The sequence below is a fragment of the Streptomyces sp. NPDC015139 genome (genome assembly GCF_043079785.1).
Taxonomy (GTDB): Bacteria; Actinomycetota; Actinomycetes; order Streptomycetales; family Streptomycetaceae; genus Streptomyces; species Streptomyces albidocamelliae.
In genome coordinates, this window is the sequence record NZ_JBIBUW010000007.1 from 341,727 (window position 1) to 456,536 (window position 114,810).

The window sequence follows — 114,810 nt, forward strand, 5'->3', positions numbered from 1 at the left end:
CTACGAGGTGCAGACCTTGGTGAGTTCGCCGGCCGCGTCCGTGACGGGGCTGACGTCGGGGGTGTTGTCACCGTTCTTGATCGACGCGCGGACGTTCGCGACGGCCTTGTTCAGGTCGTCGACGGCCTTGTTGACGTCGGCGTTGTCGGTCTTGTCGCCGATCTTGTCGAGGTTCTTGTCGATGGCGGCGAGGGAGGCGTCGACCTGTGTGGGGTCGTCGGAGGCGTTCTCCACGGCCTGCTGGAGGTCGGTGACGCTGTCCGCGATGGAGTCGGCGGTCTGCACGCAGTCCAGGGCCTTGTTCACGGCGTCGCAGCCGGTGGTGAGGCCGGCGGTGAGCGCGGCGGCGGCCACGGTGGCGGCGATGGTGGTGACGCCACGGCGTCGACGGCGGCTGGCGGCCATGGTGATGGGTCCCTCCCCTGGTACGGCTGGCCGGGCGCACGGTGGTGGGCCGTGCACCCGTACCCGTAGGACGCCGGGAAGGGGCGCCTGGTTGCCCGCGAGTACAGGCTGTCTTGGCCGTCCCTTTACTCGGGGGCGGGGTGACCGCTACGCGCCGAGGGTGGTTTCCAGGGCGGCCCGCTGGAGGGCGGTGAGTTCGGTGCAGCCGGCGACGGCGAGGTCGAGCAGGGCATTGAGTTCGGTGCGGTCGAAGGGCTGGGCCTCGGCGGTGCCCTGGACCTCGACGAAGCGGCCGTCGCCGGTGCAGACGACGTTCATGTCGGTCTCGGCGCGCACGTCTTCCTCGTAGCAGAGGTCGAGCAGGGGCACGCCGCCGACGATGCCGACGGAGACGGCGCCGACGGTGCCGGTCAGCGGCTGCCGGCCGGCCCTGATCAGCTTCTTGCCCTGCGCCCAGGCGACGGCGTCGGCGAGGGCGACGTAGGCGCCGGTGATGGCGGCGGTGCGGGTGCCGCCGTCGGCCTGGAGGACGTCGCAGTCGAGGACGATGGTGTTCTCGCCGAGCGCCTTGTAGTCGATGACGGCGCGCAGGGACCGGCCGATGAGCCGGGAGATCTCGTGCGTACGGCCGCCGATCCTGCCCTTGACGGACTCGCGGTCGCCGCGGGTGTTGGTGGAGCGGGGCAGCATGGCGTACTCGGCGGTGACCCAGCCCTCGCCGCTGCCCTTGCGCCAGCGCGGGACGCCCTCGGTGACGGAGGCGGTGCAGAACACCTTGGTGTCGCCGAAGGAGACGAGGACGGAGCCCTCGGCGTGCTTGCTCCAACCGCGTTCGATGGTGACCGGGCGGAGCTGTTCGGGGGTACGGCCGTCGATGCGAGACATGGCGACGAGCCTAGCCGTACGGACGCAAGGGGCTCCTCCCGCGTCGGGAAGAGCCCCTTGAGGGTGAACCGTGGGGTTCACATCATGTCTTCGATCTCCGCGGCGATCGGGTCGGCGTCGGTGCCGATGACGACCTGGATGGCGGCACCCATCTTCACGACACCGTGGGCGCCGGCGGCCTTCAGGGCGGCCTCGTCGACCAGCGAGGGGTCGGACACCTCGGTGCGCAGCCGGGTGATGCAGCCCTCGATCTCCTCGATGTTGTCGATCCCGCCGAGTCCGGCGACGATCTTCTCAGCCTTGCTGGCCATGTTGCTTCTCCCTGATCCGAACCGCTTTGTCGCAGTAACCCACAGTTGGCCCATCTTCGCGAGCGGTCATGCCGTCCGTGCCGAATGATGGCGATCACGACAGCGGAACCGTCCGCCAACTGGTCTACACCACCGTGGGGACGGTCGCCAAACCGCGTCCGAGTCGAGTGGCCGGAGGACGCCCATGAGCGCCGAGAGCGCACGCCCCGACGGTACGGCCGGTCCGGCGCGGGCACGCTGGAGCCGCGTGTACCAGGGTCTGCAGAAGATGGGCCGCAGCCTCCAGCTGCCGATCGCCGTGCTGCCGGCGGCGGGCCTGCTGATCGGACTGGCCCAGCCGGGCGTGGTCGGGGAGGGCGGCCTCGGCTGGACGACCGTCTCGAAGGTGATGCTGGGCGCGGGCGGCAGCCTGCTCGACGGCTCCCTCGGGCTGCCGCTGCTGTTCTGCGTCGGTGTCGCGATCGGCATGGCGAAGAAGGCGGACGGCTCCACGGCGCTCGCGGCGGTGGCGGGCTTCCTCGTGTACTACGGGGTGCTGCGTCAGTTCCCGGAGGACTGCCCGGGCGGCTCCACCGCGGTGGCGAACGTCGGCTGCCAGGTGAGCGACGGGTCGGTGACGGCCTTCACCTATCAGAACCCCGGCGTCTTCGGCGGCATCGTGATGGGGCTGCTGGCCGCGTTCCTCTGGGCCCGCTTCCACCGCACCAGGCTGGTGGACTGGCTCGGTTTCTTCAACGGCCGCCGGCTCGTCCCCATCATCATGGCGTTCGTCGGCATCCTCTTCGCGGCCCTGTGCCTGTGGATCTGGCCGCCCATCGGGGACGCGCTGGAGAGCTTCAGCCACTGGCTGCGGGACACGGGCTCGTGGGGTGCCGGCATCTACGGCGTGGCCAACCGGGCACTGCTCGTCGTCGGGCTGCACCAGTTCCTGAACGTGCCCATCTGGTTCCAGTTCGGCACCTACACCACGCCCGACGGCAAGGTGGTGCACGGCGACATCAACATGTTCCTGGCCGGCGACCCGAACGCGGGCCAGTTCACCTCGGGCTTCTTCCCGATCATGATGTTCGCGCTGCCGGCGGCGGCCCTGGCGATCACGCACTGCGCGCGTCCGGAGCGGCGCAAGGAGGTCGGCGGGCTGATGCTCTCGGTCGCACTGACGTCCTTCGTCACCGGCATCACCGAACCGATCGAGTACTCCTTCCTGTTCATCGCCCCGTTCCTGTACGCGATCCACGCGGTGCTCACGGGGGTGTCGATGGCGGTGACCTGGGCGCTCGGGGTGCACGACGGCTTCGGCTTCTCCGCGGGGCTCATCGACTACCTCATCTACTGGCACCTGGCGACGAAACCGTGGGCGATCATCCCGATCGGCCTGTGCTTCGCGGCGGTGTACTACGTGGTCTTCCGGTTCGCGATCAGCAGGTTCGACCTCAGGACACCGGGACGCGAACCGGCGGAGGAGGTCGAGGACGTCACGAAGGTCTGACGGCACGGCGTCCACGGCCCCCGCGAACCCCCGCTGACCCGGCACTTTGCGTAGTGCCGCGGTAGCGGATTTCGTGGTTCCTTATACGCCCTTCATCGTGCTACAACAGGTCTACACCACTGAGTGGTGTAGACCACCACCCGATGGAGGAACCATGAGCACCGCCACCGCAACGGCGGCCCCCGCGAAGAAGCGGGGATCCGGGCTGCTTCAGGGCCTGCAGAAAGTCGGCCGCAGCCTCCAGCTCCCGATCGCCGTCCTGCCGGCGGCCGGCATCCTGCTGCGCCTCGGCCAGGACGACGTGTTCGGCAAGGACGGCCTCGGCTGGAACAAGGTCGCCGCCGTCTTCGCCACCGCCGGTGACGCGGTCTTCAGCAATCTTCCCCTGTTGTTCTGTGTGGGCATCGCCATCGGCTTCGCCAAGAAGTCCGACGGCTCCACGGCGCTGGCGGCGCTGGTCGGTTTCCTCGTGTACAAGAACGTGCTGACCGCGTTCCCGATCACCGAGGCGAAGATAACCAAGGGCGCGGACGTCGCCGCGACCTACAACGACCCGAAGGTGCTCGGCGGCATCGTGATGGGTCTGATCGCCGCCGTGGTCTGGCAGCGCTACCACCGCACCAAGCTGCCCGACTGGCTGGGCTTCTTCAACGGCCGCCGTCTGGTCCCGATCCTCATGGCGTTCATCGGCACCGGCGTCGGTGTGGTCTTCGGTCTGATCTGGGAGCCCGTCGGCAAGGTCATCACCAACTTCGGCGAGTGGATGACGGGCCTCGGTGCCGTCGGTGCCGCCATCTTCGGCGCCATCAACCGCGGACTGCTCCCGGTCGGCATGCACCAGTTCGTCAACACCGTGGCCTGGCAGGAGATCGGCAGCTACAAGGACTCCGCCGGTACCGTCTGGCACGGTGACCTGCCGCGCTTCTTCCACGGCGACCCGACCGCCGGCCAGTTCATGACCGGCTTCTTCCCGATCATGATGTTCGCCCTCCCGGCCGCCGCGCTGGCGATCACCCACTGCGCCCGCCCGGAGCGCCGCAAGGCCGTCGGCGGCATGATGCTCTCGCTCGCGCTGACCTCGTTCGTCACCGGCATCACCGAGCCGATCGAGTTCGCGTTCATGTTCATCGCCCCGCTGCTGTACGCGATCCACGCGGTCCTCACCGCCCTGTCGATGGCCATCACCTGGGCGCTGGGCGTCCACCACGGCTTCAGCTTCTCGGCCGGCGCGATCGACTACTTCCTCAACTGGGGCCTCGCCACGAAGCCCTGGATGATCATCCCCATCGGCCTGGTCTTCGCGGCGGTCTACTACGTCGTGTTCCGGTTCGCGATCACCAAGTTCAACCTCCCCACCCCGGGCCGCGAGCCCGAGGAGGAGGTCGAGGACCTCACCAAGGCGTGAGACCCGCCGGCACGACATGAGTCAGGCCCCCGGAGCCGCTGCTCCGGGGGCCTCGTCGTGCGTCGCTCCGTCGTCAGATGTCGTACACGCGCCGCGGAGCGGCCAGCTCCACCGGGCCCGTGAAGACCTCACGCGCGTCACGGAGGTTGACCTGCGGGTCGGTCCACGGCGGGATGTGGGTGAGGACCAGGCGGCGGGCTCCCGCGCGGGCCGCCGTCTCACCCGCCTCACGCCCGTTCAGGTGCAGGTCGGGGATGCTCTCCTTGCCGTGCGTGAAGGCGGCCTCGCACAGGAACAGGTCGGCGTCCCGGGCCAGCTCGTCCAGCGCCTCGGTGACACCCGTGTCGCCGGAGTACGCCAGGACCTTCCCGCCGTGCTCGATGCGGATGCCGTACGCCTCCACGGGATGCCGGACGCGCTCGGTGTGCACGGTGAACGGGCCGATCTCGAACGTGGACGGCTTCACCGTGTGGAAGTCGAAGACCTCGCTCATGGAGGAGGCGGAGGGGGTGTCCGCGTAGGCGGTGGTCAGCCGGTGCTCCGTGCCCTCGGGTCCGTGGACCGGGATCGGATCGCAGCGGCCGCCGTCGTGCCGGTAGTAGCGCGCGACGAAGTAGCCGAGCATGTCGATGCAGTGGTCGGCGTGCAGATGGCTCAGGAAGATCGCGTCGAGGTCGTAGAGACCGCAGTGGCGCTGCAGCTCGCCGAGGGCGCCGTTGCCCATGTCGAGAAGCAACCGGAAGCCGTCGGCCTCGACGAGGTAGCTCGAGCAGGCCGATTCCGCGGACGGGAACGACCCCGAGCAGCCGACGACGGTGAGCTTCATGAAGCAGAAACCTCCGTTGGCGGAAAGCCGGTGGACGGGACACCGGCGGGCGGGTTGTGGAGCCGGAGAACCGGGGGCGGACGGGGGTCGTGCGGTTTGTCGAGCGTAAGGCGCGAAAGCACGGGTCGCTCCTCCGCCAGGGGCCGTTGTGGGCGAACTCACCTGCGCTGTCACCGGTTCGGCTGGAACCGCGGCGCACGGGGATCGTGAGAGGGCGCGCGCGGCGCGGCGCGCGCCGGTAACGTCGTCGTATGGACACGTCCTGGTGGCTGGCGCTCGCGGCGGTGGTACTGCTGGCGCTCGTCGCCACGCTCGTCGACGGCTGGGGCCGCGGCCGCCGGCCGGGCGGACGGCGGCTGCGGCCGCCGGGCCGGCCGGGTACGCGCCCGGCCCGGGCCGGGCGCCCCGCCCCGGGTGACATCTGGTGGGCCGACGTCCCGTACGAGGACCGCCCCGAGGCGAAGGACCGGCCCTGTCTGGTGCTGGCCGTGCGCGGCGACCGGGCCACCGTCGCGAAGATCACCAGCAAGTACCACGACGAGCGCGCCGGAGTGATCCCGCTGCCGCCCGGTGCGGTCGGAGACGCCCGGGGACGCCCGAGCTTCCTGGAGACCGACGAGCTGCGCGAGGTCCCGGTGGGCGACTTCCGGCGCCGGGTCGGCGTGGTCGACCCGGTCCTGTGGGACCAGGTGCGTCATCTCGCCGGTTAACGTACCCGCACGGTGACCGACCACTCCTGGATGCCCTTGCAGGAGACCTGCCCGGGGGCGGTGGGCTCGGCGCACAGGGAGCGGGAGGACGTGAGCCGCACGGTGCCCGCGGACACCGCCTGATACGCGGCCGTGGCGTCGCCCGGCTGGATGACGAAGCCCGCGTTGATGCCCTTCAGGGCGGTGCCGCTCGCGGAGACGGGCTTCCACGGGCGCTCCTTGGTGCCGTCCAGGGTGACCCGGACCTCGCCGCCCTTGGTCACGCAGACGGTGTGCCCGTCGTCCCCGGCCTTCAGTTCCGCCTGGCTCGCGCACGCGCCGCCGTCGGTACCGGGCGCGTGACTGGAGGGGGCGGGTGACACCTTGCCGTTGCTGCCGGTGTCCCCGTCGCTCTGGGAGCCGCAGCCGGCGAGGAGCAGTGCTGCCGCCGCGAGGGCGAGGGGCGTCGTACGGCGCATGGGGGGTCCGCCTTTCTGCCGTCCGTTGGCGTGGCCGGCCGACCGGCCGCCTGGTGCGGATGAGACGTACCACGATCGCAAACGGATCCCGCACGCGCCGCGTCGGCGCGTGCGGGATCACGGGGAGTGCGGCTCAGCCGGTCGTCAGCGCGGTGTCGTCGATGACGAAGCCGGTCTGCAGGGAGGAGTCCTCCGCCCCGCTGAACTTCAGGGTGACCGTGCGGCCCGCCAGCGAGGACAGGTCGAAGGTCTTCTGCGCGTACCCGGAGGCGGCGTTGGCGTTCGAGTACGTCGCCAGGGTGGTGGAACCGGCGGTGACCGTCAGCTTGTCGTAGGCGGTGCTGCCGGACTCGGCGGTGTCGATGTGCAGGTAGAAGGTGAGCGTGGCCCTGCAGCCGGACGGGATGGTCACCGACTGGGACAGCGTGTCGGTGTGCGTGGAGCCGTACCCGTCGAGCCAGGCCTTGTAGGACCCGCCGTGGGCCGCCTCACCGGTGTCGCTGGTGATGACGCCGCTGGACGCGGTCCAGGTGGTGTTCCCGGACTCGAAGCCGGGGTTGCCGAGCAGCTGGGCCGAGGAGCAGGTGCCGCCGCCGGAACCGACCGTCCAGGTGAAGGAGGCCGAGCCGGAGGCGCCGGTGGAGTCGGTCGCGGTGACCGTGACCTGGTAGGTGCCGGCGGTGGTGGCCGTACCGGAGATCAGGCCGGTGGAGCCGCCGATGGACAGGCCGGGCGGCAGGCCGGTCGCGCTGTAGGTGAGGGCCGCTCCCGCGCTGTCGGTGGCCTGGATCTGCAGGCCGGCCGAGCCGCCGACGGCGGTGGACTGGCTGCCGGGGCCGGTGACGCTCACCGTGTTGCCGGTGCCCCCGCCGCCGGAGGTGAAGGCGGTGGTGCCGTTCGGGGTGCCCCAGCCGGTCGGGCCGTCGTAGCCGGTGCGGGCGGTGCAGAAGTACGAGGTGGTGCAGCTGCCGTTGTTGCCGCTGGTCACGTCGTACAGGTTGGCGGTGTGGGCGTACGGGTACTTCGCCGGGTAGTCGGCGCCGGCCGGGGTGCCCGCGAGGGCGTAGACGCCGGCGATGATCGGGGCGGAGGCGCTGGTGCCGCCGTAGACGGCCCAGCCGGAGCCGCCGTAGGTGTCGTAGACCGCGACGCCGGTGGCCGGGTCGGCGACGGCGGAGACGTCGGCCTCCATGCGCTTGGGGCAGCCGGTGTCGGTCTGCCAGCTCGGCTTGGGGTCGTAGGCGGAGCAGCCCGAGCCGGTGCCCTCGGTGGAGTTGGTGTGCCACACCGACTCGCTCCAGCCGCGGGAGTTGGCCGCGGTGGTGAGCGCGGTGCCGCCGACGGCGGTCACGTACTGGGAGGTGGCCGGGTACTCGGCGCCGTAGGCGGAGTCGCCCGCGGAGACCGTGATGGCGACGCCCGGGTGCTTGAAGTACTGGGTGTCCTCGGTGGTCTGGTTGGCCGCCTCGTCGCCGCCCCAGCTGTTGGAGACGAACTTGGCGCCGAGCGCGACGGCCTCGTTCTCCGCGATGCCGAGGTCGGTGTCGTTGGCGGAGTTCGCCTCGACCAGGACGATGTTGCAGTTCGGGCAGACCGCGCTGACCATGTCGAGGTCGAGGGCCTCTTCACCGGCCCAGCCGGTGTCGTTGGCGGGCAGCGAGGTGGTCGAGCCGGTCTGGCCGACCTGCTTGAAGCAGCCGCTCGCCTTGGTGCAGGCGGACAGGCCGTAGGTGGAGCGGTAGGTGGCCAGGTCCGACTCGGCGTTGGGGTCGTTGTACGCGTCGACGACGGCGACGGTCAGGCCGGAACCGCCCGTGCTGGGCAGGTTGTACGCGCTGTGCAGGTTGGCCGGGGAGAGGCCGGAGGGCGCGGCGGCGACCGCGGCGGCCAGCCGCTGCTTGATGTCGGTGCGGCGCTGGGCGAAGCAGGACGCGTGACCGGGCGCGGCGGTGGCGCACAGGTGCCGGGTCGGCACCTTCTGGCCGGCCTTGCCGGTGGCGTGGAAGGTCTGCCGCTTCGGATCGGTCAGGGCCCTGGCGTTCTGCGCGGAGCGGCCGGTGTGGGGGTGGGCCGCGGCGGCCTGCGCCCCGGCGGTCGGTGCCGCTACGAGTCCGGCGACCGTGAGGGCGAGGGCGGGGAGGGCGACGGCGAGGAGTCTTCGCAGACTCCGTCTCCGCCTGCTCGGGCGTGACTCACGCATGGGGGAACTGCCTCCGGTTGACGTGGGGATGCACTGGGTGGGCAGGCCCGTGACGCGCGTAGCGGCGGCGGCCGCGAGTCATGAGCATGACACTCGTGGACACCCCGCCTGCCGCGCTGAGCGTGACATGACAGGGTGCGCGAGGAACGTAGACCCGGCCCCAGGGGCACCGGCAGTACCGGAGGGAATTCTTTGCCCCTCCATAGGATGAGGTTGGCCCCCTCATAGGAGGGGGCTGGCGAGCGCTTGAGCCGGGCCCGCGCCCGGACGCAGGGAGTCCCCTACGCCCAGAGCTGGCCCTGCAGCGTCTCGATGGCCTCCTCGGTGGTGGCCGCCGTGTAGACGCCGGTGGAGAGGTACTTCCAGCCGCCGTCGGCCACGACGAAGACGATGTCGGCGCTCTCGCCCGCCGTGACGGCCTTACGGCCGACGCCGATCGCGGCATGCAGGGCGGCGCCGGTGGAGACGCCCGCGAAGATGCCCTCCTGCTGGAGGAGTTCCCGGGTGCGGGTGACCGCGTCCGCCGAACCGACCGAGAAGCGGGTGGTGAGGACGGAGGCGTCGTAGAGCTCGGGCACGAACCCCTCGTCGAGGTTCCGCAGCCCGTACACCAGGTCGTCGTAGCGGGGCTCGGCGGCGACGATCTTCACGTCGGGCTTGTGCTCGCGCAGGAAGCGGCCGACGCCCATGAGGGTGCCCGTGGTGCCGAGGCCGGCGACGAAGTGCGTGACGGACGGCAGGTCGGCGAGGATCTCCGGGCCCGTGGTGGCGTAGTGGGCGCCCGCGTTGTCCGGATTGCCGTACTGGTAGAGCATCACCCAGTCCGGATGCTCCGCGGACAGCTCCTTGGCCACCCGCACCGCGGTGTTGGAACCGCCCGCGGCCGGGGAGGAGATGATCTCCGCACCCCACATGCCGAGCAGGTCCCGGCGCTCCTGCGAGGTGTTCTCCGGCATCACGCACACCATGCGGTAGCCCTTGAGCTTGGCCGCCATGGCGAGGGAGATGCCGGTGTTGCCGGAGGTGGGCTCCAGGATGGTGCAGCCCGGGGTCAGCCGGCCGTCCTTCTCCGCCTGCTCGATCATGTGCAGCGCGGGCCGGTCCTTGACCGAGCCGGTGGGATTGCGGTCCTCCAGCTTGGCCCAGATGCGGACGTCGGCGGACGGCGAGAGCCGCGGCAGGCGCACCAGAGGGGTGTTGCCCACCGCGGCCAGCGGGGAGTCGTAGCGCATCGCTGCTCAGCGGCCGATCAGGCCATGCCGCCGGCCACGGCCGGCAGGATCGTCACGGTGTCGCCGTCGGACAGCTTGGTGTCGATGCCGTCGATGAAGCGGACGTCCTCGTCGTTCAGGTACACGTTGACGAAGCGGCGCAGCTTGCCGTCGTCCACGATGCGGGCCTGGACGCCCGCGTGCCGGGTCTCGAGGTCGGCGAACAGGTCGGCGAGGGTGTTCCCGCTGCCCTCCACCGCCTTCTGGCCGTCCGTGTACGTGCGGAGGATGGTGGGGATGCGGACCTCGATGGCCATGGTGGCGGGCTCCTGTCGGAAAAAGGGTTCGTCGTCTTGGTGTGCGCGCCCGGGGGCCCCCAGGCTTCACGCACTGAGGGAGCGCCGCGGCAGCAGCGGCCGTGCGGCCGCGGGGAACGTCAACAGATGGCGCTGTTCAGCCGGCACAGGTCGACGTGCAGCCGCGCCACGAGCAGCATGCCCGGCGTCTTGTCGCTCACGTCGTTCAGAACCATGGGCTCATCGTATCGATTCCTGGTCCGGATCCCGGAGTGTGATTCCGTATGGTGGACGGAATTCGTCCACACCATGGGATCCGCCTCCCGGCCGGACCGACGGGCGGAACGGCGGCCCGGATCAGTGGGCCTCCACGATCCTGACCTCTTCCTCGGTGACCTCGCCCTCCAGGATCCGGAACGAGCGGAACTGGAAGTCGCCGAGGCCGTCGGTGTCGGCGGTGGAGACCAGGACGTAGTGGGCGCCGGGCTCGTTCGCGTAGGAGATGTCCGTGCGGGACGGGTACGCCTCGGTCGCCGTGTGGGAGTGGTAGATGACCACCGGCTCCTCGTCGCGGTCGTCCATCTCGCGGTAGAGCTTGAGCAGATCGCCCGAGTCGAACTCGTAGAACGTGGGGGACATGGCCGCGTTCAGCATCGGGACGAAGCGCTCGGGGCGGTCCGAGCCGGCCGGGCCCGCGACGACCCCGCACGCCTCGTCGGGGTGGTCCTTGCGCGCGTGCGCGACGATCTGGTCGACGAGTGCCTGGGTGATGGTCAGCATGGTGGCCAGGATAAGCAGACGGGCCGTCCCGTACCGAGGTGTGGTACGGGACGGCCCATATGTTGGACGTCCTGAGCGGCGGCCTCCGGGAGCGCCACGAGTGCTCCCGGCGGCCGGACGTCCGGGGGGAGGTCAGCCCACGTTCTCGAGCTCCGGCTCGCGACGGTTCGCGATCTCCGGGGTACGGGACTTCAGGACCAGCCAGCCGACGCCGAGCGCGGCCGCCCAGACCGCCATCACGTACAGACAGACGCGGGAGTCGGCATCGTATGCGATCAGGCCGGTGACGAACAGCAGGAAGACGATCGCGACGTACGAGCACTTCGCGCCGCCCGGTGCCGGGAACGAGCTGGCGGGCAGCCGGCCCGCGTCGACCGCGCGGCGGTAGAGGACGTGGCTGACCAGGATCATCAGCCAGGTCCAGATGCCGGCCGCGGTGGCGACGGAGGTGACGTAGCCGAACGCCTTCTCCGGGACGATGTAGTTCAGGATCACGCCGATGCCCATGAAGGCCACCGAGACGGTGATGCCGAGCGCCGGGGTCTTGGTGGAGGACAGCTTGGAGAAGACGCGCGGCGCCTCGCCGTTGTCCGCCAGGGTGCGCAGCATGCGGCCCGTGGAGTACATGCCCGAGTTGCAGGACGACAGGGCCGCGGTGAGCACCACGAAGTTGACGATGCCGGCGCCCGCCGGGATGCCGATGACCGCGAAGGCCTTCACGAAGGGGCTGACCCCCTCGGCGAACTGCGTCCACTTCACCACGCACAGGATGACCGTGAGGGCACCGACGTAGAAGAGGGCGATGCGCCAGGGCAGGGTGTTGATCGCCTTCGGGAGGGTCTTCTCCGGGTCTTCGGACTCGCCCGCGGTGACGCCGACCAGCTCGACGGCGAGGTAGGCGAACATCACGCCCTGGAGGGTCATCAGGGAGGAGCCGATGCCCTTGGGGAAGAAGCCGTCGAACTGCCAGAGGTTGGCGACCGAGGCGGTGTCGCCGGCCTGGCTGAAGCCGAGGGTCAGCACGCCCAGACCGATGACGATCATGCCGATGAGCGCGGTCACCTTGACCATGGAGAACCAGAACTCGATCTCGCCGAACAGCTTCACCGAGATCAGGTTGGCCACGAACAGGACCACGAGGAAGACCAGCGCCGTCACCCACTGCGGGACGGACGGGAACCAGTAGTTGACGTAGATCGCGGCGGCCGTCAGTTCGGCCATGCCGGTCACGACCCACATCAGCCAGTACGTCCAGCCGGTGAAGTAACCGAAGAACGGGCCGAGGAATTCACGCGAGTACTCGGCGAACGAGCCGGAGACCGGGCGGTAGAGCAGCAGCTCGCCCAGGGCTCGCATGATGAAGAAGATGATCACGCCCGCGAGGGCGTACATCAGGATCAGACTGGGGCCGGCCTTGGCGATGTTCGCCCCGGCTCCCAGGAAGAGGCCGACGCCGATGGCGCCGCCGATCGCGATCATCTGGACCTGGCGGCTGCCGAGCCCTCGCTCGTACCCCTCCTCAGGGGCGGTGGTGACCTTCTCAGAGGTCATGTGCGGTGCGCCTTTCTCCATGCCGACCCGGGCCTGTCGTCGGCCTCGGATCGGGTTTCGATCCCCCCGGATGATGGAGCTGTCTGCCTGGCCGACGGTCGTCGGCTCGGTGGCGCACCCGGCCGGACATGGGTGGTGTCGGCCGGGCGGTCGTGAAGATTTATCACGGCCGCCATATTGATCACAGAGGCGCGATGTGGCGCATCGCACAGGAAGAACCGGACAAAGAACGCCCTAAAGCGTCAAATCAGGCCGCAAGGGTGACGGGATCGTTATCCGGATTTGAGCGTCCGCTGAGCGAACACGAAATCATCACATTCAGGGCATGAGTGTGGTGACGAGGGTCTCCTGGAGCCCGCCCAGCCACAGGTAGGCCATCACCATCGGCTTGCGCGGGTCCTCGTCCGGCAGCCGGTAGAGCAGATCGGTGTCGTCCTCGTCGGTGATCTCCAGCCGGGACCCGATCGCGAGCCGCAGGTCGTTGAGGGCGCCGAGCCACTGCCGCGACTGCTCCGGGGACAGCTTCAGCACGGCCCCGCCCTCGTCCACCGGCGCGAGCCCGTCGAGGGTGCGGACCACCGCGAGCGCGTTCTCCCGCTTGCCGGCCCGCAGGTCGTTCTCGGTGTAGCGGCGGAACTCGGCGGAGTGCGCGCGCCGCTCCTCGGCCCGGTCCGGCGAGCCGGCGGCCTCCTCCGGGTCGCCGTAGGCGTCCGGGAAGAGCCGGCGCAGCACCGGATCGGCGGGCGGCTCGCTCGGCCCCTCGGCGAACAGCTCGGCGAGCGGGTCGTCGGGTGCGTCGGCGCCGGGACCGGGGCCGATGAGCTCCAGGAGCTGCACGGCCAGCGACCGGATGATGGAGATCTCGACGTCGTCGAGGGCGACGGCCGCGCCGCCGCCGGGGAGCGGTTCGAAGTGTCCGGGCATGTGAGTCGGTCGCTACTTCCGGTCCTGCTGGAGGGTGGCCCACAGACCGTAGCCGTGCATCGCCTGCACGTCGCGCTCCATCTCCTCGCGGGTACCGCTGGAGACGATCGCCCGGCCCTTGTGGTGGACGTCGAGCATGAGCTTGGTGGCCTTGTCCTTGGAGTAGCCGAAGTACGACTGGAAGACGTACGTCACGTAGCTCATGAGGTTGACCGGGTCGTTGTGGACGATCGTGACCCAGGGGACGTCGGGCTCGGGTACGGCGAAGACCTCCTCCGCCGACTCGGTGCGTTCGATCTCTACGGGCGCGGGTGACGTCACACAGCCCATGCTGCCACGGCGCCCACAAATCGTCACACCGACGAAAAGGGAGTACGATCCGTTGCCATGAACACAGCGGACCTTGGGCTGCCGGTGGACGTTCCCTCGACGGCGCTCTTCACGGACCAGTACGAGCTGACGATGCTGCAGGCCGCGCTGAAGGCCGGTACGGCCGAACGGCGCAGCGTGTTCGAGGTCTTCACCCGGCGGCTGCCGGACGGGCGCCGCTACGGCGTGGTGGCCGGCACCGGGCGTGTCCTGGACGCGGTGGAGAACTTCCGCTTCGACGAGGGCGTCCTCGCCTTCCTGCGGGAGCGGGGGATCGTCGACGACCAGACCCTGGAGTGGCTCGCCGGCTACCGCTTCAGCGGCGACGTCTGGGGCTACCCGGAGGGCGAGGTGTACTTCCCGGGCTCGCCGATCATGCGGGTCGAGGGCACCTTCGCCGAGTGCGTGCTCCTGGAGACCGTGATCCTCTCCATCCTCAACCACGACTCCGCGATCGCGGCGGCCGCCTCCCGCATGTCCTCCGCCGCGGGCGGCCGCCCGCTGATCGAGATGGGCGCCCGCCGCACCCACGAGCTGGCCGCCGTGGCCGCCGCGCGGGCCGCGTACGTCGGCGGCTTCGCCACCACCTCCGACCTGGCGGCCGGCTTCCGGTACGGCATCCCGACCGTCGGCACCTCCGCCCACGCCTTCACCCTCCTGCACGACCGCGAGCGGGACGCCTTCCAGGCCCAGGTGGACACCCTCGGCCGGGGCACGACCCTGCTCGTCGACACCTACGACGTCACCGAGGCCGTCCGTACGGCGGTGGAGGTGGCCGGCCCCGAGCTGGGCGCGGTCCGCATCGACTCCGGAGACCTGCTGCTGGTCGCCCATCGCGTCCGCCACCAGCTGGACGAGCTGGGCGCGCGGAACACGAAGATCGTCGTGACCTCCGACCTGGACGAGTACGCCATCGCCTCCCTGGCCGCCGCCCCCGTGGACGCGTACGGCGTGGGCACCCAGCTGGTGACGGGCTCCGGACACCCCACGGCGTCCATGGTCTACAAGCTGGTCGCGCGCGCCGAGGCCGCCGATCCCGGGGCACCACTGGTCCCGGTCGCGAAGAAGTCCAGCGGCGGCAAGACCTCCGTGGGGGGCCGCAAGTGGGCCGCACGCCGGCTGGACGAGGAGGGGTTCGCCGAGGCCGAGGTCGTCGGCACCGGACCCGTCCCCGACGGGCTGGCCGACCGGCAGCTCCTGGTGCGGCTGGTCGAGAACGGCGAGGTCGTCGCCCGGGAGCCGCTGGACGTGCCGCGCGAGAGGCACATCGCCGCACGCGCGAACCTGCCCCTGTCCGCCACCCAGCTGTCCCGGGGGGAACCCGTCATTCCGACGGAGTACGTCCAGGGGCGCTCGGGTAGCTAGAGCGGGACCGCCCGTCCGCCCCCCGGAACGCCCCCTCCCGCACGGGGCCGGAAGTCTCTAGGCTCAGTTACTTAACTCTCAGTCGAAGGACACCCACCATGCGCCGCGCCTTGATCGTCGTAGACGTGCAGAACGACTTCTGCGAAGGGGGCAGCCTCGCGGTCGCCGGCGGCGCGGACGTGGCCGCCGCCGTCACCGAGCTGATCGGCCAGGCCGGGGGCACCGGATACCGCCACGTGGTCGCCACCCGCGACCACCACATCGCACCCGGCGGCCACTTCGCGGACAACCCCGACTACGTCCGCTCCTGGCCCGCGCACTGCGTCGCGGGCACGGAGGGCGTGGGCTTCCACCCGAACTTCGCCCCCGCCGTCGCCTCCGGCGCGGTGGACGCCGTGTTCGACAAGGGGGCGTACTCGGCGGCCTACAGCGGCTTCGAGGGGGCCGACGAGAACGGGCTGCCGCTGGCCGACTGGCTCCGCGAGCGGGAGATCACGGAGGTGGACGTGGTGGGCATCGCCACGGACCACTGCGTGCGGGCCACGGCGCTGGACGCGGTGCGCGAGGGCTTCCGCACCCAGGTGCTGCTCGACCTCACGGCCGCAGTGGCCCCGGGGACCACCGAGCGGGCGCTGGAGGAGCTCCGCGAGGCGGGCGTGGAACTGACCGGCAAGCCGGTGGTCAGCGGCTGACCGGCCCCTCCCCCGCGCCGCGCGTCACCCCTGCGGAACCGCCGGAGGTCTGCGCAGCAGCGCCCGGATCGGGTGCCAGAGCTCGACGAGGACACCGTTGTCGGGGGCCGTGCGCCATATCAGGCCGTCCGGGTGGTGCAGCACCGCCGTGACCTCGTCCGGCGTGGGCGGCTCCGCGTTCCCCCGCAGGTACACCGCACGCAACCCCAGGTTGCGCAGCCGGGTCAGCGCACGGGCCCGGTTCTGGGCGTGCACGAGCACCCGTACCCCGGCCGCGCCCCCGGCGGGGCTCGGCAGGTTCAGCGCCACCACGACGGTGCCGTTCGGTAGCTTGCAGAAGCCTCCTGCGGCCATGCGGTCACATCCCCGTTCCGGTCGGTGTCAATAAGCGGCCCACTGGACGCACCTAAACACGATCGGCGGCAACCCGCCAAGGGGTTGCCGCCGATACGTCTCTGACCTGCGGTGATGCGGACTACTTCACCGCGGGGCCCACCTTGAGCTGGATCGTGGAGCCGTCCTTGGCCTCCTTGACGATCGTTACCTTGGTGTTGGTGTCAGTGACCTTCACCCCACCCGTCGGGTTCGACGCGTCGTAGTAGGTGCTGGCGTGGTCGTTGAAGACCGAGACACCCTTCGACGCCTTGATCTTCAGGGCGACGTCGGCCTTGTGCAGGGTGATGCCGTCCGTGCCGTAGAGGCTGAACGGCGAGTCGTACGCCTGGATGCGGTTGCGCAGCAGCGTGCCGTCGGACCACTTCAGCGCCTTCGGGTGCGAGTCGATCGGCAGGATCAGACCGGTGCCCGGGTGGCCGTTGCTGGAGTTGGTGTTGTTGTCCGCCTGGGAGGTGTCCCACTTCCAGATCAGCAGGCCGTTCTGGTACGGGTAGTGCTCCACCCAGTCGGGACGCGACGCGAAGCCGAAGTTGTACGGGCCGGACTTCAGCGTCTTGTCGTACGACACGTACTGGCGGTTCTCGGCGATGTAGTACTGCGCGTAGTCCTTGGTGAAGGACGCGCCGATGCGCGAGAAGCCGGCCGCGGTCCAGGCGGCGTCCGCCGTCTCGGCGTTGTCCGAGAACACCGGGGTGCCGTCGGCCGTCACCGCGATCTGGTCGGCCGCGAAGCCGAGCTCCGCGACACCGCCGTCGGTGGCGTAGCGGAAGCGCAGGTCGATCTTCTTGCCCGCGTAGGCGTCCAGCGAGTACGACAGCTTCTTGTGCGTCTGCGAGAAGCCGCTCAGCGCCGGCTTGCCGCTGCCGTCACGCGGGATGGCCTGGCCGTCCGCCGTGCCGTCCAGGGCGGTCCAGTTGGCGCCGCCGTCGGTCGACACCTCGGTGTAGAGGTAGTCGTAGCCGTCCTCGATGGCCCACCAGCCGTCCAGGTCGAGCTTCGCCGACGACTTGCCGGTGAGGTCGACGGAACGGGTCAGCGTGTTCTTGAGGTTGTCACCGCTGCCGCTCCACCACTGGTTCGCACCCTCGGCCGGCTGCGTGACCGTGGTCTTGACCGCCTTCTGGGGCAGGGTGACCACGAGGGCCTGCTTGTCCCAGGTGTTGTACTCGGCGACGCCCAGCTTGTGGGTGGACTGCTTGCCGGCCTTGGCGGTGTCGTAGTTCAGCCAGCCGAGCTGCAGCTTGTCCCAGGCGTTCATGTCGCCGGGCAGGTCGCCGATGGACTCCTTGCCCGTGCCGAGCCAGGAGCCGGACGACATCAGGGTCCAGAAACCGGTGGAGTTGTCGCCGCCGGCGGTGTCGTACTCGTCCGGCAGGCCGAGGTCGTGGCCGTACTCGTGGGCGTAGACACCGAGGCCGCCGTTCTCCGGCTGGATGGTGTAGTCGCCGACCCAGACACCGGTGCTGCCGACCTGCGTGCCGCCGAGCTTGTTGTTCACCGGGCCGGTGGCGCCGGCGTCGGTGCCGAAGGCGTACCAGCGGTGGGCCCAGATCGCGTCCTTGCCCTGGGCGCCGCCGCCCGCGGACTCGTCCTCACCGGCGTGCACGATCTGGAAGTGGTCGACGTAGCCGTCGGGCTCGTTGAAGTTGCCGTCGCCGTCGTAGTCGTACCGGTCCCACTGGTCGTACTTGGCGAGGTCCTTCTTGATGTCCGCGTCGGTGCGGCCGGCCTTCTTCTGCTGGGCGACCCAGGCGTTCAGGCCGTCGGTGACGACGTTCCAGACGCTCGGGCAGTTGGTCTGGCCGCACGCGTTGTTGCCGTAACGGGCCTCGTTGTACGGGACCTTGACCCAGTCGGTGACCTCACCGGAGACCGAGTAGCGGCCCGAGGACTGCTTCTCGTAGTACTTCTTCAGCGACTCGGTCTTCTTGCCGGTGCCGAAGTACAGGTCCTGGAAGTGCTTCTTGTTGTAGTCCTTCTGCCAGGCCGTGGAGTTGTCCTTCTTGCGGTTCGGCTTGGCGATCTTGTTGTGCAGCGGGCCCGCCGTGCCCCCGAACTTGGGGTCGGTCTGGTTGCCGAACTCCACCAGGATGGTGAAGATCTTGTCGGTCTTCTCCCGGCTGAGCTCGACGTACTTGCTCTGGCCCTTGCTGCTCTTGAGCTTGACGACCTTGGAGCCGTTACGGTCCTGCGCGGTGGCCTTGCCGGCTATGAGCTGCTTCAGGGCCTCTGCGCGCTGGGCGTCCTGGGTCTTGCTCAGCGGACCGTCGAGGTCGTGCTTCTGCTGCTTCACCGGGGCCGGGTCGTGCCGGTTCGCGGCGGCCGACGGGGCCGTGGTGCTCGCCTCGGCGACGGCGAACGTCGCGAATGTGGCGGAAGCCGCCGCGAGCGTCACACCGATCGCGGCCGCTCTGAACGTCCAGGATCTACTGGTCACTTGAGTTCCTCCCCCGCGCCGCGCACACGGACAGGGGGTTCCGAGTCATTGGAGGAATCCGTGCGCGCACGTTCAACGCGTGTAATCAAGTGACGACATTTGACTAGAGGTTAGGGAGAAAAGACAGACCTTGACTTGAGCAGGACAAGTGCACTATGCGGAGCTGACGTTCGCTTTACGAACGCCCCGGGTCCCGCCCGTGAACAGTGCGCATCCGCCCGGCGGGCGCAGGAACCCGCCTGCTCGGCGGGGCCATGACTCCGTGCGCCCCCCGTGCACCGGTACCGTGGGTTAGGTCACGCTTACCAGGCGTTCGACTCGGGCATGCACGCGGTGAGAGTCGAACGGCACCCCCCAAGTCCCCCCGAAGCCTTCCGAGGACACGATTGCCATGCCTCGTCCGACCGTCGCACAGCTCGCCTACGGATCCTGCACCGTGGTCCTCTCGACGCTGGCCATGCTGCTGCTGTCCCAGACGAGTTCGGGTCTCGCGATCACCGTCATCGCCCTCGCGGCACTCGCCCTGGGACTCCTGGTCGCCATGACGGTCCCCACGCCCCACCCCGTCGAGGCGCCCGCCGAGACCACCGCCGAGAAGGAGCGCGTCCCGACGACCCTGTGACAGGTGCGCGGACGCGGACGGCGGGCCCGGCACACCCCGGACCCGCCGCCCACGTCCGCGCAGCCGTACCGCGCCGGTTCAACGCGTGCTGACCACCACCGTCTTGGCCGCCTTGTCGTGCAGACCCTGTTTGTACGGTTTGTCGAAGAAGCTCCAACCGCCGCAGATCGCCGTCCAGATGCAGGCGCAGCAGAAGGCGAAGGGCACCCACAGCACCAGGGCGCGGATCAGCGAGGTCTGCCCGGACGGCGTCGCGCCGTTGTCCAGGTTGGCGACCCGCATGTTGAGCCACTTCTTGCCCAGGGTCTGCCCGGTCCTGCTGATCAGGTAGGTGTCGTAGGCGACGTAGAGGACGGCCGCGATGAGGGACTGCGCGAGCGACCTGCCGACCTCGATGCGGTCGCTGTTCACGTCGTACTCGCGCACGCCGAACACCCAGGTGAGCAGCCAGACGACGATACCGACGAGGATCATGTCGATGATCCTCGCGAGCGTCCGCTTGCCGCTGTCGGCCAGCGGGGGCATGCCGGCCAGCGGGTCACCCGGGTGCCCGCCGCCGGCGCCGGCGTCGTAGGGCCCGCCGCCGTACGGGCCGCCGCCGTACGAAGGGGGCTGCTGCCCGCCGTAGGGCGGCTGCTGTCCGCCGTACGGAGGCTCCTGGCCGCCGGCCGGGGGCGGTTGCCGCTCGCCCCAGGAGGGTGGCTGCTGCCCGCCCGGCGGCGGGGGCTGCCCGCCGCCGGGCGGGGTGTCGTACGGAGAGCCCGCCCCCGGGTCCGACGGGGGCCGCTTCCTGAACGGGTCGTCCTCGGGGGGCTGGTCCCCGGAGCCGGGGGGCGGTTGGCTGCTCATGGCCCGAGTGGAACCCGAACACCCCGGCTCCGCATCCGGCGGGCGGCCGTACGGAGTAGGCGCGGCCCGGTCAGTCCGCGACGAACGTGTGCGCCGCCTTGTCGTGCCAGCACTGGCGCCAGGGCCGGTCGAACAGGCACCACAGCACGCCCACGACCCCGATGCCGAGCAGCCCCGGCACGCTGTAGACCAGCCAGCGGAGCAGCGCCCTGCCGAACGTCGGCGGCTCGTGCGCCTCGATGTCCCGCACCTCCAGACCGCACAGCTTCTTGCCGAGGGTGCGGCCCCACCGGGCGGTCGGCAGCACCTCGTACAGCACGCCGGAGACGAGGAGGACGGCGAGCACGATGCCCAGGCTGGGGCCGGTCGTACCGTCGACCAGCCAGACGGTGACGGTACGGCCGGACAGCCGGGCGGCGTCGATCTTCTGCTGGATGTGGTCGGCGGCCCGCGTGCCCAGGGGGACGGCCGCCGCCGCGGTCACGGCGCCCACGACCAGGCTGTCCACCAGCCGGGCGGCGAACCGCTTGCCGAGTCCGGCGGGGCGGGCCGCGGCCTGCCGGCGCGCGGCCGCCTGGAACACGTCGTCCACGGGCGGCTTCCACGGCGCCACGGGCTGCTCGTCCCCGCCTCCGGCCAGCCGGTGCACCTGCTGGGCCCAGGAGGACTGCCCGCCGCCGGCACCGGCGGCGAGCGGGGTGGCGGCGGGCTGCGCGGGCCCGGCCTGCTGCGGCACCGCGGGTGGCACGGCGGCGGGGGCGGCCGGCGGCTGCTGGGCCGCGGGCGCCGGATGACCGAGGGCTCCCTGGGCGGGCTGGGCCGCGGCCTGCGGGGCCTGTGCGGCGGCGCGGGACGCGGCGGCCTTGCCGGCGCCGAATCCGGGACCGGGCGCGGGGGAAGCCGGCGAAGGGGCCGGGGCGGCGACGGAGGGCGAGGAGGAAGGTGACGGCGCGGGCGCGCCGGCCGGACCCTGCCCGCCGAAGCCACCGCCCTGGCCGGCCCGGCCCGAGCCGGGCGCGCCGAAACCGGAGCCGGACGCCCCCGTCCCGGCCCCCTGGCCGCCGAGGCCCGCGCCCTGCGGGCCCTGGCCGGTGCCGGGCGTGCCGTCCTGGCCGCCCCCGCCCTGGCCGGGCACCGGACGGAACGCCGCCGCGCCGTCGTCGCGGACGGCCGCGGGACCCGGGACCGGGCGGCGGAAGATGAAGGTGCCGCCGGGGTCGGGGGCGTCGTCGTCCGCGGGCGGGATCGAGGCCGTGCCGTCGGTGCGCGCGGCGTGGCCGGCCGGCTGGGTGGGACCGCCCGCCGGGACCCGCGGATCGGTGTGCCGGCCGCCGGCGCCGCCCGCGGCGGAGCGCGGCTGGGGGTCCTCGTCGAAGAAGTGGGGGCCCGTCTCCTCCACGGCAGGGGCCGCCGGGCGGACGCCGGGCGGCGGGGTGAGCGGCTCGCCGTCCTTCGGCGCCGGCCGGCTGGTGCCGGGCACCCAGGAGGCGCCGTTCCAGTACCGGACGTAGCCGGGGATGGACGGGTCCGGGTAGTAGCCCTCGCGGGGCCTGTCGTCACCTGGGGCCGGGGTTGGGGCGCTCATGTCCGTCGTCCCGTATCTGCTCGGGGGTGGGATGGGAGCCTCCACATCTATCAGACGCGGGCATGCCCCATGGCCAGTCCGGCCGTACCCACCCCTTTCCGGGCGACGCCGCGCCGGACTTCCGCCGGGCCGCGAAAAGAATCTCCCCGAACCCGCGTAATGGCCGGGCCCCTGCCCCCTCTCCCCCGGTGCGGGCGCCCACCGGGCGGCCGTGGGGAACGCAGACGACAGAGGAGACGCAGGTCATGCAGCACACCGTGGTGGAGCGCGAGCTGGAGTTGAGGCTCGTCCTGTCGCCGGAGCGCGGCATCCCGGTCCCGGCCCGGCTCAGCTACCGCTCCGACGACCCGTACGCCGTCCACATCGCCTTCCACATCCACTCCGAGCACCCCGTGAACTGGACGTTCGCCCGCGAGCTCCTCGTGGAGGGGGTGTTCCGGCCGTGCGGCGGCGGGGACGTACGGGTGTGGCCGACGAAGGTCGACGGGCGCGGGGTCGTCCTCATGGCGCTGAGTTCGCCGGACGGGGACGCCCTGCTGGAGGCGCCGGTCCCGCAGGTCTCGGCCTGGCTGGAGCGGACGCTGCGGGTGGTGCCCCCGGGCACGGAGGGCGGGCAGCTGGGCCTCGACGACGCGCTCGACCAGCTGCTCGCCCGGTGAGGGGTGCCCGGGCGCGGGGGCTCAGAAGATCTTGCCGGGGTTGAGGATGTCCAGCGGGTCGAAGACCTGTTTCACCGCCCGCTGCATCTCCACACCGACCGGGCCGATCTCCCGCGCCAGCCACTCCTTCTTCAGCACGCCGACGCCGTGCTCGCCGGTGATGGTGCCGCCCAGCTCCAGGCCGAGGGCCATGATCTCGTCGAAGGACTCGCGGGCCCGCCGGGACTCGTCGGGGTCCTGGGCGTCGAAGCAGACGGTGGGGTGCGTGTTGCCGTCGCCGGCGTGCGCGCAGACGCCGATGGTCAGGTCGTACTTCTCGGCGATCCGCTCGACGCCCTCCAGCATGGCGCCGAGCTTCGAGCGGGGCACGCACACGTCGTCGATCATCGTCGTGCCCTTGACCGCCTCCAGCGCGGTCAGCGAGAGCCGCCGGGCCTGCAGGAGCAGCTCGGACTCGGCGGCGTCGTCGGCCGGGACGACCTGGGTGGCGCCGGCCGCCTCGCACAGGGCGCCGACGGCGGCGAGGTCGGCGGCCGGGGCGGGGGTGTCGAAGGCGGCCAGCAGCAGAGCCTCGGTGGTCTCGGGCAGTCCCATGTGGGCGAGCGCGTTGACGGCCTTGACGGTCGTGCGGTCCATCAGTTCGAGGAGGGACGGGACGTGACCGCCCTCCATGATCCGGCAGACGGCCTCGCAGGCCGCCGCCGCGGACGGGAACTCGGCGGCCACCACCAGCTGCTGGGGCGGCTTGGGCTTCAGCGCCAGGACCGCCCGGACGACGATGCCGAGGGAGCCCTCGGAGCCGACGAACAGCCGGGTGAGGTCGTAGCCGGCGACGCCCTTGGCGGTGCGGCGACCGGTGGACATCAGCCGGCCGTCGGCGAGGACGACGTCCAGGCCGAGCACGTACTCGGCGGTCACGCCGTACTTCACGCAGCACAGACCGCCGGAGGCGGTGCCGATGTTGCCGCCGATGGTGCACATCTCCCAGCTGGACGGGTCCGGCGGGTAGTACAGGCCGTGTTCCTCGACGGCGCGGGACAGGGTCGCGTTGATCACGCCCGGTTCGACCACGGCGATCCGGTCGACGGGGCTGATCTCCAGGATGCGGTCCATCTTGGTGAGGGACAGCGCGATGCAGCCCTCGGTGGCGTTGGCGGCGCCGGACAGGCCGGTGCGGGCGCCCTGCGGGACGACGGGGACGCGCAGTTCGCTCGCGGTGCGCATGACGTGCTGCACCTGCTCGACGGTGCGCGGCAGTACGACGACGGCCGGGGCGCCGGCCGGGCAGAAGCTCGCCATGTCGTGGGAGTAGGAGGCGGTGACATCGGGATCGGTGAGCACGGCCTCGGGCGGCAGGCCGGCCAGGAGCCGGTCGGTGAGGTTGCTGGTTGCCTCGTCACGAGGCGCTTCGATGCGGCTCATGATCAAAGGTTCGCACTCGCGGCCATCGGTGTGAACCCCACCCGTGCCGTCCTTGGGCCGCCCGGGTGCGCTCGTCGTATTGACGCACAGTGAGCGCCATGGACAACCGACTGAGCGTGCCGGGTACGTCCCTGAGCGCGGAGCCGCCGCCGGGGCGGCGCCGCTCCTCGCGGTGGCTGCGGCGGGTGCTCGTCACCGCGCTGGCGGGCGGTGTCGTCGCGGGGGCGGTGCTGACGCTGCTGCCCGGGGAGCGGCAGCCGGAGAGCGGGCGGGCGGCCGGGCGGCCCGCCGCCGGACCGCAGGCGCAGGCACGGACCGAGGCGCGGGCGCGGGCACAGGCTCTGACGGCGGTGACCTCCGGGGTGCCGGCCGCGCTGCCCCAGCTGACGTCGCTCATCGGGCAGCAGGAGGAGCGGGTGCGGGCGCGTCCCCGTGACGCGAAGGCGTGGGCGGTGCTGGGGTCCGCGTACGTGCAGCGGGGGAGCCGGACGGCCGACGCGGCCGACTATCCGCGGGCGGAGCAGGCGTTGCGGACCTCGCTCCAGGTGCGCGGGGAGCGGAACACCGAGGCGCTGGACGGGATGGCCGCGCTGGCGCTCGCGCGGCGCGACTTCCCGGCGGCGAAACGGTACGCCGAGCAGGCGCTGAAGGCGGCGCCGAAGCGGTGGTCGGCGTATCCCCCGCTGATCGACGCCTACAACGGGCTCGGCGACTACGAGGCGGCCCGCAAGAGCCTGGACAAGCTGCTGGGGCTGCGCACCGGTACGGCCGCGCGGCCCGCCGTGATGGCGCGGGCGTCGGCGGTCTACCGGGACCGGGGCTGGCGCGAGGACGCGGTGGCCCAGCTGACCGACGCGGCGGCCGCGGCCCAGGCCCCCGCCGAGCGGGCCGCCTATCTGGCCGGGCTCGGCCGGCTCGCCTGGGAGCGGGGTGACCTCGAGGACGCGCTGCGGCACTTCGAGGCGGCGCTGCGGCTGGAGGGCGACCAGCGGGCGGCGCAGGCCGGACGGGGGCGGACGCTGGCCGCGCTGGGCCGCCCGCGCGAGGCGGTGGCCGCGTACCGGGCGGCCCTGACCGGGGAGGCGAACCCGCAGGACGTCCTGGAACTGGGCGAGTTGTACGAGTCGCAGGGGCAGGAGGCCGACGCGGACGCCCAGTACGCGCAGCTGCGGACGCGGGTGCGGCGGGCGGTGGCGGGCGGGGTCGACGAGGACCTGCTGATCGGGCGGTTCGAGGCGGACCACGGGGACCCGTGGGACGCCGTGGAGCGGTTGCAGGAGGAGTGGCGGCGGCAGCCGGGGATCGAGGTGGCCGACGCCCTCGGCTGGGCGCTGCACCGCGCCGGCGAGGACCAGGAGGCGTTGAAGTACGCCACCATCGCGACGGACAAGGCCAAGGGGGGCGGGGTGCGCAGTGCGCCGTACGCCTTCCACCTGGGCATGATCGAGGGCGAGCTGGAGCGGTACGGCCCGGCGCGGCGGCACCTGCAGGAGGCCCTGCGGATCAACCCGCACTTCTCGCCGCTGGGCGCGCCCGAGGCCCGCAGGGCGCTGGCCGCGCTCGGTGACGTGCCGGAGGAGCCGCTCCCCGCCGAGGCCCCGTAGCGGGGCCCGGCGGGGGACGCCGCGGCTACAGGTTGCCGCGCTTCTCCTGCTCGCGCTCGATCGCCTCGAACAGGGCCTTGAAGTTGCCCTTGCCGAAGCCCATGGAGCCGTGCCGCTCGATGAGCTCGAAGAACACCGTCGGCCGGTCCTGCACGGGCTTGGTGAAGATCTGCAGCAGGTAGCCGTCCTCGTCCCGGTCCGCGAGGATCTTCAGCTCGCGCAGGGTGTCGATCGGGACACGGGTGTCGCCGACCCACTCGCCGAGGGTGTCGTAGTACGAGTCGGGGGTGTCGAGGAACTCGACGCCCGCCGCGCGCATGGTGCGGACGGTCTGCACGATGTCGTTGGTGTTCAGCGCGATGTGCTGGACACCGGCGCCGCCGTAGAACTCCAGGTACTCGTCGATCTGGGACTTCTTCTTGGCGATCGCGGGCTCGTTGATCGGGAACTTCACCTTGAGGGTGCCGTCCGCCACGACCTTGGACATCAGCGCGCTGTACTCGGTGGCGATGTCGTCGCCCACGAACTCCTTCATGTTCGTGAAGCCCATGACCTTGTTGTAGAACCCGACCCACTCGTTCATCCGGCCGAGTTCGACGTTGCCCACGCAGTGGTCGACGGCCTGGAAGGTGCGCTGGGCGGGCGGCTCGACCATCGGCTTCGCGACGGCGTAGCCGGGGAGGTAGGGGCCGTCGTAGCCGGTGCGCTCGACGAGGGTGTGGCGGGTCTCGCCGTAGGTGGCGATCGCGGCGAGGACGACGGTGCCGTGCTCGTCCTTCACCTCGTACGGCTCGGTGACCGAGCGGGCGCCGTGCTCGACGGCGTACGCGTGGGCGGCACGGGCGTCGGGGACCTCGATGGCCAGGTCGACGACGCCGTCGCCGTGCTCGGCCACGTGCTGGGCGAGGAAGTGGCCCCAGGTGCTGCTCGGCTTGATCACCGAGGTGAACACGAAGCGGGCGGAGCCGTTCTCCAGCACGTAGGAGGCGGTCTCGCGGCTGCCGTTCTCCGGTCCGGAGTACGCGACCAGCCGCATGCCGAACGCGCTGGAGTAGTAGTGCGCGGCCTGCTTGGCGTTGCCCACGGCGAAGACGACCGCGTCCATTCCCTTGACCGGGAAGGGGTCGGCCTGCCGTGCGGTGTCGGGAGTGTGATGAGTGGTCTGCGTCATAAGCGGAAGGGTGGCCCCGCCCTGCAAGGTGCGCAATAGTTTCCGCTACCACTGCGCAATCTGCTCAGTCGTATGGCCGCCCCGGCGGCCTTTCTGTACAGGATGACCACCGCGAGAGGGTCCGGATGGCGATCGACCGGCTGGACGGGCGGATCATCGTGCTGCTGGCCGAGGAGCCGCGCATCGGTGTGCTGGAGATGTCCCGGCGGCTCGGGGTCGCCCGGGGCACGGTGCAGGCGCGGCTCGACCGGCTTCAGTCGAACGGAGTCATCCGCGGATTCGGCCCGCAGGTGGACCCGGCGGCCCTCGGCTACCCGGTGACCGCGTTCGCCACCCTGCAGATCCGGCAGGGCCAAGGCGCCGATGTGCGGGCGTACTTGACGACCGTTCCGGAGGTGCTGGAACTGCTGACCACGACCGGCAGCGGAGACATGCTGTGCCGCCTGGTGGCCCGCTCCAACGCCGATCTCCAGCGGGTGATCGACCGGGTTGTCGGTTTTGATGGCATCGTCCGGGCCTCCACGGCGATCGTCATGGAGAACCCCGTTCCGCTGCGGGTCATCCCGCTGGTGGAACAGGCGTCCGCGGACAGCGAAGGGACACAGCCGACCCGGGGGTGAGCGCCGGTGAACTTCTGGGACTACCTGGGCAGCCGCCACCAGCAACTGCTCACGGACGCCTACCAGCACGCCAGCGCGGTGTTCCAGTGCATGGTCCTGGCGACCGTCCTCGGCGTGCTCCTGGCGATCGTCACCTACCGCAGCGAGTGGGCCGGCCACCTCGCCACGCTCACGACGTCCACCGTGCTCACCATCCCGTCCCTGGCGCTGATCGGCCTGCTGATCCCCGTCGTGGGGCTCGGTGTCGCGCCGACGGTGATCGCGCTGACCCTGTACGGGCTGCTGCCGATCGTGCGCAACGCCATCGTGGGGCTGCGCGGCGTCGACGCCGACCTGGTGGAGGCGGCCCGCGGCATCGGCATGTCCCGTCCGATACGGCTGCTGCGGGTCGAACTGCCGCTGGCCTGGCCGCCGATCCTGACCGGCATCCGGGTCGCCACGCAGATGCTGATGGGCATCGGCGCCATCGCCGCCTACGCGTCGGGGCCGGGCCTCGGCAACGAGATCTTCCGCGGACTCGCCTCGCTGGGCAGCAAGAACGCCCTGAACCAGGTGCTCGCGGGCACGCTCGGCATCGTCGTCCTCGCCCTCCTCTTCGACGTCGCCTACGTCCTGCTGGGACGGCTGACCATTCCCAGGGGGATCCGTGCCTGAGACATCCGTGGCGGGGGCGGCCATCGAGCTGGAGAACCTGACCAAGCGGTACCCGGGCAATCCGCAGCCGGCCGTGGACAACGTCAGCATGGACATCAGGGCCGGCGAGACGGTGGTCTTCGTCGGACCGTCGGGCTGCGGGAAGTCCACCACCCTGAAGATGATCAACCGGCTGATCGAGCCGACCGGCGGGCGCATCCGCATCGACGACGAGGACGTCACCGACATGGACCCGGTGAAGCTGCGCCGCAAGGTCGGGTACGCCATCCAGTCCGCCGGTCTGTTCCCGCACATGACCGTCGCCCAGAACATCGCCCTGGTGCCGCGGATGATCGGCTGGTCCAAGGCGCGGACCCGGGCCCGCGTGGAGGAGCTGCTGGACCTCGTCGGTCTCGACCCGGGCGACTTCCACGGCCGCTATCCGCGCCAGCTGTCCGGGGGCCAGCAGCAGCGGGTGGGGGTGGCGCGGGCGCTCGCCGCCGACCCGCCGGTGCTGCTGATGGACGAGCCGTTCGGCGCGGTCGACCCGATCACCCGCGACCACCTCCAGGACGAGCTGATCCGGCTCCAGCGCGAGCTGCACAAGACGATCGTGTTCGTCACCCACGACTTCGACGAGGCGATCAAGATCGGTGACCGGATCGCGGTCCTCCGCGAGCGTTCGCACATCGCCCAGTTCGACACCCCGGAGGCGATCCTCACCAATCCCGCCGACGACTTCGTGTCCGGCTTCGTCGGCGCGGGCGCGGCGCTGAAGCGGCTGAACCTGACCCGGGTGCGGGACGTGGAGATGCGGGGCTACCCGACGGTGACCGTGGACACCCCGCTGCAGGAGATCTTCGGCCTGCTGCGGGGCAGCGGCACCAACGAGATCCTGCTGCTCGACCGGCGCCGCCGGCCCTACAAGTGGCTGCGCCGCGGGGACCTGATGCGGGCCCGCGGCTCACTGGCGCGGGCGGGCACGCTCGTCCACGACACGGTCACCCGGGACGCCACCCTGCGGGACGCGCTGGAGGCGGTGCTCACCGACAACGCCGGCCGGGTGGCCGTCACCGGGCGGCGCGGGGAGTACATCGGCGTCGTCGACATGGAGACGCTCATGAACTCGGTGCACGAACTGCTGGAGGCCGACCGGCTGGAGGCCATGGAGGCGCAGGCCGACCTGGAGGTGGCCCGCGCCCAGCAGACCCACTTCGAGCAGGAGGGCCACGGCGGGGAGCGGAAGGCATGAGCACCGGCCGGCGGCCCGAGGGCGAGCACGAGGTGAAGGGGCTCGCCTTCCGCGACGAGGGGGAGGCCGAACAGGAGGCGCCGCCGCCCCCGCGGCAGCCGCGCACGCGCCGCCTGACCTGGCCCCGGCTGACCGTCCTGCCGGCCTTCCTGGTCCTGCTGCTGCTGGCCACGTGGCTGTGGTTCGACCAGGCGGACCTGGACACGATCTCCGAGAACGCGCTGTCGGGCGGGCAGGTCTCCAAGGCGCTGTGGCAGCACGTGAAGCTGACGGCGATCTCGACCGTGCTGGTGCTGGTCATCGCGATCCCGCTGGGCATCCTGCTGACCCGCCCGGCGTTCGGCCGGGCCACCCCGCTGGCCATGACGATCGCCAACATGGGCCAGGCCACCCCGGCGATCGGTCTGCTGGCCCTGCTGGTGATCTGGCTCGGCACCGGCACGAAGGCGGCCCTGATCGGCATCGTCGTCTACGCCGTCCTGCCGGTCCTGGCCAACACCATCGCGGGTCTGCGGGCCAACGACCCGAACCTGCTCGAGGCCGCGCGCGGTATCGGCATGTCGCCGATGGGCGTGCTCGCCCGGGTGGAACTCCCCCTCGCCGTCCCGCTGATCCTCGCGGGCGTCCGTACGGCGCTGGTCCTCAACGTGGGTACGGCGACCCTCGCGACCTTCGGCGGAGGCGGCGGCCTGGGCAGCCTGATCACCACCGGCATCACCACCCAGCGCATGCCGGTCCTGGTGCTGGGCTCCGTCCTCACCGTGGCGCTCGCCCTGCTGGTGGACTGGCTGGCCTCGCTGGCGGAGGTCCTGCTCCGGCCACGCGGACTGGAGGCCGGGACATGACGCGGCCGTGGACCCGCGGGCCCCGGCCGGCCCGCGCGTGGCGCCGTACGGTCGTGCCGCCCGCCGCACTCCTGGTGCTCGCGGCCGGCTGCGGACTGACCAGCGGCTCCCCCATGACCGACGACGTGAAGCCGGGCAGCATCGGGCGCGGGGAGCCGCTCAAGGGCGCCCGTCTCACCGTCACCTCCAAGGAGTTCACCGAGCAGCTCATCCTCGGCGCGATCATGGGGATCGCCTTCCAGGCGGCGGGCGCCGACGTCCTCGACCGGACGGGCATCCAGGGCTCCATCGGGTCGCGGGAGGCGGTCAAGAACGGGGACGCCGACGCCCAGTTCGAGTACACGGGCACCGGCTGGATCACCTACCTGGGCAACTCGAAGCCGATCCCCGATCCGCAGAAGCAGTGGGAGGCGGTCCGGGCGGCCGACCTGAAGAACGGGCTGACCTGGCTGCCGCCCTCCCGGCTGGACAACACCTACGCGCTGGCCATGAACCAGGCGAACTTCAGGAAGTACCGCACGACGACGCTGTCCGAGGTGGCCGCGCTGTCCAAGAAGGACCCGGGCGCCGTCACCCTGTGCGTGGAGGGCGAGTTCGCCAACCGGGCCGACGGACTGCCCGGCATGGAGAAGGCGTACGGCATGAGCGTGCCGGCCGCGAACGTCACACAGATGGACACCGGGATCATCTACACCCAGGTGGCGAAGGGGGCGTGCACCTACGGGGAGGTGTTCACCACCGACGGCCGCATCAAGTCGATGAACCTGGTGGTGATGGAGGACGACAAGCAGTTCTTCCCCAACTACAACGCGACGCCGGTGGTCAACACCGCGGTGCTGAAGAAGTGGCCGGCCATCGCGAGCGTCATCGATCCGGTCACCCGGAAGCTGGACAACACGGTGGCGCAGACGCTGAACGCGAAGGTGGACGTCGACGGGGAGGACCCGCACCAGGTGGCGCTGGACTGGATGAAGGCGGAGGGGTTCGTGAAGTAGGGGCTCAGCGCCCCGCGCCGGCCGTCGCTCAGCAGCTCGGGACCGCGCCCTTGCCCTTCTCCAGCGCGACGAGGGAGTCGACCGCGCTCTTCAGGGTGGTCACCGGGACCAGCCGCAGCCCCTTCGGCAGCTCCGAGGCGGCATCGGCGCACTCCGCCTTCGGCACCAGGAAGACGGTGGCCCCGTCCCGCCGGGCGGCCTGCGTCTTCAGGGCCACCCCGCCGACCGCGCCCACCTTGCCGGCGGCGTCGATCGTGCCGGTACCGGCGATGGTGCGGCCGCCCGTGAGGTCGCCGCCGCTGCCGTCCCCGTCGAGCTTGTCGATGATCCCCAGCGTGAACAGCAGACCGGCACTGGGACCGCCCACGTCGGCGAGTTTCAGCGTGACCCTGACCTTGTCCGGCTTGAGACCGAGGTACTTCAGCGCCGCCTGGGTCGCCGCGTCCTGGGACTGCCGCATCTGGGCCTCGTTGTGCTTCTCGATCTCCTTGACGGTGTCGCCGCTCGGGTAGACCGACCCCCGCGGCATGACGGCGCGGTCGGTGCGGAACCAGTTGTCGAGCACGTCGCCGAAGGACACCCGGGCGTCGGGCCCGGTCGCCTCGATCGTGGTCATCCGCAGCTGTCCGCCGGTGGCGCGGGTCGCCGCGCCGGACACGGTGATGACCGGGGTGCCCTTGTTCTCCCCGAGCACGTTCGCCGTCATGCCGGGCTGCGCCACCGAGAACGGCAGCGGAGCAAACGCCGCCGTGGCGATCAGGGCCACGACGGGCAGGGCGCAGAGGGCCACGGCCTGGGAACGTGTGAGACGTGAGAGCACGGAGTCAATCTAACCCGGCGGCTCCGCCCGGCCCCCTGCCCCTCACCCCCGTACAGGTGCCGGGACGGAGAGGTGGCCGCGGGCGGGGCGGTCAGCGCAGGGCGTCCGCGACCTCCCGCGCGGCCTCCATCACGCGCTGGCCCACCCGCTCCGGAACGGCGTCCGCCAGCATGACGACGCCCACGCTGCCCTCGACCCCGGTGACACCGACCAGTGCGGCCGCCGCGCCACTCGCGCCGGCCTCCAGCTCGCCGTGCGTGAGGGTGTAGCCGGGATCGACGGACGGCGCCTGCCGTGCGGCGAGGATCGCCCGCCCGGCCGCGCCCCGGTCCAGCGGGTGCCGGAAACCGGCCCGGTACGCCACGTGGTAATCCGTCCAGGTCGGCTCGACCACGGCGACGGCCAGCGCCTCGGTGCCGTCGACCAGGGTCAGATGCGCCGTCGCGCCTATGTCCTCGGCCAGTGCCCGCAGCGCGGGCAGCGCGGCCTCGCGTACCAGCGGATGCACCTGGCGGCCGAGGCGCAGCACGCCGAGCCCGACCCGGGCTCGCCCGCCCAGGTCACGCCGTACGAGCGCGTGCTGTTCCAGTGTGGCGAGCAACCGGTACACCACGGTGCGGTTGACGCCCAGTTTCGTGGACAACTCGGTGACGGTCAGCCCGTGGTCCGTGTCGGCCAGCAGCTTGAGGACACGCAGTCCCCGGTCGAGCGTCTGAGAGGTCTCCGCGGTCACGACGCCCACTCCTTCGGCGGTGAGGTCGGCGGACCACTGAAACGGCGGATGCGTCGTCGAGTCCCGTCGGCGACGCGCTTCAGAGGCCGCCGATCGGCAGGACGGCCCGGCGGCTCCGGACCTTGTCGCTTCACGGCTGCGCTCCGCGGCGGCGCTGCCACGGGGCGTATGCGTAGCGGGACAGTAGCGAAGCCGGTTCGCTGAGCGGAAGGCTTCGTCCAGAATCCGGGCAAGGCGAGATCCGGCCTGCCTCCATTCGTCCGGATACGCACACGCCGCTCACCGGGATCCACAGGATCGCGGGTGGGTCATCGGGGGCCGTCGGGCGGTCGCCTCACCAGGACCGTCGGGCCACCGGAACCAGGGTGACCGGTATGCGGGCGGACCGTCGGAACCGGGACGCCGGTGCCGGGCGGTTCACCGCATCCGGGTGGCCCACTCCCGCACCTTGTCGATCCGCTGCCGCAGCTGTCCCGCCGTGGCCTCCGCGCTCGGCGGTCCCCCGCACACCCGCCGCAGCTCGGTGTGGATGACACCGTGCGGCTTGCCGCTCTGGTGCACATAGGCGCCGACCAGCGTGTTCAGCTGCTTGCGCAGCTCCATCAGCTCCTTGTGCGAGACCACCGGCCGCCGCTCGGCGGGCAGCTCCAGCAGGTCCGCCTCGGTGTCCGGCTTCTTCCGGCTGTGCGCGATCTGCCGTGCCTGCCGCTTCTGGAGCAGCATCTGCACCTGATCCGGCTCCAGCAGTCCCGGAATCCCGAGGTAGTCCTGCTCCTCCTCGCTGCCCGGGTGGGCCTGCATGCCGAACTCGGCGCCGTCGTAGAGGACCCGGTCGAAGACGGCGTCGGACTCCAGCGCCTCGAAGGGCAGCATGTCCTGCTCGCCGGTGTCCTCGTCCTGCTCCTTGTTCGCCTCCTCCATCTCCTTCTCGGATTCGGCGTACGGGTCCTCCTCGCCCTCCTTCTTCGGCTTGTCGAGGGCGTGGTCCCGTTCCTTCTCCATCTCGTTGGCGAAGGTCAGCAGGTCGGGCACGGTCGGCAGGAACACCGACGCGGTCTCGCCGCGCCGCCGGGACCGCACGAAACGCCCGACGGCCTGCGCGAAGAACAGCGGTGTGGAGATCGTCGTCGCGTACACACCGACCGCGAGCCGCGGTACGTCGACGCCCTCGGACACCATGCGCACGGCGACCATCCACCGGTCGTTGCCCGCGCTGAAGTCGTCGATCCGCTTCGAGGCACCGGTGTCGTCGGACAGCACGAGGGTGGCCTTGGTGCCGGTGATCTCGCGGATCAGCTTGGCGTAGGCGCGCGCGGATTCCTGGTCGGAGGCGATGACGAGGGCACCGGCGTCCGGGATGGCCTTCCTGACCTCGGTCAGCCGCTGGTCGGCGGCGCGCAGCACGCTGGGCATCCACTCGCCGCGTGCGTCGAGCGCGGTCCGCCAGGCCTGGCTGACGGCGTCCTTGGTCATCGGCTCGCCGAGCCGCGCGGCGATCTCGTCGCCGGCCTTCGTGCGCCACCGCATGTTGCCGCTGTAGGAGAGGAAGATGACCGGCCGGACGACGTGGTCGGCGAGGGCGTTGCCGTAGCCGTACGTGTAGTCGGCGGCGGACCGCCGGATCCCGTCGTTCCCCTCCTCGTACGTGACGAAGGGGATGGGGTTGGTGTCGGACCGGAACGGCGTACCGGTGAGCGCGAGCCGACGGGTCGCCGGTTCGAACGCCTCCAGGCAGGCCTCGCCCCACGACTTCGAGTCACCGGCGTGGTGGATCTCGTCGAGGATGACGAGGGTCTTGCGCTGCTCCGCCCGGTTGCGGTGCAGCATCGGGCGCACGCCGACGCCGGCGTACGTGACGGCGACCCCGTCGTACTCCCTGCTGAGCGGCCCGGCGCTGTACTCGGGGTCGAGCTTGATCCCTATCCGCGCGGCCGCCTCCGCCCACTGCTTCTTCAGGTGCTCGGTCGGCGCGACCACGGTCACCTGCTGCACCACGTGGTGGTGCAGCAGCCAGGAGGCGAGCGTCAGCGCGAAGGTCGTCTTGCCGGCGCCGGGCGTGGCGACGGCGAGGAAGTCACGCGGCTGCTCCTGGAGGTACTTCTCCATCGCACCCTGCTGCCAGGCGCGCAGCTTGCTGGCGGTACCCCAGGGGGCCCGGCCCGGGAAGGCGGGGGAAAGGTGGTGGGAGGAGGTGGCGGCGGTGGTAGTCACGGTCTCCGTGGAGGGGGTAGGGCGGCTCGGCTACGTATGACAACCGGGCCACCCTACCGGCGGCCCACCCCCGTCAACGCCCGGACGAGGCCGGGTCGCCCGCGGGTGGGACCCACGTCACAACCGCCGCGGACGCTCCGTGATCCGCGGTACGTCACCGGGTCGCCGAAGCCCCCGTCGATGACCAGGCAGTACGCGCCGGCCCGGTCGGCCGCACCGGCGCCGGCCCGTCGGCGGCGGAGGACGACCCGCTCGGACGGCGGAAGGAGGGGGGCCGCCCCGACGGCAGAGGAAAGAGGAAGGCCCGTCCGGCGCTCACCGCTCCCGCAGCCGCCGGGTCACCCACGCGCCCACGAGCGCCACGGCCGCCGTCGGCAGGAAGACGGCCGCGAAGGCGGCGGGGCGGGTGGCGTGGGCCGCCGCGGCCGCCGTGCCGCCGCCCAGGGCCGCGAAGGCCGCGCCGGTCGCCGCCAGGAGCACGACGTTGGAGAGGGCGTCGGAGATCTGGAGCGCGGCCGAGTTGGCACCGGCCTCCTCGGGGGCGGACAGCCGCAGCAGGAGCACGCTGGTGGAGGAGATGACCAGGCCCATCCCGAAGCAGCCGAAGGCCCAGGCGACGGCGACGGTCCAGACCGGCACGGCGGGCAGCAGCACACTCGGCGCGGCCACGATCGCCGCCGCGACCAGCACCATCCCGCCGGTCGTCAGCCGCTCCCGGTACGGCGTCACGCGTGGCCGGGACTGCACCCAGGAGCCGAGCGCCCAGGTGACGCCGCCCGCCGCCAGCGAGAACCCGGCGAGCGTCGGGGACAGCCCGCGCTGGGTGACCAGCATCAGCGGGACGAAGGACTCCGCGGCGATGAAGGACCCTGCGGACAGCCCGCGCAGCAGCACGACGGAGGGCAGGCCGCGGGCGGCACGGCAGGTGCCGCGCGGGAGGAGCCCGAGGACAGCGGGCACGAGGAGGGCCGTGCCCGCCAGGCCGGGGAGGAGGGAGAGGGGGCGCAGGTCCTGGGCGGCGTACTGGAGGAGTCCGGCGCCGAGGGAGATGGCGAGGGCGAGCCGGATGCGCCGGCGGTCGAGGGGGACGGCGCCGGCCGACGCGTCGACCGGTCCGGACGCCCGCCGCCGTATCTGCGGCAGCGCGAGGGCGAGCGGGAACACGACGAGGGCCGGGATGCCGAGGAAGACCCAGCGCCAGCCCAGGTGCTCGGTGACGGCGCCGGAGGCGAGGGGGCCGACGATGGACGGTACGACCCAGCCGGCGGCGAACGCGGCCATGATCGCCGGGCGCAGGTGTTCCGGGTAGGCCCGGCCGACGACGACGTACAGGGCGACGATGACCAGCCCGCCGCCCAGGCCCTGGACCGCCCGTCCGAGGATGAACACCCACATGACGTGTGCGGTCCCGGCGACGACGAGTCCCGCGGCGAAGGCGCCGATGCCCGTGGTGAGCGCCCCGAGCGGGCCCTTGCGGTCGGACCACTGACCGGCGGCGACCATCCCGAACAGGCTGGTCGTGAAGTATCCCGAGAAGGCGAAGCCGTACAGCGCCACGCCGTCCAGCTCGCGCGCGGCGACGGGCATCGCGGTGCCGACGGCGGTCGCCTCGAAGGCGATCAGCAGCACGACGGAGACGATGCCGACACTGAGCGCCCGGTAGGACCGGCTCAGCACGCCGGCACGCTGCTCGACGGCCTGGTCCACGACGGCGGCGTCACGGGATTCAAGGGCACTCATGGCCGTCAGCGTAAGGCCCGCAGCAGGGTTTGACCCCTGTCGGTGGTCCGACCGCGCCTGCGACCTTGGTCGTACACCCCCGCTTCATGAACGCGGCATGGCGGCCCTGTTGCAGCCTGCGGTTTCCCCTTGAGCCCCCATCCGCCGGGCCCGTACGGTCATTCCACCGAGTCCGGCACGAGAGATGCCCGACACGGCCGTGTGCCCGAGTGGTTCAGGGGCTCGCCTGCAAAGCGAGTTACGTGGGTTCGAATCCCGCCACGGCCTCTACTTGCTGACCAGGCACTACATACGGGCGGCATCCCGAACGGGTGCCGCCCGTAAGTGCGTCCGTCTCAGTTTGACCATACGAGCACCCGGCGAACCCGTGGCGATCGCAGTCCTCTTGCTCTCGGTTTACCGATCCGGCGTGCGGGACTGAACGAGTGCGCCCCATGACGCTCCTCACGCGCCCTCGGCGAACTACCCGGATCCCTTGTGGAGTTTTCGAGTTGACACTTAGCGTGACAGTCAGGACTTGGTGTCGACCGGCACACTCTGTGAAAGGGCATGCGAACCGCTGCCAAGCGGGCCAGAAGCGGAGCGGTGTCCGTCGTCGAGATCGAGAACCACTCCTGCCCGGGACCCCATGCGGCTTCGGTCAGACACCGGACTACCCCATGTACCGGGTCTGGTCAGGAGGAGTCCTTGTGACCAGCGCCGTTCTGTCCGAGATGATGGCCCGGGCGCCCGTGCTGATCGCTGTCAGCGTGGTGCTCGTGTATCTCATCGCCTACTTGCTGGCCGTCTTCGTCAACCTGCTGCACTCAGACGCGCAGCGACGGGCTGATGCCGCCGACTTCTTGGATCGGCACCCGCTCAGCCTGCGACGCAAGCAAGGTAAGTAGCCGCGGCCCCCGGAGCCCAAGACTCCGGGGCGGCCCTCCACGCGAACTCACCTATCGCCGGCCGGCTTCCGGATCAGGCCATTCCTCATTCTGGGCGTTCCCGAGCGGGCTGTCATGGGACTGCCTTGGTCGACCACGGCCCTGGCCGCCCGGTATCAGCACATGGTGGACGCCGTACGGATCTGCCCTCCCTGCAAGGCGGGCCGGGCTCATCCCTGGCCCTGTGCGAATGGCCAAGCTACGTAGGGAGAGATCGGGTTGACGTGAGGCCCGCTTACGCTGAGAGGAAAGGCGGTGCCGAAGGCTCGGATTTGCATGCGAGTCGCGTTTGCGCTCCCGGTCTGCGTGACCAGCTTGAAGGCAGTGGATGGGGCGGCTGGCAGTCTGAAGGATTGGAAGCTGTAGCCGTTACGGAACGTTGTCGACACTGCGGCGACTTTCGCGAATCCAATCACCGGAACGCTGAGGCGGTTCCTCCCGATTACTGACGCCTCCCACGATCCATTCGACCAGACCACTATGCAGGACGTCACGGAAATGATCGGTTGTCCATCGGTTGTGCGGAGGATGTCGCGCTCCGTGCTGCATTGGCTCACGTAATCGGCAGCGGCCGCAGAGGCCGAAGGTCCATTCGTGATTGCTGTTGCCGCCATGATGGCGACCGCAAGAAGGTATTCTGCTCGTTTGAGCATGGCATGCATCCCCTCACTGTCAACGGTGTTGCAGTGATGTGTATTGGATGACATCCACTTTCGACGCTACAACGTCGAGGGTAGGCAGGCGACTGGGCAGCAACGGCCGTCTCAGTTCCCGTCTTATTCATCGTCGTCCATGACGGTACCGGCCAGTTCACCCGACCCCGACGGACGCAGGGTCCGGACGGGTCTGGCCCCGGACGAACGAGTCCGGATCATGCGCTGACCAGCCCGGACAACCCCGCCAAGCGAGTTACGTGGGTTCGATTCCCGCCACGGCCTCTGACGTGCGGTTCGGCCCTCGTGGGCCGACGGGCAGTACCGGGCGGCCATGGGTGTCGTTGATGACCGTGGCCGCCGACGCGTACCAGGCGACGAGTCCCGTGGCGATGCCGAACCAGCCGCCCACCTGTGTCACCGTGTGCGGCGGCGCCCCGGTCTGGAAGGCACCGACGGCCAGGAGGACGTAGGTGATCGTCAGCAGCACGAGCACCGCCAGCACGGCGAGGTTGACGCGCAGCGCGGCGACGGCCATGAAGGCGGTGAAGATGCCCCAGCCGAGCAGGAACAGCCCCAGCGCGTTGTGGGCACCGCCGGCGATCTCCAGGCGTGGCGCGAGCCACCAGTAGGACAGCCAGAAGGCGCCGTACGAGACGAACGCCGTGGCACCGAAGGTGTTCCCGCGGCGGAACTCGAACAGGCCGGCGGCGAACTGGGCCAGGCCACCGTAGAACAGGGCGAGTGCCAGCACCGGGATGACCGCGGCGGATTCCTTGAGCAGGTTCGTGTTGATCACGGACAGCAGCAGCGTGGTCAGGGCGAAGCCCGCCAGGCCCAGCGGGGCGGGATCGCCCGCGACCGCGGGGTGCGGCGTCCGCGCGTGTGGCTGCTCCGAGGGGCGGCTCGTCCTCTGGTCGTTCATGACCCGCATCCCTTCGACGTCACAGGGAGTGACTGCTCTCCACTTATGCCACTTGTGTACCCATTTGCCCTACTGGTAGGCGTGCGTGACTCAGGCGATGTGCGGTGCGTGGGTGCTTCAGAGCACTCCGCCGGGTTCGTCGCGGAAGAGGTCGGTCCAGTAGTGCCAGGTCGAGTCCTGGAGGGTGCCCGTGGGGTCCACGGACGCCAGGGTGTGGATCATGGCCGCGGCCAGCTGGTCGTAGGCGGCCGTCGTCAGCTCGTGGCCCAGGTGCCCGTCGATGGTGCGCTCGTGGTGCAGCAGCCACAGGGTGAAGGCGAGGGTCGAGACGTCGGTGTTGAGGGGGTTGAGCGACGCCTCCGGCTCGCTGAAGGTCAGGACCGCGCCGGTCCTGCCGTCCAGTACCAGGCTGTTCTCCTCGGCCAGACGGCCCAGGCGGATCAAGTGGTCGCTGTGGGCCGGGAGTTCGCACAACTCGCCCGGACGATCGCCGTGCTCCCCGGTGACGTACTCGCGCAGGGTCGGCAGCGGGCCGTCCGTGTCGGCGTGGAAGAGGACCGCCTGCTCCGGCAGGCCCGTCTCGCGCAGGAAGCGGCGGGTCGGCTCGTGCGTGAGCGTCACCGGGAGGTCGACCTCCTCGAACCGGACCACCCGGCCGTGGCCGAACTCCTGCTCCAGGACGCGGCCCGGCATCTCCAGGGTGAGGCCGGACACCGTGCCGGGGCCCGCGACCAGCGCGAGGGGGCGGATCAGCGCCGCCGCCTTCCAGTACGGCGGGACCCTGCCGTCCGTGCCCTCCTCGAAGAGCGCGAGGAGCCGGCGGGATGCCTCGGCCACCGCCCGGGGGCCGTACCGGCCCGCCAGGGAGGCGAACCGGCCGCGCAGGCCCGCCAGTTCCTCGGTGACGGCGGCGAACCGCAGGAGCGTGTCCAGTGAGGGGGCGAACGGCCGGGAGCCGGACGGGTCGGGAAGGCGGGCCGTCGTGACCTCGCCCGTGACGCCGTCGAGCAGGATCGACTCGCGCGCCGTGCCGGCCGGGTCGAGGAGTTCGCCGATCACCAGGCGGCCGCGCAGCTCCTCCGCCAGGTGGAAGGGACCGCCGGCGGCGTCGGCGAGCGTGCGCAGGCCGTGCGTGCGCAGCGGCGAGAAGGTCAGTACGTCCGTGCGGGCGGGCAGGCCGGGACCCGCGAGCAGGCCGCGCGTCGGCGCATGCGTGACGTAACGGTCCAGCTCCGCCTCGGTCAGCGTGATCGCCGTCGTCCCGGCGTCGGTCGTGCCCATCGCTCCCCCGCGATCTGCGCCCTCGGTGCCTGTGCGTCCGTGCCCGCGGGGAGACGGCGTCGGTCACGGCGCCGTCGACGGCCGTGCCCGGCGGGTGTCCCCACTGCTCGGCACACTACGCCGCCCCACTGACAACGGCCCTCACGAAGTGGGAGACGCGGGACGGCCCGGCGACGTTCCCCTCGCACGGTGTCCACGGCCGCGCCGGGCTCAGGTGAAGTAGATGCCGCCGAGCACGACGGCCAGCGCCGCCAGGGTGAACAGCAGGATCAGCAGCACCAACTTGCCCACGCCGGGCGGGGGCTCGTAGCGCGGCTCGCCGTCCTCGGCACTCACTGCGCCGTCACGACCGCGGCCTGGGGGCGGATGGGAAGGCGGTTGACCGGCCGGCCGGTGGCCGCGCGGACGGCGGAGGCGATCGCCGCCGGCGCCGTGACCACCGGGACCGCGCTGACCGACTTGGCGCCGAAGGGGGCGACCACGTCCCGCTCCTCGACCAGTTTCACGATCCGGATGTCCGGTGCGTCGAGGGCGGTCGGCAGGGCGTACCCGGTGAGGTCGGGGTGGCGGACCAGCCCGCGCGGGGTGCGCAGGTTCTCGGTGAGGGCGATGCCCACGCCCTGTGTCACGCCCGCCTCGATCCGGGCCGTCAGCTGCGCCGGGTTGAGGACCCGGCCCACGTCCTGGGCGACCGCCAGCTCCACCACCCGTACCGAACCCAGTTCGATGTCGACGTCCACCACCGCGCGGATCGCGCAGAACGCGAGGCCCACGAAGGCGTCACCCTGCCCGGCTGCGTTCAGCGGCTCGGTGGGGTGCGGGCGGCACTGGGCGGTGGCCCACAGCTCCTTGCCCTCCATCGCCTCCGTGACGGTGGTCGACAGCACCCCGTCGTACGACGTGATCTTGCCGTCCGTGATCTGCAGCAGCTCCGTCGACATGCCGAACTTGTGTGCCAGCGGCTGCAGGAGCTGGGTGCGGACCATCTTCGCCGCGCGCTCCACCGCACCGCCCGACACCCAGGTGTGACGGCCCCGGCAGCCCGCGCCGGCCGGCGGCTGGTCGGTGTCGACCGGGGCCACGTGGACTTCCTCGATGCCGAGGGTCTCCTGGACGATCTGCCGGGCGAGGGTGGTGAAGCCCTGGCCCGTCTCCACGGCCGCGCAGAGCACGGTCGCGATCCCGTCGTGCACCTTGACCGTCGCCGTGGACACCTCGTCGGCGCCCTCCGCGCCGAGCATGTGCACCATGCCGAGGCCGTAGCCGACACCCCGGCGCACCGCGCCCGGCTCGCCCGCGCCCTCGGGCCCGCCGGGCAGCAGCCACTCGTCCTCGGGCGTGTCCTTCGGCAGGGCCGGCAGCGGGAAGTCGCGTACCGCCTGGAGGAGTTCGGCGACCGGCGCCGGGCAGCTCACGGTCTGCCCGATCGGCAGCACGTCACCGGTGGCGAGGACGTTCTGCAGGCGCAGTTCGGCCGGGTCCAGGCCCAGCTTCTTCGCCAGCTTGTCCATCTGGGCCTCGTAGGCGGCGCACACCTGCATGGCGCCCTCGCCGCGGACGTGGCCGGAGGGCGGGTTGTTGGTGCGGACCGCCCAGCCCTCGATGAAGGCGTTGGGGACGACGTACGGGCCGCACGCGAAGGAGACGGCGGCGGCCAGGGACTCGGCGGAGGTGTCGGCGTACGCGCCCGCGTCGAGCAGGATCTGCGCCTCGACCTTGACCAGTCTGCCCTCGGCGTCGGCGTGGTGGCGGTAGCGGAGCAGGGTGGGGTGGCGGTGGGCGTGGCCGAGGAAGGACTCCTCGCGGGTCGCCGTGAGCTTCACCGGGCAGCCGGTCCTGAGCGCGAGCAGCCCGAGGGGGAGCTGGAAGCCCTGGTCCTCGCGGTCCGCGGTGGCGCCGGGAACGCCGGTGACGACGATCTTCACCTGATCGGGGGACAGGCCGTAGCAGGCGGCCGCCGTGTTGCGGTCGGCGTGCGGGTCGGTGGAGGCCAGATACAGCTCGACACCGCCGTCGGGGCGGGGCACGGCGAGGCCGGCCTCGGCGCCGATGGGGGCGGGGTCCTGGCGGCCGATGCGGTACAGGCCCTCGACGACGACCTCGCCGATCGCCTCCGGGTCGCCGTGGTGCAGCGGGATGTGCCGGATCAGGTTGCCGTCGGGGTGCAGCGGCTCGGCCTCGAAGGCCTGCTCGGGGTCGGTGACCGGATCGAGCACCTCGTACTCGACGATGACGGCCGCGGCGGCCATGCGCGCGGTGTCCGGGTGGTCGGCGGCGACGGCCGCGATGGGCTCGCCGTGGTGCCGTACGACCTCGGAGGCGAACACCGGCCGGTCGGGGACGCCCCGGCCGTGGCGGGGGGTGCCGGGCACGTCCTCGTGGGTGACGACGGCGCGCACGCCGGGCATCTCGCGCGCGTGGGAGGTGTCGATGGACACGATGCGCGCGTGCGCGTGCGGGGAGCGCAGCACGGCCGCCCACAGCAGGCCCTCGGCCCACAGGTCGGCCGCGTAGGGGAAGGTGCCCTCGGTCTTGGCGCGGGCGTCGGCGTGCGGCAGGGAGGCGCCGATGCCGTGCGGCAACGGATCGGGCGCGGGGGCGGGTTCCGCGGCGGTGGTCGCGATGCCGGCTTCGTTGCTCACGCCTGGCCTCCGTCCTGGCCGTAGTGCTGGTCGTGCGGGCCCTGCGTGCCGTACGGGTCCGGCGCGTCGTACGGGTCCGGCCTGTCGCCGTAGCCGTCCGGGCCGTCGCCGTAGCCGCCCTGGGTGTCGCCGTAGCCGCCGGGAGCCGTGTGCGGGGTGCCGAACGCGCCCGGTGCCTCGAACGCCGACGGGTGGACGCCTCCGGAGCCGGGGCCCGCCTGGTGCGGGATGCGCGCCTCGTCGGGGTCCGCCCCGGCGCCGGCGTGCGTGGCCTCGCGTTCGGCGACGACCTCCTTGACGGCGTCCAGGACGCCCCGGTAGCCGGAGCAGCGGCACAGGTTGCCGCACAGGGCCTGCCGGGTCTCCAGCTCGGTGGGCGCCGGGTTGCCCTCCAGCAGGTCGTGCACGGTCATCGCCATGCCGGGCACGCAGAAGCCGCACTGCACGGCACCGCACCGGGCGAGCGCGCGCTGCACGTCGGAGGGCCGTCCGTCGGCGGCCAGGCCCTCGACCGTGCGCACCTCGCTGCCGGCCGCGGTGACCGCCGGGACCAGGCAGGAGGCCACCAGGCGCCCGTCGACCTGCACGTTGCAGGCGCCGCACTCGCCCTGCGAGCAGCCGTCCTTGGCGCCCGCGAGGCCGAGCCGTTCCCGCAGGACGTACAGCAGGGACTCGCCGACCCACGCGTCGGTGACGGGCCGGTCGGCGCCGTTGACGCGCAGGACGTAGGAGGCGAGGGGGTGGTCGTCGTGCGGCGGGAGCGACTCGGCGGCCGCGTCCTCGGCGGCGTCCCCGGGGGACGCGGGAGAGTCCTCGGCCGGGGCGGGCGTGTCGGCCGGCCCCTCGGGGGCGTCGGTGACGTCCGCGGCGTCGGCGTCCACGGCGTCGGCCGCATCCGCCGCCGTGGCGGCCTGCGGCGCGTCGGCCGGGGCTCCGGGGTCCTCGTGACCTGTCGGGCCGTCAGCGGGGCGTTCAGGGCCCTCCGCGGGGTCGTGGGCGTCCGCTGCCGGGCCGGCGGAAGGCGCGGCCTGGGCGGGCAGGTCGTCCCGGCCCGTGCCGGGGTGGCCGGGGTGCCGCGCGGCCGCGTCGAGGCCGTACCGCTCCGCCGGGACCTCGGGGACGTATCCGTCGGTCGCGGGCGCGGGGCCCGCCGGGTGGGCGCCGGTGTGGTCGGGCTCAGCCGGGGCCTGCGGGCCGGGCTGCGCCCAGGCCGTGCCCGCGCCGTCCGTCGCCCAGGGCGCGGGCGCGCCGCCGGGCAGGGTGGCCGGCGCGCCGCCGCCCCACTGCTCGACCAGGGAGGACGTGGTGAACTCGCCGGACTCGTCCGGGAGGTCGCCGCCGGCGACGGGGATGGACCACTGTCCGGTGACGTCGTGCCCGGGGCCGGCCGGGGCGGGCTCCTCGAAGGTCCAGTGCTGCGTGGCGCCCGGCCGGTAGGTGAACCGGTCGTCCGGGTCCGGGGCCTGTGCCGGGTCCGCGGCGTTCGGGTCGGGCCACCGGTCGCCGCCGTCGGGCGTCGCCCAGGTGCCGGTGGCGGCGGGGTCGCCAGTCCCGGGGGCGACCGTTATCTGCGGCGGCACATAGCCGTGACCGGGTGCCGCCAGCGGGCTGTCGCCGGACAGCAGGGCCTCGATGCCGCCCTCGGGGAGCTTGACGAAGGCGGTGGCGCCGTCGTCGTAGTCGCCCTGGGGCAGCGGGTTCCAGCGTCCGCCGCCCTGGGACGTGCCCTCTCCGTGCTGGTCGTCGGTCACGACAGTGCCCTCCCCAGTGCTCGTCGGGCCAGCGCGGCGACGGTGCGCCGCAGGTGCAGTACGGCGGGCGGAAGCGGTGCCACCGAGCCGTCGGGCTCGGGGGCCGGGTCAGGGATGCAGGCCGCGGCGACGTACTCCCCGAAGGCGTTCAGCGCCTCGGGGACGAGCGCACGGTCGTTGTCCCAGTCGATGAGGCGCGCGACCCACTCCTCGGCCTCCAGCGGCCTGAGCGGCATCGGCGCTATGGCCCCGACCGCGCAGCGCACACCGCGCCGGGCGGGGTCGAGGACGACGGCCACGGAGGCGACCGCGCGGCCCGGTCCGGTGCGGCCGGTCGCCTTCAGGAAGACCTGCGGGGCGTGCAGCAGCGGCACGCGCACGTAGCCGATGAGTTCGCCGCCCTGCAGCATCTCCACGCCGGCCAGCAGGTGCGACACCGGGATCTCCCGGCGGGCTCCGCCCGGGCCCGCGATGATCAGCGTCGCCTCCAGGGCGGCCAGCACGGGCAGCGCGTCCCCGGTGGGGGCGGCCGAGGCGATGTTGCCGCCCAGGGTGCCCGCGTTGCGGATGTGCGGCGGGCCGGCGGCGCGCGCGGCGGCGGCGAGCGCCGGGATCAGGGCCGCGAAGTCGGGGCGGCCCATGCGCGCGTGCGTGAGTCCCGCGCCGAGCAGCGCGTGGCCGTCCTGGTACTGCCAGCCGCGGATCTCGCTGATCCGGCCGAGGCCCACCAGGGCGGCGGGCCTGAGCTGTCCGGAGTTGACGGCGGCCATCAGATCCGTGCCGCCCGCGACGGGGACCGCGGCGGGCATGGCGGTGAGGGCCGCCACGGCCTCGTCCAGCGTCGTGGGCAGCGTGACGGCCTGCGCCGCCTGCGGTGCGTGCGTGGTCAAACCGGCTGCCCCTTCCCGATGCCCCACCTGGTCCCACCTGTGTGGCCGTACGGTACGTGCTCACAGGGCGGACGTGGCAACTCTGGCACATCTTCGCGAGGCCCGAACGCGGGGGTCCGCTAGGAGGCATTCGCCCACCTCATCGAGGAGATGGTCCGTTTTCGCACGGCATCACCGGTGCGGGAGGATTGCCTCTCTTCGGTGACGCTTGAGCCCTTTTCCCCTTACGTGTTCGGGGGCCGCCCCTCGAGGGGACGGCCGAGCACACCGGGGCGCCGCTGCCACGGCAGCGGCCCGGTCGGCGGTCGGTAGGCGACCCCGAGGGCGTCAAGTCGCCGGTAGTGGGAGGTCATCCGGCGTTCGAAGTCCGCGAAGTCCCGTTCCGCCGGGGCGGGCAGCGACCGCCAGGCCACCTCGGCGAAGGCCGCGAGGCGCGGGAAGGTCTGGTAGTCCACGCGCGCACTGTCCTCCATCACCTCCGTCCAGACGTTCGCCTGGGTGCCGAGGACGTGTCCGGCCTCCTCCTCGGTCAGCCCGGCGGGAACGGGTTCGAACCGGTAGACGTCCTCCAGGGTGCGCACGTAGGCGATGGGCACCGGCTCGTCCTCGCCCGGGGCCTGACGGTAGTCCAGGTACACGTACTGCTCGGGGCACATGACGACGTCGTGACCGGCGCGGGCGGCGGCGACACCGCCCGCGTAGCCCCGCCAGGAGGACACGGCCGCGTTCTTGGCGAGGCCGCCTTCCAGGATCTCGTCCCAGCCGATGAGGCGGCGTCCGCGCGCGGACAGCCACGCGTCGAAGTGCCCGATGAACCAGGACTGGAGCTCCTCCTCGTCGGCCAGGCCGAGTTCCGCCATGCGGGTCTTGGCGGCCGGTGACGCGCTCCACTGCTCCTTGCGGCACTCGTCGCCGCCGACATGGACGAACTCCGACGGGAACATTTCCAGGATCTCCTCGAACACCCCCTCGTAGAAACGCAGTGTGGTGTCGGTGGGGGCCAGGACGTTCGAGGAGATGCCCCAGTCGTCCCAGACGGTGAGGGCGGCGGTGTCGACGACGTCGGTGTTGCCGAGTTCCGGGTACGCGGCGATGGCGGCCTGCGAATGGCCCGGTACGTCGATCTCCGGGACGACGGTGATGTGCCGCTCGGCGGCGTAGGCGACGATCTCCCGGATGTCGTCCTGGGTGTAGTAACCCCCGTGCGGCTTCTCCTCCCACAGGGGTGAGGCGCGGTGACCGAATCTCGTCCGCGCGCGCCAGGAGGCGGTCTCGGTGAGCTTCGGACGGCGCTTGATCTCGATGCGCCAGCCCTGGTCGTCCGTCAGGTGGAAGTGGAGGACGTTGAGTTTGTGGGCGGCCATCAGGTCCAGGTAGCGCAGCACGCCTTCCTTGGGCATGAAGTGCCGGGCCACGTCGAGGAGGAGCCCGCGCCACCGGAAACGGGGGGCGTCCGCGACGGTGACGGCGGGCAGCTCCCAGGCGTCCCGCGCCGAGACCGGCGCCCGGCGGAAGGCGTCGGGGCCGAGCAGCTGACGGAAGGTCTGGGCACCCCAGAACACCCCCGCCTCACCGGCTCCGTCGATGGCGACGCCCTGGCCGTCGACCGTCATCCGGTACGCCTCGGGGCTGCCGAGTTCCGCGGCCAGGGCCGGGACGATCCGCAGCCGGACGCGCGTGCCCTCGCCGGCGTGCGGAGCCAGCGGACATCCGGTCGCCGCGCCGACGGTCGTACGCAGCCACCGCGCGACCCGCTCGGTGCCGGCACTCGCCTCGATCCCCGTCCCCGCGTCGATGACACACCCCTGGCCGCCGCCGGGCAGCGCGGCGGAGAGGCGGCCGGGCGCCGGGACGAGCCCCACGTCGAAGCCGTGGAACAGCTCGTAAGGAATCGCATCCACCATGTCCGTCCTTCACCGCTCCGTCCGGCCCCGGCACCAGGCGTCGCGGGCCGGCACATGACCACGTGCCGTTGCAGTATGCGCAATGGCTGTTTCGCCATGCACAACACCTGGGAGGCTAGGGACTACGGGAACCCACCGACAAGAGGTCTCCACCACTTGGGACCGGAAAACGCGAAGGCCCCCGGGGCGCGTGCGAACGCGCCCCGGGGGCCCGCGGAGACCTCGGGCGGGCGGCGGGACTACTTGTCGCCGCCCTTGCCCTTGCCCTTGTCGTCGCCGCCACTGCCCATGGACTCGTAGATCTCCTTGCACATGGGGCACACGGGGTACTTCTTCGGGTCGCGGCCCGGCACCCAGACCTTGCCGCAGAGCGCCACGACGGGGGTCCCGTCGAGGGCGCTCGCCATGATCTTGTCCTTCTGGACGTAGTGGGCGAAGCGCTCGTGGTCGCCGTCGCCGTGGGACACCTGCGGCGTCGGTTCTACGAGGGTCCCCGTACCAGTCCCGCGCTCGGGCTCAAGAGTGCTCATACCGCCCAGGGTACTGAAAGCTCACACGCATCAGTTGAGCGAAGGGTCGTCCGGATACGTGGCCACCATCGCCAGCTCGTTGCGCTGGCGGCGCAGCACCTCGCGCCACAGTCTCTCGGGGGCCGGCGAGGAGACGTCACCCGGCTCGGACTCGACCACGTACCAGGCGCCCTCGACCAGCTCGTCCTCCAGCTGACCGGGCCCCCAGCCGGCGTATCCGGCGAAGATCCGCAGGGAGCCCAGGGCCGAGGCGAGCAGCTCCGGGGGGGCCTCCAGGTCGACCAGGCCGATGGCGCCGTACACCCGGCGCCAGCCGAGGGGCGTGCGGTCGCCGCCCGCGCCGCCCGGGATGACCGCGACACCGAGCGCCGAGTCCAGCGAGACCGGGCCGCCCTGGAAGACCACTCCCGGCTCGCCGGCCAGGTCCGCCCAGCCCTCCAGGATGTCGCCGACGTCCACCGGGGTGGGACGGTTCAGGACGACACCGAGGGAGCCCTCCTCGTCGTGGTCGAGAAGCAGCACGACCGCGCGGTCGAAGTTCGGGTCCGCCAGGGCCGGCGTGGCCACGAGCAGCCGCCCTGTGAGCGAGGACACCTCGGTCATGCCAGACATGATCCCGCATCTTCCCCCGGCGTGGGGAGCCAATCGGGGTCGCGGGAGTGAAGGCAGCTCAGGGCGTGCGGACGCGGTCCCGGCGTACGCCGACGCGCCGGTGACCCCATGTGTCCGATTGGGAACGGTTCGTGTTGTGACACAGCTATGACGCGACTGGGCCGCCCTTGGGCTTACGGACGGGGGGTAATCGGCGATTACCCTGTCTTCCCGGCCTCTGCGCACAGTGATCGGCCGGCCCCTGCCCAACTCATCGGAACGCGAGATTCATGACCGTCAACGACGATGTCCTGCTTGTCCACGGCGGAACCCCGCTGGAGGGCGAGATCCGTGTCCGCGGTGCGAAGAACCTCGTACCGAAGGCCATGGTCGCCGCCCTGCTGGGCAGCGAGCCGAGCCGCCTGCGCAACGTTCCCGACATCCGTGACGTGCGGGTCGTGCGCGGCCTGCTCCAGCTGCACGGGGTGACGGTCCGTCCGGGCGAGGAACCCGGCGAGCTGGTGCTCGACCCGACGCACGTCGAGAGCGCCAACGTGGCTGACATCGATGCCCACGCGGGTTCCAGCCGGATCCCGATCCTGTTCTGCGGCCCGCTGCTGCACCGCCTCGGCCACGCCTTCATCCCCGGCCTCGGCGGCTGCGACATCGGCGGCCGGCCCATCGACTTCCACTTCGACGTGCTGCGCCAGTTCGGCGCGACGATCGAGAAGCGCGCGGACGGCCAGTACCTGGAGGCCCCGCAGCGGCTGCGCGGCACGAAGATCCGGCTGCCCTACCCGTCCGTCGGCGCGACGGAGCAGGTGCTGCTGACGGCCGTCCTGGCCGAGGGCGTGACCGAGCTGTCCAACGCGGCCGTCGAGCCGGAGATCGAGGACCTCATCTGCGTACTGCAGAAGATGGGCGCGATCATCGCGATGGACACCGACCGCACGATCCGCATCACCGGTGTGGACAAGCTCGGCGGCTACACCCACCGCGCCCTGTCGGACCGGCTGGAGGCCGCGTCCTGGGCGTCGGCGGCTCTCGCGACCAACGGCAACATCTACGTCCGCGGCGCCCAGCAGCGCTCGATGATGACGTTCCTGAACACCTACCGGAAGGTGGGCGGTGCCTTCGAGATCGACGACGAGGGCATCCGCTTCTGGCACCCGGGCGGCCAGCTGAAGTCCATCGCGCTGGAGACGGACGTGCACCCCGGCTTCCAGACCGACTGGCAGCAGCCGCTGGTGGTGGCCCTGACCCAGGCCACGGGCCTGTCCATCATCCACGAGACGGTGTACGAGTCCCGGCTGGGCTTCACCTCCGCCCTGAACCAGATGGGCGCCCACATCCAGCTGTACCGCGAGTGCCTCGGCGGCTCCGACTGCCGCTTCGGCCAGCGCAACTTCCTGCACTCCGCGGTCGTCTCCGGACCGACCCGGCTCCAGGGCTCCGACCTGGTCATCCCCGACCTGCGCGGCGGCTTCTCGTACCTCATCGCGGCCCTCGCGGCCGAGGGCACCTCGCGCGTCCACGGCATCGACCTGATCAACCGGGGCTACGAGAACTTCATGGAGAAGCTCATGGAGCTCGGCGCGAAGGTGGAGCTGCCGGGCAAGGCGCTCGGCTAGGCGTTCGCACCGCGCAACGGCAAAGGGCGGCCCCTCCTCGACGGGAGGGGCCGCCCTTTTCGGCGTCTTCGGCTGTGGTGCGCCCGTGGGGGCGCGGGGAACTGCGCGACCGGCCTCAGCCGGTCCGCAGCCGCCCCGCGGCGCTCGGCCGGGACCGCGGCCACAGCGGAACGCCTGCGCCTACTTGCCCTTGGCGGCTTCCTTGAGCTTGGAGCCCGCGGTGACCTTGACGCTGTAGCCGGCGGGGATGTTGATGGGCTCGCCGGTCTGCGGGTTGCGCGCGGTACGAGCGGCACGGTGGGTGCGCTCGAAGGTCAGGAAGCCGGGGATGGTGACCTTCTCGTCGCCCTTGGCGACGATCTCGCCGACGGTCTCGGCGAACGCGGCCAGCACGGCGTCGGCGTCCTTGCGGGTCACCTCGGCACGGTCGGCCAGCGCGGCCACCAGCTCACTGCGGTTCATGTTGTTACTCCCGTGTTTTCTTGCCGTTGGGGTGTGCCACGCGGCGGAGCCGCCCGAGGCACTGCGATGCCGATGCGCTCGCGCCCAGGGACGCATCCTGCCCCTACCAGCGGCGCGAAAGCCAATCCGGCACCCGTAGGAGTCGTGAGAACACCCTGGGGAGTCACACGAAAAGCGCCTGCTCGGCCGTCACCCTAGAGTGCGCCCGGCATCGAGAGGTTCCACGACGCGCCGGTGCGAGGGCCGCCGTGGTGATCCTCACAGCCCCTGCACAGTACGGCACGACATGGTCAGACCGTCGCTCCGGCCGCCTTCGCGGCCTCGCGGACCGCACCGGCCACGGCGCCCGCGACCTTGTCGTTGAAGACGCTCGGGACGATGTAGTTGGGGTTCAGCTCGTCCTCGGTGACCACGTCGGCGAGGGCCTTGGCGGCGGCGAGCATCATCTCCGTGTTGACGGTGCGGGACTGGGCGTCCAGCAGGCCGCGGAAGACACCCGGGAAGACCAGCACGTTGTTGATCTGGTTCGGGAAGTCGGAGCGGCCGGTGGCCACGACGGCCGCCGTCTGGCGGGCGATCGCGGGTTCCACCTCCGGGTCGGGGTTCGCGAGCGCGAACACGATGGCGCCGTCGGCCATGGCGGCCACGTCGTCGCCGTCGAGGACGTTCGGGGCGGAGACGCCGATGAAGACGTCGGCGCCGCGCACGGCCTCCTTCAGGGTGCCGGTGAGACCCTCGGGGTTGGTGTTGTCGGCGATCCAGCGCAGCGGCGAGTCGGCCGGGGCGTCCACCAGGTCGGCACGGCCGGCGTGGACGACACCGTGGATGTCGGCGACGACGGCGTTCTTCACGCCCGCCGCGAGGAGCAGCTTCAGGATGGCGGTACCGGCGGCGCCGGCACCGGACATCACGACGCGGATGTTCTCGATGGCCTTCTCCGTCACCCGCAGGGCGTTGGTCAGGGCGGCGAGGACGACGATGGCCGTGCCGTGCTGGTCGTCGTGGAAGACGGGGATGTCGAGGGCCTCGCGCAGCCGGGCCTCGATCTCGAAGCAGCGCGGGGCGGAGATGTCCTCGAGGTTGATGCCGGCGAACCCGGGGGCGATCGCCTTGACGATCTCCACGATCGCGTCGGTGTCCTGGGTGTCCAGGCAGATCGGCCAGGCGTCGATGCCGGCGAACCGCTTGAAGAGGGCCGCCTTGCCCTCCATGACGGGCAGCGCGGCCTTGGGACCGATGTTGCCGAGGCCGAGCACGGCGGAGCCGTCCGTCACGACCGCAACGGAGTTGCGCTTGATGGTGAGGCGGCGGGCGTCCTCGGGGTTCTGGGCGATGGCCATGCAGACGCGCGCCACACCCGGTGTGTAGACCATGGACAGGTCGTCACGGTTGCGGATGGGGTGCTTCGACGCCATCTCGATCTTGCCGCCGAGGTGCATGAGGAACGTACGGTCGGAGACCTTGCCCAGGGTGACGCCCTCGATGCCGCGGAGCTTCTCGACGATCTCGTCGGCGTGCGCGGTCGAGGAGGCCGCGATGGTGACGTCGATGCGGAGCTTCTCGTGGCCGGACGCGGTGACGTCGAGGCCGGTCACCGAGCCTCCGGAGGACTCCACGGCGGTGGTGAGCTGCGAGACGGCGGTTCCGCTCGCGGGCACCTCCAGCCGGATGGTCATCGAGTAGGAGACGCTGGGCGCCGTTGCCATGGCCGACTTCCTCTGCTTTCACCGTGTCGCGAATTGTGCCGTCCGATCGTCGCACCTACCGCTCAGTACGCGGTAGTCGCCCTGGGTTGCGGACGTTTTGTTCACACAGGGCTTCCGACGGGGTGGCCGGTTTCGGAAAACGACTTCCACCATACGAGAATCGATCAGTCCGTGCCAGGGGGTCGGGACACAAAGGGAGAGGCCCACGTCACATCGGACGTGGGCCTCTCGAACGCTCAATGACACCGACCCGCCATGCTCGCCTCGCGGCAAGTGGTCCCTCTGAGGGACGAAGGTTGGGCCCGGGGGCTTGGATCGGGCCGGTGCCACGTCAAGGCTAACAAACGGATGCCCGGGGCCATTCCTTCTGCGCCGAGTTCACAGGAATCAGTCCCTGAGCAGGTCGGGCACCCCGGCCTCGTCCGGCTCGTCCCGCTCCGCCGACACCACCGTCAGCTGCTGGGTGGCCCGGGTCAGCGCCACGTACAGCACGCGCAGCCCGGCCGGGGACTCGTCGGCGATCTCCGCGGGCGAGACGACGACGGTGGCGTCGTACTCCAGGCCCTTGGCCTCCAGGCTGCCGAGCGCCACGACCCGGTCGCCGAGCCCGGCCAGCCAGCGGCGGGCCTCCTCGCGCCGGTTCATCGCGACGACCACGCCGATCGTGCCGTCCACGGCCGCGAGCAGCCGCTCGGCCTCGGCCCGCACGGTCCGCGGAAGGGAGTCCCGCACGACGGTGAAGCGCGGCTCGACCCCGGTGGACCGTACGGCCGACGGCGCCTCGGAGCCGGGCATGGCGAGCGCGAGGACCCTCGCGGCCAGCTCGGCGATCTCGGCGGGGTTGCGGTAGTTCACGGTGAGCTGGAAGCGGCGCCGGGGGCGGGTGCCGAGGGCCTCGTCGCGGGCCTCGGCCGCCTCGTCCGGGTCGGACCAGGAGGACTGGGCCGGGTCGCCGACGACCGTCCAGGTGGCGTGCCGTCCGCGGCGGCCGACCATGCGCCACTGCATCGGGGTGAGGTCCTGCGCCTCGTCCACGATGACGTGCGCGTACTCGGTGCGCTCCTGCGCGAGGCGCTCGGCGCGCTCCCGCTGCGACTCCTCGCGCACCGGCATCAGCTCCTCCAGGCCGGTGAGCTGGTCCAACGGGTCGAATTCGCGCTTCTTGCGGGGGCGGGCCGGGGCGCCGAGGATCGCCTGCAGCTCGTCCAGCATGGCGATGTCGTGCACCGAGTGACCGTCCCGCTTCAGGGCGCGGGCGACCTTGCGGACCTCACCGGGGTTGAGGATGCGGCGGGCCCAGCGGCCGAGGCGCTTCTCGTCCGCCATGGCGGCGAGCACCGCCTTGGGGGTCAGCTCGGGCCACCAGGCGTCGAGGAACGCGATGAAGGGGTCCTCGCTCGCGACGTCCTCGTCGAAGGAGGAGCGCAGTTCGGCGGCGAGCTCCGGGTCGGTGTGCCGGCCCGCGGCACCGGATCTCGCCCACAGGGCGTCCAGCAGCAGCTTGCGGGCGCGCGGGCGGAGCAGGTTGACCGGGGCGGTGCCGCCGAGGGCGTTGCGGCGGATGCGTTCCAGCTCACCGGCCTCCAGTTCGAGGCGGCGGTTGAAGGCGACCACCCGCAGCCGGGCCGGCGGGCCGCTCGCGGGCACGGCCCCGGCCTCGATGTCGTCGTCGAGGGCGAGCTGCCCGGCGGGCGCGCCACCGCCGGGGCCCAGCTCCAGGGCGCCGCGGGCCGCCTTCCGCAGCACCTTCAGCATCCGGTACGAGCCCTTGGCGCGGGCCACGGACGGGGAGTCGTAGAGGGTGGCCTCCGCGCCGTCGACCAGGGAGCCGATCGCGCGGATCGCGACCTGGCCCTCCTCGCCGAGCGAGGGCAGCACGCCCTCGGTGTAGGCGACGAGCAGCGGGGTCGGGGAGACGATCAGGATGCCCCCCGCGTAGCGTCTGCGGTCCTGGTAGAGCAGGTAGGCCGCGCGGTGCAGGGCGACCGCGGTCTTGCCGGTGCCGGGGCCGCCCTCCACGTAGGTGACGGAGGCGGCGGGGGCGCGGATGACCAGGTCCTGCTCCGCCTGGATGGACGAGACGATGTCCCGCATGGTGTGGCTGCGGGCCTGGCCGAGGGCGGCCATGAGGGCGCCGTCGCCGATCGCGGGCAGGGTGCGGCCGTCGAGGCGGGCGGTCAGCTCGGGGCGCATCAGGTCGTCCTCGACCCCGAGGACCCGGCGGCCCTTGGAGCGGATGACCCGGCGCCTGACGACCCGGCCGGGGTCGACGGGCGTGGCCCGGTAGAAGGGTGCGGCCGCGGGCGCCCGCCAGTCGATGACCAGCGGGGAGTAGTCCTGGTCGAGGACGCCGATGCGGCCGATGTGCAGGGTCTCGGCGATGTCGGCGGTGTTGTCCGGCCGCACGGCGCCCTCCGCCGGCTCCACCGCCGTGTAGGCGCCGTCGGGGCCCTTCTTGCCGTCCTTGCCGAGCAGCAGGTCGATGCGGCCGAAGAGGAAGTCCTCGAACTCGTTGTTGAGCCGGTTCAGGTGGATGCCGGCCCGGAAGACCTGCGCGTCCCGCTCGGCCAGCGCGCCCGGGGTGCCCACCTGGCCGCGCTTGGCCGCGTCGTGCATCAGGAACTCGGCTTCGTGGATCTTCTCCTCGAGCCGCTGGTACACCCGGTCCAGGTGTTCCTGTTCGACGCTGATCTCCCGGTCACGGACGGAGTCTTCGCCGTGTACCGGGTCGACCGCGGACTGCTGAACCTGAGCGGCCACCGGGCCCCCTTCTGACGTGCTGGGCAGCCGTCAACCGTACGCGAAGGGGACCCGACAAAGCTACGCCGTCTACGCGTCCACCTGGACGAGCTTCTTGCCCTCGAAGGTGACGACCTCGAAGTGGTCGATCTCGTTCGGCTGGAAGGCCGCGGCTCCGCCGATGTAGAGGGGCTTCTTGGACTCCGGTGTCTTGCCGTCCTGGATGCCGTAGCCCCAGTTCGGCACGGACCACGACGACATGGTGACGCGCTGGCCGTTCTTGGCGACCAGGACCAGGGAGCACTTGAGCGGGCCCTTGACGTTCTTCAGCTCCAGGACCGCCTGGGTGCCCCAGGCCTTCTGCGCCATGCCGACGGTGGCGCTGACGTGGGTCGACGGGTCGGTGCCCGACGCCTTGTCGGCCATGGTCCGGAACTGGTCCTGGGCCGGGGAGGCGGTGACCTGCCCACCGCTGTCCGAGCCACTGTTCACCGCCGCCGCGGCGAGCGGGCCGGCGATGATCAGCGCGGCCGCCGCCGCGATCATGTAGAAGCTGCGCCGGCGCTTCTGGGCGCGGTGCTCGGAGACCTCGTCGACCAGCTTCTCCACCAGCCGGGGACTGGGCTTCGCCGACAGCGACTCGCCGATCGCCGGGGTACTGCCGGAGCCCGGCAGGTCCGCGAGCGCGGCCAGCATCGGCTCCATCCCGGCCAGTTCGTCCAGCTGCTGGGCGCACCACTCGCAGCCGGCCAGATGGGTCTCGAAAGCGGTTGCCTCGGCGTCGTCGAGAATCCCGAGGGCGTAGGCACCGACGGTCTCGTGCTCGCTCGGCACCGAAGATCCCTGGCTGGGGTTCATGGGTCCAGAAATACCCGGACCACCCGGTCCGAATCCTTGCATTCCCCCGTATCCGCTGCTCATCACGCCGTCACCCCCCGCTCCTCCAGTGCCAGCTTCATCGACCGCAGGGCGTAGAACACCCGGGAGCGGACGGTGCCACTCGGAATGCCCAGCGTCTCGGCCGCCTCGTTGACGGTACGCCCCTTGAAGTACGTCTCGACGAGGACCTCCCGGTGGGCCGGGGTCAGGTCGTCGAGCGCGTCCGACAGCGTCATCAGCCACAGCGCCTTGTCGATCTCGTCCTCCGCGGGGATGACCTCCAGCGGCGACGGATCGACCTCCTGCGGCCGGGCCTGCCGGCTGCGGTGGCCGTCGATGACGATGCGGCGCGCGACCGTCACCAGCCAGGGGCGTACCGATCCGGTCGCCCGATTGAGCTGACCGGCGTTCTTCCAGGCACGGATGAGCGTTTCCTGTACGACGTCCTCGGCGCGCTGCCGATCACCGGCGACCAGCCGGAGGACATACGCGAGCAGAGGTCCGGCGTGCTCCCGGTACAGGGCACGCATCAGCTCCTCGTCAGGTTCCGAGGGCATTGAGGACATGCGATGTCGGGCCCTCGATCCACGTTCATTGGCCACGGCCGCATCCTTGCGCACGCCCACCTCCGGTGTCCGGGGGTTCCCCCAGTCGGTCGCTCGCCCACCCGTACGGAAGGAAGGGGCCGGGCGTTCAAACCGGAGTGACAGATTTCTCCGTGGTGACGTGACGAGGGGGACATGGGTGCACATTCCCACCGCGTGATCTTTACATTTCCGACACATCGCCGGAGACCCTGCGAACTACCCGTGTAGACACCAACAAAAACGTGGTGTAACCGAAATCACTTGCGATATGGCCCCCTCGGGGCCCCTCAGGCGCGGGCGAGCGCCGCCCGGCGCCGGTGCCGGGCGACCCGCTCGCGGTTGCCGCAGACCTCGCTGGAGCACCAGCGCCGGCGCCGCCCGCGGGAGGTGTCCAGGTACACGAGCGGGCAGTTGTCGCCCTCGCACTCGCGCACGGCGGCCCGCGCGACGGGGTCGGTGAGCAGCTCGACCGCGTCCCGGGCGACCACCGCGATCAGGGCCGCGCACTCCGGCGGACCGGCCAGCTCCCGGACCAGCGTGCCGTCGGCGCCGCGCACCGCGCGCGGGGCGGGCGGGGCCGCGCGGGCGGTCTCGTTGACCCGGGCGAGCGCGCGCTCGTACGTCCGCGGGTCGGCCGTCTGCGGGGTGCGCACCAACTGCCCGATCTGTCCGCGCAGTTCCCTGAAGCCCACCAGCCAGGAGGCGTCGGCGTGGACCAGCGGTGTGCCCGGCGGCACCAGTGCGGCGCCGGTGATCCAGGCGCGCAACGGACCGACGGCGTCCAGCCGTTCGGCCGGATGCGCGGTCGCGAGGAGATCCAGACAGATCCGCCCGGCGTCGAACCGCGGCTCGTTCGGGGGCGTGGCCGTACCCAGTGCCATGTGCCTGTCACCGCCTAGGACAGGGGGAACCGTTCCGTCGCACCTCTCACAGTGCCCGCCCGGGCACGTCTGAGGAACCCCTCGTACCGCCGCCGGTACGGCGGACGGGCGCCGGCGTGGCTGGACGCCCGCGTATGCGGGTGCGCGCCTCGGCCATGTCCCCGGCGGGGCCGTGCGGGTTGGCTGGAGGACATGACGCATCCGAGGGAAACACCGCGGCCGGCACGGGCCGGCCGGACCGTGCTGGGCGCCGCCACCGTCGCCATGGGGCTGATCGCCGGGGTCTTCTACGCCTTCGCCTGCGCGGTGATGCCCGCGCTGGCCCGCGCGGACGACCGGACGTACGTCGCGGTCATGCGCGACATCAACGACGTGATCCAGAACCCGGTGTTCTTCCTGAGCTTCATGGGGGCGCTGGTGCTGACGGCGGTCTCGGCGTGGCAGCTGCGCGGCTCGGCGGGCGGCCGCTGGGCGGGGGCGGCCCTGGTGGCGTACACGCTGGCGTTCCTCGTCACCGTGGCGTTCAGCATCCCGCTGAACGACGCGCTGGCGGGCGGGGGCACCCCGGCCTCGCTCAGGGAGCACTTCGAGGGCCCGTGGGTGGCGTGGAACGTCGTCCGGGCGGTGCTGTCGACGGTGGCGCTGGGCTGCCTGGCCCGGGCGCTGCTGCGGACGGGCGCGGCCGCCCGGGCCGGCGCCCCGCACCGGACACTGTGGCCCGTGCCGGCCGGATCCGAGCGAATCCCCCCTGGTCGTCCGGGTGCTCCCTGCTAGTCGTCCGCGTACTTCGCGTCCGCGGCCGGGTCCAGCGCCAGCCGGTACCCGCGCTTGACCACGGTCTGGATCAGCTTCGGCGTCCCCAGGGCGCCACGGAGCCGGGCCATGGCGGTCTCCACCGCGTGCTCGTCGCGCCCGGCGCCGGGCAGCGCCCGCAGCAGCTCCGCCCGTGGCACCACCCAGCCAGGCCGCCGGGCCAGCGTCCGCAGCAGTGACATCCCGGCCGGCGGCACCGGCTTCAGCTCCCCGTCCACCAGCACCGCGTGCCCCCGGATCTCCATCCGGTGCCCGGCGACCGGCAACGCCCGCGCCCGGGCCGGCAGTTCCTGGCACAGCAGCTGCACGAGCGGCCCGAGCCGGAACCGCTCCGGCTGTACGGTGTCCACCCCGCGCGCCTGGAGGGGCACGGCCGTGACCGGGCCGACGCAGGCCGCCAGCACGTCGTGGCCGAGGGCCGCGAGCAGCTCACCCGTCAGGCCCCGTTCCTCCGCCCGCGTGAGCAGGGAGACCGCGGCCGGCGCGCTGGTGAAGGTGAGGGCGTCGAGTCCGCGGGAGACGGCCGCGTCCAGCAGCCGGTCGAGCGGGCCGACGTCCTCCGGCGGCAGCCAGCGGTACACCGGCACCGGCACGACCTCCGCTCCCCCGGCCCGGAGCGCCTCCACGAACCCGGGCAGCGGCTCGCCGTGCAGCTGCACGGCGACGCGGCGCCCGTCGACGCCCTCGTCCAGGAGCCGGTCGAGCACCTCGGCCATGGACTCCGACGACGGCGACCACTCCTCCGTCAGCCCGGCCGCCCGGATCGCCCCCTTGACCTTGGGGCCGCGGGCCAGCAGCTCGGCCCCCCGCAGCCGGCCGAGCAGCTCCTCGCCGAGCCCCCAGCCGTCGGCGGCCTCGACCCAGCCGCGGAAGCCGATCGCGGTGGTGGCCACGACCACGTCCGGCACCTGGTCGAGGATGTCCTTGGTGGCGGCGAGGAGTTCGCCGTCGTCCGCGAGCGGCACGATCCGCAGGGCGGGCGCGTGCAGCACGACGGCGCCGCGCCGCTGGAGCAGGGCGCCCAGTTCGTCGGCCCGGCGTGCCGCGGTGACCCCCACGCTGAATCCCGCGAGGGGACCGTGCTGCTGCTCTTCGTCGTCCATGGCTCTCCTAGCTGACCGGCACGCCGAACCGAGCCTGTCAACAGCTCGTGACAGGCTCGGTTCGGCTCGATGTCACCGGTGTTACGTCACACCTCGGCATAGCTGAGCTGGTCCTTCGTCTCCGATGCGGCCGGCGTGGCCGGAACCCGCCCGGCCGGGCGGCGAAGGTATACGGCCCAGGTGACCGCGAAGCAGACGCCGTAGAAGGCGAGGAACGCGGCGAACGCGCCGGTGCCGGAGCCGTAGGACAGGAAGGACTGCCGGAAGGCGAGGTTGATGCCGACGCCGCCCAGCGCGCCCACCGCCCCGATGAGCCCCATCGCGGCACCCGACAGCCGTCGTGCCTGACCGGCGGCCTCCTCGCCCGTCAGCCCCCGGGCGAGGGCCTTGGCCTGGAAGATGCCGGGGATCATCTTGTACGTCGACCCGTTGCCGAGCCCGCTGAGCACGAACAGGACGACGAAGACGGGCACGAACACCGCCAGCGACTTCTGCATGCCGGCGACGAGGAGGACGGCGGTGGCGGCGGCCATGCCGACATAGTTCCACAGGGTGATCCGGGCACCGCCGAACCGGTCGGCGAGCCGGCCGCCCACGGGCCGGACGAGGGAGCCGAGCAGCGGGCCGATGAAGGTGAGGTAGGCGGCCTGCAGCGGGGTGCGCCCGAACTGGTTCGTCAGCACCTGCCCGAAGGCGAAGCTGTACCCGATGAAGGACCCGAACGTCCCGACGTAGAGGAAGGCCATGATCCACGTGTGGGCGTCCCGTGCGGCGTCCCGGGCCGCGCCGGTGTCGTTGCGCACGGACGCCAGGTTGTCCATGAACAGCGCGGCGAGGACGGCCGCGACGACGATCAGCGGGATGTAGATCCCGAGCAGGACGCGCGGGCCTCCGCTCGCGCCGATGACGGCGAGCGCGACGAGCTGGACGACGGGCACGCCGATGTTGCCGCCGCCCGCGTTGAGACCGAGCGCCCACCCTTTCTTCCGCAGCGGGAAGAAGGCGTTGATGTTGGTCATGGAGGAGGCGAAGTTGCCGCCGCCGATGCCGGCCAGCAGCCCCACGATCAGGAACGTGGTGAAGGAGGTCCCCGGTTCCATCACCGCGAACGCGGCGACGGTGGGCACGATCAGCAGGGCCGCCGAGACGACGGTCCAGTTCCGGCCGCCGAAGAGCGCCACGGCGAAGGTGTACGGCACCCGGACGACGGCACCGACCAGGGTGACCACCGAGGTCAGCAGGAACTTGTCGGCCGGGCTCAGCCCGTACTCCGGGCCCATGAACAGCACCAGCACGGACCACATCGTCCAGACCGAGAACCCGATGTGCTCGCAGAGGACGGAGAAGAACAGGTTCCGCCGGGCGGTCCTCTCGCCGCGCTCCTTCCAGAAGGCCTCGTCCTCCGGATCCCAGTGCTCGATCCAGCGGCCCCTCCTGCTCGCGGCGGGGGCTGTGCTCGGGGCTGTCATGACGCCTCCACGGTGGTTCGGGGCCGGATGCCGGTGACTGGCTGGTCCCGAAGGTAGGGAAGGCGCGTTTCCTGCCTGTGGCGACGGGTGAAGGGAAGGGAACGTTGCTCTCACGCGGGCGGAGCGCGGCCGGTGAGGGCCGCGCTCGCGCCGTGGGGTCGCCGGTCAGGCCGCCTTGCGCCGGCCCCCGCCCCGCTTCGCCCCGTTCGGCCACAGGCGCGGGCCGCGCTTGGCCGCGATGTCCTCGATCCAGCCGAAGGCCAGGACGGTCAGGCCGATCAGCGGCCAGACCAGGAAGAACATCCAGATCATGTAGGTGGTGTCGAGGGCCGCCACCGCCCGGTCGCTCTGCATGAACGGCAGGTTGTAGGCCTGGTCGATGATCGGCACCGTGGCCATGATCAGCATGTTGTGCCACAGGTAGATCGTGACGGCACGGTTGTTGGAGAGCGTCACCAGCTTGTCCCAGCGGGCCAGCCGGCCGGGCAGTTCCTGCCAGGACGGGGAGTACTGCAGGAGGATCACCACGAACCCGAACGACCACAGGGCCTGGGCGAGCGGGATGTCGTTGAGGTCCCAGCCGTCGGGGCCCAGGTGGCCGGAGGCCCACCACAGTCCGAAGGCCATCAGCAGCGCCGAGACGGAGACCGCGACATAGCGGGGGATCTTCGCCAGCAGACCGTCGTGGTGGGCGAAGCCCAGCACCCAGCAGCCGCCGTAGACGGCGAAGTCCGTGACCGCGTTGCCGGTCTCGCCGGGGATCGTGACGATGCCCGTGCCGACGATCGCCGTCAGCACCAGCGGGGCGAACACGGTCGGCCAGGGGAAGCGGCGGAACGCCCGGAGCAGCAGGGGCGAGGCCACCACGAACACGAGGTAGGCGCGCAGGTACCAGAGCGGGCCGGCCGCCTGCACCGCCCAGGTGTCCTCCAGCAGGCCCGACTTGGAGCCGATGTGCCAGGGGAACGGCGGTGCGCCGAACGGGATGACGTAGTCGACGAGCTTGATCAGGCCCCAGGTGCCGCCGTTGTCCGGGTCCTTCACCGGGTTCCAGCCACCCGCGAACATCAGCGTCAGCGCGACGACGCTGAACGCCCACAGGGGCGGCAGCAGCCGGCGCACCCTGCTCTTGATCACACCGGCCGCGGGGCGGTTCAGGGAACGCGCCATCAGCGAGCCCGCGAGCGCGAACATCACGCCCATGGAGGGGAACAGGACCGTCAGCCAGGCCCAGCCGAACAGGTGGTAGACGACCACGCGGACCAGCGCGATCGAGCGCAGCAGGTCCAGGTAGCGGTCACGGCCCGGCTTCTTCGGCGCGGGCGCCGGAGCGGGCGCCGGAGCGCCCTGCGCGGCCGGAGCGCCCTGCGCGGCCGGGGTGCCCTGCGCGGCCGGGGTGCCCTGGGGAGCCGGGGCGGGCTCCGCGGTCCGCTGCTGCGGGAAGCCGTACGACGGCGTCGACTCGGGCGTTCCGGTCGTGTATCCGTGGGTCATGCCACGGGCCTCCGATCACTGCTGCTCTGGCGTCTGCGCTGGGTCGGCACCGGCCCGCCGGGGGCCTCGACGACGCCCGTGCGCCGGAGCTTCTGCCAGCGCAGCCGGCCGCCGGTGAGCGCCGTGATCCAGGACTGGAGCAGCACGACGTACATGAGTTGGCGGTAGAGGATCTGCTGCAGGGGCAGCGAGATCAGGTGGGTCATGCGCTCCTTGTCCAGGCGGAACGCGTAGGCCGCGCAGAACGCCTGGATGGCGAGGACGCCCAGCCAGGCGACGATCGTCTTCTGGGTCGGGCCGAAGACCACGCCGTAGAGCAGGAACACGTCGATCAGCGGCGCCAGGAGCGGGGCCAGCACCATGAACAGGGAGACCAGCGGCAGGCCCACCCGGCCGAAGCGGCCCGCCGGACCCCGGTCCACCAGGGCCCGGCGGTGCTTCCAGATCGCCTGCATGGTGCCGTACGACCAGCGGTAGCGCTGGGACCACAGCTGCTGCACGGACTCGGGGGCCTCGGTCCACGCGCGCGCGTCCTCGGCGTAGACGACCCGCCAGCCGTCGCGGTGGAGGGCCATCGTGATGTCGGTGTCCTCGGCGAGCGTGTCGTCGCTCATGCCGCCCACGCGCTGGAGGGCGGACCTGCGGAACGCCCCGACCGCGCCCGGGATCGTCGGCATGCAGCGCAGGACGTCGTACATCCGGCGGTCCAGGTTGAAGCCCATCACGTACTCGATGTGCTGCCAGGCGCCGATGAGCGAGTCGCGGTTGCCCACCTTGGCGTTGCCGGCGACGGCGCCGACGCGCGGGTCGCCGAAGGGCTGGACGAGTTCGCGGACCGTGGACGGCTCGAAGACGGTGTCGCCGTCCATCATCACGATCAGGTCGTGCCGGGCGTTCGCCAGGCCCCGGTTGAGGGCGGCGGGCTTGCCCGCGTTCAGCTGGCGCACGACCCGCACGTTGGGCAGGCCCATCGCCTCGACGATCCGCGCGGTGCCGTCCGTGGACCCGTCGTCGACGACGACGACCTCGATCGGATGCTCGCTCGCCATGAGGGAACGCACCGTGTTCTCGATGCACTTGGCCTCGTTGTACGCGGGCACCAGCACCGACACCGGTTCGGTCACCGCCGGCCCCCAGCGGAAGCCCTTGCGGCGCACCCGGCGGGCGTGGGCGGCGGACAGCAGCAGCATCAGCACGAACCGGGAGATGACCAGGAAGCCGATCACGGCGAGACCGACGACCATCACGGACGTGATGCCGTCCGCGGCGGAGACCAGGAAGATCCAGGCCTTGCCCTTCCACAGGTCGAGCCCGGACACCTGGGTGAGGGCGCTGTCGGCGCCCAGTGCCTCGGTGAGGTTGTCGAACCGGTAGCCCTGCTGCTGGAGCGTGGGCAGGAACGTGTCCAGCGCCTGCACGGTCTGGTGCCGGTCGCCGCCGGAGTCGTGCATCAGGACGATCGCGCCCTTGCCGCCGTGCGGGGTGGCCCGGCGGATGATCTCGTCGACGCCGGGCTTCTTCCAGTCCTCGCTGTCGGTGTTGTTGACGACGGTGATGTAGCCGCGGGTGCCGATGTACTCGGTGACCGGCCAGGACTTGTCGTCCATGGCGTCGGCGAAGGAGGAGTACGGCGGCCGGAACAGCGAGGTGCGCACGCCGGCGGCGCCGGTGATGGCGAGCTGGTTGGTGGACAGCTCCCAGTCGATGCGCTTCTTGCTCTGGAAGGACAGGTCGGGGTGGTTGAAGGTGTGCAGGCCGACCTCGTGGCCCTCGTCCACCATCCGCTTGACCAGCTCCGGGTAGCGGGAGGTCATGGTGCCGGTCACGAAGAAGACGGCGTGCGCGTGGTGCTTCTTCAGCACGTCGAGGACCTTCGGGGTCCACTCGGGGTCGGGACCGTCGTCGAAGGTGAGGACGAGACGGTGGTCGGGGACGCCCAGGCTGGTGGTACGGCCGCTGCGGGTGTCGATGATCGGCCCGCCCTCGAGGATCTTCTCCGGCACCTTGTCGGTGGCGGCCTCGGGCTGGATGCGGTGGTCGGCCAGGATCTCGCTGTGGACGTAGCCGCGCAGCATCAGCATCGCCACGAGCGCGACGAGGAGGAGCAGCGGCAGCAGCAGGCGCATGGGCAGGCGTCGGCGCCGGGAGCCGTCACGGGCTCCCGATGCGGGACCGTGACGGCGGATACGGGATGCCATCAGAGGTTGTGCTCCGGGGACGGGAGGTTCGAGGAGCCGGCGGACACCGGCTCCGCCGCGACGGGTGCCGGGGCCTGCGGGCCCTCGGCGACCGGCCGGTGGGTGAGTGCGCCGCCGAGGTCGCCGCCGCCGGAGGCCGCGGGCTCGGAGGGGTCGGCGGTTTCGGTGGCCGGGCCGCTCGGGGCGGTCTCGGTGCTGTTCGCCGGGGTGGAGGGGGTGGCGCGGGGGGACGAACTGTCCTTGCCGCCCGTGCCCTTGGTGGTCTGTTCGGCCGACGGGCGCGCGTCGGGCGAGCCGCCCCGGTCGACCACGTCGACGTCCTCGCCGCTGTCGGGCACCTGGGCGGTGGCGCCGGGCACGGCGGTGGAGCCGTCGCTCGGCGCCACCGTGTCGTCGGGTGCGGCACTGCCGGTGCCGGTGGCGGAGGGCCGGGCCGAGTCGGCGGGCGCCGGTGAGGTGCCGACCCGGCCGGCCGGAGCCTGCTCGTTCTGGCCGGGCACCGGCAGCCACGGCGCGTCGGAGCTGCCGGACATCAGGGTGGCGACGATGACGACGGCGTAGACCGCGCAGGCGACGGCCACCAGCATGCCGATACGGCGGAAGCGGCGGCTGCGGCGGCCCGACTCGTCGACGAAGACCGGCCCGTCGGCGTCGGCACCGCGCGCGGCCCCGGCGGCCGGGCTCAGCCGTACGTCGCCGAGCTGGACGGCGTCGAGCTGGACCGTCACCTCGTGCGGGTCGTGCGTGGCGTCGCCGGTCCGCGCGGCGGTGGCGCCGGCCGCCGGCGCGGACATCGAGTCGGCCGCGGTCGTCGCGGACTCGTCCCAGGGATCGCGGAGGGTGCCGGTGGACGTCCGTGGGCCGCGGGCGCCCGCGGGGGCGGCGGTCCGCCCGGCGGCCGCCGGGTGCGGTGCCGGGGAGTACCCGTGGCCGGTGGCCGCGGGCAGCACGGCGGTCCGCTCGGCTTCGGCGGCCGGGGGCAGGACGGTGGTCCGTTCCTCGTCGCGTGCCGGCGCCCGGCGGAAGTCGGCCGGTCTCGGGACACCGCGGGGAGCGGTCCGCTGCGCGGGCGGCCGCGGGATCGCGACCGTCTCGCCGGCATCGGTCAGGGCGGTGCGACCGCCCCGGCGTATGCCGTCGAACGGTTCTCTGTCCTGAAAACGCCCCCCACCGGGAAAGGCCCCGGACTCCGGGAAGGTCCCGTTCGCCGGGAACGTTCCGCTCTCCGACGAGGCATGGGTGTCACCCCCCGTCACCGGCAGGTCCCGCGTCACTGATGCGACTTCGGGCTGTTCCGGTTGGGCGTCTTCTCGCCACTCTTTCACGCGCGCACATCCCCCCACGGGACTGTTCCGGAAGCGCTCACGACCCGCGCACCCGTCGACCGAACCAGGCCCCCACCCGGCCCGAGCGCCCCCTTTACCACAATGTGCCCGGGCCATGAATGTAGCGCACGCGGGGGAGTCGTGTTCGCCACGTGTCACCTTTGGACGCTCATCACACCATCATCAATGGCCGGAATCCATCCATCCTCGGGCCGTCGCAGCCACTGTTCCGCCTCCGCGAGCTCGGCCGCCGCCCTGCGCAGCGCGTCCAGTCCCGGGTGGACCAGCCCCTTCCGCCAGACCAGGGAGACGGGCGAGAGCGGCACCGGATCGACGAGGGGCCGGCGAACCGTTCCCGGCATGGCCGGAAAGTCCACCACGGCCAGGACCGGGTTACGGGTCTTGGCCATGATCCGCACGAACTCCTCGTCCCCGACGGCCAGCGGAAGGGGTGAGGCGAGCCGGATGCCGTGTCCCTCGAAGAGGTGACGGGCCAGATCGGTCCACTCGCGGGTGCGCGGGTTCCCGGCACCGGCGTACACCTCCTCCCCGGCGAGCGCGGCGACCGGCACCCGGGGCAGGCCCGCGAGCGGATGCTCCTCGGGCAGGACGACGGCCATCGGCTCGTAGCGCACCGGCTGCTGCTCCAGACCGGACCGCAGGGCCGGTTCCAGGCCGGCCCAACGACCGAAGGAGGCGTCCAGCCGGCCCGCCAGCAGTTCGGCGGCCGCTCCGGTGAGGCCGCTCTCGTAACGGGCCATCAGCTCGCAGTCCGGGGCGAGTTCCCGCGCCCGGTGCAGCACTCGGCGGCCGGTGGCCAGACCCGGCGAGTTGAGGTCCACGAGCAGCGGGCGGGCCTGTCCGAACGCGGCGAGCAGGTCGTCCTGGGCGGCGAGAACCCGCCGCGCGTGCGGCAGCAGTCGCTCGCCGTCGGCGGTCGGGGTCACCTGCCGGGTGGTCCGCACGAACAGCTCCACGCCCAGCTCCCGCTCCAGCCGCCGTACGTCCCGGCTGAGCGCCTGTTGGGCGATGTAGAGGCGGGCGGCGGCCCGGGTGAAGTGGAGTTCCTCGGCGACGGCGACGAAGGCGCGCAGCAGGCGGGGGTCTATGTGGGCGGGCGCGGACATGGCGGCGAACTTACAACACAGGTGCGTCAATCGGCGCCGAGAAGGTGTTGGACCGGGTGATCCACCGCGGGTGACCGTGGAGCCATGCCGCAACAGACCACCGAGGCCGGGCGGACACCGGCCGCAGCACCCCCGAGAGTCGGCTACCGCCGTCTGTTCTCCCTTCCGGGCGCCCGCGCCTTCACCACCGGCAACCTCCTCGCCCGGCTTCCGATGGGCATGTTCTCCGTGAGCGCCGTCGTGATGATCGCCGGGTCCCGGGGCTCGTACGCCCTCGCCGGTGCCGTCACCGCCACCGGGCTCGCCGCGACCGCGCTGGCCGGCCCCTGGACGGCCCGGCTCGTCGACCGGCACGGGCAGGCGCGGGTGGCCGTGCCGGCCACGCTCGTCGCCGTGCTCGGCAGCCTGGCGCTGCTGCTGTGCGTGCGCTACGGCGCTCCCGACTGGACGCTGTTCGCCGCCTACGCGGCCACGGCGGCGACCCCCAACACCGGTGGTCTGTCCCGCGCCCGGTGGGCGCACCTGCTCCGGGACGACCCGGCCGCGCTGCACACCGCGAACTCCTTCGAGCAGGCCGCCGACGAACTGTGCTTCATGCTGGGGCCGGTCCTCGCGTCCTTCCTGACCGGCACGTTCTTCCCGGAGGCGGGCACGCTCGCCGGTGCGGTGCTGCTGCTGACCGGCATGCTGCTCTTCACGGCGCAGCGGGCGACCGAGCCGCCGCCCCTGGCCCGTTCGAAGGCGCCGTCACCACTGCGCAGCCCCGGCATCCCGCCGCTGCTGGCCTGCTTCACGGCCACGGGCGCGGTGTTCGGCTCGATGGAGGTCGTCACGATCGCCTACGCCGACGCGCAGGGGCACCGGGCCGCGGCGGGCGCGGTGCTCGCCCTCCAGGCGGCAGGCTCGTGCGCGGCGGGCCTGGTGTACGGGGCGGTGAAGCCGGCCGGGCTCGGCCTGACCCGGTGTCTGGCGGCGATGGCCGTGCTGATGACCCTGCCGTGGCTGTCCGCGACGCTGGCCGGTTCCCTGCCGGTGCTGGCGGGGTCGCTGCTGGTGGCGGGGATGGCGACCGCGCCGACCATGGTGACGGCGATGACGCTGGTGCAGGGACGTACTCCGCCGGACCGGCTCAACGAGGGCATGAGCCTGGTGGTGACCGGGCTGCTCGCCGGGGTGGCCGGTGGTTCGGCGCTGGGCGGCTGGGCGGCCGAACACCTCTCCCCCGCGGCCGCGTTCCTGGTCCCGGCCGCCGCGGCCTGCCTCGCCCTGCTCATCGACTCGGCGGCCCGCGGCGCACGTTCACTGCGCCGGACCCGCTGAGGCCGGTCCCGGCCGCGGAGCGGGGCCCCTGGTGCCGCGCGTCAGGCCGCCGGGGCCGCGGCGATGCGGGCGGTGATCCGGCGGAGCTTCAGCATGGTGCGGACGGTGCGGATGCGCCACGCGGTGAAGGCGAGGATGACGACGCCGGTGAGGGCGGGCCACTTCCAGCGGCCGGAGGAGTCCGGGAGAGCGGTGCGGGCGTCCGGGCCGTCGACGAGGGCGGCCACGGTGGTGTCGGGGAGCTTGTCGAGGATGCCGTCGAGGGCGACGCCCTCGATGCGCACGCTGTGGTCGTCGGACTCGAAGCGGCCGGCGCACGCCCAGCCGTCCTCCCAGAGGTCGTCCCAGTCGCCGGTGGCCCGCTCGCAGCTCGTGACGCGGACGGTGCCGGCCGTGCCGGTGACCTCGCGGAACCCGTGTATGGAGCCCATGACGGCGAGGAACAGCCCGAAGACCAGCCCGACGGCGGCGAGGCTGATCTCGCGCGGCAGCGGCGGCAGGAGGCGGAGCAGGAACATGACAGGGCCTCTACGTGCGGAAGGAAGGGTGGAAGGAGGGAGACGTGCACGCGGATCATGCCATGAACATGAAGAGGTGGGGCAGCCTTTTCCGGCGTCCGGCGCCCATGACGAAGGCCCCGCCGCCCGGAGGCGACGGGGCCTTTGCCCACATGGGTTGAGGAGGCTCGCGAGCCTCCCCGATCGTGGAGATGGCGGGAATCGAACCCGCGTCCACCGGTGCGGAAACAGGGCTTCTCCGTGCGCAGTTCGCTGTGCTTTTCTCAGCCCCGGCGATCACGCGAACAAGTCGCCGACGGGCTCAGTCACTGTTTGATTTCCCTCTTCACCCCGTGACCGGGATCAAGGTTTAGTCCCCTAGCTGATGCCAGGATCCGGGTCGGGAACAGCCCCGGGCTGACACTTCGCAAGTCGCTACTTAGGCAGCGAGGGCGAAGGAATCGCGCTTGGTGTTGGCGATTATTTGTTTCGGCCTGTGGTTTACGAGATCATGGCCGCTTCCTCGACACGCTTCCCCTGCTTCGACAGCCGCTGTCGAAACCGATCATCCCCATGTTGTTTTTTCAATCCCCTCCGGGGAGGGGGTGCGCACCCTCTGTGGAGTGCACTCCCATCGTACGTGACCAACGCACGCGGGTGCCAGCCCATTCCCGACGGGCGGGTCAGGCGCTCCGCTGCTTGCGCTTGGCCGCCGCGATCGCGCGGTCCGACTCCCGCCGGTCCTGCTTCTCCCGCAGGGTCTGGCGCTTGTCGTACTCCTTCTTGCCGCGGGCGAGGGCGATCTCGGCCTTGGCCCGGCCGTCCTTGAAGTACAGGGCGAGGGGCACGATCGTGTGACCCGTCTCCTGGGACTTGGTCTCCAGCTTGTCGATCTCCTCGCGGTGCAGGAGCAGCTTGCGCTTGCGGCGCACGGAGTGGTTGGTCCAGGTGCCCTGGCTGTACTCCGGGATGTGGGCGTTGTGCAGCCACGCCTCGTTCCCGTCGATCTGCACGAAGCCGTCGGTCAGCGAGGCGCGTCCCTGGCGCAGCGACTTCACCTCGGTACCGGTCAGCACGATCCCGGCCTCGTACGTGTCGATGATCGCGTAGTCGTGCCGGGCCTTCTTGTTCTGCGCGACGATCTTGCGCTTGCCGTCCTTGGCCGCCTTCGCGGCCCCTCCGCCCTGCTTGGGCTGGGACTCCTTGGGTACGTACATTCCCTTGCTCATAGTGCGGCCCATTTTCGCACCACGGAGGGGGTGCGGGGGAAGTGCATTAACGGCGGCTACGAGGGATCGCCCAGGCCGGTGAGGACCGTCTCGGCCCGCCGCAGCGCCTCGGGGCCCGCCTCCAGGTCGGGGGTGATGCCCCGGCCGTCGACCGAGCGCCCGGACGGGGTGCGGTAGTGGCCGACGGTCAGCTCGGCCACCGAGCCGTCGGGGAGGGTCGTCGGCATCTGTACCGAGCCCTTGCCGAAGGTGCGGGAGCCGATCACCACCGCGCGGCCCCGGTCCTGGAGGGCGCCGGTGAGCAGTTCGGCCGCGCTCATGGTGCCGCCGTCCACGAGGGCGACCAGGGGCCGGTCGGTGTCGCCGCCGGCGTCGGCGTGCAGGGCGCGCTGGGCGCCGTCGACGTCGTAGGTGGCCACCAGGCCGCCGTCGAGGAAGGCGGAGGCGGTGTGCACGGCCTCGGTGACCAGGCCGCCGGAGTTGCCGCGCAGGTCGAGGACGACGCCCGCGTCGGCCGGGGCGTCGCGCAGGGCCGCGCGGACTGCCCCGGCGGCTCCCTTGGTGAAGGCGGCGATCCGGACCACGGTGACCCCGCCGGGCAGTCTGCGCTCGGTCACGGAGTCGGTGGACAGCCGTGCCCGGTGCAGCGTCTCGGTCCACGCGCGCGTGCCGCGCGCCAGACCGAGGGTGACCGCCGTGCCGGCCGCGGCGTCCTTCGCGTCGCCGCGGAGTAAGGAGAGCACCTCGGTGACCGGCCGGCCGTCGACCCGGCGGCCGTCGACGCTGCGCAGCCGGTCGCCCCCGCGGACGCCGGCGACGGCCGCGGGCGAGCCGGGCTGCACCCTCGTCACCTCGATCCGGCCGTCCCGCTCGCGCCGGGCCCACAGGCCGACGCCGGTGTAACGGCCGTCGAGGGCCTCCTGGAACTCCTGGTACTCGCCCTCGGAGTAGACCGCGCCCCACCGGTCCCCGCTGCGGCTGACGGCCCGCTCGGCGGCCTCCGTCGGGGACTTGCCGTCGGCCATCGCCTCGGCGGCGGCCCGCCGCACGGTCTCGTGCCGGGTGGCGCTACCCACCGGGCCCGGGGCGGCCTTGGGCGCGGGGTGCCCGGACTCCGGGAAGGAGCCGGTGGCGGCGCCGGCGACCAGCAGGCCGGCGAAGACCAATGTCAGGGCGGCCCCGCGGCGGGTGCGACGGGGCTGACAGAACAGGTCACGACCTGACATGGCGGTGAGTCTAGGACAACGCGAAGGGCCGTACGCGCCGATGCGCGTACGGCCCCCTTGGGATGCGTCACACCTTCAGGTACTTGCGCAGCGCGAAGAACGCCGCCAGCGACGGCATCAGCACACTCGTGGCGAGGATCAGCGGCAGCTTGGTCAACACCGAGTCCCAGCCCACGAAGTTGATGAGGGTGAGCTTGGTGGACAGGGCCATGCCGTGGTCGATCGTGAAGTACCGGCCGGCCACCAGGAAGACGCAGGCGAGGCTGCCGCCGATGAGACCGGCGACGGCCGCCTCGGCGATGAACGGCGCCTGGATGTAGAAGCCCGAGGCGCCGACCAGGCGCATGATCCCGGTCTCACGCCGGCGGCTGAACGCCGAGACGCGCACGGTGTTGACGATCAGCAGCAGCGCGACGAGCAGCATCAGCGCCATCACGCCGAGCGCCGCCCGGTTCATCAGGTTCAGCAGCTGGAAGAGGTTGTCCAGGATGCCCTTCTGGTCCTGCACCGACTGCACGCCGTCACGACCGTTGAACGCGGACGCGATGACCTGGTACTTCTGCGGGTCCTTGAGCTTGATCCGGTACGACTCCTGCATCTGGTCCGGCGTGAGCGTGCCGGCCAGCGGGGAGTTCCCGAACTGCTCCTTGTAGTGCTTGTAAGCCTGGTCCTGGGACTCGTAGTTGACCTTGTCGACGACCGGCATCTTGTCCAGGTCGGCGAGGATCTGCTTCTTCTGGTCCGCGGTGACCGCACCCTTGGCACAGTTGACGTCCGACTCCGCGTCGTGCTTGTTGCACAGGAAGATCGAGACGTTGACCTTGTCGTACCAGTAGCCCTTCATGGTGCTGACCTGATCGCTCATCAGCAGCGAACCGCCGAAGAGCGCCAGGGAGAGGGCTACGGAGACGATGACGGCGAAGGTCATCGTCAGGTTGCGGCGGAGACCCACACCGATCTCCGACAGGACGAACTGGGCGCGCATGGCGTCTGGTCAAGCCTTTCCGTCGTGAACTTGCTTAGTGCTGGTAGCCGTAGACGCCGCGGGCCTGGTCACGGACGAGGCGGCCCTTCTCCAGCTCGATGACGCGTTTGCGCATCTGGTCCACGATGTTCTGGTCGTGCGTCGCCATGATGACGGTGGTGCCCGTCCGGTTGATCCGGTCGAGCAGCTTCATGATGCCGACGGAGGTCTGGGGGTCGAGGTTGCCGGTGGGCTCGTCGGCGATGAGCAGCTTGGGCCGGTTGACGAAGGCACGCGCGATCGCCACGCGCTGCTGCTCACCACCGGACAGCTCGCCCGGCATCCGGTCCTCCTTGCCGCCGAGCCCGACGAGGTCGAGCACCTGCGGCACGGACTTGCGGATCTCACCGCGGGACTTGCCGATCACCTCCTGGGCGAAGGCCACGTTCTCGGCGACCGTCTTGTTCGGCAGGAGGCGGAAGTCCTGGAAGACCGTGCCCAGCTGGCGGCGCATCTGCGGCACCTTCCAGTTGGACAGCCGCGCGAGGTCCTTGCCCAGCACGTGCACCTGGCCGTGGCTGCACCGCTCCTCGCGGAGGACGAGCCGCAGGAAGGTGGACTTTCCGGAGCCGGAGGAGCCCACGAGAAAGACGAACTCGCCCTTCTCCACCTCGAGGGAGACATCCCGGAGGGCTGGGCGGGTCTGCTTGGGGTAGACCTTGGAGACGTTGTCGAATCGGATCACGGATGCACCACGGGTCGCCGGGGGTAGATGAGCGTGACCATACGCGAACCAGGTGTGCAAGTGCAGTCGCGGGCCGAGGTTGGGCAAGACTTGTACTTTTTGTACCGGGCGCCGCGACTGTGACCGCTTCCTCTGCGGGCGACCCGCGCGAGCTCCGCGGGAACCTGGCACAGTGGAGGGGGAACGTTCTCGTTCCCGTGGACGTTCTGTGTGTGATGGCCGGTGCAAGGAGGGCGAGCGCATGACGTACGACCGGTTGGTGTGCGCGAACTGCGCGGCGCCCGTGAGCGAGGGCCGGTGCCCGGTGTGCCGTGCCAACCGCGAGCGACTGCAGCACGAGGGCTTCTCCTCGGGTCTGAACCCGATGGCGCTGATCGCGCTGCTGGCGGTGCTGATCGCCGCGGTGGCGCTGCTGGCGCACCAGACCGTGTAGCGCGAGAGCCACAGCAGAAGGAAGGGCCCGGAGCGCGACGCTCCGGGCCCTTCCTTCTGCTGTGTGCGTGCGGTGCGTGACCGTACGGCTACGGTCAGGCCGCAGCGCCGCCCCGGCCGCCGGCCAGTCGCGGCAGGAAGCGGAAGCCGATGCCGCCGGCGATCATCGTCGCGGCGCCGATGAGCAGGAACGCGGTCTGACCGGCACCGGTCTCGGCGAGCTGCTTGTCGCCGCCCTGGGCCGTGGTGTCGGAACCGGTGTCGGTGAGGGTCGAGGAACCCTCCTCCTGCGGCACGCTGTCGTTGCCGCCGCCCTGGGGCTCCTCGCCGCCGGTGGTGTCGCCACCGCCGGTGGAGCCGGTGGTCCCGCCGGAGTTGCCGTTGCCGCCGGAGTTGCCGTTGCCACCCGAGTTGCCGTTGCCGCCCGAGTTGCCGTTGCCACCGGAGTTGCCGTTGCCGCCCGAGTTGCCGTTGCCACCCGAGTTGCCGTTGCCGCCGTCGTCGCCACCGGTCGTGGTGCCGCCGTCGGTGGTCGTGCCGCCGTCCGTGGTGGTCCCGCCGTCGGTCGTGGTGCCTCCGTCGGTCGTGGTGCCACCGTCCGTGGTGGTCCCGCCGTCGGTCGTGGTGCCACCGTCGGTCGTGGTACCGCCGTCGGTCGTGGTGCCACCGTCGGTGGTCGTGCCGCCGTCCGTCGTGGTGCCACCGTCGGTGGTGGTGCCGCCGTCGATGCCGCCTACGGTCACGCCGACGATGTCGCCACCGTCCGTCGTGCCACCGTCGGTGGTGCCGCCGTCGCTCGTGCCACCGTCGGCGTCGCCCTCGGTGCTGACACCGATCTGGATGGGGCCCGCCTGGACATCGAGGTCCAGGGCGGAAGCCGCGCCCGCCGCGGTGAGCGACGCACCGGCCGCGATCACGGCGCCGGCGGCTATCCGCGCGACCCGGATCCGCGTCTTCTTCGTCATGTGGTTGCTACCCCCAGTAGCTGATCGTCAATGAGGCGCGTGTGGGGCTTGCCGTGATCGACGGAGGCAGCTGGGTGACGACGTGCGCGTCAACTCGATCCCCCGGTTCACATGCGCCCCTCAAGTACGCATGCCGCGCTTCACCCTTCCGATTTTTCAAAGCAACGTCAAGGCCGTTGCGCGCGCAATGTCCAGTGGGAGGGCGTTTGCCGGGAGTTGAAGCCTGTGAGTGTGATGTAAAACCCAGACATAAGACAACTGCCGCCCCTGGGGCGGCAGTTGTCATGTCGATAAAGTTACTTCTCCTGCTGCTTGCGCCAGCGAATGCCGGCCTCCAGGAACCCGTCGATCTCGCCGTTGAAGACGGCCTCCGGGTTGCCCACCTCGTGCTCGGTGCGCAGGTCCTTGACCATCTGGTAGGGGTGCAGCACGTACGAACGCATCTGGTTGCCCCAGGAGTTGCCGCCGTCGCCCTTGAGGGCGTCCATCTTGGCCTGCTCCTCCTGCCGGCGCCGCTCCAGCAGCTTGGCCTGGAGGACGTTCATCGCGGTGGCCTTGTTCTGGATCTGCGACCGCTCGTTCTGGCAGGAGACCACGATGCCGGTCGGGAGGTGCGTGATGCGGACCGCGGAGTCGGTCGTGTTGACGCCCTGGCCGCCCGGACCGGAGGACCGGTAGACGTCGATGCGCAGGTCGGACTCGTCGATCTCGACGTGGTCGGACTGCTCGACGACGGGAAGCACCTCCACACCCGCGAACGAGGTCTGGCGGCGGCCCTGGTTGTCGAAGGGCGAGATGCGCACGAGGCGGTGCGTGCCCTGCTCGACGGAGAGGGTGCCGTAGGCGTACGGCGCCTGCACGGAGAAGGTGGTCGACTTGATGCCGGCCTCCTCCGCGTACGACGTCTCGATGAGCTCGGTCTTGTAGCCGCGCTGCTCGGCCCAGCGCAGGTACATGCGCTGGAGCTTCTCGGCGAAGTCGGCGGCGTCGACGCCACCGGCCTCGGCGCGGATGTTGACGAGCGCCTCGCGGGAGTCGTACTCACCGCTCAGCAGCGTCCGGACCTCCATCTCGTCCAGCGCCCTGCGCACCGACACCAGCTCGGACTCGGCCTCGGCGCGGGTGTCCGGGTCGTCCTCCTCCTCGGCCATCTCGAAGAGGACCGAGAGGTCGTCGATCCGGCCGCGCAGCGTCTCCGCCTTCCTGACCTCGGCCTGGAGGTGGGAGAGCTTGCTGGTGACCTTCTGCGCCTCCTCCGGGTTGTCCCACAGGGACGGCGCGGCCGCCTGCTCCTCGAGCACGGCGATGTCTGCCCTCAGCCGGTCGAGGTCCAGGACGGCCTCGATCGACTCCATGGTCGAGGAGAGGGACTTCAGCTCTTCGGATACATCGACGACTGCCACGCCTCCAGCGTAACGGCTGCGGCAAGCGTCCCGGCCCGCCGCTCGGCACAACCGGGGCGGACGGCCGCCCGCGGGCGCGGTCCGCGGGCCCGGAGCCCTTGGCGGCTCAGGGCGCCGAGGTGCTGTGGGCGGGCCGCGGTGCCCCGTCGTCCCCGTCGGCGGAGGCCCACCACGCGCCCACGCCCACGGCGGCCGCCAGGACCGCTCCGGCCACGCCCAGGGTGATCCGGCGCCGCCGTACCGCGGCCTTGTGCCGGGCCGAGCCCGGCCGGGGCGCACCGGTGGCCCGCGGAGCGCGGGCGGTGCCGTGGGCTCCCCCCGCCAGCTCGTCCGGGGCGGGCACCCGCATCGACGTGTGCGTGTCCCGGTTGGAGTCCGGCCTGGCCCCGGGCACGAGCGACACCGCGCCCCGCCGCCGTACCGGTGCCTCCCCGGCGGGCGACGCCGGCGCGGGCTCCTCCTCCGGGTCCTCGGACAGGTCGGGCTCGTCGACGTCCAGCGGCGGCATCCCGGCCAGTATCGGCAGCTGCTCCCGCAGCCGCGCCGCCAGCTCCGAGGCGCGCAGCCGGGAGGCGGGCGCCTTGGCCAGGCACTGCACGAGCAGCTGCCACAGCTCCTCGGGGATGCCGGGCAGCGGTACGACGGTCTCGGTGACGTGCCGGCGCAGGACCGCGCCGGGGTGGCCGCCGCCGAAGGGCGTGAAGCCGGCCAGCAGCTCGTACAGGACGGTGGCCAGCGCGTAGATGTCCACGGCGGCCCGCGGTGGCAGGCCCTCGACGATCTCCGGGGCCAGGTAGTCCGGGGTGCCGATGATCTTCGTGGCCCGCGTCCGCTTGGGCGAGTCGATCAGCTTGGCGACTCCGAAGTCGGTGAGCAGGGCCGGGTGGGCGCCGCCGGGGCCGAGCGGGCCCTGCATGTCCAGCAGCACGTTCTCCGGCTTGACGTCCCGGTGGACGACGCCGGCCGCGTGGGCGGCCGCCAGCGCGTCGGCGACGTCGGCGGCGATCGCCACGGCCGCCTCGGGGGCGAGGCGCCGCTCGCGTTCGAGGCGGGTGCGCAGGTCGGTGCCCCGGACCAGGTCCATGACGAGCGCCAGATCGTTGCCGTCGACCACCAGGTCCCGCACGGTGACGATGTGCGGGTGCTCGAGACCGAGCAGCGCGGTGCGTTCCTGCACGAAGCGTCCGACGAGCTCCTGGTCGGAGGCGAGGTCCTCACGCAGCAGCTTGACCGCGACGGGACCCTCCGGCCCCTCGCCCAGCCACACCGTGCCGGCGCTGCCCCGCCCCAGGATCTGGTTCGCGGTGTACCGGCTGCCGATCTTCCGTGCCAAGACTGCTCCTACCGACGCGTGTTGCCGATAAAACTACGCGTCGGACGAGCCAACCTTCACCGCGGAGACGGAAATCACCCGCCAGATGTCGACAAATCCCTAAACCAGCGATCGTTTTCCGGTGCTTCGCCCGGTCAGTTTCCGCCGCCGGATTTGCCCAGCTCCTTGGCCCAGTGGCCCACCTTGCCGGCCCAGTCGCTCAGCTGGTCCCAGTAGCCCTTGCCGGTGCCGATCCAGTCCTGAAGCGGGGTCAGCTCCCAGACCAGCCAGCTCGCCACGATCAGGATGACGATCGTGAACAGGCAGCCCTTGAGACAGCCGAGCCCGGGGATCTTCGTCGGGTTGGCGCTGCGCTGCCGGGGTGCCCGCGGCTCGCGCGCGGGCCGCTGCGGCTCCGGGGCGGGCGGCGCGTACCGCTGCGGCTGCTGCGGCGGGGCGTACTGCTGGGGCTGCTGGGGGTAGCCGTACCCGGCGTGCGGCTGCTGCCGGCCGCGCGGCTGGGGCTGCTGCGGGCGGCCCTGCGGGGCCTGCCGGGGCTGCTGCTGGGGCCGGGCGACCTGCCGCTGGGGGCGGCGGCGCAGCGGGTCCTCGTTCGGGTCGAGGTACTGGATCTGGGTCTGCTCGTTGCGGTCGCGGGCGGCACGCAGCTGGGTCTGCCACGGGTGCGGCTGGTCCGGCTGCCCGCCGGGCGCGCCCTGCGGCATGGGCGGCAGGACGGCCGTCGGGTCCGCCGCGCCGGTGTGCGGCAGGACGGCGGTGGGGTCGGCGGCGCCGGCCGGGCCGCCGGTGTGCGGCAGGACGCTGGTCGCGCCGTTGGGGTCGTACGCCCCCTGCGGTGCGTTGGTGGGCAGCACCTGGGTGGGGTCGGCGGCACCGGGCACCCCGGGGACGGCGGCCGGGGACGGGTCGGGGGCGAGCAGGGCGCCGACGCCCTCGGCGGCGGCGATCTGGGCGGCGTTGGCGTGCACGCCGATGCCCTCGGCGACGACCCGCAGACCGCGCGCGAGGTTCTCGGCGCTCGGCCGCTCCTCGGGGCTCTTGCGCAGGCAGCGCTCTATGACCGTCCACAGCGGGTCCGGGACGGTGGACGGGCGGCGCGGCTCGGCGCTCAGGTGCTGGTGCAGGACTTCGAGCGCGCTGCCGCCGGAGAACGGCGGACGGCCGGTGACCAGCTCGTACAGCAGGATGCCGGCGCCGTAGACGTCGACGGCGGAGGTCTGCGGGCGGCCCTCGGCGGACTCCGGGGCGACGTACGCGGGCGTGCCGACGAACTCGTGGGTGCGGGTCAGGCCCGGGGAGTCGGCGAGGCGGGCGATGCCGAAGTCGGTCAGCATCGGGTGCATCTGGCCCTGCACCTGCTGGAGCAGCACGTTGGCCGGCTTCAGGTCGCGGTGGACCACGCCGTCGGCGTGGCTCGCGGCGAGCGCGTCGGCGATCTGGGCGGTCATCAGCGCGGCGGCGACCGGCGTGAAGGGGCCGTTCTCGCGCAGGTAGCGGTGCAGGTCGGGGCCGTCGACGAGGTCCATGACCAGCGCCAGCAGATCACCCTCGACGACCAGGTCACGGACCCGGACGATGTTCGGGTGGGTGAGGCGGAGCAGGACGGAACGCTCGCGCAGGAAGCGCATCACGATGTCCGGGTCGCTCGCCAGCTCCTCCTTGAGGACCTTGATCGCGACCGTTTCCCCGGGCTGGCCCGCCACGGCCGCCTCGGCGCCCGCGGTCTCGCGCTGGCGGGCACGCCAGACGGTGCCTGTGGCGCCGCGTCCGAGCGGCTCCTCAAGCAGGTACTTGCTGCCGACTGGCCGCACGTCACGCGCTCCCTGCTGCTTGCTGATGCTTGCTTTCCTGCATACCGGTGTTCCGACCCACTGTAGTGCCGCACCTCAGGGCACTACGTATGCGTTCCCGAGCATGTTCGAAGGAAAGACGCTCCTCCTGGTCTCCTGGTTGCCGGGTGGTGAACGTGACCGATCTCAACTGATCGCGCGTGCGTCACTGGTCAGGCACTTTTGGGGGCAGAGCCGACCAATCAAGATCACTTGTCACCGGGTGCCGGGCGCGCTGTCGGTGGCAGGTGCGAGGATGCCTCCCAGTACTGGCCGACGTGCTCGTGTGGGGTGGGGGGAAGTCCGCGCCCGCGCAGACCCGCGCAGAAGGGACCGCTGACGCCGATGCAGATCCGGCTGACCGTCGTAGACCCGCTGGGCCCCGCCCCGCAGCGGGGCCGCGCCGCGAGCCGCGACGTGCTGGTCACGGCGCCCACGGGCACGGACCTGGCCGCGGTCGCGTCGGCACTGGCCGCGGCGGTCACCGGCGAGGGCGGCACCGGCCGTGACACCTCCGGCTCCCCCGTCGTCCTCTACGCCGGCACCGAGCGCCTCGACCCGCGCCGCTGCACCCTCGGCGAGCCCCCGCTGGTCGACGGCGCCGTGCTGGCCCTCGGCGGACCCGCGGCGGCCGAGCCGCACCCCGAGCTGGACGACGCGCCGACCCAGCTGCACGTGGTCGCCGGCCCGGACGCGGGCGGGGTCCATCTGCTGCACGGCGGCCGGATCACCGTCGGCCGCTCCGCCGAGGCCGACGTCCCGCTCGACGATCCCGACGTCTCCCGGCTGCACTGCGCGGTCACCGTCGGCGCCGACGGCCGTGTGTCGGTGGCCGACCTGGACTCCACGAACGGCACGGTCCTGGACGGCACCCGCGTGACCGGCCGGCCGGTTCGTTTCCCCGCCGGAGCGCTGCTGAAGATCGGTGAGTCCGCGCTGCGGGTCACTCCGTCCGGGGGGCCGGGGGCACGGGTCGGCACGGTGGCCGACGGCGACGGGTGCGTACGGGTCACCCCGGCGGGCGGCACCGATGCGGGTCCGGGTGCGTCCACCGGCGCGGGGGCGTCCGCGGGGGGCCGGCTTCCGGCCGGGTCCGCCGGCCCGCCGCCCTCGCGGGACCCCGCGGCGGGCGCGGGTGGCGTCGCCGGCGGGCACGCCCGCGGTTCCGTGGGCCGCGACGCCTCCGGTGCGGAAGCCCGGGAGCATCGGCGCGGGGAGCCCCCGGTGGTGCCGGGGCAGGCCGGCGCGCCGAGCATCGAGCGGCGCACCCCCGTCACGGGTTCCGGTGGGGACACGCACGCGGGGCGTTTCGGCGTCGCCGGGCCGGCCGTGCCCCCGGCGGGACGCGTCGGCACACCTCCCGGAAACGGCGACGGGGCGCGGCGGCGCGGGCTCGGCGCGTGGGCGCGGCGGCTCGCCGGCGGGCGGGCGGAGCAGCAGGCGGCCCCGGAGGCGGACGGCCGTCCGGCGGTCCCGGCCGGGGACGAACCGGCGGCCGGTGGGCCGCCGCAGCCGGAGACCTGGCCCGACCCGGCCGCCCTGCTGCTGACCGCGCTGGGCCCGGGGCCCCGGCTGTGGGAACGGGGAGCGGGTCATCCGGAGACGCTGACCGTACGGCTCGGCACCGCCGACCGGAAGGCCCCGGACGGTTCGGGCCTGCTGCCCGCCGTGCCGGTGACGGCGGCGCTGCGCGAGGCGGGCGCACTGGGCCTGGCCGGTCCGCGCCCCCGGCTGTCCGGGCTGGCCCGCGCGGCGCTGGCCCAGATCGCCACGCTGCACTCCCCGGACCTGCTGGAGATCGTGCTGATCAGCGCGGACCGCTCACGTCCTGTGGAGGAGCGCACGGCCGAGTGGTCCTGGCTGGGCTGGCTCCCGCACGTCCGGCCGAACCACGGCCAGGACTGCCGCCTGCTGCTGGCCTACGACCGCGAGCAGGCGGCGGCCCGCACGGAGGAACTGCTGCGCCGCGTCGACGACCACGCGGCGACGGGCCGAAGCGCCGCGCGTCCCGGCCCGGCCCGGCCGGACGGGGGCGAGGCCCCGGCCGGGACCACGCCCGCCCACCCGGCGCTCGGCGGGCCCGGTTCCCTCCCGCACGGCACGCACGCGGGCGGCCCCGGTGACCGTGCGTCCGGGTCCCCCGCCGGTGCCGACGGGACCGGCACGCTGTCTGCGGGCACCGGCGCGGCGTCCGCGAGCCCGGCGCCCGGCACCGTCCCCTCGGCACCCGGCGCCGCGACGGACGGCCCGTCCACATCCCTCCCCGCCGGTGGGGCACAGGACTTCGCGCACCGGGCGGCGCGGCCCGCCGCCGGGGCCGGGCGGCGGCCCTCCTGGGCCAGGGACGACGCCGAGGCCGGCGTCGGCGGTGCCGGTTTCCCGGGGCCGTACACGGTCGTCGTCGTGGACGGCGATCCCGGCGGCTCCGCGCTGCGGGACGATCTCGCGCGGCTGGCCGTGGCCGGACCGCGGGCCGGGATCCACGTGGTGTGCCTCGCCGAGACCGCCCCGGCCTCACCCGCCTCCCCCGTGACGAGCACGTACGAGGCCGCGTGCGCGGTGACACCGACGTTCCGGCACTGCGGTGCCGTGGCACTGCTCAGCGGGGACGTCGCGTCCGCGCTGCATCTGATGCGGGTGGCGCCGAGCGGCCCCGTGGGCACCGGCACGGCAGGCGCCGTGGACGCCGTCTCCGCCGCCTGGGCGGAGCGGTTCGCCCGGGCGCTCGCACCGCTGCGCCCCGACGGCCCGGCCGGTGAGCACCACGCGCGCGTGGCCACGCCGCTGCCGCGGTCCGCGCGGCTGCTGGACGAACTCGGGCTGGCCCGGGCCACCCCGGCCTCGCTGATGGCCCGCTGGGCGGACGCGGCGGACGACACCGAGGCGCTGGGCGGACGGGCCCGGGCGGTGCTCGGCGCCGGTCCGCGCGGCCCGCTCATCGCGGACCTGGTGGCCGACGGACCGCATCTGCTGATCGAGGGGCCGGCCGGCAGCGGCCGTACCGAGCTGCTGCGGACCGTGGTCGCCTCGCTGGCCGCCGCCGAACGGCCCGACCGGCTGGGCGTGGTGCTGATCGACGGCCGGGACGGCGTCGGCTCGGGCACCGGGCGCGACGAAGGACTGCGGATCTGCACCGACGTACCGCACGTCACCACCCACCTCGCCGCCAACGACCCGGTACGGATGCGGGAGTTCGCGCAGTCGCTGAGCGCCGAGCTGAAGCGGCGGTCCGAACTGCTCGGCCGGACCGGCTTCGCGGAGTGGCACGCCGGGCGCGAGGTGTCGGGCCGGATCGTCGCCCAGCGCACGTCCGCCGGCGGCGACATAGAAAGCCCGCCCAGTTCCACCCTGCGGCTGCGCCCGGGCGCGGCGGCACGGCAACGCGCGGAGGCCGCACCGCCGTTGCCCCGGCTCGTGGTCGTCGTCGACGATCTGGACGCGCTGGTCACCCCGCCGCTCGGCTCGCCGGGCCGGCCCGCCGCCGGTTCGGTGATGCGGGCGCTGGAGGCGGTGGCCCGCGAGGGCGAGCGGCTCGGGGTGCACCTGGTCGCGGCGACCGCGACCGGCGGCCGCACGGCCGAGACGGAACCGGCCCGCCGGGCCACGCTGCGGGTCACGCTGGCCGCGGTGAAACCGGGGCCGGACGAGCCGGCGCCGGGACGTGGGCGGCTGGCGTACCCGGACGGGCGGTCCACCGACTTCCAGGGCGGCCGGGTGACGGGCCGTATCCCGCGTACGGCGACCCAGCGGCCCACGGTCGTCCCGCTGGACTGGCAGCGCATGGGGGACCCGCCGACCCGCCGGCCCGTGCGGGAGCTGGGCAACGGCCCCACCGACCTGGCCCTGCTGGCGAGCGCGGTGGAGCGCGCGGCCCGGGAGGTCTCGGCGGTGGAGATGCCCTCGCTGCTGTAGCCCCCTCCCCCCGCGGCGGCCGGTTCCGGCCGGAAACCGGCACGCATGGACGGCCGGTAAGGGGGCACGCATACACCCCCGGTCACGAGCCGGTCACGATGCCGTGCCCGACACCGCAGGCGCTCTTGCCCGCCTTCAGCGGCGCGGCGTACACCGGAGCGCACGGGACAGAGTTCTGATGTTCAGCGACTTCGAACGACGTTCAACGGAGAACGACGAACGGGGAAGTGATGCACAGCAAGAACAGCACCATCCGGACACACCGGGCCGCCACCGCGCTCGCCGCTCTGCTCGCGGGAGCGCTGGCGCTCACCGCCTGCTCCGGCGGTGACGACAAGAAGAAGGACGACGGCGGCGAGAGCGGCGGGGCCACCGGCTCCACCGTCACCCTGCCGAAGCTGGACGGCGCGAACCTGGAGGTCGCCGCCGTCTGGACCGGTACCGAACAGGCGAACTTCAAGAAGGTCCTCGCGGAGTTCGAGAAGCGCACCGGCGCGAAGGTCACGTTCGTGCCCGCGCAGGACCCGATCATCAACTTCCTCGGTTCGAAGATCGCGGGCGGTCAGCCGCCGGACGTGGCGATGCTCCCGCAGCCCGGCGCGATCAAGCAGGCCGTGGAGAAGAAATGGGCCAAGCCCCTCGGGGAGGACGCGCTCAAGGAGTTGCGGAAGAACTACTCACCGGGCTGGCAGGACATCGGCAAGGTCGACGGCAAGCAGTACGGCGTCTACTACAAGGCCGCGAACAAGTCGCTGATCTGGTACAACGCCAAGGCCTTCGACAACGCGGGCGCCAAGGAGCCGAAGACCTGGCAGGACCTGCTGACGGCCGCGCAGGCGGTGTACGACTCCGGTGTCACCCCGTTCTCGGTGGGCGGTGCCGACGGCTGGACGCTGACGGACTGGTTCGAGAACGTCTACCTCTCCCAGGCCGGACCGGAGAAGTACGACCAGCTCGCCCAGCACAAGATCAAGTGGACCGATCCCTCGGTGAAGCAGGCCCTGACCACGCTCGCCCAGATCTGGGGCAAGAAGGACTTCGTGGCGGGCGGTGCCGACGGCGCGCTGCAGACCGAGTTCCCGGCGTCCGTGACGCAGACCTTCACCGGCGGCGACCAGCCGAAGGCCGCGATGGTCTACGAGGGCGACTTCGCGCAGGTCAACATCGGTGACACCAAGGCGAAGGTGGGCACGGACGCGAAGGTGTTCCCGTTCCCGGCGGTGGGCTCGTCCGCGCCGGTGGTCTCCGGCGGTGACGCGGCGGTGATCCTGAAGGACTCCAAGGCGGCGCAGGCACTGGCCACCTTCCTGGCCTCCCCGGACGCGGCGACCATCCAGGCCAAGCTGGGCGGCTACCTCTCGCCGAACAAGAACGTGCCGGACTCGGCGTACCCGAACCCGGTGCAGCAGACGATCGCCAAGGCGCTGATCGCGTCCGGCGACGACTTCCGCTTCGACATGTCCGACCAGGCCCCGCAGGCGTTCGGCGGCACCCCGGGCAAGGGCGAGTGGAAGGACCTGCAGGACTTCCTGAAGAACCCGAAGGACGTGGCGGGCACGCAGGCGAAGCTGGAGAAGGACGCGGCGGCGGCCTACGGGAACGGGAGCTGACCCGGCGATGACGTCGGCAGCGGCGGCCGGGGCCCCACCGGGCCCCGCCGCACCCAAGAGCCGCAAGAGCGTGACCGGCACCCGCAGAACGGTGGCAGCCCTCTTCCTGCTGCCGGCCCTGGTGCTGCTCGGCGCGCTCGTGGTCTACCCGATCGGGTACTCGGTCGTCCGCAGCTTCTACAACGCCTCGGGCGACGGCTTCGCCGGGGTCGACAACTACAAGGCGCTGTTCACGGACGACGGCATCCGCACGGCGCTGAAGAACAACATCATCTGGGTGGTGTTCGCGCCGGCCGTCTCCACCGCGCTTGGTCTGGTCTTCGCGGTGCTGACCGAACGGGTGCGCTGGGGAACGGCGTTCAAGCTGGTCGTCTTCATGCCGATGGCGATCTCCATGCTGGCGGCCGGGATCATCTTCCGGCTGGTGTACGACCAGGACCCGGACAAGGGGGTCGCGAACGCGGTGTGGGTGGGGGTCCACGACACCTTCGCCCCGTCGTCGGCGTTCCCCAAGGCGCACCCGGGCCGCGAGTCGCCGCTGAAGCCCGACCAGGGCGGCTTCGTCACCACGGCCCCCGTGCACACGGGCCGGCCGGTCACGCTTCCGCTGGTCGGCGTCGCCCCCGACCAGATGCCCGACGGCGCGAAGAAGGCGGTGGCCGCCCGGCCCGATCCGGCGAGGATCACCGGGACCACCTGGCAGGACTTCACGCGCGGCAAGGGCGTGGGGAAGCCGGGCGCCCCCGACCCGTCCGAGCTGGGCTACGCCGGCATGCGGATCGAGGCCGTGAAGGACGGCGAGGTCGTGGCCACCGCCGAGGCGGCCGACGACGGCACGTTCACGCTGCCCGCGAAGGCCGACGGGGCGCTGCTGAGGCTCCCGGCGAGCAACTTCAGGGAGCCGTACAACGGTGTCGACTGGCTCGGCCCGGCCCTGGTCACTCCGGCCGTCATCGGGTCGTACGTGTGGATGTGGGCGGGCTTCGCGATGGTGCTGATCGCGGCCGGGCTCGCGGGTGTGCCCCGGGAGCTGCTGGAGGCCGCGCGCGTGGACGGCGCCAACGAGTGGCAGGTGTTCCGCAAGGTCACCGTGCCGCTGCTCGCACCGGTCCTGGCGGTGGTGGTCGTCACGCTGATGATCAACGTGCTCAAGGTGTTCGACCTCGTCTACATCATCGCGCCGGGCTCCTCCCAGGACGACGCGAACGTGCTGGCCCTGGAGCTGTACCGCAAGGGCTTCGCGGAGGGCCAGCCGGGCATCGCGAGCGCGATCGCGGTGTTCCTGCTGCTGCTGGTGATCCCGGTGATGCTGTTCAACATTCGTCGGCTGCGGCGGGAGGTCAGGCGATGACGGCTACCGCGGGGAGCGTGGGAAAGGTGTCGCGGGCGGACACGGCGGTGAAGGGCAGGCAGTCGCTCGGGGCGCGGATCGCCGGGAGGCTGAGCGGCGGGGTCGTCCGGGTGTTCCTGATCCTCGTGGGCCTGTTCTGGCTGGTGCCGACCATCGGTCTGCTGGTCTCCTCGCTGCGCTCACCGGAGGACATGAGCGCGAGCGGCTGGTGGAAGGTGTTCTCCGAGCCGTCCCGGCTCACCGTCGACAGCTACCAGAAGCTGCTGGAGAACGGCGACATCACCGGCTCCCTGGTGAACACCGTGCTGATCACCGTGCCGGCGACCGTCCTGGTCGTCGTGATCGGCTCCCTCGCGGGCTACGCGTTCGCGTGGATGGAGTTCCCGGGCCGGGACTGGTGGTTCCTCGGCGTGGTCAGCCTGCTGGTGGTGCCCGTGCAGGTGGCGCTGATCCCGATCGCCGAACTGTTCGGGAAGATCGGCCTGTTCGGGACGATCCTCGGGGTGATCCTGTTCCACGTCGGCTTCGGTCTGCCGTTCGCGGTGTTCCTGCTGCGGAACTTCTTCGCGGAGATCCCGCGGGAGCTGCTGGAGGCGGCCCGGCTGGACGGCGCCGGTGAACTGCGGCTGTTCGCCAGGGTGGTGATGCCGCTGGGCGGGCCGGCGATCGCGAGTCTCGGCATCTTCCAGTTCCTGTGGGTGTGGAACGACATGCTGGTCGCGCTGGTGTTCACCAAGTCGGGCACGCAGCCGATCACGGTCGCCCTGCAGACGCAGGTACGGCAGTTCGGCAACAACATCGACGTGCTGGCGCCCGGAGCCTTCATCTCGATGGTCATCCCGCTGGCCGTGTTCTTCGCGTTCCAGCGGCAGTTCGTGTCAGGCGTGATGGCGGGCGCGGTCAAGTAGCCGCGCCGGGGCCGCCCGAGCGGTCACGCAACGGCCGTCCGGCGAGGGGCGGGCCTTCGGGCGCCCGCCCCTTCGCGTTCACCTGATGTAGCCCACATGCCGTACGGGCCGTAACCAATTCACTCCATCGGCCGTTCCCGGGCAGAACGCCCGCGCAGACCGACCCATGGATGTCCAGTGCCCAGGTTCAGTGTCATCGTCCCCGCGTACAAGGTCCAGGCGTACCTGTCCGAGTGCCTGGACTCGGTGCTCTCGCAGTCGTATCCGGATCTCGAAGTGATCGCCGTGGACGACTGCTCGCCCGACGCCTGCGGCGCGATCATCGACGAGTACGCGGCCCGGGACACGCGGCTGAAGCCGGTACACCTCGCCGAGAACCAGGGCCTCGGCCGCGCCCGGAACGCGGGCATGGCCGAGGCGAGCGGCGACTACCTGGTCTTCCTGGACAGCGACGACACGCTCACCCCGGACGCGCTGCGGGCGGTGGCCGACCGGATCAAGGAGGCCGGGGAGCCGGACCTCCTGGTCTACGACTACGCGCGCACGTACTGGGACGGCCGGACGGTCCGCAACCAGCTGTCCGCGCAGCTCACCGAGGAGGGCCCGGCGCCGTTTCCCCTGGAGGACCGGCCGGGGCTGCTCCGGGTGCTGATGGTGGCCTGGAACAAGGCCTACCGGCGGGAGTTCGTCGAGGCGCACGGCTTCGCGTTCCCGCCGGGCTACTACGAGGACACCCCCTGGACCTTCCCGGTGCTGATGACGGCGGAGTCGATCGCCACCCTGGACCGGGTGTGCGTGCACTACCGGCAGCGCAGACAGGGCAACATCCTGGGCACCACCAGCCGCAAGCACTTCGACCTCTTCGAGCAGTACGACCGGGTGTTCGCGTTCGTCGCCGAGCGTCCCGAGCTCGCCCGCTGGCGGCCCGAGCTGTTCCGCCGGATGGTCGACCACTACGCCGTGGTGTTCACCAAGCGGGGCAGGCTGCCGCGCGGCAGCCACGGCGACTTCCTGCGCCGGGCCCGCGCCCACTACCTCCGCTACCGGGTGCCGGGCCCGCGGGGCGGGCTGCGCCACACCCTCGTCCGCCACGGCCTGCACCGCACGTTCCGTGTGCTCCGGCTGGCCGCGGCGGTCCGCCGCCGTGCGGGGAAGGCGGCCGTGAAACAGGCCCGCGCCCTGCGGGGCCGCGCGCTGCGGCTGCACTACCGCGTCCAGCTGCGGCTGCCGCTGCGCGCCGACCGGGCGGTGTTCACCGCGGCCTTCGGGCTCGGTGACCCCGGTGCGCTGGAGGAGGCGTTCCGGACGTACGCGCCGCACGTCCGCACGGCGTGGATCGGCCACCCGGAGCAGCAGCAGGCGGTGCCGCCCGGGCCGCGCCGGCTGCGCCCGGGCTCGGCGGCCTGCTGGACGGCGCTGGCCCGCTCCAAGTACCTGGTGCACGACACCGGTCTCGACCGCGGGCTGCGCAAGCGCCGCGGCCAGGTCGTCGTCCAGACCCGGCGAGGCACCCCCCTCAAGCACATGGGCCTGGACCTGCGGGAGCGCCCGGCGGCGGCCCGCGACACCGACTTCCGGGACCTGCTGCGGGAGGTCGACCGGTGGGACCACGTCCTGTCCGGCAACCGGCACTCCACCCTGACCTGGGAGCGGGTCTTCCCGGGCCGCTACACCACTCTGGAGCACGGCGCCCCGCGCAACGACGTCCTTCAGCGGGCCACGACGGCGGACGTGACCCGGCTGCGCGAGTCGCTCGGCGTCCCCGAGGGCGCGGTCGCCATCCTGTACGCGCCGACGTTCCGCGACCACCACCGCACCCAGCGCCCGCCCCTGGACCTGGAGCGGATCCTGCGCCGGCTGGGCCCGCGCTTCGTGGTCCTCGCCCGCCCCCATCCGGCGCACGGCGGTTCCCTCGGCACGGGCAGCCGGATCATCGACGTCGGCGGCCACCCGGACGTGGCGTCCCTGTGCCTCGCCTCGGACGCGCTGCTGACCGACTACTCGTCGATCATGTTCGACTACGCCAACCTGGACCGGCCGATCGTGGTGCACACCGCGGACCTGGAAACGTACGAGGCCGTCCGCGGCACCTACTTCGACCTGCACGGATGCCCGCCGGGCGCGGTGGCGCGCACCGAGGACGAGCTGATCGACATCTTCGCGACCGGCCACTGGCGCGGTTCGCGCTCGGCCCAGCTGCGGGCGGCGTTCCGGGAGCGGTTCTGCCCGTACGACGACGGACGCGCCGCCGAGCGGGTCGTCCGGCGGGTGGTGCTGGGCGAGACGGAGCTGCCACCGGTGATTCCGCTCGCGGAGCGGAAGCCGGTGCCGTCGGCCTGCGCACGCAGCCCCCTGGCCACCGTGCCGCAACCTTCCGCTCCCGCTCCCGTCACCGAGAGCCACTGAACACCGTTGGTCCTTCCGGGAGTTCCCATGCCCCTCGGCTCGACACGGCCCCGACCGAGCCGGCCGTCCACCTGGCGTCCGGCGGGACGGCCCGGCCGCGTCCGCAAGACGACAGAAAGAACAGAATGCCCCGCTTCAGCATCATCGTCCCGTCCCACGGGGTCGCCGGCCGGCTGTCCGAGGCGCTGGACTCGGTTCTCGGCCAGTCCTTCGGCGACCTCCAGCTGATCCCGGTCTGCGACGCGCCCGACGCCCCCGCCGCGGAGGTGGCCGCCGAGTACGCCGGCCGGGACTCCCGGGTGACCCCGGTGCACTCGCCGCCGTCCGCCGGCCTGAGCGGGGCGCGCAACGCGGGGATGCGTGCGGCCACCGGCGCCTACGTGCTGTTCCTCGACGGTGACGACCTGCTGCTGCCGGGCGCGCTGGAGGCCGTCGACGCGCGTCTGACCGAGGCCGGCGGGGTGGACGTGCTGTACGTCGAGCACGAGCGGACCCCGTGGTGGGAGGGCGAGCCGACGAACCCGGCCGCCCCGCTGCTCGCCAAGGCCCCGAAGGGCGCCTTCGCCCCCGCCGAGCTGCCCGATCTGACCGGCGTCCAGCTGCCGGCGTGGAGCGCCGTCCACCGTCGCGGCTTCCTCACCGCGCACGAACTCGTCTTCCCCGAGAGCCACTTCACCGATCTCGGCTGGGGCGGCCTGACCACGGTCGCCGCCGGGCGGATCGCGGTGCTGCGCCGGGTCGTCGTACGGCACCGGCTGCGCCGGCAGGGCAGCCGGCTCAATCTGCCCGGACCGCACCAGCACGCCCTGCTCGACCAGGTGGACCTGGTGCTGACGCGGGCGGCAGAACGCGCCCTGCCCGCCGAGCGGACCGGGCCGCTGTTCGAGCAGCTGTTCGCGGTGGTGCTGAAGACGGCGTCCCGTCCGGAGCGGCTGACCTCCGGGCACCGGGCGTTCTTCCGCCGGGCGGGCCGCCTCTACCGGCGGCACCGGCCGGCCGGTTACCGCGCGCCGGGCGGCAGCCTGGGCGTCCAGCACCGGCTGCTGGCGACGGGCGCCTACACCGCCTTCCGCGCCCTGCGCGGCGCCAACCGGACGGCCGCCCGCTCTGCCGAACGCCTGCCCCGCCCGCGCATGCTGCGCACCCGGCTGCGCTACGCCCGTGAGCTGCGCCGCCCGCTGGACCCCGGCCTCGCCGTGTACTGCGCCTACTGGGGCCGCGGCTACGCCTGCAATCCGGCCGCCATCCACGCCAAGGCCCGCGAACTCGCCCCGCACATCCGCTCGGTGTTCCTGGTCGAGGCGGGTCAGGAGCACGCCGTACCGAAGGACGTCGAGTACGCGGTGATCGGCTCCCACCGCTCCTGGGAGGTGCTGGCCCGGGCGAAGTACCTGGTCAACAACGCCAACTTCGCCGAGGGGGTCGTCAAGCGGCCCGGCAGCGTGCATCTGCAGACGCAGCACGGCACCCCGCTGAAGAAGATGGGCGTGGACCAGTCGACGTACCCGGTGGTGGCCGCGCAGTCCGGCAGTTTCACCAAGCTGCTCGGCCGGGTCGACCGCTGGGACTTCAACCTGTCGTCCAACCGGCACTCCACCCGGATGTGGGAGCGCGCCTACCCCGGCGGCTACGAGCAGCTGGAGTACGGCTACCCGCGCAACGACGTGTACTGCACGGCGACCGCCGAGGACGTGATCCGGATCCGGAAGGAACTGGGGATCCCGGAGGGCAGGACGGCGGTGCTGTACGCGCCGACCCACCGCGACCACCACACCGGTTTCGAGACCGGGCTGGACCTGGAGGCGTTCTGCGAGGCGGCCGGCGAGGACGTGGTGGTGCTGCTGCGCGCCCACTACTTCTACGACGGCGGCCGCACCCGGAACTCGGACCGGATCATCGACGTCACCGCGCACCGCTCCTCGGAGGACGTGTGCCTGGCCGCCGACGCGCTGGTCACCGACTACTCGTCGATCATGTTCGACTACGCCAACCTGGACCGGCCGATCGTCGTGTACGCCGACGACTGGGACGTCTACCGGGAGACCCGGGGCGTCTACTTCGACCTGATGGCCGAGCCGCCGGGACCGGTCGCTCGCACGCCCGGGGAACTGGCCGCCGTCTTCCGCGACGGTGCGTACGCGGGCCCGGAGTCCACGGCTCTGCGGGCCGCGTTCCGGGAGCGGTTCTGCGAGTTCGACGACGGGCGCGCCGCGGAGCGGGTCGTCAGACGGGTGCTGCTCGGCGAGCCGCCCGAGGCGCTCCCCGCCGTGATCCCGCTCGCGGAACGCGTCCCCGCGCCCGCCGCCGCGACCCTCGTGAGGAGCTGACCCCCGTGCCCCGCTTCAGTGTGATCGTGCCCTGTTTCAAGGTGCAGGGCTTCCTGCGCGAGTGCCTGGACTCGGTGCTGACGCAGTCCTTCGGCGACTTCGAGCTGATCGCCGTGGACGACTGCTCCCCCGACGGCTGCGGCGCGATCCTCGACGAGTACGCCGGGCGGGACCCGCGCGTGAAGGTGCTGCACCTGCCGGAGAACGTGGGCCTCGGCCGGGCCCGCAACGCCGGGATGCCGCACGCCACCGGTGACTACCTGTTCTTCCTCGACAGCGACGACACCCTCACCCCGGGCGCGCTGCGGGCCGCCGCCGACCGGCTGGCGGAGGCCGCCGATCCGGACGTGCTCGTCTTCGACTACGCGCGCACCTACTGGTGGGGCGGCACCCGGCGCAACGTGCTCGCGCACGTCCTCACCGAGGCGGGCGCGGACACGTTCGACGTGGCGCGGTACCCGCAGATCCTCGACCTGCTGATGGTGGTGTGGAACAAGGTCTACCGGCGGGAGTTCGTCGAACGGAACGGCTTCGCGTTCCCGCCGGGCTACTACGAGGACACCCCCTGGACCTTCCCGGTGATGCTCAGCGCCGGGCGGATCGCCGCGCTGGACCGGATCTGTGTGAACTACCGGCAGCGCCGGCAGGGCAACATCCTGTCCACCACCAGCCGCAAGCACTTCGACATCCACGACCAGTACGAGCGGGTCTTCGCCTTCGTCGCCGACCGCCCGGAGCTGGCGCGCTGGCTGCCGTACCTGCACCGCAAGATGGGCGAGCACTGCCTGGACATCCTGGCCAAGCCGGACCGGCTGCCGCCCGCCGACAAGGCCGAGTTCTTCCGGCGCACGGCGCGGATGTTCCACGCGCACCGGCCCGAGGGCGCCCGGGTGGACGGCGAGGTGGCCGTGCTGGAGGGCTCCTGGACGGCGTACCGGCTCCGGCGGCAGGCGTCGCGGGCCGGGCGGGAGACGGCACGGCGGGCGGCTCCGGTCCGCCGGGCGGCCGCCGCGCGGGCCCGCACGGGCTGGGCGTCGCTGCACGCGCGCCGCCCGCTGGACGAGAACCTGGTGGTCTACTCGGCGTCCTCGCACCGGGGCGTGCTCGGCGACCCCGCGGCCGTCCACGACAAGGCCCGGGAGATCGCCCCGCAGCTGCGCGGGGTGTGGGTGGTGCGGGACGCGGACGCCGCCGCACAGCTGCCGCCCGGTGTGGAGCACGTGATCGTGGGCTCCCGGCGCTATCTGGAGGTCACCGCCCGGGCGAAGTTCTTCGTCAACGACGTCAACTGGCCCGGCACCCTGGGCAAGCGGCCCGGCAGCGTGCACATCCACACCCACCAGGGCACCCCGCTCAAGTACATGGGCGCCGACCTGCTGGACAAGCCGGGCGCGCGGCTGGGCTTCGACGTGCCGCAGATGCTGCGGCGGGCCGACCGCTGGGACTACAGCCTGGTCGCCAACCGCCACTCCGAGCTGGTCTGGGAGCGCGCCTACCCCTGCCACTTCACCTCCGTGCGCACCGGCAGCCCGCGCAACGACGTGCTGGTGAACGGGGGGAGCGGTGACTTCCGGCAGCGGCACGGCATTCCGGCGGACCACACGGTCGTGCTGTACGCGCCGACCCGCCGGGACTACCAGCGCGGGGGGCACGTGGACCGGTTCGACCCGGCCGGGTTCGCGGCCGAACTCGGCGCGGGGTACACCCTCGTGGTCCGGCTGCACCCGTCGCTGGCGGGCGGTCCGGCGCGGGGCATGGGGCTGTCGGAGCCGGCCCGGCGCGGGATCCTGATCGACGCGACCGACGAGCCCCGGGTCGAGGACGTCATGTCGGCGGCGGACGTGCTGGTCACCGACTACTCGGCCGTGATGTTCGACTACGCGCACCTGGACCGGCCGATCGTGGTGCACGCCGACGACTGGCCCGCCTACCGTGCGAGCCGGGGCGCGTACTTCGACATCACCGCCGAGGCGCCCGGCCATGTGTCGGGCTCCTTCAGGGAGCTGGTCTGGCTGTTCGCCTCCGGCGCCTGGCGGGACGAGGAGTCGACGCGGCTGCGGACGGAGTTCCGGACCCGGTTCTGCGAGTACGACGACGGCCGGGCCGCCGAGCGGGTGGTACGGACCCTGCTGCTGGGCGAGAGCGTGCCGGAGACCTCGCTCCGGCTGCCGGGTCAGGCCACCGGCCGGGACGCCCTGACCTCGGCGTGAGCGGGGGGTGAGCCCCGACGGGCCGGCCGGAGCGGCCACGGCCGGCCGGCGGGAGCGCCGGCCGGCCGTGGCCGTGCGAGGTCGAGCGTGCGGTCCTACTCGATGACGAGGTCGACCTCGATGTTGCCGCGGGTGGCGTTGGAGTAGGGGCAGACCTGGTGGGCGGTCTCGACCAGCTTGCGGCCGGTCGCCTCGTCCACGGACTCGGGCAGCTCGATGCGCAGGGTCACCTTCAGCCCGAAGCCCTCGCCCTGCTTGCCGATGCCGACCTCGGCGGTCACCGCGGCGTCGCTGACGTCCACCTTCGCCTGGCGGCCGACGAGACCGAGGGCGCTGCCGAAGCAGGCGGCGTAGCCGGCGGCGAAGAGCTGCTCCGGGTTGGTGCCCTCGCCGTTGCCGCCCAGCTCCGCCGGCGGGGCCAGCTTGAGGTCGATCTTGCCGTCGGAGGAGACGGCACGGCCATCGCGGCCGTGGGTGGCGGTGGCGACAGCGGTGTAGAGCGCGTCCATGGAAGACCATCCCTCTCGGTGAAGTGCGTCGCGGCGATCCGTTGGCGGTCCGTCGCGAGTACGAGTAGAGCACACAATTTAGTTGCGCACAACTAAATGGGCCGCAAGAGCTATCCTGGAGGCATGACCGCCTCGCCCACCCCGCAGACCCCCGCCGCCGGCAGCGACTGGCTCCGCCTGGACCGCCAGATCTGCTTCTCCCTGCATGCCGCCTCCCGCGCCTTCAACGGCGTCTACCGCGTGATCCTCAAGGACCTCGGCCTCACCTACCCCCAATACCTCGTGATGCTGGTCCTCTGGGAACACGGCGACCTGCCCGTGAAGAAGCTCGGTGAACATCTGCGGCTCGACTCCGGCACGCTGTCCCCGCTGGTCAAGCGGCTGGAGGGGGCCGGTCTCGTACGCCGCGAGCGCAGCGCGCGGGACGAGCGGTCCGTCCAGGTGCGGCTCACCGAGGAGGGCGGGGCGCTGCGCGAGCGGGCCCTGGAGGTGCCGCGGCGGATCGCGGCGGCGACCGGCTTCGACCTGGCGGAGATCGGCGAGCTGCGCGAACGCCTCGACCGGCTCACCCTCGCGCTGGACGCGGCGGCGTCGGCGGAAGCGGCGGAGGCCCGCTAGCGCGGCGGACGTAGAGCCGTACCGTCACCCCGTCCCGGACGGTCTCCTCGCCGGGCACGAACTCCGTCCGCAGAACGGTGAGTTTGACGCGTTCGGCGGGGTTGCGCGGGGTCCAGCCGCCGGCGAGCAGCGCCTGGTCGGCGACGACCCGGACCCGGTCCAGCCGGGACAGCCTGCGCCGCAGCTCATCGCCTCCGGCCTCACGGCCGTACAGGGTCCCGGACGCGGCGGCGCCCTCCACCAGGGCCACGTCCCGCGTGCCGCGGAACGCCCCCGGGTAGGTGAGGGCCACGTTGCGCGTCTGCACCGGCAGGAACAGCACCGGATCCCCGGGCGCCAACGCGCGGGCGGCAATCCGGGAGACGGCGGCGAGATCGTCTGGGCGCCGACCGGGACTGCGGTCGGCCTCCAGCAGCGGGAGCTGCTGGAGCAGCACGACGGCGACGGCCACCACCCCGGCGACGGCCACCATCGGGACCCGCCCCCGCGAGGCGGCCGGCACCGGCACCAGGTCGCCGTGCGGCGCCGGGTCCGGCGGGGGCACCAGGTCGAACCGCGCCGCCGAGCCGGTCGACGGCACCGACCCGGGAAGCGACACCAGGCCGGACCGACGCCCCGGGTCGAACGGCGGCGTCGGGCGCCGCTCGGCCCACAGCCGTCCCGCGGCCGCGGCCACCCGCTCCGCTCCGCACGCCACCAGCAGGGGGGCGCCGCCGAGGGCGTACAGCACGTAGCGGTCGACGTAGAGCGGGGAGATCTGGGACAGCAGCATCAGCACGCCCGGCGGCACCACCGCCAACGGCAGCGCCACCCCCGCACAGGTGAGCTCGCCCCGCCGTCGCACCAGCCCCGCGAGCCCGAGCAGGGCCAGCCCCAGGCACACCCGGTACACCCCGTCCGCCGGCCCCAGGAACAACCGCAGCAGCCCCTCCGCCGTGTCCGCCGTCGGCCTGCGCAGCCAGGCGACCTGTGCCGCCTGCCCGCGGGACACGAGGACCATCGGCAGCAGCGACAGGACGACCGCGACCGCCGCCCGCCCCCAGCCCCGCCACACGTCCCTCCCGGCCCGGGCGAGCGCCAGCGACACCGCGTGGGCGAGCAGCAGCAGCACCGCGAACTCGTGCAGCCAGCAGGTGACGCCGAGGACGGTGCCGTACGCCCACCACGAGCCCTCGCGGGCGGCCCGGACGAAGAGCAGGGTCGCCCCGGTGGCACCGGCCGCGACCAGGGCGTACGAGCGGCCCTCCTGCGCGTAGTGACCGGCCATCGGGGCGACGGCGTAGAGCAGTCCGGCCCACAGTCCGACGCGCGGCCGGACCAGCCGGGTGCCGAGCGCGGCCACCAGAGCCGCCGTCACCGCCGCCGCGCACACCGACGGGAGCCGCAGCACGACCTCGCCGGGATGGACGGCGAGGACGGCGTGCATCACGAGGTAGTACAGGCCGTGCACCGCGTCGACGTCGTGCAGCAGCCGCCAGATCTGCGGCACCGTCCGGCGCCCGACCTGGAAGGTGACCGCCTCGTCGCGCCACATGCCGCCCCGGTCGAGCCCCCACAGCCCGATCGCCAGTATCACCAGCGCGGGCACACCCACGGACAGCGCACGGCGGGCCCGCGCGCCGGGCATCCGGCACGACACGTACGCCGAGGCCGGGTCCGGAGCACCGATCGGCGGCTGCGTCGTTGCACCCGTAGGGGCGGCAGCCGTCGCTCCAGCCGCCCGGCGTGACTGCTGTTTCACAGGAAGCCCGAGGTTCACCACGGCCCGATCTTTTGCGATTAGCCAACCTTTGCCGCGCATTGACGGCGTATCGGCATGGATACACCATCCGTACCGCTTAGGCTCCCATGTGATGAACCGCCTCCGTGTCACCCCCGGCCCGGTCCTCGCCCTCACCTCCCTCTGGCTCGCCGGCCGCGCGCTGATGCTGTGGCTGCTCGTCCACGACAGCTCCCCGCTGCTCGGCGGCGGTTCGGTGGCCCGTGAGGTGCGGCGGCTGTACTTCCACTGGTACGGCGTCCTCGCGCACGGTTCCTTCCCGGCGCACGACACGCTGTGGCAGTACCCGCCGGGCGCCGGACCGGTCCTGCTGGCGCCGGGCCTGCTCCCGGGGCTGACGTACTTCCAGGCCTTCGTGACGCTGACCCTGGCCGCGGACGCGCTGATCGCGGCGGCCCTGCTCCGCGCGGGCACCCGGCCCGGGCGCAGCCTGCGCGGCGCCGCCCTGTGGGCGGGCGGTCTGCCGCTGCTGCTGCACGTCCCGCTCGCCCGGTACGACATCGAGGTCACCGCCCTCGCCGTGCTCTGCCTGCTGACGGTCGCGCGCTCCCCGCGCGCGGGCGGCGTGTTCGGCGCGCTGGGCGGGCTGGTGAAGGTGTGGCCGGCGCTCGCGCTGCTCGGCACGCCCCCCGGACGGGTGACCCGCACGGCGTGGACGTGGGCGGCGACGGCCGGGACCGCCGCCCTCGGACTGCTGGCCCTGTCGTTCAACGACCCGTTCTCCTTCGTGCGGGAGCAGGGCGGCCGCGGGGTGCAGATCGAGTCGCTCGGCGGGACCGCCCTCAACCTCGCGCGGCACGCCGGCTGGCCCGGCCGGCACCGCTACCAGTACGGCGCGGTCGAGCTGATCGGCCCGCACGTGGACGCCGTCGCGGCCGCCTCCCTCGCGCTCACGGCGGCCGCCTTCGGGCTGCTGGTGCTGTGGCGGGTGCGGGCGCGCCGCTGGACCGAGGCGACACCGTTCGACGCGGCGCTGAGCGCGGTGCTGCTGTTCACCGTCACCAGCCGGGTCATCAGCCCGCAGTACATGATCTGGCTGCTCGGGCTCGCGGCCGTGTGCCTGACCTCGCGGCACACCAGCCAGCGCCCGGCGGCGGTGCTGATCCTCGCGGCGTCGGCGCTGAGCACGGTGGCGTTCCCGATGTGCTACCAGGACGTGGTCGACGGCACCTGGACCGGTTGTCTGCTGATGCTGGCCCGCAACGCGCTGCTGGCGGCCGCGGCGGTGCTGTCCTTCGTGCGGCTGTGGCGTGCCGCGAGACCGCCGGCCGTGAAGAAGCTGCCGCTGATGGAACCCCGGCCCGGTTCCGACCGTCTTCCGGACCGAGCACTAACTGTCTCCTAACCGGGTATTACTGAACATTTCTACGCTCCCGGCCCGTGGACCTCATGCCTTCAGACTCGTCAGACCAGCACGCGGCGCCTCAAGTCGCCGTCGTCGTCATCGGCTACAACGACCGCGCCCACGTGGGCGATGCGGTGCGTTCGGCCCTCGACCAGGGCAGCGCGGTCGCCGAGGTGATCGCCGTGGACGACCGCTCCACCGACGGCAGCGCCGACCTGCTCGGCCGGCTGGCCGCCGGCGAGCCCCGGCTGCGGGTGGTGCGCCGGGAGGTGAACAGCGGCGGCTGCGGCAGCCCCCGCAACACCGGGATCGACGCGGTGACGGCGCCGTACGTCATGTTCCTGGACAGCGACGACGTCCTGCCGCCGGGCGCGGTGGGCGCGCTGCTGGCCGCGGTGACCGCGGCGAAGGCCGAGGTGGCGAGCGGCCTGTGCGTGCGCCAGGAGCTGCCGTCGGGCCGCGAACAGCCGTGGCAGCCGTCGCTCTACACGGCGCCCGCCGTCCTCGCGCGCCCCTCCCAGCGCCCGCGCCTGGTCCACGACACGCTGTGCGTCAACAAGCTGTACCGCACCGACTTCCTGCGCGGGCACGGCATCCGCTTCCCCGAAGGCCGTTTCCTGTACGAGGACTTCGTCTTCACCGCGCGCGTCCTGGCCGCCGGCCCACGCGTCGCGCTCGTACCGGACCCGGTGTACGTGTGGCACGTGCGCCGGTCGGCCGAGCGGCTGTCGCTCTCCCTGGACCGGGAGCACATCGACAACTGGAAGGCGCGCGTCGAGGCCTGCGCGCTGGCGTACGACATCCTGCTGGGCGCCGGGCAGAAGGAGCTGGCGCGGGCGGCGCGGGCCAAGTTCCTCGACCACGACGTGCGCATGTACGTGCGCGAACTGGGGTTGCGCGACGCGGACTACCGGCGCGCGTGGTGGACGCACACCCGTGAGTACCTCGCGCGCTACGACGCCGACGACTGGGAGCGGAACCCCGCCGCTCCCGGCCCGCTGCTGGCCCGGGTCGTCCTGGCGTCGCCCGAGCCGCGCGACCTGCCCCGGCTGCGCGAACTCGCCGCCCGTCCGGCGCGGCTGCTCCCGCCCTGCGCCCGCGACGCCGACGGCGCCCCCGTCTGGTCCGCGGACCTCCCCGAGGTCACCCTCACTCCCCTGCTCACCCGTCCCGTTCGCCTGCTGCCGCTGGCGGTGGACGCGGAACTGCGCCCTCGCGCGCGTGCCTCGCTCCTGCGTCTGCGGCTGCACGAGCTGTACGGGAGGGTGGCCGGGGCGGGCCCGCGCGAGGTGGACGTGCGCTGGCAGTCCCGGGAGGACGACCGGACGGCCGGGGGGACGACGGCGGCGCTCGCGCCGGCCGGCTCCGGCACCTGGTCGGCGGTGGTGCCGGTCGACCTGGCCGGGCTCGGCGCGGGCGTCTGGGACCTGCGGCTGACCCTCCGGTTCGCGGACGGCGGGCGGCGGGAGGTCACGGCGCACGCGTCCGCGGGCGCCGGCCGGCTGCGCCGGCGCGCCGTCCCGAACGCCCGGCACGGGGTGCTCCTGGTGCAGCCGTACGCGACCCACTCCGGCGCGCTGGCCCTGCGCGTGGCCGCGGGACCGCGCGGAGTCGCCGAGGTGGCCCGCGGCCGGCTGCGCCGCCTGCTTCACTGAGAGACCCCGGCTGCCTGTCCGACACCGGGGACCGAGACGACCGGGACCGGGACGACCGGGACCAGGACGAGGGGACGGCCGCAATGACCTGGCTGATCACCGGCGGCGCCGGCTACATCGGGGCGCACGTCGTTCGGGCGATGGCCGAGGCGGGTGAGCGCACGGTCGTGTACGACGACCTGTCCACGGGCGTGGCCGCGCGCGTACCGGCCGAGGTGCCCCTGGTCGAGGGTTCGACCCTGGACGCGGGGCTCGTGGCCCGCACGCTCGCCGAGCACCGGATCACCGGGGTGGTCCACCTGGCGGCGAAGAAGCAGGTCGGCGAGTCGGTGGACCTCCCGCTGCACTACTACCGCGAGAACGTCGAGGGCCTGCGGGTGCTGCTGGAGGCGGTGAGGGCGGCGGAGGTGCCGTCCTTCCTCTTCTCCTCCTCGGCGGCCGTCTACGGCATGCCGGACGTGGACCTGGTGACGGAGGAGACCCCCTGCCACCCGATGTCCCCCTACGGCGAGACGAAGCTGGCCGGCGAATGGCTGGTCCGCGCCACGGGCCGGGCGACGGGGCTGGCCACCGCGTCGCTGCGCTACTTCAACGTGGCGGGCGCGGCGACCCCCGAACTCGCCGACACCGGCGTGTTCAACCTGATCCCGATGGTCTTCGAGAAGCTCACCGAGGGCGCGCCGCCGCGGATCTTCGGCGACGACTACCCGACGCCGGACGGCACCTGCGTGCGCGACTACATCCATGTGGTGGACCTGGCGGAGGCCCATGTCGCCGTCGCCCGTGCGCTGGGGTCCGCCCCCGGCACCGGCCTGACCCTGAACATCGGCCGCGGGGAGGGCGTCTCCGTGCGGGAGATGATCGACCGCATCAACGCGGCCACGGGCTACGACCGTCCCCCGACCGTCACCCCGCGCCGCCCCGGCGACCCCGCCCGCGTCGTCGCCTCCGCCGACCGGATCGCGACGGAACTGGGCTGGCAGGCCAAGTACGACGTCCAGGACATGATCGCGTCGGCCTGGGAGGGCTGGGTGCGGCACCACCCGGAGGCGGCGCGCTCGTAGGACCGCTCCGGGGCGACGGGCCGGGCGTCGGGGGGCCGCGCTGCTCGGCGGCGCCGGCCCGGCGCCGCGGCCGTCACAGCGCCTTGAGCGCGCCCGCCGTGGCGCGGGCCAGCCGCTCCAGGTACCCCTTGGGGAGTTTCGGGGCGCGGGTCACCACCGAGCGCCAGTACAGGGGGCCGGAGATCAGGTCCAGCGTCAGGTCGGCGTCGACGCCCTCGCGGACCTCGCCCCGCTCCACCGCCGCCGCCACGATCTTGCTGGCCACGCCCTCCTGGCCGTCCCGCAGGGCCTTCTGGAAGGCCTCGGCGATCTCGGGGTTGCGGGCCGCCTCGGCCTGGAGGTCGGGGATGATCTGCGAGGCCACGGGATGGCGCAGGGCGCGGGACGTGACCTCGTAGAGCAGGCGCAGATCGCCTTCCAGGGAGCCCGTGTCGGGGACCGGGAAGCCCAGGACCGCCATCGCCGAGACGACGTCCAGCACCAGATGCAGCTTCGAACGCCAGCGCCGGTACACCGCCGTCTTGCCCACGCCCGCCCGGCGGGCGATGCCCTCGATGGACATGCGCGCGTAGCCGACGGCCGCGAGTTCCTCGAAGACCGCGGCCCGGATGGCCTCGGTCACGTCCTCCCGGAGCACGGCGGCCCCGGCGGGCGCCCGGCGGCGTGGACGCGTCGGCGGCTCGTCGGCGTTCGTCGTCATACCGAACAGCATAGGGCGTGACGACGAAACGGTTGCGTTCCGACGTTCATTGGGCCTACGCTCGCGTCACGACGATACGGTCCCGTCCCGACGTAAGAGAACATGAAGAGAACCGTAAGGAAACGCCGGACGACGGGCACGGACACGGCAGCCCCGGAGACGGCCGGGCGCAGCACCCCCTCCCCCGAGCGAAAGCAGCGGATGTGAGCCAGGTACTCCACACACCGCCCCCCACCCGGGCCCCCGCCGACGACGACCTCACGGCGCTCGCGCTCCGGCACGGACTGTCGGTCAGCGGCGCCCGCCCGACCCTGCCGGAGTACGTCCGCCAGCTGTGGGCCCGGCGCCACTTCATCGCCGCGTTCTCCACCGCCAAGCTCACCGCGCAGTACAGCCAGGCCAAGCTCGGCCAGGTCTGGCAGGTCATGACCCCGCTGCTGAACGCGGCGGTCTACTACTTCATCTTCGGCGTGCTGCTCAACACCAAGCACAACGTGCCGGACTACGTGCCGTTCCTGGTCACCGGCGTGTTCATCTGGACGTTCACGCAGAGCTCGATCATGGCGGGCACCCGCGCGATCGCCGGCAACCTCGGCCTGGTCCGCGCCCTGCACTTCCCGCGCGCAGCCCTGCCGATCTCCTTCGCGCTCCAGCAGCTCCAGCAGCTGCTGTTCTCGATGGCGGCGCTGGTCGTCATCCTGCTCTGCTTCGGCGTGCCGGTCGCCGCCTCCTGGGTGCTGGCGCTCCCCGTGCTCGTCCTGCAGTTCACGTTCAACGCGGGCGTCTCCATGATCATGGCGCGCATGGGCGCCAGGACCCCGGACATCGCCCAGCTGATGCCGTTCGTGCTGCGCACCTGGATGTACGTGTCCGGCGTGATGTGGAGCATCGACAAGATCACCAAGGGCGACAAGCTGCCCCACGTGGTCACCATCCTGCTCCAGCTCAACCCGGCCGCCGTCTACATCGACCTGATGCGGTTCGCCCTGATCGACAGCTTCCACGCCCATCAGCTGCCCCCGCACGTGTGGGCGGCGGCCACGGGCTGGTCCCTGCTCGCGGGCGTCGGCGGCTTCATCTACTTCTGGAAGGCTGAGGAGACGTACGGCCGTGGCTGAGCACACCGAGAAGATCCCCACCGTCGTCGCCCACGACGTCGACATCGTCTACCGGGTCAACGGCACCGGCGCGGGCCGCGGCACCGCCACCGCCGCCCTCAACCGCATGCTGCGCCGCAAGCAGACCGAGAAGGCGTCCGGCGTCCGCCGGGTGCACGCGGTGAAGAAGGTGTCGTTCGCCGCCTACAAGGGCGAGGCCGTCGGGCTCATCGGCACCAACGGTTCCGGCAAGTCCACCCTGCTCAAGGCGGTCGCCGGACTGCTCCCGGTGGAGAACGGCCACATCTACACCGACGGCCAGCCCTCCCTGCTCGGCGTCAACGCCGCCCTGATGAACGACCTGACGGGCGAGCGCAACGTCCACCTCGGCGGTCTCGCGATGGGCATGTCCCGGGAGCAGATCAAGGAGCGCTACCAGGACATCGTCGACTTCTCCGGGATCAACGAGAAGGGCGACTTCATCACCCTGCCGATGCGCACCTACTCCTCCGGCATGGCGGCCCGGCTGCGGTTCTCCATCGCCGCCGCCAAGGACCACGACGTCCTGCTGATCGACGAGGCCCTCGCCACCGGCGACCGGTCCTTCCAGAAGCGCTCCGAGGCGCGGATCCGCGAACTGCGCCGGCACGCGGGCACGGTCTTCCTGGTCAGCCACAACAACAAGTCGATCCGTGACACCTGCGAGCGGGTCCTGTGGCTGGAGCGCGGCGAGCTGCGCATGGACGGGCCGACGGAGGACGTCATGAAGGAGTACGAGGCCTTCACCGGCGACAAGAAGCCCGCCCCGAAGAAGCCGGCCGCCAAGAAGCCCGCGCCGAAGGCGCACACCGCCGAGACGGGGGTACCGCAACCGGACGCGCCGAAAGACTCTCTTCCTTCCTGAGTCCGGTTCACACGCACGGCCCACACTTGGGGCCTTGTTTTCCCTTTCATACGCTTAATGCCGGTATGTTGTGAAGGGAGTCCGGAGCCGACGAGCCGAAGGAGCCCCAGTGATGCCCCGTCTCAGCGTGATCGTCTACGGACCGAACGCACAGGGGCATCTGACCGAACTGCTCGACTCACTGGAGGCCCACCCGCTCCCCGACGCCGAGGTCATCGTCGCCGCGGTCGGCGACTGGGCGCAGGAGACGGCCGGACGCCACGCCCCCGAGACGCTCGTCGTGCCGCTGCCGGAGGGCACCGGCGACGCGGCGGCCCGGGCGGCCGGCGCGGCCCGCGCGTCCGGCCGCTGGCTGCACTTCGTGCACGCCAAGGACGGCCTGCCCGCCGGCGCGCCCCGTCTGATCGCCGAGCGGGCCGCCGAACTCGACGCCGCGGCGGGCCCCGAGACGTCCGGGACCACTGACGCCCCCGCCACCCCGGTCGACTTGCTCCTCTTCGACCACGTCACCACCACCTGGCAGACCGCCGCCACGCCCTCCCGCGACGGCCGCCACCTCGCCGCCGTCGGCCGCGAGAGCCGCACCCTGGACGGACGCGCCGACCTGCTGCGCCTCGCACCGCTGCTCGGCAACCGGGCCCTGCGCGCCGACTTCTGGCGGGCGAACGAAGCGCGGTTCACCACCGACGACGAACCGCTCGCCGCCCACACGGTCCTGCTGCTCGCCGACCGGATCGCCTGCCTGAACCAGGTGGCGTACGAGAACCGCGTGCTGCGCCCCGAGAGTCTGCCGCCGCGCGCCCCCGTGCACCGGCTCGCGCTCATCGACCGCTACGAGTCCCTGCTGCCGCTCGCCGGAAACCGCCGTACCGTCCACGCGGTGCTGTACGACCTGATGGTGCGGGACCTGGTGCGCACCTTCGCCCGCGAGGACCTGCCCGAGCCGGTGGCCCGGGAGTTCTTCCGCCGCGCCTCCCTGGCCGCGGTCCGCTGGCGCCCCGAGGGCCACCAGCGCCCACCGGGCCTCGAAGGCGTACGGCACGCCCTGCTGGAGGAGGGCGCCTACACCAGGTACCGCGCGTTCCAGGCCGGCAACCGCGCCCGCCGCGCCGCCCGCACGGCCGTCCGCTCCCGCAAGCGCCGGGTGGGCGCCAAGGTCCGCGACCACCAGTACCACCGCGCCCTGAGCCGGCCCGTCGACCCCGAACTGGCCGTGTTCGCCGCCTACTGGGACCGCGGGGTGGCCTGCAACCCGGCCGCGATCGCCGCCGAGCTCGCCGAACTGGCCCCGCACATCCGCCGGGTGTGGGTGGTCAGCAAGGACAACGCGGCCCTGCTGCCGCCCGGCACGGACCACGTCGTCCCGGGCACCCGGCGCTACTGGGAGACCATGGCGAGCGCCAAGTACCTGACGAACAACGTCAACTTCCCGGGTGCGGTGGTCAAACGCCCCGACGCGATCCACCTCCAGACCCACCACGGCACCCCGCTCAAGCGCATGGGCCTGGACCAGATGGACCACCCGGCCGCCGCCAAGGGCCTGGACTTCGCGGCCCTGCTGGGCCGCATCGACAAGTGGGACTACAGCGTCAGCGCCAACAGCCACTCGACCCGGATGTGGGAGCGCGCCTACCCGGCCCGGTACACCTCCCTCGACCACGGCTACCCGCGCAACGACGTCTTCTACACGGCCACGGCCCCCGACGTCCGCGCCGCCCGCGCCCGCCTCGGCATCGCCCCGGGCAGGACGGCCGTCCTCTACGCGCCCACCCACCGCGACTACGAGGCCGGGTTCACCCCGCGCCTCGACCTCGCCGCCCTCGCGGACCGCCTCGGCGAGAACACCGTCCTCCTCGTCCGCGCCCACTACTTCTACGGCGGCGCGGCCTCCCCGCTGACCGGACTGCGCCGGTCCGGCCGGATCATCGACGTCTCCTCCTACGACCCGGTCGAGGAACTGTGCCTGGCCGCCGACGCGCTGGTCACGGACTACTCGTCGATCATGTTCGACTACGCCAACCTGGACCGCCCGATCGTCATCCACGCCGACGACTGGGAGACCTACCGCACCACCCGCGGCGTCTACTTCGACCTGATGGCCGAACACCCCGGCCAGGTGGCCCGCAGCCAGGAGGAACTGACGGAGATCTTCGCCTCCGGCGCCTGGCGCGACGAGAGCGCGGCGAAGGCACGGGCCACGTTCCGGCGCCGGTTCTGCGAGTACGACGACGGCCGCGCCGCCGAGCGGGTCGTACGGCGGGTGTTCCTCGGCGAACCCGAGGAGGCGCTGCCCCCGGTGCTCCCACTGGAGGAACGCACGCCCGCCCCGACCCCCGAGGAGGCCACGGCATGACGAGCCCCGACGTCACCGTCACGGTCATCGTCTACAACGACGCGGCCCGCCTCCCCCGCGCGGTCGCCTCCCTGCGGGCGCAGACGCACACCGACATCGAGATCGTCATCAGCGACGACCACTCCACCGACGACACGCCCGCCGTGGCACGGGAGCTGGCGGCGCAGGACCACCGCATCCGCTACCTGCGCCTGCCGGAGAACAGCGGCGGCTGCAGCGCCCCGCGCAACCGGGCCATCGAGATCGCCCGGGCCCCGTACTTGATGTTCCTCGACAGCGACGACGAACTCCCGCCCCGCGCGGTCGAGTCGCTGCTGGCCGCACACCGCGAGCGCGAGGTGGACTTCACCATGGGCGCGGTGCGGCGGGTCCGGGTGGACAACGGGCGCCGCTCCACGTGGATGCCGCACGTGGTCGCCGAGCGCCGCACCGTGGAGGGCATCGACGCCGACCCGCGGCTCTTCTTCGAGCACCTGTCCACGAGCAAGATGTACGCCCGGGCCTTCCTGGACCGCCACGAGCTGCGCTTCCCCGAGGGCATCCACTACGAGGACCAGCTGTTCTCGGCGCAGGCGTACTGCCTGGCCGAAGCGTTCACGATCATCCCGGACCCGGTGTACACCTGGTACATCGAGCCGTTCGCGGCAGCGGACTCCGCGTCCATCTCCAACCAGCGGCACAAGATCTCCAACGTCCGCGACCGCGTCCACGTCCAGCGCCTGATCGACGACTTCCTCGTCGGCAGCGGGCACGCGGGGCTGCGGGAGGACAAGGACTACAAGTTCCTCAAGCACGACTTCCGGATGTACGCGGGCGACCTGCCCTTCCGGGACGAGGAGTGGCTGGAGTCCTTCACCGGGATCATGAACCCCTACCTGGACACCCTGGCCCCCGGCGCGTACGCCCGGCTGCCCCGCCCGGAACGGGTGGTGCTGCGACTGCTGCGGGACGGCCGCAGCGACGACGCCCGGCTCGCGGCCCGGGGCCTCGGGCACGGGGTGGCGCCCCGCCACACCGCCTCCGACGACTCCGGCGTCCCGTACTGGGGCGACCGGGTGCCCGACTCGGCCGAGGCCCGGCGTGAACTGGACCTGTCCGACCTGGAGCTGGACACCCGCCCGTTCCCCAGCGCGCAGTTCCGGCACGAGATCACCGAGCTGACCCCGGGCACGGGCGCGTCCCTCACCCTCGCCGTCCGTACGTACGACCCCGGGCTCCGTCTGCCCGTCGGCCCGCAGCGTGCCGGTCTGCTGCTGGCTCCCGGTGGGCGCCGGATGACGGTCCCCTTCCGGCTGGACCCGGTGCGTCCCGGCGTCTTCGAGGGCACCGTCCGCCTGGACCTCGCCGCCGCCCCGATCCCCCTGCAGGGCTTCGAGGGCGTGCGCCACCCGATGGTCCGCCTGCAACAGCAGGGGCTGTCCCACACGGGTCTGCTGCTGGCCCCCCTCGACTTCCCCGCGCGCACCGTCCGCGTCGACTACCGCTCCGGCACGATCCCGCACGAGGTCACGGCCGAACCGGAGGGCCGCAACCCCGGCCGGCTGCAACTGCGCTGGCGGCCGGTGGGGGTGACGGCCCACGTGGTCCGCCCGGTGGTCCGCCGCCTGGCCCGCCCGAAGGTACGCAAGGCGGCGAAGCTGCTGTCCAGCCTGCTGCGGTGAGGGGCCCGGGTCCGCGGCGGCGAGCCCGGTGCCGGTGAGCGGACACCCCCGCGTTCGCGGACCGCTCAGGGCACCACGCGGTACAGGACCTGGCCGCCCGGGCCCGCGGTGACCTTCCGCAGGCCGGCCCCGGCGAGGCTCTCCGGTCCCACCACCCACCGCACCCCGTACTCCCGTGCGATCCCGCGCCGTTCCGCGGGGGACCCCCCGAAGTACCGGGAGACCGCCGCCGCCCTCCGGTCCGCGTCCGCGAGGAACACGTCCGGATAGCCGGGCGCCACCGTGTACGGCCCGTACGCGGGGATCTGCCGCGCCGGGAACGTGCGCGCCATCACCACGTCCCCGTACCGCACGCCCGCCCGCATGATCCACTGGTAACCGGCCCACGGCGTCCGGTACTTCGCGGCGACCGCGGCGGGCAGCCGGTCCCGCGGGACGACGTACCCGAGCGTCCCGGCCTGCGTCCACGCCCCGACCGCCAGCGCCGCGCCCAGCACGCACGCCCACCCGGCCCGCACCGCCCGCCGCCCGGCCGACACCGTCTCCAGCGCGGCCGCCAGCTGGGCCGGGATCAGTGCCGCGGGCAGGGCACGGCCCCACGAGTAGTGACCGGTCAGCCCGCCCGCGGCGAACACCAGCACACCGAGCGCGAAGAACAGCACCAGGGGATCCCGGCGGTCCCGGCGCGCGCGGCACGCCAGGGCCACCACGCCGAGCAGCACCAGCCCGAACCGCGCGGCCAGGTGCTGGTACAGCGGCCGGTGGATCGCCTCCAGGTCCGCCCCGGCAAAGAACAGGGCGAAGAAGTCGTAATAGGGCCACAGCCACAGCACGACCAGCCCCGAGGCGAGCGCGGCCCCCAGGCGCGGCAGCACCGCCCGCGCGGGCCGCGCCGCGAGCACCACGGCCGCCGCGCCCAGCGACGCCACGACGCCGGTGAACTGGTGGCACAGCAGGATCAGCGCCCACAGCACGCCGAGCGCCACCCAGGTCCCCCACGCCGCCGTCCCGCGCACGGCGCGCGTCAGCCACGCCCAGAAGTGGAACCCGAGCCCCAGCGCGAGGACACTCGGGTACGACACCGTCAGCGCCAGGGAGTTCAGGCCGAGGAAGCCGCTCCATTCGAACAGCAGCGGGCCCCACAGGAGGAGCAGGCTCAGCAACGCCAGCGGGGGCGCGGCCCGGTGGGAGCTCAGGGTGCGGACGTACCGCAGGACACCCGTGACCAGCAGCCCGAGTCCGACGAGCGCGCCGACGCGCAGCACGACGAACACCGACAGACCCGTCAGCCTGGCCAGAGCGCCGAGCACCAGCATCCACGGCGAGTAGTACGGACTCGGCGTGTCGGCGTCGACCAGCGGGTTACCGGGGTCCAGGAGGCTGTGCCGCAGCCGCTGGACCGTGGCCGCGTGCATGCCGAGGTCGCCCGCCCACGGCAGGCGGACGATCACCAGGAGCAGCAGCACCAGGACGAGCGCGGCGGCGACCCGAGGCAGTGACCGGCCGGCCCGCGCGGTGCCGTTCGCGGGCGCTGTCCGGCTCACCGGCTCCAGGTCAGACGGCGCGGGACGCATCCTGCGGGCATGTCTCGTCGGGGTTCGGTGTCACACCGCAGACCCTATCCGAATCGGACCCACCAGCAGGAAACGGTAAATTCACCGCCCGTTCCCGGCAAGGGGCCGGCGAGGAGCGGGCAAGAAGGAAGGCGCCCCGGGCCGCGATGTGCCCGGGGCGCCTTCGTGCCGTACGGCTACGAGTGCGTGCGCAGCAGCGTCCGCATCGTGCGCATCGCCACCGACAGGTTGGCGAGGTCGAACGAGTCCGAACCGCGGATCTCGTCCAGGGTCGTGCGCGCCCGGCTCAGGATGGCCGTGTTCCTCTGCTCCCACGCCGTGAACCGCTGCTCGGGCGACGAGGCGCCGTTGCCGACGGCGAAGACGTCCGCGGTGAGCGCCGCGTGGGCCGCGTACAGGTCCTCACGGATGGAGGCGCGGGCCATGGACTGCCAGCGGTCGGCACGGGGCAGCTCGATGATGCGGTCCATCAGCTGGGTGATGTGCAGCCGGTCGGCGAGGTCGTAGTAGATCTCCGCGACGTCGAGCGGCTCCTTGCCCATGCGGTCGGCCACCGAGACGATGTCGAGCGCCGGGAAGGCGGAGGAGAACCCGGCCACCCGGGTGGCCACCTCGTCCGGCACGCCGGCCGCGGACAGCTCGTCGTACACGTGCTGGTACCACTCCAGGTCCGCGCCCTTCAGCAGCTTCGGCAGCTGCTGCCAGACCTGCTCGACCCGCTCCGCGAAGAACTCGACCGTCTCGGCGAGCTGCAGCGGCTGCGGCCGGTTGTTGAGCAGCCAGCGGGTGCCGCGCTCGACCAGCCGACGCGAGTGCAGCCGGATGCGGGTCTGGACGGCCGCGTCGACCGTGTTGTCCAGAGCCTCCACCGCGTCCCACACCGGTGCGGAGCAGAAGATCGTGCGGGCCACGGTCTGGGCGCGGACGATCTCCTCCAGCGAGGCGCCGGTCTCCTCGCGCAGACGGTGCAGGTACGTCGTACCGCCCGTGTTGACCGTGTCGTTGACCAGCACGGTCGTGGTGATCTCACGGCGCAGCGGGTGGTTGTCGATGGCCTCGGCGAACCGCTCGCGCAGCGCGGTCGGGAAGTACGCGTGCAGCAGGGTGCGCAGGTACGGGTCGTCCGGCAGGGAGGTGTGCAGCAGCTCCTCGGCGACCGTGATCTTCGTGTACGCCAGCACGACGGCCGTCTCGGGGCCGGTCAGGCCGTGGCCCTGGCCGAGGCGCTCGCGGATCTGCCGGTCGCTCGGCAGGAACTCCAGCGCCCGGTCCAGATGGCCCTCGCGCACCAGGTGGCGGATGAACCGCTGCTGGGCGTGGAGCATGTCCTTGGCCTGCAGGAGCGCGTTGGCGAGGGCGGTGTTCTGCGCGTAGTTGTTGCGCAGGACCAGCGCGCCGACCTCGTCGGTCATCTCGGCGAGCAGCTTGTTGCGCTGCTTCACGGTCATGTCGCCCTCGGCGACCAGGCCGTTCAGCAGGATCTTGATGTTCACCTCGTGGTCGGAGGTGTCCACGCCGGCGCTGTTGTCGATGGCGTCGGTGTTGATCTTCCCGCCGTGCGTCGCGAACTCGATGCGGCCGAGCTGGGTCAGGCCCAGGTTGCCGCCCTCGCCGACGACCTTGACGCGCAGGTCGGCGCCGTCGACGCGGATGGCGTCGTTGGCCTTGTCGCCGACGTCCGCGTTCGACTCCGCCGAGGACTTCACGTACGTGCCGATGCCGCCGTTCCACAGCAGGTCGACCGGCGCCTCGAGGATCGCCTTCATCAGGTCGGCCGGGGTCATCTTGGAGATCTTCTCCTCGATGCCCAGGGCCTCCCGGATGTGCGCGTTCAGCGTGATCGCCTTGGCGCTGCGCGGGAAGATCCCGCCGCCCGCCGACAGCAGCGCCGTGTCGTAGTCGGCCCAGCTGGAGCGGGGCAGCTCGAACAGGCGGCGACGCTCGGCGTAGGAGGTGGCCGCGTCCGGGTTCGGGTCGATGAAGATGTGCCGGTGGTCGAAGGCGGCGACCAGGCGGATGTGCTCCGAGAGCAGCATGCCGTTGCCGAACACGTCACCGGACATGTCGCCGATGCCGACGACCGTGAAGTCCTCGCTCTGCGTGTCCACGCCCAGCTCGCGGAAGTGCCGCTTCACGGACTCCCAGGCGCCGCGCGCGGTGATGCCCATGCCCTTGTGGTCGTAACCGGCCGAGCCGCCGGAGGCGAAGGCGTCACCGAGCCAGAAGTTGTACTTCTCGGCGACGCCGTTGGCGATGTCCGAGAAGGTCGCGGTGCCCTTGTCGGCGGCGACCACCAGGTAGGTGTCGTCACCGTCGTGCCGGACCACGTCCTGCGGCGGCACGACCTCGCCGGCCACCATGTTGTCGGTGATGTCGAGCAGCGCCGAGATGAACGTCTTGTAGCTGGCGATGCCCTCGGCCAGCCAGGCGTCGCGGTCCACGGCCGGGTCCGGCAGCTGCTTGGCGACGAAGCCGCCCTTGGCGCCGACCGGCACGATGACCGTGTTCTTCACCATCTGCGCCTTGACCAGGCCGAGGATCTCCGTGCGGAAGTCCTCGCGCCGGTCGGACCAGCGCAGACCGCCTCGGGCGACCTTGCCGAAGCGCAGGTGCACGCCTTCGACGCGCGGCGAGTACACCCAGATCTCGTACGCCGGGCGCGGGGCCGGCAGGTCCGGGATGGCCTGCGGGTCGAACTTCATGGAGACGTAGTCGTGCGGCTTGGCGCCGAGCGTCTCCTGGAAGAAGTTCGTGCGCAGGGTCGCCTTGATGACGGTCAGGAAGGACCGCAGGATGCGGTCCTCGTCCAGGCTCGCCACCTGGTCCAGGGCCGCGTCGACCTCTTCGAGGAGGGCGTCGATCAGCTCCAGGCCGGCCTTCTGCCGCTCCGGGGACATCCGCGCCTCGAACAGGGAGACGAGGAGCCGTGTGGTGTGGACGTTGTCGCGGAGGGTGTCCTCCATGTAGTCCTGCGAGAACGTCGAACCGGCCTGCCGCAGGTACTTGGCGTAGGCGCGCAGCACCATCGCCTGCCGCCAGGTCAGACCGGCGCTCAGCACCAGGGCGTTGAAGCCGTCGTTCTCCGCCTTGCCGGTCCAGGTCGCGGCGAACGCCTCCTGGAACCGCTCACGGCCGTCGTCGCCGAGGTAGTCGCCGTTGCCGCCGCCGAGCGACTTCGGCATGCGCAGACCGAAGTCGTAGATCCAGGCGGTGGTGCGGTCCGCGCAGCGCAGCTCGTACGGCCGCTCGTCGGTCACCTCGACACCCAGCATGCTGAGCACCGGCAGGACCTTGGAGAGGGAGACCGTGCCGCCCTTCTGGTAGATCTTGAAACGGCGCTCGTCGGGCGCGGCACCCACCGGCTCGTACAGGCTCAGCGAGAAGGTCTTGTCCTCGCTCAGCTGCTCCAGGTGGACGAGGTCGGCCACCGCGGCGCGCGGGGAGTGGTCGGCCTTGTACCCCTCGGGGAAGGAGTGGTTGTAGCGGCGCAGCACCTCGGCCGCGTGCTCCTCGCCGCACTCGGCGGTCAGCGCCTCGGCGAACGCGTCGGTCCAGGAGCGGGCCGCCTCCACCAGGCGGGCCTCGATGCGCTCCTTGTCGGCGTCGGACAGCTGGGGCAGCTCGGTGCCCTGCGGGACGCGGACGACGAAGTGCAGCCGGGACAGGATCGACTCGGTGTTCCAGGCCGTGAAGTCGACGCTGATGCCGCCGAGCTCCTCCTTCAGGATGTCGATGATCCGCAGGCGGACACCCGTGGTGTAGCGGTCGCGCGGCAGGTAGACGAGGGCCGAGTAGTAGCGGCCGTACTCGTCCTGGCGCAGGTACAGCCGCAGCCGGCGGCGCTCCTGGAGGTAGAGGACGCTCGTCGCGATGGCCTGGAGCTCGGCGGCCGGAGTCTGGAACAGCTCGTCGCGCGGGTAGGTCTCCAGAATCTGGAGCAGGTCGCGGCCGTCGTGGCTGTGGGGCGAGAACCCGGCGCGCGCCAGCACCTCGTCGACCTTGCGGCGGATCACCGGGACCCGGCGCACGGACTCGGTGTACGCGGCGGAGGAGAACAGGCCGAGGAAGCGGCGCTCGCCGACGACGTTGCCGTCCGCGTCGAACTTCTTGACGCCGATGTAGTCCAGGTACGACGGCCGGTGCACGGTGGCGCGGCTGTTGGCCTTGGTCAGCACCAGCAGTTTGTGCTCGCGGGCCTTGGCCCGGGCGTCGGCGGGCAGCCGCTCGAAGGAGGGGCTGACCGGGTGCTGCTCGTCCTCGGCGTGGTGCGGGTCCGAACGCAGTATGCCGAGACCGGTGCCGGCCACGGCGGCGAGCGTGTCGTCCTCGCGCAGCTGGTACTCGCGGTAGCCGAGGAACGTGAAGTGGTCGTCGGACAGCCAGCGCAGCAGCTCGCGGGCTTCCTCGATCTCGGGCTTCGCCAGGTCGCCGGGGGCGGGCTCGCCCTCCAGGCCGTCGGCGATCCGGATCGCCGTGTCCCGCATCTTCTCCCAGTCCTCGACGGCCTCACGGACGTCGGACAGGACGCGCAGCAGGTCGAGGGAGATCTGCTTCAGGTCGGCGCGGTCGGTCTCCCGGTCGATCTCGACGTGGATCCAGGACTCGACGTGCGCGTCGTGCGGGAGGTCACCGGTGGCCGGGGTCGGCAGGACCTCGATCAGCTTGCCGGTGACGTCGCGCCGGACGACGAACTGCGGGTGGATAACGGCGTGGATGCCGCGCCCCTGCCGGGTCAGCTCATTGGTGACCGAGTCGACGAGGAAGGGCATGTCGTCGGTGACGACCTCCACCACGGTGTGGCTGCAGGTCCACCCGTTCTCCTCGACGGTCGGGGTGTGCACCCGGACGTTCGCGGTGCCCTGCGGGCGGTTCTCGGCGAGCCGGTAGTGCGAGAGCGCTGCGCCGAAGGCGTCGACCGGGTCGCGGTCGGCGAGGTCTTCCGGCGCGGTGTGCAGGTAGTAGCGCTGGAGGAACGTGAGCACGGATTCGCTGTCCGGGGTGCCGGGAGCGCCCTCGTTCGTCGTCCCGGTCGGTAGGTGCCCCCCGACCGGGCTGTTCTCAGCTACCCGGGCGGCCCTCTCGAGCAGCTCGGCCTTGGCTTCGTCCAGCTTGGTCTGCATTGTCCTCTGACTCCTGTCGCGCGCCGTTGCGTGACGTAGAAGGAAGTACGGTCTCTTTCCCTCCGACACGACGCCACGTCCCGGGGTGTCCGGTCGGTTCCGACGCTATGCCGCGAGGTGAGATGAGCGGGGGGTATTCGGCCATTCTCGACACGTCCGACGGCTGAGGCGCCCGTCGTGGCGCCGCCGTGTGCAGGGGTGTCCTCGGCTTCCGGGAGGCGTCCATGCCTCCGTCCCGCCCGCGAAGACCAGCGACCGCCGCCCGGTCACGGAGGTGTTCCGTGCAACCCGGGCGCAGGGCAGGGACACGGAGGTCCCCGCGAGATATCGCGCTGATCACGCCATAAGGCTATCGCTCCTCACCCCGGACCCGTCATGAGCCGTATGTGTACAAAACCGAGGGGGGAACTTTGACGTTCTGCACAGCGCCGGGACGGGGAGGCTTGGCGTATCCGGTCGGCCCGAGGTGCCCGACCGGTCGCGTTCCGCGATCCACGGCCGCACCCTGAAAACGACGGGCCCCCTTGGCAAGCAAGCCCGGCGGAGGCACGTTGCCCAGGGCGGCGCGGACGGTGCGGCCGTCCCGGAGTCTGCCTCGGAGGAGCCGACATGCCCGCGAAGATCCTCATCGTCACCGGAGACGCAGCGGAGTCCCTGGAAGTCCTCTACCCCTACCAGCGCCTGCGCGAGGAGGGCTACGAGGTCCACATCGCGGCCCCCACCCGCAAGACCCTCCGCTTCGTCGTGCACGACTTCGAGCCCGGTTTCGACACCTACACCGAGAA

93 protein-coding genes, 1 tRNA gene and 1 other RNA gene (1 of these 95 cut by a window edge) are annotated in these 114,810 nt (G+C 72.1%); 36 read left to right on the plus strand and 59 right to left on the minus strand.

Annotation, left to right across the window (positions count from 1 at the left end; translation table 11 throughout):
• From ACF08B_RS21495 to ACF08B_RS21505, 3 genes are all read right to left on the minus strand, one after another.
• Positions 1-405, minus strand: a complete 405-nt coding sequence (locus ACF08B_RS21495; protein ID WP_392318814.1) for a hypothetical protein — start codon at positions 403-405, stop codon at positions 1-3.
• Positions 406-552: 147 nt separating this feature from the next.
• Entirely contained in the window at positions 553-1,290 is a 738-nt protein-coding gene (rph, locus tag ACF08B_RS21500) for a ribonuclease PH (RefSeq protein WP_392318815.1), read from the minus strand.
• Between the two features lie 77 nt (positions 1,291-1,367).
• Positions 1,368-1,601: a glucose PTS transporter subunit EIIB gene (locus ACF08B_RS21505; protein ID WP_093477362.1), complete on the minus strand. Its 234-nt coding sequence runs from the start codon at positions 1,599-1,601 to the stop codon at positions 1,368-1,370.
• 184 nt (positions 1,602-1,785) lie between these two features.
• Between ACF08B_RS21505 and ACF08B_RS21510 the strand changes: the two genes are divergently transcribed.
• Together ACF08B_RS21510 and ACF08B_RS21515 are read left to right on the plus strand one after the other, a co-directional pair.
• Complete coding sequence (locus ACF08B_RS21510) at positions 1,786-3,090, plus strand: PTS transporter subunit EIIC (protein ID WP_392318816.1); 1,305 nt, start codon at positions 1,786-1,788, stop codon at positions 3,088-3,090.
• A gap of 154 nt (positions 3,091-3,244) precedes the next feature.
• On the plus strand, positions 3,245-4,495 hold the full coding sequence (locus tag ACF08B_RS21515) for a PTS transporter subunit EIIC (RefSeq protein ID WP_093477360.1): 1,251 nt from the start codon (positions 3,245-3,247) through the stop codon (positions 4,493-4,495).
• Positions 4,496-4,568: 73 nt separating this feature from the next.
• Here the strand turns inward: ACF08B_RS21515 and ACF08B_RS21520 are convergent, their stop codons facing one another.
• Positions 4,569-5,321, minus strand: a complete 753-nt coding sequence (locus ACF08B_RS21520) for an MBL fold metallo-hydrolase (RefSeq protein WP_392318817.1) — start codon at positions 5,319-5,321, stop codon at positions 4,569-4,571.
• A gap of 251 nt (positions 5,322-5,572) precedes the next feature.
• On the opposite strand from ACF08B_RS21520, the gene ACF08B_RS21525 reads away from it, so the two are divergent.
• Complete coding sequence (locus tag ACF08B_RS21525; protein ID WP_392318818.1) at positions 5,573-6,031, plus strand: type II toxin-antitoxin system PemK/MazF family toxin; 459 nt, start codon at positions 5,573-5,575, stop codon at positions 6,029-6,031.
• Here ACF08B_RS21525 and ACF08B_RS21530 read toward each other — a convergent pair.
• The 7 genes from ACF08B_RS21530 to ACF08B_RS21560 all read right to left on the minus strand — a co-directional run bounded on the left by ACF08B_RS21530 (position 6,028) and on the right by ACF08B_RS21560 (position 12,527).
• Complete coding sequence (locus ACF08B_RS21530; protein WP_392318819.1) at positions 6,028-6,489, minus strand: hypothetical protein; 462 nt, start codon at positions 6,487-6,489, stop codon at positions 6,028-6,030. The genes ACF08B_RS21525 and ACF08B_RS21530 overlap by 4 nt on opposite strands.
• Positions 6,490-6,622: 133 nt before the next feature.
• Positions 6,623-8,689 (minus strand): putative Ig domain-containing protein, encoded by a 2,067-nt coding sequence (locus tag ACF08B_RS21535; protein WP_392318820.1) that lies wholly within the window; start codon positions 8,687-8,689, stop codon positions 6,623-6,625.
• A 281-nt stretch (positions 8,690-8,970) separates the two neighbouring features.
• Positions 8,971-9,921, minus strand: a complete 951-nt coding sequence (locus tag ACF08B_RS21540) for a PLP-dependent cysteine synthase family protein (protein ID WP_392318821.1) — start codon at positions 9,919-9,921, stop codon at positions 8,971-8,973.
• A 17-nt stretch (positions 9,922-9,938) separates the two neighbouring features.
• Positions 9,939-10,217 (minus strand): MoaD/ThiS family protein, encoded by a 279-nt coding sequence (locus ACF08B_RS21545; protein WP_093477354.1) that lies wholly within the window; start codon positions 10,215-10,217, stop codon positions 9,939-9,941.
• A gap of 119 nt (positions 10,218-10,336) precedes the next feature.
• Positions 10,337-10,432, minus strand: a complete 96-nt coding sequence (locus ACF08B_RS21550) for a putative leader peptide (protein WP_311318800.1) — start codon at positions 10,430-10,432, stop codon at positions 10,337-10,339.
• Positions 10,433-10,553: 121 nt separating this feature from the next.
• Complete coding sequence (locus tag ACF08B_RS21555; RefSeq protein ID WP_093477351.1) at positions 10,554-10,976, minus strand: Mov34/MPN/PAD-1 family protein; 423 nt, start codon at positions 10,974-10,976, stop codon at positions 10,554-10,556.
• 132 nt (positions 10,977-11,108) lie between these two features.
• Entirely contained in the window at positions 11,109-12,527 is a 1,419-nt protein-coding gene (locus tag ACF08B_RS21560; protein WP_392318822.1) for an amino acid permease, read from the minus strand.
• Positions 12,528-12,655: 128 nt separating this feature from the next.
• Between ACF08B_RS21560 and ACF08B_RS21565 the strand changes: the two genes are divergently transcribed.
• Positions 12,656-12,856, plus strand: a complete 201-nt coding sequence (locus ACF08B_RS21565; protein WP_392318823.1) for a hypothetical protein — start codon at positions 12,656-12,658, stop codon at positions 12,854-12,856.
• On the opposite strand, the gene ACF08B_RS21570 is transcribed toward ACF08B_RS21565, so the two are convergent.
• Both ACF08B_RS21570 and clpS read right to left on the minus strand, forming a co-directional pair.
• Positions 12,846-13,451 carry a DUF2017 domain-containing protein gene (locus ACF08B_RS21570; RefSeq protein ID WP_392318824.1) on the minus strand — a complete coding sequence of 202 codons (606 nt, stop codon included), beginning with the start codon at positions 13,449-13,451 and terminating at the stop codon, positions 12,846-12,848. The genes ACF08B_RS21565 and ACF08B_RS21570 overlap by 11 nt on opposite strands.
• A gap of 12 nt (positions 13,452-13,463) precedes the next feature.
• On the minus strand, positions 13,464-13,781 hold the full coding sequence (gene clpS / locus ACF08B_RS21575; RefSeq protein ID WP_073900273.1) for an ATP-dependent Clp protease adapter ClpS: 318 nt from the start codon (positions 13,779-13,781) through the stop codon (positions 13,464-13,466).
• Between the two features lie 57 nt (positions 13,782-13,838).
• Between clpS and ACF08B_RS21580 the strand changes: the two genes are divergently transcribed.
• Together ACF08B_RS21580 and ACF08B_RS21585 are read left to right on the plus strand one after the other, a co-directional pair.
• Positions 13,839-15,185 (plus strand): nicotinate phosphoribosyltransferase, encoded by a 1,347-nt coding sequence (locus tag ACF08B_RS21580; RefSeq protein WP_392318825.1) that lies wholly within the window; start codon positions 13,839-13,841, stop codon positions 15,183-15,185.
• A 98-nt stretch (positions 15,186-15,283) separates the two neighbouring features.
• Complete coding sequence (locus ACF08B_RS21585) at positions 15,284-15,877, plus strand: isochorismatase family protein (protein WP_392318826.1); 594 nt, start codon at positions 15,284-15,286, stop codon at positions 15,875-15,877.
• A gap of 24 nt (positions 15,878-15,901) precedes the next feature.
• Here the strand turns inward: ACF08B_RS21585 and ACF08B_RS21590 are convergent, their stop codons facing one another.
• Positions 15,902-16,231 carry a hypothetical protein gene (locus ACF08B_RS21590; protein WP_073900265.1) on the minus strand — a complete coding sequence of 110 codons (330 nt, stop codon included), beginning with the start codon at positions 16,229-16,231 and terminating at the stop codon, positions 15,902-15,904.
• A gap of 121 nt (positions 16,232-16,352) precedes the next feature.
• Entirely contained in the window at positions 16,353-18,710 is a 2,358-nt protein-coding gene (locus tag ACF08B_RS21595; RefSeq protein WP_392318827.1) for an immune inhibitor A domain-containing protein, read from the minus strand.
• 391 nt (positions 18,711-19,101) lie between these two features.
• Between ACF08B_RS21595 and ACF08B_RS21600 the strand changes: the two genes are divergently transcribed.
• A complete protein-coding gene (locus tag ACF08B_RS21600) occupies positions 19,102-19,332 on the plus strand; it encodes a hypothetical protein (RefSeq protein ID WP_392318828.1) in 231 nt (76 codons plus the stop codon).
• A 78-nt stretch (positions 19,333-19,410) separates the two neighbouring features.
• On the opposite strand, the gene ACF08B_RS21605 is transcribed toward ACF08B_RS21600, so the two are convergent.
• The gene (locus ACF08B_RS21605; RefSeq protein ID WP_392318829.1) at positions 19,411-20,181 is read right to left on the minus strand and encodes an RDD family protein; all 771 of its coding nucleotides are present in this window, start codon (positions 20,179-20,181) and stop codon (positions 19,411-19,413) included.
• A gap of 70 nt (positions 20,182-20,251) precedes the next feature.
• Positions 20,252-21,766 carry an RDD family protein gene (locus tag ACF08B_RS21610; protein WP_392318830.1) on the minus strand — a complete coding sequence of 505 codons (1,515 nt, stop codon included), beginning with the start codon at positions 21,764-21,766 and terminating at the stop codon, positions 20,252-20,254.
• Between the two features lie 245 nt (positions 21,767-22,011).
• On the opposite strand from ACF08B_RS21610, the gene ACF08B_RS21615 reads away from it, so the two are divergent.
• Positions 22,012-22,425 (plus strand): SsgA family sporulation/cell division regulator, encoded by a 414-nt coding sequence (locus tag ACF08B_RS21615; RefSeq protein ID WP_093477336.1) that lies wholly within the window; start codon positions 22,012-22,014, stop codon positions 22,423-22,425.
• Between the two features lie 21 nt (positions 22,426-22,446).
• Here ACF08B_RS21615 and ACF08B_RS21620 read toward each other — a convergent pair whose 3' ends face one another.
• Complete coding sequence (locus tag ACF08B_RS21620) at positions 22,447-23,853, minus strand: FAD-binding oxidoreductase (RefSeq protein WP_392318831.1); 1,407 nt, start codon at positions 23,851-23,853, stop codon at positions 22,447-22,449.
• Positions 23,854-23,945: 92 nt separating this feature from the next.
• Between ACF08B_RS21620 and ACF08B_RS21625 the strand changes: the two genes are divergently transcribed.
• Positions 23,946-25,451, plus strand: coding sequence for a tetratricopeptide repeat protein (locus tag ACF08B_RS21625; RefSeq protein ID WP_392318832.1), 1,506 nt, complete (start codon positions 23,946-23,948; stop codon positions 25,449-25,451).
• Between the two features lie 25 nt (positions 25,452-25,476).
• Here ACF08B_RS21625 and hppD read toward each other — a convergent pair whose 3' ends face one another.
• A complete protein-coding gene (gene hppD / locus ACF08B_RS21630; RefSeq protein ID WP_392318833.1) occupies positions 25,477-26,622 on the minus strand; it encodes a 4-hydroxyphenylpyruvate dioxygenase in 1,146 nt (381 codons plus the stop codon).
• Between the two features lie 125 nt (positions 26,623-26,747).
• On the opposite strand from hppD, the gene ACF08B_RS21635 reads away from it, so the two are divergent.
• The 5 genes from ACF08B_RS21635 (at position 26,748) to ACF08B_RS21655 (ending at position 30,967) form a co-directional block, all read left to right on the plus strand.
• Positions 26,748-27,242 (plus strand): Lrp/AsnC family transcriptional regulator, encoded by a 495-nt coding sequence (locus ACF08B_RS21635; protein ID WP_093477330.1) that lies wholly within the window; start codon positions 26,748-26,750, stop codon positions 27,240-27,242.
• Between the two features lie 6 nt (positions 27,243-27,248).
• The gene (locus ACF08B_RS21640) at positions 27,249-27,896 is read left to right on the plus strand and encodes an ABC transporter permease (protein WP_392318834.1); all 648 of its coding nucleotides are present in this window, start codon (positions 27,249-27,251) and stop codon (positions 27,894-27,896) included.
• The gene (locus ACF08B_RS21645; protein WP_392318835.1) at positions 27,889-29,127 is read left to right on the plus strand and encodes a betaine/proline/choline family ABC transporter ATP-binding protein; all 1,239 of its coding nucleotides are present in this window, start codon (positions 27,889-27,891) and stop codon (positions 29,125-29,127) included. The genes ACF08B_RS21640 and ACF08B_RS21645 overlap by 8 nt, the downstream gene beginning before the upstream one ends.
• The gene (locus ACF08B_RS21650) at positions 29,124-29,972 is read left to right on the plus strand and encodes an ABC transporter permease (RefSeq protein ID WP_392318836.1); all 849 of its coding nucleotides are present in this window, start codon (positions 29,124-29,126) and stop codon (positions 29,970-29,972) included. Before ACF08B_RS21645 ends, ACF08B_RS21650 begins: the two co-directional genes overlap by 4 nt.
• Before the next feature lie 113 nt (positions 29,973-30,085).
• The gene (locus ACF08B_RS21655; RefSeq protein WP_392318920.1) at positions 30,086-30,967 is read left to right on the plus strand and encodes a glycine betaine ABC transporter substrate-binding protein; all 882 of its coding nucleotides are present in this window, start codon (positions 30,086-30,088) and stop codon (positions 30,965-30,967) included.
• 28 nt (positions 30,968-30,995) lie between these two features.
• On the opposite strand, the gene ACF08B_RS21660 is transcribed toward ACF08B_RS21655, so the two are convergent.
• The 4 genes from ACF08B_RS21660 to ACF08B_RS21675 form a co-directional block, all read right to left on the minus strand.
• Complete coding sequence (locus tag ACF08B_RS21660; protein ID WP_392318837.1) at positions 30,996-31,787, minus strand: S16 family serine protease; 792 nt, start codon at positions 31,785-31,787, stop codon at positions 30,996-30,998.
• Positions 31,788-31,878: 91 nt separating this feature from the next.
• Positions 31,879-32,520, minus strand: a complete 642-nt coding sequence (locus ACF08B_RS21665; RefSeq protein WP_392318838.1) for an IclR family transcriptional regulator — start codon at positions 32,518-32,520, stop codon at positions 31,879-31,881.
• 417 nt (positions 32,521-32,937) lie between these two features.
• On the minus strand, positions 32,938-34,731 hold the full coding sequence (locus ACF08B_RS21670) for a DEAD/DEAH box helicase (protein WP_392318839.1): 1,794 nt from the start codon (positions 34,729-34,731) through the stop codon (positions 32,938-32,940).
• A 315-nt stretch (positions 34,732-35,046) separates the two neighbouring features.
• Positions 35,047-36,471, minus strand: coding sequence for an MFS transporter (locus ACF08B_RS21675; RefSeq protein WP_392318840.1), 1,425 nt, complete (start codon positions 36,469-36,471; stop codon positions 35,047-35,049).
• A gap of 195 nt (positions 36,472-36,666) precedes the next feature.
• Between ACF08B_RS21675 and ACF08B_RS21680 the strand changes: the two genes are divergently transcribed.
• Both ACF08B_RS21680 and ACF08B_RS21685 read left to right on the plus strand, forming a co-directional pair.
• Positions 36,667-36,738: transfer RNA gene (locus ACF08B_RS21680), tRNA-Cys, on the plus strand.
• 422 nt (positions 36,739-37,160) lie between these two features.
• Positions 37,161-37,358, plus strand: coding sequence for a hypothetical protein (locus ACF08B_RS21685; protein ID WP_392318841.1), 198 nt, complete (start codon positions 37,161-37,163; stop codon positions 37,356-37,358).
• Between the two features lie 948 nt (positions 37,359-38,306).
• On the opposite strand, the gene ACF08B_RS21690 is transcribed toward ACF08B_RS21685, so the two are convergent.
• From ACF08B_RS21690 to ACF08B_RS21730, 9 genes are all read right to left on the minus strand, one after another.
• Positions 38,307-38,975: an acetate uptake transporter gene (locus ACF08B_RS21690; RefSeq protein WP_392318842.1), complete on the minus strand. Its 669-nt coding sequence runs from the start codon at positions 38,973-38,975 to the stop codon at positions 38,307-38,309.
• 117 nt (positions 38,976-39,092) lie between these two features.
• Positions 39,093-40,256 carry an SUKH-4 family immunity protein gene (locus ACF08B_RS21695; RefSeq protein WP_392318843.1) on the minus strand — a complete coding sequence of 388 codons (1,164 nt, stop codon included), beginning with the start codon at positions 40,254-40,256 and terminating at the stop codon, positions 39,093-39,095.
• Between the two features lie 210 nt (positions 40,257-40,466).
• Positions 40,467-40,592: a hypothetical protein gene (locus tag ACF08B_RS21700; protein ID WP_256339566.1), complete on the minus strand. Its 126-nt coding sequence runs from the start codon at positions 40,590-40,592 to the stop codon at positions 40,467-40,469.
• Entirely contained in the window at positions 40,589-42,898 is a 2,310-nt protein-coding gene (locus tag ACF08B_RS21705; RefSeq protein WP_392318844.1) for a xanthine dehydrogenase family protein molybdopterin-binding subunit, read from the minus strand. Before ACF08B_RS21705 ends, ACF08B_RS21700 begins: the two co-directional genes overlap by 4 nt.
• Complete coding sequence (locus tag ACF08B_RS21710; protein WP_392318845.1) at positions 42,895-44,649, minus strand: 2Fe-2S iron-sulfur cluster-binding protein; 1,755 nt, start codon at positions 44,647-44,649, stop codon at positions 42,895-42,897. The genes ACF08B_RS21705 and ACF08B_RS21710 overlap by 4 nt, the downstream gene beginning before the upstream one ends.
• Positions 44,646-45,539 carry a xanthine dehydrogenase family protein subunit M gene (locus ACF08B_RS21715; protein WP_093477304.1) on the minus strand — a complete coding sequence of 298 codons (894 nt, stop codon included), beginning with the start codon at positions 45,537-45,539 and terminating at the stop codon, positions 44,646-44,648. The genes ACF08B_RS21710 and ACF08B_RS21715 overlap by 4 nt, the downstream gene beginning before the upstream one ends.
• A 224-nt stretch (positions 45,540-45,763) precedes the next feature.
• Positions 45,764-47,443 carry a beta-N-acetylhexosaminidase gene (locus ACF08B_RS21720; protein ID WP_392318846.1) on the minus strand — a complete coding sequence of 560 codons (1,680 nt, stop codon included), beginning with the start codon at positions 47,441-47,443 and terminating at the stop codon, positions 45,764-45,766.
• Between the two features lie 239 nt (positions 47,444-47,682).
• A complete protein-coding gene (locus tag ACF08B_RS21725; protein WP_093696521.1) occupies positions 47,683-47,973 on the minus strand; it encodes a DUF3039 domain-containing protein in 291 nt (96 codons plus the stop codon).
• Positions 47,974-48,003: 30 nt separating this feature from the next.
• Positions 48,004-48,576, minus strand: coding sequence for a YqgE/AlgH family protein (locus tag ACF08B_RS21730; RefSeq protein ID WP_073900204.1), 573 nt, complete (start codon positions 48,574-48,576; stop codon positions 48,004-48,006).
• 278 nt (positions 48,577-48,854) lie between these two features.
• Between ACF08B_RS21730 and murA the strand changes: the two genes are divergently transcribed.
• The gene (murA, locus tag ACF08B_RS21735; protein WP_392318847.1) at positions 48,855-50,195 is read left to right on the plus strand and encodes a UDP-N-acetylglucosamine 1-carboxyvinyltransferase; all 1,341 of its coding nucleotides are present in this window, start codon (positions 48,855-48,857) and stop codon (positions 50,193-50,195) included.
• Between the two features lie 180 nt (positions 50,196-50,375).
• Here the strand turns inward: murA and ACF08B_RS21740 are convergent, their stop codons facing one another.
• The 6 genes from ACF08B_RS21740 to ACF08B_RS21765 form a co-directional block, all read right to left on the minus strand.
• Positions 50,376-50,657, minus strand: a complete 282-nt coding sequence (locus ACF08B_RS21740; RefSeq protein ID WP_023550134.1) for an HU family DNA-binding protein — start codon at positions 50,655-50,657, stop codon at positions 50,376-50,378.
• A gap of 290 nt (positions 50,658-50,947) precedes the next feature.
• Complete coding sequence (locus ACF08B_RS21745; RefSeq protein ID WP_392318848.1) at positions 50,948-52,363, minus strand: NAD-dependent malic enzyme; 1,416 nt, start codon at positions 52,361-52,363, stop codon at positions 50,948-50,950.
• 387 nt (positions 52,364-52,750) lie between these two features.
• Positions 52,751-55,123 carry a HelD family protein gene (locus tag ACF08B_RS21750; protein ID WP_392318849.1) on the minus strand — a complete coding sequence of 791 codons (2,373 nt, stop codon included), beginning with the start codon at positions 55,121-55,123 and terminating at the stop codon, positions 52,751-52,753.
• A gap of 69 nt (positions 55,124-55,192) precedes the next feature.
• Positions 55,193-55,960, minus strand: coding sequence for an anti-sigma factor family protein (locus tag ACF08B_RS21755; protein ID WP_392318850.1), 768 nt, complete (start codon positions 55,958-55,960; stop codon positions 55,193-55,195).
• 62 nt (positions 55,961-56,022) lie between these two features.
• Positions 56,023-56,607, minus strand: coding sequence for a sigma-70 family RNA polymerase sigma factor (locus tag ACF08B_RS21760; protein WP_073900196.1), 585 nt, complete (start codon positions 56,605-56,607; stop codon positions 56,023-56,025).
• Positions 56,608-56,855: 248 nt separating this feature from the next.
• Positions 56,856-57,449 (minus strand): CGNR zinc finger domain-containing protein, encoded by a 594-nt coding sequence (locus tag ACF08B_RS21765; RefSeq protein ID WP_392318851.1) that lies wholly within the window; start codon positions 57,447-57,449, stop codon positions 56,856-56,858.
• Positions 57,450-57,641: 192 nt separating this feature from the next.
• On the opposite strand from ACF08B_RS21765, the gene ACF08B_RS21770 reads away from it, so the two are divergent.
• The gene (locus ACF08B_RS21770) at positions 57,642-58,223 is read left to right on the plus strand and encodes a DUF1772 domain-containing protein (RefSeq protein ID WP_392318852.1); all 582 of its coding nucleotides are present in this window, start codon (positions 57,642-57,644) and stop codon (positions 58,221-58,223) included.
• On the opposite strand, the gene ACF08B_RS21775 is transcribed toward ACF08B_RS21770, so the two are convergent.
• The 6 genes from ACF08B_RS21775 to ACF08B_RS21800 form a co-directional block, all read right to left on the minus strand.
• Positions 58,220-59,365 (minus strand): uroporphyrinogen-III synthase, encoded by a 1,146-nt coding sequence (locus tag ACF08B_RS21775; protein WP_392318853.1) that lies wholly within the window; start codon positions 59,363-59,365, stop codon positions 58,220-58,222. The genes ACF08B_RS21770 and ACF08B_RS21775 overlap by 4 nt on opposite strands.
• An 86-nt stretch (positions 59,366-59,451) precedes the next feature.
• Positions 59,452-60,834: a nitrate/nitrite transporter gene (locus ACF08B_RS21780; protein ID WP_392318854.1), complete on the minus strand. Its 1,383-nt coding sequence runs from the start codon at positions 60,832-60,834 to the stop codon at positions 59,452-59,454.
• A gap of 165 nt (positions 60,835-60,999) precedes the next feature.
• The gene (locus ACF08B_RS21785) at positions 61,000-62,328 is read right to left on the minus strand and encodes an acyltransferase (protein ID WP_392318855.1); all 1,329 of its coding nucleotides are present in this window, start codon (positions 62,326-62,328) and stop codon (positions 61,000-61,002) included.
• Positions 62,325-64,526, minus strand: a complete 2,202-nt coding sequence (locus tag ACF08B_RS21790; RefSeq protein ID WP_392318856.1) for a glycosyltransferase — start codon at positions 64,524-64,526, stop codon at positions 62,325-62,327. The genes ACF08B_RS21785 and ACF08B_RS21790 overlap by 4 nt, the downstream gene beginning before the upstream one ends.
• Positions 64,526-65,782: a hypothetical protein gene (locus tag ACF08B_RS21795; RefSeq protein WP_392318857.1), complete on the minus strand. Its 1,257-nt coding sequence runs from the start codon at positions 65,780-65,782 to the stop codon at positions 64,526-64,528. Before ACF08B_RS21795 ends, ACF08B_RS21790 begins: the two co-directional genes overlap by 1 nt.
• A gap of 224 nt (positions 65,783-66,006) precedes the next feature.
• Entirely contained in the window at positions 66,007-66,978 is a 972-nt protein-coding gene (locus tag ACF08B_RS21800; RefSeq protein WP_392318858.1) for a LysR family transcriptional regulator, read from the minus strand.
• 84 nt (positions 66,979-67,062) lie between these two features.
• Here ACF08B_RS21800 and ACF08B_RS21805 point away from each other — a divergent pair, with 84 nt between their 5' ends.
• Positions 67,063-68,298 (plus strand): MFS transporter, encoded by a 1,236-nt coding sequence (locus ACF08B_RS21805; RefSeq protein WP_392318859.1) that lies wholly within the window; start codon positions 67,063-67,065, stop codon positions 68,296-68,298.
• A gap of 41 nt (positions 68,299-68,339) precedes the next feature.
• Here ACF08B_RS21805 and ACF08B_RS21810 read toward each other — a convergent pair whose 3' ends face one another.
• From ACF08B_RS21810 to ftsE, 6 genes are all read right to left on the minus strand, one after another.
• Positions 68,340-68,816 (minus strand): hypothetical protein, encoded by a 477-nt coding sequence (locus ACF08B_RS21810; RefSeq protein ID WP_392318860.1) that lies wholly within the window; start codon positions 68,814-68,816, stop codon positions 68,340-68,342.
• A 183-nt stretch (positions 68,817-68,999) separates the two neighbouring features.
• Positions 69,000-69,368, minus strand: a transfer-messenger RNA (tmRNA) gene (gene ssrA, locus ACF08B_RS21815).
• Positions 69,369-69,478: 110 nt separating this feature from the next.
• Complete coding sequence (gene smpB / locus ACF08B_RS21820) at positions 69,479-70,024, minus strand: SsrA-binding protein SmpB (RefSeq protein WP_392318861.1); 546 nt, start codon at positions 70,022-70,024, stop codon at positions 69,479-69,481.
• A gap of 56 nt (positions 70,025-70,080) precedes the next feature.
• Positions 70,081-71,250 (minus strand): S41 family peptidase, encoded by a 1,170-nt coding sequence (locus ACF08B_RS21825; protein WP_392318862.1) that lies wholly within the window; start codon positions 71,248-71,250, stop codon positions 70,081-70,083.
• Between the two features lie 67 nt (positions 71,251-71,317).
• Positions 71,318-72,235, minus strand: coding sequence for a permease-like cell division protein FtsX (gene ftsX, locus ACF08B_RS21830; protein ID WP_093477265.1), 918 nt, complete (start codon positions 72,233-72,235; stop codon positions 71,318-71,320).
• Positions 72,236-72,269: 34 nt separating this feature from the next.
• Positions 72,270-72,959: a cell division ATP-binding protein FtsE gene (ftsE, locus tag ACF08B_RS21835; protein WP_031159396.1), complete on the minus strand. Its 690-nt coding sequence runs from the start codon at positions 72,957-72,959 to the stop codon at positions 72,270-72,272.
• Between the two features lie 241 nt (positions 72,960-73,200).
• On the opposite strand from ftsE, the gene ACF08B_RS21840 reads away from it, so the two are divergent.
• On the plus strand, positions 73,201-73,392 hold the full coding sequence (locus ACF08B_RS21840; RefSeq protein WP_093477264.1) for a hypothetical protein: 192 nt from the start codon (positions 73,201-73,203) through the stop codon (positions 73,390-73,392).
• Positions 73,393-73,486: 94 nt separating this feature from the next.
• Here ACF08B_RS21840 and ACF08B_RS21845 read toward each other — a convergent pair whose 3' ends face one another.
• From ACF08B_RS21845 to ACF08B_RS21860, 4 genes are all read right to left on the minus strand, one after another.
• On the minus strand, positions 73,487-74,356 hold the full coding sequence (locus ACF08B_RS21845) for a hypothetical protein (RefSeq protein ID WP_392318863.1): 870 nt from the start codon (positions 74,354-74,356) through the stop codon (positions 73,487-73,489).
• Between the two features lie 296 nt (positions 74,357-74,652).
• Positions 74,653-75,759: a peptide chain release factor 2 gene (prfB, locus tag ACF08B_RS21850; RefSeq protein ID WP_073900164.1), complete on the minus strand. Its 1,107-nt coding sequence runs from the start codon at positions 75,757-75,759 to the stop codon at positions 74,653-74,655.
• 106 nt (positions 75,760-75,865) lie between these two features.
• Complete coding sequence (locus tag ACF08B_RS21855) at positions 75,866-77,092, minus strand: serine/threonine-protein kinase (RefSeq protein ID WP_392318864.1); 1,227 nt, start codon at positions 77,090-77,092, stop codon at positions 75,866-75,868.
• Between the two features lie 134 nt (positions 77,093-77,226).
• Positions 77,227-78,903 (minus strand): protein kinase, encoded by a 1,677-nt coding sequence (locus ACF08B_RS21860; RefSeq protein WP_392318865.1) that lies wholly within the window; start codon positions 78,901-78,903, stop codon positions 77,227-77,229.
• A 363-nt stretch (positions 78,904-79,266) separates the two neighbouring features.
• On the opposite strand from ACF08B_RS21860, the gene ACF08B_RS21865 reads away from it, so the two are divergent.
• The 7 genes from ACF08B_RS21865 to ACF08B_RS21895 all read left to right on the plus strand — a co-directional run bounded on the left by ACF08B_RS21865 (position 79,267) and on the right by ACF08B_RS21895 (position 93,645).
• Positions 79,267-82,833: an FHA domain-containing protein gene (locus tag ACF08B_RS21865; RefSeq protein WP_392318866.1), complete on the plus strand. Its 3,567-nt coding sequence runs from the start codon at positions 79,267-79,269 to the stop codon at positions 82,831-82,833.
• A 230-nt stretch (positions 82,834-83,063) separates the two neighbouring features.
• Positions 83,064-84,443 carry an ABC transporter substrate-binding protein gene (locus tag ACF08B_RS21870; RefSeq protein WP_392318867.1) on the plus strand — a complete coding sequence of 460 codons (1,380 nt, stop codon included), beginning with the start codon at positions 83,064-83,066 and terminating at the stop codon, positions 84,441-84,443.
• Positions 84,444-84,450: 7 nt separating this feature from the next.
• Positions 84,451-85,794, plus strand: a complete 1,344-nt coding sequence (locus ACF08B_RS21875; protein WP_392318868.1) for a carbohydrate ABC transporter permease — start codon at positions 84,451-84,453, stop codon at positions 85,792-85,794.
• Complete coding sequence (locus ACF08B_RS21880) at positions 85,791-86,702, plus strand: carbohydrate ABC transporter permease (protein WP_392318869.1); 912 nt, start codon at positions 85,791-85,793, stop codon at positions 86,700-86,702. The genes ACF08B_RS21875 and ACF08B_RS21880 overlap by 4 nt, the downstream gene beginning before the upstream one ends.
• A 177-nt stretch (positions 86,703-86,879) precedes the next feature.
• On the plus strand, positions 86,880-89,108 hold the full coding sequence (locus ACF08B_RS21885) for a CDP-glycerol glycerophosphotransferase family protein (RefSeq protein ID WP_392318870.1): 2,229 nt from the start codon (positions 86,880-86,882) through the stop codon (positions 89,106-89,108).
• Positions 89,109-89,233: 125 nt separating this feature from the next.
• A complete protein-coding gene (locus ACF08B_RS21890; protein WP_392318871.1) occupies positions 89,234-91,435 on the plus strand; it encodes a CDP-glycerol glycerophosphotransferase family protein in 2,202 nt (733 codons plus the stop codon).
• 5 nt (positions 91,436-91,440) lie between these two features.
• On the plus strand, positions 91,441-93,645 hold the full coding sequence (locus ACF08B_RS21895) for a CDP-glycerol glycerophosphotransferase family protein (RefSeq protein WP_392318872.1): 2,205 nt from the start codon (positions 91,441-91,443) through the stop codon (positions 93,643-93,645).
• Positions 93,646-93,740: 95 nt separating this feature from the next.
• On the opposite strand, the gene ACF08B_RS21900 is transcribed toward ACF08B_RS21895, so the two are convergent.
• Positions 93,741-94,154 (minus strand): organic hydroperoxide resistance protein, encoded by a 414-nt coding sequence (locus ACF08B_RS21900; protein WP_392318873.1) that lies wholly within the window; start codon positions 94,152-94,154, stop codon positions 93,741-93,743.
• Positions 94,155-94,277: 123 nt separating this feature from the next.
• Between ACF08B_RS21900 and ACF08B_RS21905 the strand changes: the two genes are divergently transcribed.
• Positions 94,278-94,772: a MarR family winged helix-turn-helix transcriptional regulator gene (locus ACF08B_RS21905; protein ID WP_392318874.1), complete on the plus strand. Its 495-nt coding sequence runs from the start codon at positions 94,278-94,280 to the stop codon at positions 94,770-94,772.
• Here the strand turns inward: ACF08B_RS21905 and ACF08B_RS21910 are convergent.
• On the minus strand, positions 94,720-96,399 hold the full coding sequence (locus ACF08B_RS21910; protein WP_392318875.1) for a glycosyltransferase family 39 protein: 1,680 nt from the start codon (positions 96,397-96,399) through the stop codon (positions 94,720-94,722). The genes ACF08B_RS21905 and ACF08B_RS21910 overlap by 53 nt on opposite strands.
• Before the next feature lie 226 nt (positions 96,400-96,625).
• Here ACF08B_RS21910 and ACF08B_RS21915 point away from each other — a divergent pair, with 226 nt between their 5' ends.
• The 3 genes from ACF08B_RS21915 to galE all read left to right on the plus strand — a co-directional run bounded on the left by ACF08B_RS21915 (position 96,626) and on the right by galE (position 100,616).
• Positions 96,626-97,897, plus strand: coding sequence for a glycosyltransferase 87 family protein (locus tag ACF08B_RS21915; protein WP_392318876.1), 1,272 nt, complete (start codon positions 96,626-96,628; stop codon positions 97,895-97,897).
• Between the two features lie 44 nt (positions 97,898-97,941).
• On the plus strand, positions 97,942-99,552 hold the full coding sequence (locus ACF08B_RS21920) for a glycosyltransferase family 2 protein (protein WP_392318877.1): 1,611 nt from the start codon (positions 97,942-97,944) through the stop codon (positions 99,550-99,552).
• A gap of 83 nt (positions 99,553-99,635) precedes the next feature.
• Complete coding sequence (gene galE, locus ACF08B_RS21925; protein WP_392318878.1) at positions 99,636-100,616, plus strand: UDP-glucose 4-epimerase GalE; 981 nt, start codon at positions 99,636-99,638, stop codon at positions 100,614-100,616.
• A gap of 73 nt (positions 100,617-100,689) precedes the next feature.
• On the opposite strand, the gene ACF08B_RS21930 is transcribed toward galE, so the two are convergent.
• Positions 100,690-101,316 carry a TetR/AcrR family transcriptional regulator gene (locus tag ACF08B_RS21930; protein WP_392318879.1) on the minus strand — a complete coding sequence of 209 codons (627 nt, stop codon included), beginning with the start codon at positions 101,314-101,316 and terminating at the stop codon, positions 100,690-100,692.
• Positions 101,317-101,519: 203 nt separating this feature from the next.
• Here ACF08B_RS21930 and ACF08B_RS21935 point away from each other — a divergent pair, with 203 nt between their 5' ends.
• The 4 genes from ACF08B_RS21935 to ACF08B_RS21950 all read left to right on the plus strand — a co-directional run bounded on the left by ACF08B_RS21935 (position 101,520) and on the right by ACF08B_RS21950 (position 107,331).
• On the plus strand, positions 101,520-102,434 hold the full coding sequence (locus ACF08B_RS21935; RefSeq protein ID WP_392318880.1) for an ABC transporter permease: 915 nt from the start codon (positions 101,520-101,522) through the stop codon (positions 102,432-102,434).
• Positions 102,427-103,317, plus strand: coding sequence for an ABC transporter ATP-binding protein (locus ACF08B_RS21940; protein ID WP_392318881.1), 891 nt, complete (start codon positions 102,427-102,429; stop codon positions 103,315-103,317). Before ACF08B_RS21935 ends, ACF08B_RS21940 begins: the two co-directional genes overlap by 8 nt.
• Before the next feature lie 112 nt (positions 103,318-103,429).
• The gene (locus ACF08B_RS21945; protein ID WP_392318882.1) at positions 103,430-105,670 is read left to right on the plus strand and encodes a CDP-glycerol glycerophosphotransferase family protein; all 2,241 of its coding nucleotides are present in this window, start codon (positions 103,430-103,432) and stop codon (positions 105,668-105,670) included.
• Entirely contained in the window at positions 105,667-107,331 is a 1,665-nt protein-coding gene (locus ACF08B_RS21950) for a glycosyltransferase family 2 protein (protein WP_392318883.1), read from the plus strand. Before ACF08B_RS21945 ends, ACF08B_RS21950 begins: the two co-directional genes overlap by 4 nt.
• 65 nt (positions 107,332-107,396) lie before the next feature.
• Here the strand turns inward: ACF08B_RS21950 and ACF08B_RS21955 are convergent, their stop codons facing one another.
• Both ACF08B_RS21955 and ACF08B_RS21960 read right to left on the minus strand, forming a co-directional pair.
• Complete coding sequence (locus ACF08B_RS21955; RefSeq protein WP_392318884.1) at positions 107,397-108,905, minus strand: hypothetical protein; 1,509 nt, start codon at positions 108,903-108,905, stop codon at positions 107,397-107,399.
• A gap of 176 nt (positions 108,906-109,081) precedes the next feature.
• Positions 109,082-114,025 carry an NAD-glutamate dehydrogenase gene (locus ACF08B_RS21960; protein WP_392318885.1) on the minus strand — a complete coding sequence of 1,648 codons (4,944 nt, stop codon included), beginning with the start codon at positions 114,023-114,025 and terminating at the stop codon, positions 109,082-109,084.
• 609 nt (positions 114,026-114,634) lie between these two features.
• Between ACF08B_RS21960 and ACF08B_RS21965 the strand changes: the two genes are divergently transcribed.
• A protein-coding gene (locus ACF08B_RS21965) for a DJ-1/PfpI family protein (protein ID WP_093696542.1) crosses the window boundary here: on the plus strand, positions 114,635-114,810 show its beginning. The gene runs 391 nt beyond the window's last position; 176 of the gene's 567 nt are visible here — the first part of the coding sequence; the start codon lies at positions 114,635-114,637; the stop codon falls past the right edge of the window.

Bases quoted from the DNA above. Each gene is read 5' to 3' on its own strand.
- ACF08B_RS21495 (WP_392318814.1), bottom strand. From the start codon at position 405: ATGGCCGCCAGCCGCCGTCGACGCCGTGGCGTCACCACCATCGCCGCC.
- rph (WP_392318815.1), bottom strand. From the start codon at position 1,290: ATGTCTCGCATCGACGGCCGTACCCCCGAACAGCTCCGCCCGGTCACC.
- ACF08B_RS21505 (WP_093477362.1), bottom strand. From the start codon at position 1,601: ATGGCCAGCAAGGCTGAGAAGATCGTCGCCGGACTCGGCGGGATCGAC.
- ACF08B_RS21510 (WP_392318816.1), top strand. From the start codon at position 1,786: ATGAGCGCCGAGAGCGCACGCCCCGACGGTACGGCCGGTCCGGCGCGG.
- ACF08B_RS21515 (WP_093477360.1), top strand. From the start codon at position 3,245: ATGAGCACCGCCACCGCAACGGCGGCCCCCGCGAAGAAGCGGGGATCC.
- ACF08B_RS21520 (WP_392318817.1), bottom strand. From the start codon at position 5,321: ATGAAGCTCACCGTCGTCGGCTGCTCGGGGTCGTTCCCGTCCGCGGAA.
- ACF08B_RS21525 (WP_392318818.1), top strand. From the start codon at position 5,573: ATGGACACGTCCTGGTGGCTGGCGCTCGCGGCGGTGGTACTGCTGGCG.
- ACF08B_RS21530 (WP_392318819.1), bottom strand. From the start codon at position 6,489: ATGCGCCGTACGACGCCCCTCGCCCTCGCGGCGGCAGCACTGCTCCTC.
- ACF08B_RS21535 (WP_392318820.1), bottom strand. From the start codon at position 8,689: ATGCGTGAGTCACGCCCGAGCAGGCGGAGACGGAGTCTGCGAAGACTC.
- ACF08B_RS21540 (WP_392318821.1), bottom strand. From the start codon at position 9,921: ATGCGCTACGACTCCCCGCTGGCCGCGGTGGGCAACACCCCTCTGGTG.
- ACF08B_RS21545 (WP_093477354.1), bottom strand. From the start codon at position 10,217: ATGGCCATCGAGGTCCGCATCCCCACCATCCTCCGCACGTACACGGAC.
- ACF08B_RS21550 (WP_311318800.1), bottom strand. From the start codon at position 10,432: ATGGTTCTGAACGACGTGAGCGACAAGACGCCGGGCATGCTGCTCGTG.
- ACF08B_RS21555 (WP_093477351.1), bottom strand. From the start codon at position 10,976: ATGCTGACCATCACCCAGGCACTCGTCGACCAGATCGTCGCGCACGCG.
- ACF08B_RS21560 (WP_392318822.1), bottom strand. From the start codon at position 12,527: ATGACCTCTGAGAAGGTCACCACCGCCCCTGAGGAGGGGTACGAGCGA.
- ACF08B_RS21565 (WP_392318823.1), top strand. From the start codon at position 12,656: ATGGGTGGTGTCGGCCGGGCGGTCGTGAAGATTTATCACGGCCGCCAT.
- ACF08B_RS21570 (WP_392318824.1), bottom strand. From the start codon at position 13,451: ATGCCCGGACACTTCGAACCGCTCCCCGGCGGCGGCGCGGCCGTCGCC.
- clpS (WP_073900273.1), bottom strand. From the start codon at position 13,781: ATGGGCTGTGTGACGTCACCCGCGCCCGTAGAGATCGAACGCACCGAG.
- ACF08B_RS21580 (WP_392318825.1), top strand. From the start codon at position 13,839: ATGAACACAGCGGACCTTGGGCTGCCGGTGGACGTTCCCTCGACGGCG.
- ACF08B_RS21585 (WP_392318826.1), top strand. From the start codon at position 15,284: ATGCGCCGCGCCTTGATCGTCGTAGACGTGCAGAACGACTTCTGCGAA.
- ACF08B_RS21590 (WP_073900265.1), bottom strand. From the start codon at position 16,231: ATGGCCGCAGGAGGCTTCTGCAAGCTACCGAACGGCACCGTCGTGGTG.
- ACF08B_RS21600 (WP_392318828.1), top strand. From the start codon at position 19,102: ATGCCTCGTCCGACCGTCGCACAGCTCGCCTACGGATCCTGCACCGTG.
- ACF08B_RS21605 (WP_392318829.1), bottom strand. From the start codon at position 20,181: ATGAGCAGCCAACCGCCCCCCGGCTCCGGGGACCAGCCCCCCGAGGAC.
- ACF08B_RS21610 (WP_392318830.1), bottom strand. From the start codon at position 21,766: ATGAGCGCCCCAACCCCGGCCCCAGGTGACGACAGGCCCCGCGAGGGC.
- ACF08B_RS21615 (WP_093477336.1), top strand. From the start codon at position 22,012: ATGCAGCACACCGTGGTGGAGCGCGAGCTGGAGTTGAGGCTCGTCCTG.
- ACF08B_RS21625 (WP_392318832.1), top strand. From the start codon at position 23,946: ATGGACAACCGACTGAGCGTGCCGGGTACGTCCCTGAGCGCGGAGCCG.
- hppD (WP_392318833.1), bottom strand. From the start codon at position 26,622: ATGACGCAGACCACTCATCACACTCCCGACACCGCACGGCAGGCCGAC.
- ACF08B_RS21635 (WP_093477330.1), top strand. From the start codon at position 26,748: ATGGCGATCGACCGGCTGGACGGGCGGATCATCGTGCTGCTGGCCGAG.
- ACF08B_RS21650 (WP_392318836.1), top strand. From the start codon at position 29,124: ATGAGCACCGGCCGGCGGCCCGAGGGCGAGCACGAGGTGAAGGGGCTC.
- ACF08B_RS21655 (WP_392318920.1), top strand. From the start codon at position 30,086: ATGACCGACGACGTGAAGCCGGGCAGCATCGGGCGCGGGGAGCCGCTC.
- ACF08B_RS21675 (WP_392318840.1), bottom strand. From the start codon at position 36,471: ATGAGTGCCCTTGAATCCCGTGACGCCGCCGTCGTGGACCAGGCCGTC.
- ACF08B_RS21690 (WP_392318842.1), bottom strand. From the start codon at position 38,975: ATGAACGACCAGAGGACGAGCCGCCCCTCGGAGCAGCCACACGCGCGG.
- ACF08B_RS21695 (WP_392318843.1), bottom strand. From the start codon at position 40,256: ATGGGCACGACCGACGCCGGGACGACGGCGATCACGCTGACCGAGGCG.
- ACF08B_RS21720 (WP_392318846.1), bottom strand. From the start codon at position 47,443: ATGGTGGATGCGATTCCTTACGAGCTGTTCCACGGCTTCGACGTGGGG.
- ACF08B_RS21725 (WP_093696521.1), bottom strand. From the start codon at position 47,973: ATGAGCACTCTTGAGCCCGAGCGCGGGACTGGTACGGGGACCCTCGTA.
- ACF08B_RS21730 (WP_073900204.1), bottom strand. From the start codon at position 48,576: ATGACCGAGGTGTCCTCGCTCACAGGGCGGCTGCTCGTGGCCACGCCG.
- murA (WP_392318847.1), top strand. From the start codon at position 48,855: ATGACCGTCAACGACGATGTCCTGCTTGTCCACGGCGGAACCCCGCTG.
- ACF08B_RS21740 (WP_023550134.1), bottom strand. From the start codon at position 50,657: ATGAACCGCAGTGAGCTGGTGGCCGCGCTGGCCGACCGTGCCGAGGTG.
- ACF08B_RS21745 (WP_392318848.1), bottom strand. From the start codon at position 52,363: ATGGCAACGGCGCCCAGCGTCTCCTACTCGATGACCATCCGGCTGGAG.
- ACF08B_RS21755 (WP_392318850.1), bottom strand. From the start codon at position 55,960: ATGAACCCCAGCCAGGGATCTTCGGTGCCGAGCGAGCACGAGACCGTC.
- ACF08B_RS21765 (WP_392318851.1), bottom strand. From the start codon at position 57,449: ATGGCACTGGGTACGGCCACGCCCCCGAACGAGCCGCGGTTCGACGCC.
- ACF08B_RS21770 (WP_392318852.1), top strand. From the start codon at position 57,642: ATGACGCATCCGAGGGAAACACCGCGGCCGGCACGGGCCGGCCGGACC.
- ACF08B_RS21775 (WP_392318853.1), bottom strand. From the start codon at position 59,365: ATGGACGACGAAGAGCAGCAGCACGGTCCCCTCGCGGGATTCAGCGTG.
- ACF08B_RS21780 (WP_392318854.1), bottom strand. From the start codon at position 60,834: ATGACAGCCCCGAGCACAGCCCCCGCCGCGAGCAGGAGGGGCCGCTGG.
- ACF08B_RS21785 (WP_392318855.1), bottom strand. From the start codon at position 62,328: ATGACCCACGGATACACGACCGGAACGCCCGAGTCGACGCCGTCGTAC.
- ACF08B_RS21790 (WP_392318856.1), bottom strand. From the start codon at position 64,526: ATGGCATCCCGTATCCGCCGTCACGGTCCCGCATCGGGAGCCCGTGAC.
- ACF08B_RS21800 (WP_392318858.1), bottom strand. From the start codon at position 66,978: ATGTCCGCGCCCGCCCACATAGACCCCCGCCTGCTGCGCGCCTTCGTC.
- ACF08B_RS21805 (WP_392318859.1), top strand. From the start codon at position 67,063: ATGCCGCAACAGACCACCGAGGCCGGGCGGACACCGGCCGCAGCACCC.
- ACF08B_RS21810 (WP_392318860.1), bottom strand. From the start codon at position 68,816: ATGTTCCTGCTCCGCCTCCTGCCGCCGCTGCCGCGCGAGATCAGCCTC.
- smpB (WP_392318861.1), bottom strand. From the start codon at position 70,024: ATGAGCAAGGGAATGTACGTACCCAAGGAGTCCCAGCCCAAGCAGGGC.
- ACF08B_RS21825 (WP_392318862.1), bottom strand. From the start codon at position 71,250: ATGTCAGGTCGTGACCTGTTCTGTCAGCCCCGTCGCACCCGCCGCGGG.
- ftsX (WP_093477265.1), bottom strand. From the start codon at position 72,235: ATGCGCGCCCAGTTCGTCCTGTCGGAGATCGGTGTGGGTCTCCGCCGC.
- ACF08B_RS21840 (WP_093477264.1), top strand. From the start codon at position 73,201: ATGACGTACGACCGGTTGGTGTGCGCGAACTGCGCGGCGCCCGTGAGC.
- ACF08B_RS21845 (WP_392318863.1), bottom strand. From the start codon at position 74,356: ATGACGAAGAAGACGCGGATCCGGGTCGCGCGGATAGCCGCCGGCGCC.
- ACF08B_RS21865 (WP_392318866.1), top strand. From the start codon at position 79,267: ATGCAGATCCGGCTGACCGTCGTAGACCCGCTGGGCCCCGCCCCGCAG.
- ACF08B_RS21870 (WP_392318867.1), top strand. From the start codon at position 83,064: ATGCACAGCAAGAACAGCACCATCCGGACACACCGGGCCGCCACCGCG.
- ACF08B_RS21875 (WP_392318868.1), top strand. From the start codon at position 84,451: ATGACGTCGGCAGCGGCGGCCGGGGCCCCACCGGGCCCCGCCGCACCC.
- ACF08B_RS21880 (WP_392318869.1), top strand. From the start codon at position 85,791: ATGACGGCTACCGCGGGGAGCGTGGGAAAGGTGTCGCGGGCGGACACG.
- ACF08B_RS21890 (WP_392318871.1), top strand. From the start codon at position 89,234: ATGCCCCGCTTCAGCATCATCGTCCCGTCCCACGGGGTCGCCGGCCGG.
- ACF08B_RS21900 (WP_392318873.1), bottom strand. From the start codon at position 94,154: ATGGACGCGCTCTACACCGCTGTCGCCACCGCCACCCACGGCCGCGAT.
- ACF08B_RS21905 (WP_392318874.1), top strand. From the start codon at position 94,278: ATGACCGCCTCGCCCACCCCGCAGACCCCCGCCGCCGGCAGCGACTGG.
- ACF08B_RS21910 (WP_392318875.1), bottom strand. From the start codon at position 96,399: ATGCCCGGCGCGCGGGCCCGCCGTGCGCTGTCCGTGGGTGTGCCCGCG.
- ACF08B_RS21915 (WP_392318876.1), top strand. From the start codon at position 96,626: ATGAACCGCCTCCGTGTCACCCCCGGCCCGGTCCTCGCCCTCACCTCC.
- ACF08B_RS21920 (WP_392318877.1), top strand. From the start codon at position 97,942: ATGCCTTCAGACTCGTCAGACCAGCACGCGGCGCCTCAAGTCGCCGTC.
- galE (WP_392318878.1), top strand. From the start codon at position 99,636: ATGACCTGGCTGATCACCGGCGGCGCCGGCTACATCGGGGCGCACGTC.
- ACF08B_RS21930 (WP_392318879.1), bottom strand. From the start codon at position 101,316: ATGACGACGAACGCCGACGAGCCGCCGACGCGTCCACGCCGCCGGGCG.
- ACF08B_RS21945 (WP_392318882.1), top strand. From the start codon at position 103,430: ATGCCCCGTCTCAGCGTGATCGTCTACGGACCGAACGCACAGGGGCAT.
- ACF08B_RS21950 (WP_392318883.1), top strand. From the start codon at position 105,667: ATGACGAGCCCCGACGTCACCGTCACGGTCATCGTCTACAACGACGCG.
- ACF08B_RS21955 (WP_392318884.1), bottom strand. From the start codon at position 108,905: ATGCGTCCCGCGCCGTCTGACCTGGAGCCGGTGAGCCGGACAGCGCCC.
- ACF08B_RS21960 (WP_392318885.1), bottom strand. From the start codon at position 114,025: ATGCAGACCAAGCTGGACGAAGCCAAGGCCGAGCTGCTCGAGAGGGCC.